At 66.5% G+C, this 110,965-nt stretch carries 114 protein-coding genes (1 of these 114 only partly in view); 34 read left to right on the forward strand and 80 right to left on the reverse strand.

Features of this window, described 5'->3' with window-relative positions; translation table 11 throughout:
- Positions 1-1,442, forward strand: the 3' portion of a protein-coding gene (gene topA, locus ACR9FL_RS09430) for a type I DNA topoisomerase (protein ID WP_436355431.1). It extends 1,219 nt beyond the left edge of the window; only the last 1,442 of its 2,661 coding nucleotides appear in the window; its start codon lies off the left edge, out of view; it ends in the stop codon at positions 1,440-1,442.
- A gap of 58 nt (positions 1,443-1,500) precedes the next feature.
- Here the strand turns inward: topA and ACR9FL_RS09435 are convergent, their stop codons facing one another.
- Positions 1,501-1,788, reverse strand: coding sequence for a hypothetical protein (locus tag ACR9FL_RS09435; protein ID WP_296174151.1), 288 nt, complete (start codon positions 1,786-1,788; stop codon positions 1,501-1,503).
- Positions 1,789-2,073: 285 nt separating this feature from the next.
- On the opposite strand from ACR9FL_RS09435, the gene ACR9FL_RS09440 reads away from it, so the two are divergent.
- From ACR9FL_RS09440 to ACR9FL_RS09450, 3 genes are all read left to right on the forward strand, one after another.
- The gene (locus ACR9FL_RS09440; protein WP_436355432.1) at positions 2,074-3,636 is read left to right on the forward strand and encodes a DEAD/DEAH box helicase; all 1,563 of its coding nucleotides are present in this window, start codon (positions 2,074-2,076) and stop codon (positions 3,634-3,636) included.
- A gap of 91 nt (positions 3,637-3,727) precedes the next feature.
- Entirely contained in the window at positions 3,728-4,786 is a 1,059-nt protein-coding gene (locus ACR9FL_RS09445; protein WP_296174147.1) for a GGDEF domain-containing protein, read from the forward strand.
- A gap of 58 nt (positions 4,787-4,844) precedes the next feature.
- Positions 4,845-5,624: a lysophospholipid acyltransferase family protein gene (locus tag ACR9FL_RS09450; RefSeq protein ID WP_436355433.1), complete on the forward strand. Its 780-nt coding sequence runs from the start codon at positions 4,845-4,847 to the stop codon at positions 5,622-5,624.
- Here ACR9FL_RS09450 and ACR9FL_RS09455 read toward each other — a convergent pair.
- From ACR9FL_RS09455 to ACR9FL_RS09510, 12 genes are read right to left on the reverse strand one after another with little or no spacing between them, the layout of a single operon-like run.
- The gene (locus ACR9FL_RS09455) at positions 5,621-6,430 is read right to left on the reverse strand and encodes a MetQ/NlpA family ABC transporter substrate-binding protein (RefSeq protein ID WP_436355434.1); all 810 of its coding nucleotides are present in this window, start codon (positions 6,428-6,430) and stop codon (positions 5,621-5,623) included. The genes ACR9FL_RS09450 and ACR9FL_RS09455 overlap by 4 nt on opposite strands.
- Positions 6,431-6,448: 18 nt before the next feature.
- Complete coding sequence (locus ACR9FL_RS09460) at positions 6,449-7,105, reverse strand: methionine ABC transporter permease (protein WP_296174138.1); 657 nt, start codon at positions 7,103-7,105, stop codon at positions 6,449-6,451.
- A complete protein-coding gene (locus tag ACR9FL_RS09465) occupies positions 7,105-8,094 on the reverse strand; it encodes a methionine ABC transporter ATP-binding protein (RefSeq protein WP_296174133.1) in 990 nt (329 codons plus the stop codon). Before ACR9FL_RS09465 ends, ACR9FL_RS09460 begins: the two co-directional genes overlap by 1 nt.
- A 1-nt stretch (position 8,095) precedes the next feature.
- Entirely contained in the window at positions 8,096-8,494 is a 399-nt protein-coding gene (locus tag ACR9FL_RS09470; RefSeq protein WP_296174131.1) for a HesB/IscA family protein, read from the reverse strand.
- 10 nt (positions 8,495-8,504) lie between these two features.
- On the reverse strand, positions 8,505-8,903 hold the full coding sequence (locus tag ACR9FL_RS09475; RefSeq protein WP_400547073.1) for an SUF system Fe-S cluster assembly protein: 399 nt from the start codon (positions 8,901-8,903) through the stop codon (positions 8,505-8,507).
- 5 nt (positions 8,904-8,908) lie between these two features.
- Entirely contained in the window at positions 8,909-10,162 is a 1,254-nt protein-coding gene (locus ACR9FL_RS09480) for an aminotransferase class V-fold PLP-dependent enzyme (protein ID WP_436355435.1), read from the reverse strand.
- Complete coding sequence (gene sufD / locus ACR9FL_RS09485; protein ID WP_296174125.1) at positions 10,141-11,163, reverse strand: Fe-S cluster assembly protein SufD; 1,023 nt, start codon at positions 11,161-11,163, stop codon at positions 10,141-10,143. The genes ACR9FL_RS09480 and sufD overlap by 22 nt, the downstream gene beginning before the upstream one ends.
- Complete coding sequence (gene sufC / locus ACR9FL_RS09490; protein WP_436355436.1) at positions 11,160-11,909, reverse strand: Fe-S cluster assembly ATPase SufC; 750 nt, start codon at positions 11,907-11,909, stop codon at positions 11,160-11,162. Before sufC ends, sufD begins: the two co-directional genes overlap by 4 nt.
- On the reverse strand, positions 11,910-12,341 hold the full coding sequence (locus ACR9FL_RS09495) for a hypothetical protein (RefSeq protein ID WP_436355437.1): 432 nt from the start codon (positions 12,339-12,341) through the stop codon (positions 11,910-11,912). It abuts the gene before it with no gap.
- Positions 12,341-13,807, reverse strand: coding sequence for a Fe-S cluster assembly protein SufB (sufB, locus tag ACR9FL_RS09500; RefSeq protein ID WP_436355438.1), 1,467 nt, complete (start codon positions 13,805-13,807; stop codon positions 12,341-12,343). Before sufB ends, ACR9FL_RS09495 begins: the two co-directional genes overlap by 1 nt.
- A 3-nt stretch (positions 13,808-13,810) precedes the next feature.
- A complete protein-coding gene (locus tag ACR9FL_RS09505) occupies positions 13,811-14,947 on the reverse strand; it encodes a cysteine desulfurase family protein (RefSeq protein ID WP_436355439.1) in 1,137 nt (378 codons plus the stop codon).
- Positions 14,944-15,414 (reverse strand): Rrf2 family transcriptional regulator, encoded by a 471-nt coding sequence (locus tag ACR9FL_RS09510; protein WP_436355440.1) that lies wholly within the window; start codon positions 15,412-15,414, stop codon positions 14,944-14,946. The genes ACR9FL_RS09505 and ACR9FL_RS09510 overlap by 4 nt, the downstream gene beginning before the upstream one ends.
- Before the next feature lie 161 nt (positions 15,415-15,575).
- On the opposite strand from ACR9FL_RS09510, the gene ACR9FL_RS09515 reads away from it, so the two are divergent.
- The gene (locus ACR9FL_RS09515) at positions 15,576-16,226 is read left to right on the forward strand and encodes an alpha/beta hydrolase (protein ID WP_105564945.1); all 651 of its coding nucleotides are present in this window, start codon (positions 15,576-15,578) and stop codon (positions 16,224-16,226) included.
- Positions 16,227-16,233: 7 nt separating this feature from the next.
- On the opposite strand, the gene ACR9FL_RS09520 is transcribed toward ACR9FL_RS09515, so the two are convergent.
- The 4 genes from ACR9FL_RS09520 to ACR9FL_RS09535 all read right to left on the reverse strand — a co-directional run bounded on the left by ACR9FL_RS09520 (position 16,234) and on the right by ACR9FL_RS09535 (position 20,204).
- Entirely contained in the window at positions 16,234-17,208 is a 975-nt protein-coding gene (locus tag ACR9FL_RS09520) for a TerC family protein (RefSeq protein ID WP_436358138.1), read from the reverse strand.
- A gap of 139 nt (positions 17,209-17,347) precedes the next feature.
- Complete coding sequence (locus ACR9FL_RS09525) at positions 17,348-17,947, reverse strand: DUF6624 domain-containing protein (RefSeq protein ID WP_436355441.1); 600 nt, start codon at positions 17,945-17,947, stop codon at positions 17,348-17,350.
- Between the two features lie 161 nt (positions 17,948-18,108).
- A complete protein-coding gene (locus tag ACR9FL_RS09530) occupies positions 18,109-19,059 on the reverse strand; it encodes a DMT family transporter (RefSeq protein ID WP_436355442.1) in 951 nt (316 codons plus the stop codon).
- Between the two features lie 5 nt (positions 19,060-19,064).
- Positions 19,065-20,204 (reverse strand): anhydro-N-acetylmuramic acid kinase, encoded by a 1,140-nt coding sequence (locus tag ACR9FL_RS09535; protein WP_436355443.1) that lies wholly within the window; start codon positions 20,202-20,204, stop codon positions 19,065-19,067.
- Positions 20,205-20,387: 183 nt separating this feature from the next.
- On the opposite strand from ACR9FL_RS09535, the gene tyrS reads away from it, so the two are divergent.
- From tyrS to ACR9FL_RS09550, 3 genes are all read left to right on the forward strand, one after another.
- Positions 20,388-21,644, forward strand: coding sequence for a tyrosine--tRNA ligase (gene tyrS, locus ACR9FL_RS09540; protein ID WP_436355444.1), 1,257 nt, complete (start codon positions 20,388-20,390; stop codon positions 21,642-21,644).
- Positions 21,645-21,656: 12 nt separating this feature from the next.
- Positions 21,657-22,124 carry a thioredoxin-dependent thiol peroxidase gene (gene bcp / locus ACR9FL_RS09545; protein WP_296174100.1) on the forward strand — a complete coding sequence of 156 codons (468 nt, stop codon included), beginning with the start codon at positions 21,657-21,659 and terminating at the stop codon, positions 22,122-22,124.
- A 114-nt stretch (positions 22,125-22,238) separates the two neighbouring features.
- Positions 22,239-22,805, forward strand: coding sequence for a bactofilin family protein (locus ACR9FL_RS09550; protein ID WP_296174097.1), 567 nt, complete (start codon positions 22,239-22,241; stop codon positions 22,803-22,805).
- Between the two features lie 50 nt (positions 22,806-22,855).
- On the opposite strand, the gene prfB is transcribed toward ACR9FL_RS09550, so the two are convergent.
- From prfB to dapA, 4 genes are all read right to left on the reverse strand, one after another.
- Positions 22,856-23,972, reverse strand: a protein-coding gene (gene prfB / locus ACR9FL_RS09555; protein WP_296174094.1) for a peptide chain release factor 2 whose coding sequence is annotated in 2 segments (ribosomal slippage) — positions 22,856-23,902 and positions 23,904-23,972 — 1,116 coding nt in all. Because the reading frame shifts where the segments join, the coding sequence is not laid out codon by codon here.
- A gap of 123 nt (positions 23,973-24,095) precedes the next feature.
- Positions 24,096-26,486, reverse strand: a complete 2,391-nt coding sequence (locus tag ACR9FL_RS09560) for a penicillin-binding protein 1A (RefSeq protein WP_296174158.1) — start codon at positions 26,484-26,486, stop codon at positions 24,096-24,098.
- Between the two features lie 103 nt (positions 26,487-26,589).
- Positions 26,590-27,057, reverse strand: a complete 468-nt coding sequence (gene smpB, locus ACR9FL_RS09565) for an SsrA-binding protein SmpB (protein ID WP_436355445.1) — start codon at positions 27,055-27,057, stop codon at positions 26,590-26,592.
- Entirely contained in the window at positions 27,057-27,941 is an 885-nt protein-coding gene (gene dapA, locus ACR9FL_RS09570) for a 4-hydroxy-tetrahydrodipicolinate synthase (RefSeq protein WP_436355446.1), read from the reverse strand. Before dapA ends, smpB begins: the two co-directional genes overlap by 1 nt.
- A gap of 118 nt (positions 27,942-28,059) precedes the next feature.
- Here dapA and ACR9FL_RS09575 point away from each other — a divergent pair, with 118 nt between their 5' ends.
- The 8 genes from ACR9FL_RS09575 to ACR9FL_RS09610 all read left to right on the forward strand — a co-directional run bounded on the left by ACR9FL_RS09575 (position 28,060) and on the right by ACR9FL_RS09610 (position 36,185).
- Complete coding sequence (locus tag ACR9FL_RS09575) at positions 28,060-30,090, forward strand: transglycosylase SLT domain-containing protein (protein WP_436355447.1); 2,031 nt, start codon at positions 28,060-28,062, stop codon at positions 30,088-30,090.
- A gap of 110 nt (positions 30,091-30,200) precedes the next feature.
- Positions 30,201-30,533 carry a hypothetical protein gene (locus ACR9FL_RS09580; protein WP_436355448.1) on the forward strand — a complete coding sequence of 111 codons (333 nt, stop codon included), beginning with the start codon at positions 30,201-30,203 and terminating at the stop codon, positions 30,531-30,533.
- A 52-nt stretch (positions 30,534-30,585) separates the two neighbouring features.
- Complete coding sequence (locus ACR9FL_RS09585; protein WP_436355449.1) at positions 30,586-30,825, forward strand: DUF4129 domain-containing protein; 240 nt, start codon at positions 30,586-30,588, stop codon at positions 30,823-30,825.
- On the forward strand, positions 30,822-32,048 hold the full coding sequence (locus ACR9FL_RS09590) for a DUF4350 domain-containing protein (RefSeq protein ID WP_436355450.1): 1,227 nt from the start codon (positions 30,822-30,824) through the stop codon (positions 32,046-32,048). Before ACR9FL_RS09585 ends, ACR9FL_RS09590 begins: the two co-directional genes overlap by 4 nt.
- Complete coding sequence (locus ACR9FL_RS09595; RefSeq protein WP_436355451.1) at positions 32,035-32,991, forward strand: AAA family ATPase; 957 nt, start codon at positions 32,035-32,037, stop codon at positions 32,989-32,991. Before ACR9FL_RS09590 ends, ACR9FL_RS09595 begins: the two co-directional genes overlap by 14 nt.
- Positions 32,988-34,304, forward strand: a complete 1,317-nt coding sequence (locus ACR9FL_RS09600; RefSeq protein WP_436355452.1) for a DUF58 domain-containing protein — start codon at positions 32,988-32,990, stop codon at positions 34,302-34,304. The genes ACR9FL_RS09595 and ACR9FL_RS09600 overlap by 4 nt, the downstream gene beginning before the upstream one ends.
- Positions 34,301-35,314, forward strand: a complete 1,014-nt coding sequence (locus tag ACR9FL_RS09605; RefSeq protein ID WP_436355453.1) for a stage II sporulation protein M — start codon at positions 34,301-34,303, stop codon at positions 35,312-35,314. Before ACR9FL_RS09600 ends, ACR9FL_RS09605 begins: the two co-directional genes overlap by 4 nt.
- Positions 35,304-36,185: an RDD family protein gene (locus tag ACR9FL_RS09610; RefSeq protein WP_296174070.1), complete on the forward strand. Its 882-nt coding sequence runs from the start codon at positions 35,304-35,306 to the stop codon at positions 36,183-36,185. The genes ACR9FL_RS09605 and ACR9FL_RS09610 overlap by 11 nt, the downstream gene beginning before the upstream one ends.
- An 11-nt stretch (positions 36,186-36,196) precedes the next feature.
- Here ACR9FL_RS09610 and ACR9FL_RS09615 read toward each other — a convergent pair whose 3' ends face one another.
- The 6 genes from ACR9FL_RS09615 to ACR9FL_RS09640 all read right to left on the reverse strand — a co-directional run bounded on the left by ACR9FL_RS09615 (position 36,197) and on the right by ACR9FL_RS09640 (position 42,004).
- The gene (locus ACR9FL_RS09615) at positions 36,197-37,168 is read right to left on the reverse strand and encodes a hypothetical protein (RefSeq protein WP_296174068.1); all 972 of its coding nucleotides are present in this window, start codon (positions 37,166-37,168) and stop codon (positions 36,197-36,199) included.
- A 127-nt stretch (positions 37,169-37,295) separates the two neighbouring features.
- The gene (locus ACR9FL_RS09620; protein ID WP_436355454.1) at positions 37,296-38,789 is read right to left on the reverse strand and encodes a copper resistance protein B; all 1,494 of its coding nucleotides are present in this window, start codon (positions 38,787-38,789) and stop codon (positions 37,296-37,298) included.
- Entirely contained in the window at positions 38,786-40,564 is a 1,779-nt protein-coding gene (locus ACR9FL_RS09625; protein WP_436355455.1) for a copper resistance system multicopper oxidase, read from the reverse strand. Before ACR9FL_RS09625 ends, ACR9FL_RS09620 begins: the two co-directional genes overlap by 4 nt.
- 153 nt (positions 40,565-40,717) lie before the next feature.
- A complete protein-coding gene (locus tag ACR9FL_RS09630; protein WP_436355456.1) occupies positions 40,718-41,212 on the reverse strand; it encodes an RNA polymerase sigma factor in 495 nt (164 codons plus the stop codon).
- Between the two features lie 73 nt (positions 41,213-41,285).
- The gene (locus ACR9FL_RS09635) at positions 41,286-41,726 is read right to left on the reverse strand and encodes a Spy/CpxP family protein refolding chaperone (RefSeq protein ID WP_296177938.1); all 441 of its coding nucleotides are present in this window, start codon (positions 41,724-41,726) and stop codon (positions 41,286-41,288) included.
- Positions 41,723-42,004 (reverse strand): hypothetical protein, encoded by a 282-nt coding sequence (locus tag ACR9FL_RS09640; RefSeq protein ID WP_296177937.1) that lies wholly within the window; start codon positions 42,002-42,004, stop codon positions 41,723-41,725. The genes ACR9FL_RS09635 and ACR9FL_RS09640 overlap by 4 nt, the downstream gene beginning before the upstream one ends.
- A gap of 139 nt (positions 42,005-42,143) precedes the next feature.
- Here ACR9FL_RS09640 and ACR9FL_RS09645 point away from each other — a divergent pair, with 139 nt between their 5' ends.
- Positions 42,144-42,875, forward strand: coding sequence for a PepSY domain-containing protein (locus ACR9FL_RS09645; RefSeq protein WP_436355457.1), 732 nt, complete (start codon positions 42,144-42,146; stop codon positions 42,873-42,875).
- Between the two features lie 21 nt (positions 42,876-42,896).
- Here the strand turns inward: ACR9FL_RS09645 and copD are convergent, their stop codons facing one another.
- Positions 42,897-43,781, reverse strand: a complete 885-nt coding sequence (gene copD / locus ACR9FL_RS09650) for a copper homeostasis membrane protein CopD (protein ID WP_436355458.1) — start codon at positions 43,779-43,781, stop codon at positions 42,897-42,899.
- Positions 43,782-43,798: 17 nt separating this feature from the next.
- Entirely contained in the window at positions 43,799-44,158 is a 360-nt protein-coding gene (gene copC / locus ACR9FL_RS09655; RefSeq protein ID WP_296177933.1) for a copper homeostasis periplasmic binding protein CopC, read from the reverse strand.
- A gap of 136 nt (positions 44,159-44,294) precedes the next feature.
- Here copC and ACR9FL_RS09660 point away from each other — a divergent pair, with 136 nt between their 5' ends.
- From ACR9FL_RS09660 to ACR9FL_RS09675, 4 genes are read left to right on the forward strand one after another with little or no spacing between them, the layout of a single operon-like run.
- Positions 44,295-46,778 carry a heavy metal translocating P-type ATPase gene (locus ACR9FL_RS09660; RefSeq protein WP_436355459.1) on the forward strand — a complete coding sequence of 828 codons (2,484 nt, stop codon included), beginning with the start codon at positions 44,295-44,297 and terminating at the stop codon, positions 46,776-46,778.
- The gene (gene cueR, locus ACR9FL_RS09665) at positions 46,775-47,203 is read left to right on the forward strand and encodes a Cu(I)-responsive transcriptional regulator (protein ID WP_436355460.1); all 429 of its coding nucleotides are present in this window, start codon (positions 46,775-46,777) and stop codon (positions 47,201-47,203) included. Before ACR9FL_RS09660 ends, cueR begins: the two co-directional genes overlap by 4 nt.
- Positions 47,200-47,397, forward strand: coding sequence for a heavy-metal-associated domain-containing protein (locus ACR9FL_RS09670; RefSeq protein ID WP_296177930.1), 198 nt, complete (start codon positions 47,200-47,202; stop codon positions 47,395-47,397). The genes cueR and ACR9FL_RS09670 overlap by 4 nt, the downstream gene beginning before the upstream one ends.
- Before the next feature lie 2 nt (positions 47,398-47,399).
- Positions 47,400-47,888: a DUF411 domain-containing protein gene (locus tag ACR9FL_RS09675; RefSeq protein ID WP_436355461.1), complete on the forward strand. Its 489-nt coding sequence runs from the start codon at positions 47,400-47,402 to the stop codon at positions 47,886-47,888.
- A 50-nt stretch (positions 47,889-47,938) separates the two neighbouring features.
- Here ACR9FL_RS09675 and ACR9FL_RS09680 read toward each other — a convergent pair whose 3' ends face one another.
- The 4 genes from ACR9FL_RS09680 to tpiA form a co-directional block, all read right to left on the reverse strand.
- Positions 47,939-48,067, reverse strand: a complete 129-nt coding sequence (locus tag ACR9FL_RS09680; RefSeq protein ID WP_436355462.1) for a hypothetical protein — start codon at positions 48,065-48,067, stop codon at positions 47,939-47,941.
- Positions 48,068-48,146: 79 nt separating this feature from the next.
- On the reverse strand, positions 48,147-49,799 hold the full coding sequence (locus tag ACR9FL_RS09685; RefSeq protein ID WP_436355463.1) for a CTP synthase: 1,653 nt from the start codon (positions 49,797-49,799) through the stop codon (positions 48,147-48,149).
- Positions 49,800-49,920: 121 nt separating this feature from the next.
- On the reverse strand, positions 49,921-50,328 hold the full coding sequence (secG, locus tag ACR9FL_RS09690; RefSeq protein ID WP_436355464.1) for a preprotein translocase subunit SecG: 408 nt from the start codon (positions 50,326-50,328) through the stop codon (positions 49,921-49,923).
- Between the two features lie 106 nt (positions 50,329-50,434).
- On the reverse strand, positions 50,435-51,184 hold the full coding sequence (gene tpiA, locus ACR9FL_RS09695; protein ID WP_296173752.1) for a triose-phosphate isomerase: 750 nt from the start codon (positions 51,182-51,184) through the stop codon (positions 50,435-50,437).
- 132 nt (positions 51,185-51,316) lie between these two features.
- Between tpiA and ACR9FL_RS09700 the strand changes: the two genes are divergently transcribed.
- Complete coding sequence (locus tag ACR9FL_RS09700; RefSeq protein WP_436355465.1) at positions 51,317-53,251, forward strand: peptidyl-prolyl cis-trans isomerase; 1,935 nt, start codon at positions 51,317-51,319, stop codon at positions 53,249-53,251.
- On the forward strand, positions 53,248-54,804 hold the full coding sequence (gene trpE / locus ACR9FL_RS09705; RefSeq protein ID WP_436355466.1) for an anthranilate synthase component I: 1,557 nt from the start codon (positions 53,248-53,250) through the stop codon (positions 54,802-54,804). Before ACR9FL_RS09700 ends, trpE begins: the two co-directional genes overlap by 4 nt.
- On the opposite strand, the gene ACR9FL_RS09710 is transcribed toward trpE, so the two are convergent.
- Positions 54,801-54,989: a hypothetical protein gene (locus tag ACR9FL_RS09710; RefSeq protein WP_207821525.1), complete on the reverse strand. Its 189-nt coding sequence runs from the start codon at positions 54,987-54,989 to the stop codon at positions 54,801-54,803. The two genes, trpE and ACR9FL_RS09710, sit on opposite strands and share 4 nt — an antisense overlap.
- A 109-nt stretch (positions 54,990-55,098) precedes the next feature.
- On the opposite strand from ACR9FL_RS09710, the gene ACR9FL_RS09715 reads away from it, so the two are divergent.
- Genes ACR9FL_RS09715 through trpC form a run of 3 tightly spaced genes read left to right on the forward strand, consistent with a single transcriptional unit; the run spans position 55,099 to position 57,525 of the window.
- Positions 55,099-55,689, forward strand: coding sequence for an anthranilate synthase component II (locus ACR9FL_RS09715; protein WP_296173742.1), 591 nt, complete (start codon positions 55,099-55,101; stop codon positions 55,687-55,689).
- A gap of 4 nt (positions 55,690-55,693) precedes the next feature.
- Complete coding sequence (gene trpD / locus ACR9FL_RS09720; RefSeq protein WP_436355467.1) at positions 55,694-56,731, forward strand: anthranilate phosphoribosyltransferase; 1,038 nt, start codon at positions 55,694-55,696, stop codon at positions 56,729-56,731.
- Complete coding sequence (trpC, locus tag ACR9FL_RS09725; protein ID WP_436355468.1) at positions 56,728-57,525, forward strand: indole-3-glycerol phosphate synthase TrpC; 798 nt, start codon at positions 56,728-56,730, stop codon at positions 57,523-57,525. The genes trpD and trpC overlap by 4 nt, the downstream gene beginning before the upstream one ends.
- Positions 57,526-57,571: 46 nt before the next feature.
- On the opposite strand, the gene ACR9FL_RS09730 is transcribed toward trpC, so the two are convergent.
- A complete protein-coding gene (locus tag ACR9FL_RS09730) occupies positions 57,572-58,021 on the reverse strand; it encodes a WapI family immunity protein (protein WP_296173736.1) in 450 nt (149 codons plus the stop codon).
- 127 nt (positions 58,022-58,148) lie between these two features.
- Between ACR9FL_RS09730 and lexA the strand changes: the two genes are divergently transcribed.
- Positions 58,149-58,841: a transcriptional repressor LexA gene (gene lexA / locus ACR9FL_RS09735; RefSeq protein ID WP_296173734.1), complete on the forward strand. Its 693-nt coding sequence runs from the start codon at positions 58,149-58,151 to the stop codon at positions 58,839-58,841.
- Here the strand turns inward: lexA and ACR9FL_RS09740 are convergent.
- Entirely contained in the window at positions 58,822-60,792 is a 1,971-nt protein-coding gene (locus tag ACR9FL_RS09740; protein WP_436355469.1) for a ComEC/Rec2 family competence protein, read from the reverse strand. The genes lexA and ACR9FL_RS09740 overlap by 20 nt on opposite strands.
- 196 nt (positions 60,793-60,988) lie before the next feature.
- Between ACR9FL_RS09740 and gltX the strand changes: the two genes are divergently transcribed.
- From gltX to ACR9FL_RS09755, 3 genes are all read left to right on the forward strand, one after another.
- A complete protein-coding gene (gltX, locus tag ACR9FL_RS09745; RefSeq protein ID WP_296173731.1) occupies positions 60,989-62,404 on the forward strand; it encodes a glutamate--tRNA ligase in 1,416 nt (471 codons plus the stop codon).
- Between the two features lie 65 nt (positions 62,405-62,469).
- Complete coding sequence (gltA, locus tag ACR9FL_RS09750) at positions 62,470-63,771, forward strand: citrate synthase (protein ID WP_296173730.1); 1,302 nt, start codon at positions 62,470-62,472, stop codon at positions 63,769-63,771.
- A gap of 149 nt (positions 63,772-63,920) precedes the next feature.
- On the forward strand, positions 63,921-64,094 hold the full coding sequence (locus ACR9FL_RS09755; RefSeq protein ID WP_296173729.1) for a hypothetical protein: 174 nt from the start codon (positions 63,921-63,923) through the stop codon (positions 64,092-64,094).
- Between the two features lie 21 nt (positions 64,095-64,115).
- Here the strand turns inward: ACR9FL_RS09755 and ACR9FL_RS09760 are convergent, their stop codons facing one another.
- The 19 genes from ACR9FL_RS09760 to dnaE form a co-directional block, all read right to left on the reverse strand.
- Positions 64,116-64,721, reverse strand: a complete 606-nt coding sequence (locus ACR9FL_RS09760) for an HAD-IA family hydrolase (RefSeq protein WP_436355470.1) — start codon at positions 64,719-64,721, stop codon at positions 64,116-64,118.
- A gap of 109 nt (positions 64,722-64,830) precedes the next feature.
- Positions 64,831-65,997: a lipid-A-disaccharide synthase gene (gene lpxB, locus ACR9FL_RS09765; RefSeq protein ID WP_436355471.1), complete on the reverse strand. Its 1,167-nt coding sequence runs from the start codon at positions 65,995-65,997 to the stop codon at positions 64,831-64,833.
- A complete protein-coding gene (gene lpxI, locus ACR9FL_RS09770) occupies positions 65,994-66,839 on the reverse strand; it encodes a UDP-2,3-diacylglucosamine diphosphatase (RefSeq protein ID WP_436355472.1) in 846 nt (281 codons plus the stop codon). Before lpxI ends, lpxB begins: the two co-directional genes overlap by 4 nt.
- On the reverse strand, positions 66,836-67,636 hold the full coding sequence (gene lpxA / locus ACR9FL_RS09775) for an acyl-ACP--UDP-N-acetylglucosamine O-acyltransferase (protein ID WP_436355473.1): 801 nt from the start codon (positions 67,634-67,636) through the stop codon (positions 66,836-66,838). Before lpxA ends, lpxI begins: the two co-directional genes overlap by 4 nt.
- Positions 67,633-68,097, reverse strand: a complete 465-nt coding sequence (gene fabZ / locus ACR9FL_RS09780; RefSeq protein WP_025977361.1) for a 3-hydroxyacyl-ACP dehydratase FabZ — start codon at positions 68,095-68,097, stop codon at positions 67,633-67,635. The genes lpxA and fabZ overlap by 4 nt, the downstream gene beginning before the upstream one ends.
- Positions 68,094-69,113: a UDP-3-O-(3-hydroxymyristoyl)glucosamine N-acyltransferase gene (lpxD, locus tag ACR9FL_RS09785; RefSeq protein ID WP_436355474.1), complete on the reverse strand. Its 1,020-nt coding sequence runs from the start codon at positions 69,111-69,113 to the stop codon at positions 68,094-68,096. The genes fabZ and lpxD overlap by 4 nt, the downstream gene beginning before the upstream one ends.
- 8 nt (positions 69,114-69,121) lie before the next feature.
- Positions 69,122-69,706: an OmpH family outer membrane protein gene (locus tag ACR9FL_RS09790; protein ID WP_296173716.1), complete on the reverse strand. Its 585-nt coding sequence runs from the start codon at positions 69,704-69,706 to the stop codon at positions 69,122-69,124.
- 32 nt (positions 69,707-69,738) lie between these two features.
- Positions 69,739-72,135, reverse strand: coding sequence for an outer membrane protein assembly factor BamA (bamA, locus tag ACR9FL_RS09795; RefSeq protein ID WP_296173714.1), 2,397 nt, complete (start codon positions 72,133-72,135; stop codon positions 69,739-69,741).
- A 53-nt stretch (positions 72,136-72,188) separates the two neighbouring features.
- Entirely contained in the window at positions 72,189-73,406 is a 1,218-nt protein-coding gene (locus tag ACR9FL_RS09800) for a M50 family metallopeptidase (protein ID WP_436355475.1), read from the reverse strand.
- A gap of 23 nt (positions 73,407-73,429) precedes the next feature.
- The gene (dxr, locus tag ACR9FL_RS09805) at positions 73,430-74,626 is read right to left on the reverse strand and encodes a 1-deoxy-D-xylulose-5-phosphate reductoisomerase (RefSeq protein WP_296173710.1); all 1,197 of its coding nucleotides are present in this window, start codon (positions 74,624-74,626) and stop codon (positions 73,430-73,432) included.
- Entirely contained in the window at positions 74,623-75,441 is an 819-nt protein-coding gene (locus ACR9FL_RS09810; protein WP_296173708.1) for a phosphatidate cytidylyltransferase, read from the reverse strand. The genes dxr and ACR9FL_RS09810 overlap by 4 nt, the downstream gene beginning before the upstream one ends.
- A complete protein-coding gene (gene uppS / locus ACR9FL_RS09815; RefSeq protein WP_296173707.1) occupies positions 75,441-76,208 on the reverse strand; it encodes a polyprenyl diphosphate synthase in 768 nt (255 codons plus the stop codon). Before uppS ends, ACR9FL_RS09810 begins: the two co-directional genes overlap by 1 nt.
- A gap of 30 nt (positions 76,209-76,238) precedes the next feature.
- Positions 76,239-76,796, reverse strand: coding sequence for a ribosome recycling factor (frr, locus tag ACR9FL_RS09820; RefSeq protein WP_105563412.1), 558 nt, complete (start codon positions 76,794-76,796; stop codon positions 76,239-76,241).
- Between the two features lie 38 nt (positions 76,797-76,834).
- Positions 76,835-77,575 (reverse strand): UMP kinase, encoded by a 741-nt coding sequence (gene pyrH, locus ACR9FL_RS09825; RefSeq protein WP_296173704.1) that lies wholly within the window; start codon positions 77,573-77,575, stop codon positions 76,835-76,837.
- A 140-nt stretch (positions 77,576-77,715) separates the two neighbouring features.
- Positions 77,716-78,657 carry a translation elongation factor Ts gene (gene tsf / locus ACR9FL_RS09830; protein ID WP_296173702.1) on the reverse strand — a complete coding sequence of 314 codons (942 nt, stop codon included), beginning with the start codon at positions 78,655-78,657 and terminating at the stop codon, positions 77,716-77,718.
- Positions 78,658-78,756: 99 nt separating this feature from the next.
- Positions 78,757-79,605: a 30S ribosomal protein S2 gene (rpsB, locus tag ACR9FL_RS09835; RefSeq protein WP_296173700.1), complete on the reverse strand. Its 849-nt coding sequence runs from the start codon at positions 79,603-79,605 to the stop codon at positions 78,757-78,759.
- 164 nt (positions 79,606-79,769) lie between these two features.
- Complete coding sequence (locus ACR9FL_RS09840; RefSeq protein ID WP_296173698.1) at positions 79,770-80,120, reverse strand: GFA family protein; 351 nt, start codon at positions 80,118-80,120, stop codon at positions 79,770-79,772.
- 14 nt (positions 80,121-80,134) lie between these two features.
- Complete coding sequence (locus tag ACR9FL_RS09845; RefSeq protein WP_436355476.1) at positions 80,135-80,533, reverse strand: DUF3224 domain-containing protein; 399 nt, start codon at positions 80,531-80,533, stop codon at positions 80,135-80,137.
- Positions 80,533-83,988 carry a DNA polymerase III subunit alpha gene (gene dnaE / locus ACR9FL_RS09850; protein ID WP_436355477.1) on the reverse strand — a complete coding sequence of 1,152 codons (3,456 nt, stop codon included), beginning with the start codon at positions 83,986-83,988 and terminating at the stop codon, positions 80,533-80,535. The genes ACR9FL_RS09845 and dnaE overlap by 1 nt, the downstream gene beginning before the upstream one ends.
- 328 nt (positions 83,989-84,316) lie before the next feature.
- On the opposite strand from dnaE, the gene msrA reads away from it, so the two are divergent.
- Entirely contained in the window at positions 84,317-84,946 is a 630-nt protein-coding gene (msrA, locus tag ACR9FL_RS09855; RefSeq protein ID WP_436355478.1) for a peptide-methionine (S)-S-oxide reductase MsrA, read from the forward strand.
- Positions 84,947-85,015: 69 nt separating this feature from the next.
- On the forward strand, positions 85,016-86,017 hold the full coding sequence (locus ACR9FL_RS09860) for an SRPBCC family protein (protein WP_436355479.1): 1,002 nt from the start codon (positions 85,016-85,018) through the stop codon (positions 86,015-86,017).
- Between the two features lie 2 nt (positions 86,018-86,019).
- Here the strand turns inward: ACR9FL_RS09860 and ACR9FL_RS09865 are convergent, their stop codons facing one another.
- From ACR9FL_RS09865 to ACR9FL_RS09880, 4 genes are read right to left on the reverse strand one after another with little or no spacing between them, the layout of a single operon-like run.
- Positions 86,020-86,736 carry an ABC transporter ATP-binding protein gene (locus tag ACR9FL_RS09865; RefSeq protein WP_296173693.1) on the reverse strand — a complete coding sequence of 239 codons (717 nt, stop codon included), beginning with the start codon at positions 86,734-86,736 and terminating at the stop codon, positions 86,020-86,022.
- Positions 86,729-88,039, reverse strand: coding sequence for a lipoprotein-releasing ABC transporter permease subunit (locus tag ACR9FL_RS09870; RefSeq protein WP_436355480.1), 1,311 nt, complete (start codon positions 88,037-88,039; stop codon positions 86,729-86,731). The genes ACR9FL_RS09865 and ACR9FL_RS09870 overlap by 8 nt, the downstream gene beginning before the upstream one ends.
- Complete coding sequence (gene proS, locus ACR9FL_RS09875) at positions 88,036-89,352, reverse strand: proline--tRNA ligase (protein ID WP_436355481.1); 1,317 nt, start codon at positions 89,350-89,352, stop codon at positions 88,036-88,038. Before proS ends, ACR9FL_RS09870 begins: the two co-directional genes overlap by 4 nt.
- 60 nt (positions 89,353-89,412) lie before the next feature.
- Positions 89,413-89,679: a DUF1467 family protein gene (locus ACR9FL_RS09880; RefSeq protein WP_292082661.1), complete on the reverse strand. Its 267-nt coding sequence runs from the start codon at positions 89,677-89,679 to the stop codon at positions 89,413-89,415.
- An 88-nt stretch (positions 89,680-89,767) separates the two neighbouring features.
- Between ACR9FL_RS09880 and ACR9FL_RS09885 the strand changes: the two genes are divergently transcribed.
- Positions 89,768-90,121: a 5-carboxymethyl-2-hydroxymuconate Delta-isomerase gene (locus ACR9FL_RS09885; protein WP_436355482.1), complete on the forward strand. Its 354-nt coding sequence runs from the start codon at positions 89,768-89,770 to the stop codon at positions 90,119-90,121.
- Between the two features lie 155 nt (positions 90,122-90,276).
- Here ACR9FL_RS09885 and ACR9FL_RS09890 read toward each other — a convergent pair whose 3' ends face one another.
- The 21 genes from ACR9FL_RS09890 to ACR9FL_RS09990 all read right to left on the reverse strand — a co-directional run bounded on the left by ACR9FL_RS09890 (position 90,277) and on the right by ACR9FL_RS09990 (position 109,051).
- Positions 90,277-90,615: a DUF3088 family protein gene (locus ACR9FL_RS09890; RefSeq protein ID WP_431564843.1), complete on the reverse strand. Its 339-nt coding sequence runs from the start codon at positions 90,613-90,615 to the stop codon at positions 90,277-90,279.
- Complete coding sequence (locus tag ACR9FL_RS09895) at positions 90,615-92,291, reverse strand: ribonuclease J (RefSeq protein WP_436355483.1); 1,677 nt, start codon at positions 92,289-92,291, stop codon at positions 90,615-90,617. The genes ACR9FL_RS09890 and ACR9FL_RS09895 overlap by 1 nt, the downstream gene beginning before the upstream one ends.
- Positions 92,292-92,297: 6 nt before the next feature.
- Positions 92,298-93,104, reverse strand: coding sequence for a type III pantothenate kinase (locus ACR9FL_RS09900; protein WP_436358139.1), 807 nt, complete (start codon positions 93,102-93,104; stop codon positions 92,298-92,300).
- On the reverse strand, positions 93,101-93,847 hold the full coding sequence (locus tag ACR9FL_RS09905; protein ID WP_436355484.1) for a biotin--[acetyl-CoA-carboxylase] ligase: 747 nt from the start codon (positions 93,845-93,847) through the stop codon (positions 93,101-93,103). The genes ACR9FL_RS09900 and ACR9FL_RS09905 overlap by 4 nt, the downstream gene beginning before the upstream one ends.
- Positions 93,848-93,853: 6 nt before the next feature.
- Positions 93,854-95,296: an NADH-quinone oxidoreductase subunit NuoN gene (nuoN, locus tag ACR9FL_RS09910; RefSeq protein WP_436355485.1), complete on the reverse strand. Its 1,443-nt coding sequence runs from the start codon at positions 95,294-95,296 to the stop codon at positions 93,854-93,856.
- Positions 95,297-95,303: 7 nt separating this feature from the next.
- Positions 95,304-96,791, reverse strand: a complete 1,488-nt coding sequence (locus tag ACR9FL_RS09915) for an NADH-quinone oxidoreductase subunit M (RefSeq protein ID WP_436355486.1) — start codon at positions 96,789-96,791, stop codon at positions 95,304-95,306.
- A gap of 5 nt (positions 96,792-96,796) precedes the next feature.
- Entirely contained in the window at positions 96,797-98,860 is a 2,064-nt protein-coding gene (gene nuoL / locus ACR9FL_RS09920; RefSeq protein ID WP_436358140.1) for an NADH-quinone oxidoreductase subunit L, read from the reverse strand.
- Between the two features lie 13 nt (positions 98,861-98,873).
- Complete coding sequence (gene nuoK / locus ACR9FL_RS09925) at positions 98,874-99,182, reverse strand: NADH-quinone oxidoreductase subunit NuoK (protein WP_105563431.1); 309 nt, start codon at positions 99,180-99,182, stop codon at positions 98,874-98,876.
- Positions 99,182-99,808: an NADH-quinone oxidoreductase subunit J gene (locus ACR9FL_RS09930; protein ID WP_436355487.1), complete on the reverse strand. Its 627-nt coding sequence runs from the start codon at positions 99,806-99,808 to the stop codon at positions 99,182-99,184. The genes nuoK and ACR9FL_RS09930 overlap by 1 nt, the downstream gene beginning before the upstream one ends.
- Positions 99,809-99,871: 63 nt before the next feature.
- A complete protein-coding gene (nuoI, locus tag ACR9FL_RS09935) occupies positions 99,872-100,363 on the reverse strand; it encodes an NADH-quinone oxidoreductase subunit NuoI (protein WP_003170180.1) in 492 nt (163 codons plus the stop codon).
- Positions 100,363-100,575: a hypothetical protein gene (locus ACR9FL_RS09940; RefSeq protein WP_296178031.1), complete on the reverse strand. Its 213-nt coding sequence runs from the start codon at positions 100,573-100,575 to the stop codon at positions 100,363-100,365. Before ACR9FL_RS09940 ends, nuoI begins: the two co-directional genes overlap by 1 nt.
- Positions 100,572-100,799, reverse strand: a complete 228-nt coding sequence (locus ACR9FL_RS09945; RefSeq protein ID WP_436355488.1) for a hypothetical protein — start codon at positions 100,797-100,799, stop codon at positions 100,572-100,574. Before ACR9FL_RS09945 ends, ACR9FL_RS09940 begins: the two co-directional genes overlap by 4 nt.
- A complete protein-coding gene (nuoH, locus tag ACR9FL_RS09950) occupies positions 100,799-101,875 on the reverse strand; it encodes an NADH-quinone oxidoreductase subunit NuoH (RefSeq protein ID WP_296178029.1) in 1,077 nt (358 codons plus the stop codon). The genes ACR9FL_RS09945 and nuoH overlap by 1 nt, the downstream gene beginning before the upstream one ends.
- Positions 101,876-101,878: 3 nt before the next feature.
- Positions 101,879-103,924 carry an NADH-quinone oxidoreductase subunit NuoG gene (nuoG, locus tag ACR9FL_RS09955; RefSeq protein ID WP_436355489.1) on the reverse strand — a complete coding sequence of 682 codons (2,046 nt, stop codon included), beginning with the start codon at positions 103,922-103,924 and terminating at the stop codon, positions 101,879-101,881.
- Positions 103,925-103,929: 5 nt separating this feature from the next.
- Positions 103,930-105,243: an NADH-quinone oxidoreductase subunit NuoF gene (nuoF, locus tag ACR9FL_RS09960; protein WP_296178159.1), complete on the reverse strand. Its 1,314-nt coding sequence runs from the start codon at positions 105,241-105,243 to the stop codon at positions 103,930-103,932.
- A 6-nt stretch (positions 105,244-105,249) separates the two neighbouring features.
- On the reverse strand, positions 105,250-105,516 hold the full coding sequence (locus tag ACR9FL_RS09965) for a hypothetical protein (protein WP_296178161.1): 267 nt from the start codon (positions 105,514-105,516) through the stop codon (positions 105,250-105,252).
- The gene (gene nuoE / locus ACR9FL_RS09970; protein ID WP_296178164.1) at positions 105,516-106,190 is read right to left on the reverse strand and encodes an NADH-quinone oxidoreductase subunit NuoE; all 675 of its coding nucleotides are present in this window, start codon (positions 106,188-106,190) and stop codon (positions 105,516-105,518) included. The genes ACR9FL_RS09965 and nuoE overlap by 1 nt, the downstream gene beginning before the upstream one ends.
- A complete protein-coding gene (locus tag ACR9FL_RS09975; protein WP_296178174.1) occupies positions 106,187-107,365 on the reverse strand; it encodes an NADH-quinone oxidoreductase subunit D in 1,179 nt (392 codons plus the stop codon). The genes nuoE and ACR9FL_RS09975 overlap by 4 nt, the downstream gene beginning before the upstream one ends.
- A gap of 95 nt (positions 107,366-107,460) precedes the next feature.
- Entirely contained in the window at positions 107,461-108,084 is a 624-nt protein-coding gene (locus tag ACR9FL_RS09980; protein WP_105563441.1) for an NADH-quinone oxidoreductase subunit C, read from the reverse strand.
- Positions 108,081-108,704 carry a NuoB/complex I 20 kDa subunit family protein gene (locus tag ACR9FL_RS09985; protein WP_436355490.1) on the reverse strand — a complete coding sequence of 208 codons (624 nt, stop codon included), beginning with the start codon at positions 108,702-108,704 and terminating at the stop codon, positions 108,081-108,083. The genes ACR9FL_RS09980 and ACR9FL_RS09985 overlap by 4 nt, the downstream gene beginning before the upstream one ends.
- Positions 108,674-109,051 (reverse strand): NADH-quinone oxidoreductase subunit A, encoded by a 378-nt coding sequence (locus tag ACR9FL_RS09990; protein ID WP_105563443.1) that lies wholly within the window; start codon positions 109,049-109,051, stop codon positions 108,674-108,676. The genes ACR9FL_RS09985 and ACR9FL_RS09990 overlap by 31 nt, the downstream gene beginning before the upstream one ends.
- Before the next feature lie 210 nt (positions 109,052-109,261).
- On the opposite strand from ACR9FL_RS09990, the gene ACR9FL_RS09995 reads away from it, so the two are divergent.
- Positions 109,262-110,872: an AbgT family transporter gene (locus ACR9FL_RS09995; RefSeq protein WP_436355491.1), complete on the forward strand. Its 1,611-nt coding sequence runs from the start codon at positions 109,262-109,264 to the stop codon at positions 110,870-110,872.
- Positions 110,873-110,965 lie beyond the last annotated feature (93 nt).

Here is a 110,965-nt window from a genome sequence, read left to right on the forward strand (position 1 = left end):
CCGGCCAGGTCGTCGCCTTCGACGGCTTCATCGCAGCCTATGAAGAAGGCCGCGACGAGAAGCAGAAGGGGTCCGAGGACGACGAGGACGACGGCGGCCGCCTGCCCGCGCTGAAGGAAGGCGCCAAGGCCAAGGTCGAGGCCGTCCGCACCGACCAGCACTTCACCGAGCCGCCGCCGCGCTTCTCGGAAGCCACCCTGGTCAAGAAGCTGGAAGAGCTCGGCATCGGCCGCCCCTCGACCTACGCCTCCATCCTGACGACCCTGCGCGACCGCGAATACGTCCGCATGGACAAGAACCGCTTCTATCCCGAGGACAAGGGACGGCTGGTCACGGCCTTCCTGGAGCAGTTCTTCACCCGCTGGGTCGAGTATGACTTCACCGCCGCGCTGGAGACCCAGCTGGACGAGGTCTCGGCCGGCGATCTTGACTGGAAGGCGCTGCTGCGCAGCTTCTGGACCGACTTCCACGCCGCGACCCAGGCTGCTGGCGAACTACGCACCACGGCCATCCTGGATCACCTGAACGACGCCCTGGGCGCCCACATCTTCCCGGACAAGGGCGACGGCTCGGACCCGCGCGAATGTCCCCTGTGCCATCAGGGCCAGCTCAGCCTGAAGACCAGCCGCTTCGGCGCCTTCATCGGCTGCTCGCGCTATCCCGACTGCAAATACACCCGCCCCGTGGCCTCGCCTGACGGCGCCGAAGGCGGCGCGGACGGTGGCGACCGCGAACTGGGCGTCGATCCGGCGACCGGCCAGCCGGTGCAGTTGAAGATCGGTCGTTTCGGCCCCTATGTCGAAACCACGCCGCCGGGCGAAGAGAAGCCCAAGCGCTCGTCCCTGCCCAAGGGCTGGAGCCCGGCGTCCCTCACTCTGGACCAGGCCCTGCGCCTGTTGGCCCTGCCGCGCGAGGTCGGGGTTCACCCCGAGGACGGCAAGATGATCACGGCGGGCCTTGGCCGCTACGGTCCCTTCGTCCTGCACGCCGGCACCTACGCCAATGTCTCGGACATCGACGAGGTGTTCGAGGTCGGCATCAACCGCGCCGTCGCTCTGCTGGCTGAAAAGCGCGCCGGTCGCCCCGGTCGCGGTTCGGCTACGGCCCCGCTCAAGGAACTGGGCGCTCACCCGGACGACGAGGCGCCCGTTCAGGTTATGGCTGGTCGTTTCGGTCCCTACGTCAAATGGGGCAAGGTCAACGCCACCCTGCCCAAGGGCGTGACGCCCGAGGACCTGACGCTGGAAGCCGCCCTGCCCCTGCTGGCCGCCAAGGCCGGCGCGGCGCCGAAGAAGAAGGCGGCCTCCGCCAAGAAGCCTGCGGCGAAAAAGGCGACGGCCAAGACTGCTGCCGAGAAAAAACCCGCGGCCGCGAAAAAGCCCGCCGCCAAGAAACCGGCGGCCAAGAAGGCTGCGCCCAAGAAGACGGCTGACGCCGAATAGAGCCTAGACGGCTCCCGGTTCGTCCTTCGGATCGGGAGCCGACCTTGCCATCCAGGCGCTAGCGTCCGGCCACCAATTCATTGCGAACCCGACGCCCCAGGGGGTCTCGCCCCGGCCAGGTCTGACCGATATTCGCCTCGACCAGGGTCGTGCAGAACCGCGACAGCAGCATACGGGGCCTGATGCCGTTCAGGCAGACCCGTTCGCCTTCGATGGCCCAGCGCGCGGTCAACCGGCGTCCGTCCGAAAATGCGGCGCGATAGCTGCCGTCCCGGTCAAACCAGTGCTTGACCCACGCTCCGTCCGGATAGTGGGAGATCACCGTATTGCCGAAGGCGTTTTCCATTTCCGCCCGAGCCGGCTGCGCGGTCGCGCAACAGGCCGCCAAGGCGAACGCAAGCGTTTTCATACGCATACGACAACCCTTCCCTTCCCCAAGGCGACATTACAGACCTGTAAGGCTTTGCCAACCGCCTGGTTCCCGAACGGAAATACTTGACTGAGGCGTAGGGGTTTCCATATACCGCCGCAGGCTCGGGATAGGACTGGCGATGCGCGCCGCCCACTCGCCCACGAGGGGCGGTTCCGTAAGCTGAAGACGTTACGACGTTTCCTCCGTCCTCAAGGTTACATGACAGAATTCACCAAGCTGGGCCTCTCGGCCACGACCCTGCAAGCGGTCGCCGATACGGGCTACACCGAAGCCACCCCCATTCAGGCCTCCGCCATCCCGGTGGCCCTGGCCGGCCGCGACGTCCTGGGCATCGCCCAGACCGGCACCGGCAAGACCGCCGCCTTCACCCTGCCCATGATCGACCGCCTGGGTTCGGGCCGCGCCCGCGCCCGCATGCCGCGCGCCCTGGTCCTGGCCCCGACCCGTGAACTGGCCGATCAGGTGGCCGAGAACTTCGCCAAATACGCCAAGGGCACTAAGCTGAGCTGGGCCCTGCTGATCGGCGGCGTGTCCATGGGCGACCAGGTGGCCCTGCTGAACAAGGGCGTCGACGTCCTGATCGCCACGCCCGGCCGTCTGCTGGACCTGTTCGAACGCGGCAAGATCCTGCTGACCGGCGTCGAGATGATGGTCATCGACGAAGCCGACCGCATGCTCGACATGGGCTTCATCCCCGACATCGAGCGTATCTTCAAGCTGACGCCGCCCAAGCGCCAGACCCTGTTCTTCTCGGCGACCATGCCGCCCGAGATCACGCGCCTGACCACGCAGTTCCTCAAGGATCCGACCCGGATCGAGGCCTCGCGTCCGGCCATGACCGCTGACACCATCACCCAGTATCTGGTCCGCATTCCGACCAGCGATCCCAAGGCCAAGCGCACAGCCCTGCGCGCCCTGATCGAACGTTCTGAAGTCAAGAACGGCATCGTCTTCTGCAACCGCAAGTCTGAAGTCGATATCGTCGCCAAGTCGCTCAAGACGCACGGCTTCGACGCCGCGCCGATCCACGGCGATCTGGATCAGTCGCTGCGGATGAAGACCCTGGCCGACTTCCGCGCCGGCGACCTGAAGATTCTGGTCGCCTCGGATGTGGCCGCACGCGGTCTGGACATCCCCGACGTCAGCCACGTCTTCAACTATGACGTCTCGCACCACGCCGACGACTATGTGCACCGCATCGGCCGCACCGGCCGCGCGGGCCGCAAGGGCGAGGCCTACATGATCGTCACCCCGTCCGACGACAAGTCGCTGGATAAGGTGCTGAAGCTGATCAAGATGGCGCCCGAGGAACTGACGCTGGAGGGCATCGACTTCGCCTCCATCAAGGACCGCCCCCGCTCCGACGATTCGAAGGGCCGTGGCCGTAGCCGCAGCGATCGCCCCCGTCCGATCCCCAAGAGCGACAACGTCGCCTCTATGGAGCCGATCACGGCTCCGCTTCCCCGAGTTGAAAAGGTCGAGGAAGCCCGCGAAGAGGCCCCGCGCCGTTCGCGCAGCCGTCGCTCCACCAAGTCGGAATCCGCCGTCGAAAGCAACGCCGTCATCGCTGCTGCGCCTGAAGCCGCCGTCGAAACCGTCGCCGCTCAGACCAAGGCCGCCCCCGCGCGTCGCGACCGCAATCCGCCGCGCGAAGCCAAGACGACCGACCAGCAGAAGGATCTGCCGCTGCGCGCCGCCAACGGCGGTTTCGGCGACGATATTCCGGCCTTCCTGCGCCGTCCGGTCGTCTTCCACGACTAGGATCAGTCCGCTTCGACCTGCGGCTTAACCGGTCATTACGGATCAATGTTCTAGGGTCCGCCCACTAAGAAATAGGGGCGCGAGAATCAGAATGACGGCGCAGGTCGAAACCGCCCTTCGGGGGCCGGAGGCTTATGCATTGGCGCACCGCATCGTGGACGCCATGCAACAGGCCTCTGTCTGGCCGACGCCGCTGAATTTCGAGCTGTGGCTGCACTATGTCAGCGATCCCGAAGGTCCGCTGGGCCGTGAGCTCCAACGACTTCTGGCCGGCGACGCCCCCTTCACCGACGCGACGGCGGAAATGCTGGCGGCTGAATTCCTGCCGCGCGGCCGCCTGTCCGAGGAAATCCGCGACGTCGGCGCTGTTCTGAACCGCGAACTCGCCGCCGTGGCCGAGGCTATCGACAACGCGCGCAAGACGCAGACCGCCTATGGCGAGACGCTGAGCCACGCTTCGGCGAAGATGCAGGACACCGAGCGCCCTACGGACCTGACGGAAATCGTCAGCACCCTGTCCACCGCCACCCGCAAGGTCCAGCGCCACACCTCGGCCCTGGAAAAACGCCTGGAGTCTTCGAACCGGGAAGTCGTCCGCCTGCGCGAACATCTGGAACAGGTGCGCCGCGACGCCATGACGGACGCCCTGACCAACCTGGCCAACCGCAAGACCTTTGACGAGCAGATCGCTCGCCTTTGCGAAGAGGCCGAGGTCGAGGGCAAGCCCCTGACCCTGGCCATCGTCGATATCGATCATTTCAAGCGCTTCAACGACACTTGGGGCCACCAGACCGGCGATCAGGTGCTGCGTTACGTCGCCAGCGTCCTGGGTCGAATCTCACGTGCGCCGCGCGTCGCCGCCCGTTACGGCGGCGAAGAGTTTGCTGTCATCTTCCCTGGCGAGACGCCGGGCACGGTCGAGGCCGCCCTGAACGCCATCCGAGAAGAAATCGGTTCGCGCTCGCTGCGTCGGCGCTCCACCAATGACGATCTGGGCGCCGTGACCATCTCGGTCGGCTTCGCTGAGCGTCGCCCTGGTGAAACCGCTCTCGGGGTGCTGGAACGCGCCGACGAGGCCCTCTACGCTTCCAAACGCGGAGGCCGCAACTGCGTCACCAACGCTGAGTTGATGACCCAAGCCGCCGCCTGAAAGGCTCCGACGCTAAAGCCCTTGCTGAATCGCCCCCACGCCGTGTCATAACGGCGAGATGAGAAGCTTCGCTTTCAACGTCGCCTACTGGGTTCTGTCCATCGCCTATTGCCTGGTGGCGGCCTTCGCCGCACTGACGCCTGGCCGGCGCGCCACCACATGGGTCATCCGTCGATATGTGCGCCGCATGGTGCAGGCCATGGCCTTGTTCGCCGGCATCCGGCTGCGGGTGCGCGGCAAGGAGCGCCTGCCGCAAGGCGGTTTCATCGTCGCCTCCAAGCACCAGAGCTGGGGCGACGGCTTCGCCACCTATGACCAGTTCGACGATCTGGCCTTCGTCACCGGCGACCACCTGGAGAAGTTTCCCCTGCTCGGCACTGTGCTGAGGAAGCTCGGCGCCATCGTCGTCAACAGCTGCGGCGGTCACACCGCCCGCGCCGCGCTCAAGGAGCGCGCCGCCGACGCCCATCGCGAGGGCCGCAAGATCCTGATCTACCCCGAAGGCCATCTGGCCAAGGTGGGCGAGAAGTTCCGCTACCGCTCGGGCGTCTGGCACATGTACCGCGACTTCGACATGCCGGTCGTGCCGTTGGCCACCAATCTGGGCCTGTTCTGGCCGCAGGAAGCCTCGCGCAAGACGCCGGGGACGGCCACGCTGGAATTCCTCGAACCCATCCCGACCGGTCTGCCCAAGGACGAGTTCCTGGCCCGGCTGGAAGCCGCCATCGAAGGCAAGACGGCTGAACTGATCGCCGAGGCCACCGGTCAGCCGATCTCGCACGCCGTGCAGGTGCCGACGCCGAGCGAGGTCGCGCTCGCGGCGACAGCGGCGGCTTAGGCCGCCGGGATCACCGCGCCGTCGTACTTCTTGGCGATGAAATCCTTGACCGCCTGGCTTCGCAGGGCCGTGGCCAGGGCCTGAACACGCGGGTCGTTCTGGTTGTCCGGACGCGCCACCAGATAGTTGACATAGGGGCTGTCGGCGCCCTCCAGCGACAGGGCGTCGGTCTTGGGCTTCAGCCCGGCGTCCAGGGCATAGTTGGTGTTGATCACCGCCGCATCGACCTGGGGCAGGATACGCGGAATCGTGGCGGCCTCGACCTCCTGGAACTTCAGCCCCTTGGGATTGGTCGCGATGTCACGCACCGTCTGCAGCGGATTGGTCGGATCGCGCAGGGTGATCAGGCCCGCACCTTGCAGCAGCAGCAGTGAGCGCCCGGTATTGGACGCATCATTCGGCAGCACCACCTGGGCCCCGTTCGGGATCGCCGCCAGGGCTGTGTGCTTCTTGGAATAGATACCCAACGGCTCGACGTGGACGCCGACGACCGTCACCAGATCGGCGCCGCGCGCGATGTTGAACTCGTCCAGATAGGGTTTGGTCTGGAAATAGTTCACGTCCAGCCGCTTTTCAGACAGTTGCACGTTCGGCTGAACGTAGTCGTTGAAGACCTTGATCTCGATCGGCACGCCCTCGGCGGCCAGGATAGGTTTCACCACCTCCAGAATCTCGGCGTGAGGCACGGCGGTGGCGCCGACCAGCAGGGGCGCGCCCTCGCCTCCCGCCTTCTTGTCCGCGCCCTGGCCGCAGGCGGCGAGCGTCAGGACAGCGACAGCGGACAGCAGCAGCGAACGGCGGATCATGGGCGGGCTCTCAGGAAATCAGCGGTGCGAGACCTTAGCGACCAGACGGTCGCCGATCATCTGCAGAATTTGTACAAGGATCAGCAGCAGAACTACGGTCACGGCCATGACGTCGGTCTGGAACCGCTGATAACCGAAGCGGATGGCCAGGTCACCCAGACCGCCCGCCCCAACCACGCCCGCCATGGCGGTGTAGCTGACCAGGGCGATGGCCGTGACCGTGGCCCCGGCGATGATGCCGGGCATGGCCTCGGGCAGCAGGGCCCGCGTCACGATCTGCAAGGTCGAACCGCCCATGGCCTGGGTCGCCTCGACCACGCCCTTGTCCACTTCGCGCAGCGCTGTCTCGACCAGACGCGCATAGAAGGGCGCAGCTCCCACGACCAACGGCGGAATGGCCCCGGCCACACCCAGCGAGGTGCCGACCAGCAGCACCGTCACCGGCAGCATGACGATCAACAGGATGATGAAGGGCACAGAGCGCAGCACGTTGACGATCAGCGACAGCACGGCGTTCAGCACCGGATTGGCCGCCAATCGCCCCTTGCCCGACAGGTAGAGCAGCACGCCCAGCGGCACGCCCAGAATAACGGTCAGCACCAACGACCCGCCCAGCATCAGCATCGTGTCGATGGTGGCCCGGCCGATCTCGGCCCAATCAACGTTCTCGAACATCAGGCTGCCTCTACCGTCACGCCGCGCGCCGTCAGTTGCGACATGGCCGCCTCGGCGTCGCCGCCGGTGAAGGCCACGACCAGCTGGCCATAGGGCTCGCCCCGGATGCGGCTGATCCGCCCCGAAAGGATGGAATAGTCCACGCCGACCGAGCGCGCGACGCGGCTCAGTTCGGGTTCATAGGTCGAAGAACCGCGGAAGGTCAGCTTGGCCAGCCGCGCGCCGGCCGGCACGACCGAGGCGTCGAACGCCTCCTCGCCCTCGGCCAGCATGGCGCGCGTCACGGCGTGTTGCGGGTGCAGGAAGACGTCGGCCGTCGCGCCCTGCTCCACGATCCGACCGTCCTTCAGCACCGCCACCCGATCGCAGACGCGGCGCACCACCTCCATCTGGTGGGTGATCAGGACGATGGTCAGGCCCAGATCGCGGTTCAGCCCGTCCAGCAAGGTCAGGATGTCCTCGGTCGTCTCCGGGTCCAGCGCGCTGGTGGCCTCGTCGCACAGAAGGACGCTGGGACCGCAGGCCAGGGCGCGGGCGATGCCGACGCGCTGCTTTTGGCCGCCCGATAGCTGGGCCGGATGCTTTTTCGCGTGTTCCGCCAGCCCCAGCTGGGCCAGCAGTTCCGCCGTCCGCGCCTTGACCTCGGCCTCGGGACGGCCTTCCAACCGCAGAGGAAAGGCGACGTTGTCCTCGATGGTCTTGGCGTTCAGCAGGTTGAAGTGCTGGAAGATCATGCCGATCCGACGCCGCGCGGCGCGCAGTTCGGCGGGCTTCAGCGCCGTGATCTCTTGATCATCGACAAAGATACGACCCGCGTCGGGCGTCTCCAGCCGGTTGATGGCGCGGATCAGGGTCGACTTGCCGGCGCCCGAACGCCCGACCACGCCGAACACCTCGCCGCGCCCGATGGTCAGGTCAACGGCGTCCAGCGCGGTGCGCTCGCCCGCCGCGCTGCGATAGCGCCGGGTCACCCCCTCCAGTCGGATCATGTCAGTCGGCGTCCAGGGCGGCGGCGGGGATGATGGTCACGCTCTCGCCGCAGCCGCAGGCGTCGGTCTCGTTCGGATTGCGGAAGACGAACTTGGACGCCAGCTTGGTCGTCTCATAGTCGATCTCGGAGCCGATCAGGAACAGCACGGCCTTGGGCTCAATCAAGATGGTGACGCCCTTGTCCTCGACTACCTCGTCCAGCGGCTCGATCTGCTCGGCATAGGCGAAGGTGTATTCCTGCCCGGCGCAACCGCCGTTCTTCACGCCCACCCGCAGGCCGACGTAGTCCTTTTCCGCATTGGCCATGATCTCGCGCACGCGCTCGGCGGCGGCGTCGGTCAGGGTCACGGCCTTGGGCCGGGGGCGGCGGGGTCGGGCGGCGGTCTGAAGCTCGGTCATCGCTACGTCCTCAGAACATGTTCAGGGCCAGCTTGGCCTCGTCGCTCATCTTGGAGGAGTCCCACGGCGGGTCGAACACCAGGTTGGCCCGCGCGGACTTCACGCCCTCGACCTTCATCACCGCAGCCTCGACCCAGCCCGGCATCTCGCCGGCCACGGGGCAGCCCGGCGCCGTCAGCGTCATCTCGACCAGGACGTCGCGGTCGTCGGACACGTCCACCTTGTAGATCAGGCCCAGCTCATAGATGTCGACCGGGATTTCCGGGTCGTACACCGTCTTCAGCGCCTCGATCAGGTCGTCGGTCAGCTTGTCCAGCTCGGCCTGCGACAGGGCGCTTTTCTGCGGCTCGTCCCAGCTGGCGGCGAAGGCGTCGCTGTCGCTGATGGCGGTTTCGGTCTTGGCGTCCATACTCATCACACGAAGAATTTCCGCGCCTTGATCAGCGCATCCACGAAGGCGTCTGTATCCTCCACGGTGTTATATAGGGCGAAGGAGGCGCGCGTGCTCGAGGTCACGCCCAGTCTTTTCGCCAGCGGTTCAGCGCAGTGCAGGCCAGCCCGAACGGCCACGCCGTAACGGTCCATGATCTGGGCCACGTCATGGGCGTGGGCGCCCTCGACCGAAAAGGTCAGCAGCGCACCCTTGCCCTCAGCCTCGCCCAGAACCCGCAGCCAGTCGGCGTCGGCCAGCCGTGCGCGAGCGTGGTCGTAGAGAGCCATCTCGTGCGCGGCCACGGCCTGACGGTCGAAACCCGCCAGCCATTCCAGCGCCGCGCCCAGACCAATGGCCTCCAGGATCGGCGGCGTCCCGGCCTCGAACCGATGCGGCGGCGCCGCATAGGTAATCCGGTCTTTCTCGACCGTCTGGATCATCTCGCCCCCGCCCTGATAGGGCGGCAGACTCTCCAGAGCCTCGGTCGTGCCGTAGAGGGCGCCGACGCCGGTCGGGCCATAGAGCTTGTGGCCGGTGATCACATACCAGTCGCAGCCGACCGCCTGAACGTCCGGCGTGGCGTGAACCGCGCCCTGACAACCGTCGACCAGCACCCGCGCCCCTGCGGCATGGGCCATACGCGTGATCTCGGCGATCGGGTTGATGGTGCCCAGGACGTTGGACATGTGGGTGACGGCGACGACCCTGGTCCTCGGCCCCAGCAGCGCGGCGAAGGCTTCCATGTCCAGCGATCCATCGTCCCTGATCGGCGCCCACTTCAGCACCGCGCCCTTGCGCTCACGCAGCAGGTGCCAGGGCACGATGTTGGAATGGTGCTCCATCTCGGTGACGATGATCTCGTCGCCCGGTTCGATCGACAGGCCAATCCCGTTGGCGACCAGGTTGATCGCCTCGGTCCCGCCCTTGGTCCAGACGATGTTCTCAGCCGAGGGCGCGTTCAGGAAGCGGGCGACGATCTCGCGCGCCGCCTCGAACGCCTCGGTCGCTTCGTTCGACAGGGTGTGCAGACCGCGGTGGACGTTGGCGTAGCTGCCCTCCATGCAGGCCACCAGGGCGTCAATCACCGCGCGCGGCTTCTGCGCCGAGGCGGCGTTGTCCAGATAGACCAGAGGCTTGCCGTTCACCTGTCGCGACAGGATCGGGAACTGCGCCCGCGCGGCGTAGGGATCAAAGGTTCTCACAGACACGCCCTTCAGAGTCTGGCCGTCAGCCATGCGCGCACAACCTCCTTGGCGGCCTCGTCCTCGATGCGGTCGACGACCTCGAACAGGAAGGCCTGGACCAGCAGGGCGCGGGCCTCGTCGGCCGGAATGCCGCGCTGCTGCATATAGAAGAGCGCGCTTTCGTCCAGCGTCCCAACCGTATTGCCGTGGGCGCACTGCACGTCGTCGGCATAGATGATCAGTTCCGGCTTGGCGTCGACCTCGCCGCGCTCGGACGCGATCAGGGCGTTGTGGGCCATGCGGGCGTCGGTGCCGTCGGCCCCGCGCTCGACGATGATCTTGCCCTGAAACACGCCGCGCGCGGTGTCGTGGACGACGCCCTTGGTCAGTTGGCTGGTCGTGCCGTCGGCGGCCAGGTGATCCACCACAGTCGTCAGGTCGGCGTGGCGCGAACCCTTCAGCAGATAGAGGCCGTCCAGACGCGCGTCGGCGCCCTCGGCCCCGTGGCTCAACTGCGTCTCGATGCGCTGCAGCTTGGCGCCGGTCGTGACGATGGTCTGGCGATAGCGACCGCCGGCCTCCAGCCGCACCTCGGCGTTCGTCACCGAAATGGCGTCCTCGGGCTCCTCGATCAGGACGATGCGCGTGACCTCGGCGTCGCGGGCGACGTCGATCTCGACCTTGTTGTGAGCCACATAGGCCGAGCCCTTGCCCTGGTGCGTCTCCAGCAGCAGCAACTTCGCGCCCGGTCGAGCGACGATGCGCGCCGCCGCCGTATGGCCGGTGCCGACCGCATCCGACAGGAAGCGCAGACGCAGGGTCTGCACGCCCGAGGCGATGAAGTCGGTGACCCCGACCGGGCGGCCGTTGGCGAAGACGATGGCCTCTCCGCCCAGGTCGTAGAACGGCCCCGGTGCCCCGACCAGCGCGGTGCCGGACGGTTCAGGCGCTTCGCGAAGCCAGCGCTTCAGGTCGCTGTATTTCCACGCTTCCGTGCGCCGCGAGGGAAAGGTCTCGGCGTTGGTCAGGTCGATTTGCGGCGCTGCGCTCATGCCGCGGTCGGCAGGAACTTGTCGTACCCTTCCGCCTCCAGCTCCAGCGCCAGTTCAGGCCCGCCCGAGGCGACGATGCGGCCGGCGGCCAGCACGTGCACCTTGTCCGGTTTGATGTAGTCCAGCAGGCGCTGATAGTGGGTGATGACCAGCATGGAGCGGTCCGCGCGGCGCAGGGCGTTCACGCCTTCCGACACGATACGCAGGGCGTCGATGTCGAGGCCGGAGTCCGTCTCGTCCAGGATCAGCAGCGACGGCTCCAGCAGGGCCATCTGCAGGATTTCCATCCGCTTCTTCTCACCGCCCGAGAAGCCGACGTTCAGCGGCCGCTTCAGCATGTCGAAGTCCATCTTCAGCGCCTGCGACGCCGCCTTGACCTGCTTCAGGAAGGCGGGGGCCGAGACCTCCTCCTCGCCGCGCGCGCGCTTCTGGGCGTTCAGCGCCGTGCGGATGAAGGTCATGGCCGGCACGCCGGGGATCTCCATCGGATACTGGAAGGACAGAAAGACGCCCGCCGCCGCGCGCTCGGCGGGGTCCAGACCCAGCAGGTCCTGACCGTTCCACGAGGCGGAGCCGTCCGTGACCTCATAGCCGGGACGCCCCGACAGGCTGTAGCCCATCGTCGACTTGCCGGCCCCGTTCGGCCCCATGACGGCATGGACTTCGCCCGCCGGCACTTCGAGCGTCAGGCCCTTGAGGATCGGCTTGTCAGCGACCGAGACGTGGAGGTTGTTGATCGAGAGCACTTACGCACGCCTTTGTGGAATGTTCTGCCAATGGTCGGGCAAAAGCCCGAAATGGCCGAGGTAGCGGAAATTAGGCTGTGAAGCCGTCTTGATGTTCAGGCCGTAAGGAAGCGGATCAGGGAAATAAGCCCAGATTCCCTCGGTGAGAATCCAAAGCTCTTCGTCCACCCTCGCCCACCACCAGAAATCAGCCTCGCTGTTCAGCTTCTCACAACTAGGTTCGTTCGGACCGGCGACGTACGCGGACGGTTCCTTCCAAGCGACAGGCTGATCGGCTCGGCGCTTGAACTCCCGATACTCATCCTCGTCCTCCGGGAGGAGGCCGTAGGTCACCTCGACGGTCCGGCTTGGCTGCCATTCATACGGCGGCTGACCGAACTGCGGCAGTCGGCTGTCCCGAATCTTTGGAGAAGAAGGGAGCCAACCGGACATCACCCCACGCTCCCCTCAAGGCTGATCGCCACCAACTTCTGCGCCTCGACGGCGAACTCCATCGGCAGCTTCTGCATGACGTCGCGGACGAAGCCGTTGACCAGCAAGGCCACAGCCTCTTCCTCCGACAGGCCGCGCTGCTGGGCGTAGAAGAGCTGGTCTTCCGACAGGCGGGTCGTCGTCGCCTCGTGCTCCAATTGGGCCGAGCCGTTGCGGGCCTCGATATAGGGGATGGTGTGCGAGCCGCACTCCTTGCCGATCAGCAGGCTGTCGCACTGGGTGAAGTTGCGTACGCCCGTCGCCTTGGGGTGCACCGAGACCAGGCCGCGATAGGTCGAGTCCGACTTGCCCGCCGACACCGCCTTGGCGATGATCCGCGACTTCGAGTTCTTGCCCAGGTGGATCATCTTGGTGCCGGTGTCGGCTTGCTGATGCCCGTTGGTGATGGCGATCGAATAGAACTCGCCCGAGCTTTCCTCGCCCTTCAGGATGCAGGACGGGTATTTCCAGGTGACGGCCGAGCCGGTCTCGACCTGGGTCCAGCTGACCTTCGAGCGGTCGCCGCGGCAGTCAGCGCGCTTGGTGACGAAGTTGTAGATGCCGCCCTTGCCTTCAGCGTCGCCAGGATACCAGTTCTGCACCGTCGAGTATTTCACCTCGGCGTCGTCCAGGGCCACGATCTCTACGACCGCCGCGTGCAGCTGGTTCTCGTCGCGCATCGGCGCGGTGCAGCCTTCCAGATAGGAAACGTAAGAGCCCTTGTCGGCGATGATCAGGGTGCGCTCGAACTGGCCGGTCTGGCTGGCGTTGATGCGGAAATAGGTCGACAGCTCCATCGGGCATTTCACGCCCGGCGGGATGTAGACGAAGGACCCGTCGGAAAAGACCGCGCTGTTCAGGGCCGCGAAATAGTTGTCCGACACCGGCACGACCGAGCCGAGATATTGCCGCACCAGATCAGGATATTCGCGCAAGGCCTCGGAAATCGGCATGAAAATCACGCCGACCTTGGCCAGTTCCTCCTTGAAGGTGGTCACGACCGAGACGCTGTCGAACACGGCGTCCACGGCCACCTTGGGCGCGCCCTGCACGCCGGCCAGAACCTCCTGCTCCTTCAGCGGGATGCCCAGCTTCTTGTAGACCTCCAGAATCTCGGGATCGACCTCGTCCAGCGACTTCGGTCCCTCCTTCTGCTTCGGCGCGGCGTAGTAGTAGAGGTCCTGATAGTCGACGGGCTCGTAACGGACCGCCGCCCAGGTCGGCTCTTCCATCGCCAGCCAGCGCTCATAAGCAGCCAGGCGCCACTCCAGCATCCACTCCGGCTCGCCCTTCTTCTCGGAAATGAAGCGGACGATGTCGGCGCTCAAGCCCTTGGGCGCGAACTCCTGCTCGATGTCCGAGGTGAAGCCGTGCGCATACTTTTCCAGGGCGGCGACAGCTTCGACGGTTTCCTTAACAGCAGCCATGACTTACGCGACTTCCTTCACGCGCTCGGACAGGCGCGCCTTATGCTTGTTCCAGGCCGTGACCCAGGCCTCGGCGAACCGATCCCAGTCGCCCTGCGTGGTGCCCCAGCCGCCCGAGACGCGCACGCCTCCGGTCGCCAGATGATCCAGGCCCATGGCGCTGATCGTCTTGGACGGCTTGACCTTGCCCGACGAACAGGCCGAGCCGGCCGAGACCATCACCCCGGCCAGATCCAGTGTGATCAGTTGCTGCGGGCTGTCCCAGCCTTCGACGCCCATGAAAAGGGTATTAGGCAAACGTTCGACGTCGCCGCCGATGATGGTCGCGCCTGCCGCCCGGACCTTGGCCTCGGCGGCGTCGCGCCAGGCGACGTGCGCCATGGCGGCGTCCATATCGCGCGCGGCGCAATCCGCCGCGGCTCCAAACCCGGTGATGCCTGGCACGTTCTCGGTACCGGCGCGCAGACCGCGTTCCTGTCCCGCGCCATGCAGGATACGTACGGCGGCGACGCCCTCCTTGAGCACCAGGGCGCCCACGCCCTGCGGTCCGCCCAGCTTGTGCGCCGACAGGGTCAGGCTGTCTGCGTCCAGCGTCCGCATGTCGACGGGGATCTTGCCCGCCGACTGGATGGCGTCGACGTGCAGCCAGCCGCCCGCCGCGCGCACAAGAGCCGCCGCCTCGTTGATGGGCTGGATCACGCCGCTTTCATTGTTCGCATGATGGATGGCAACCACGGCCCGGCCCGGCCGCGTCAGCGCCTCGGCGAGCCAGACCAGATCGACCACGCCGTTCACGTCGACCGGCAGGACCTCGACCGGCGCCCCCGAGGCCGTCGCCGCCTCGGCCACGCAAGGATGTTCGGTCGCGCCGACGATCAGCCGCTCACACCCCGCAGCCAACGCGCTGACGATAGCCTGGGCGTTGGATTCCGTGCCGCCCGACGAAAAGACCACGGCGGTCGGGTCCGCCCCGACCAGTTCGGCCACCTGGGCCCGCGCCGTCTCGACGCGCGCCCGCGCCCGGCGGCCGGCGGCGTGGACCGCCGACGGATTGCCGTTGTCGGCCAGGGCCTTGGCCATGATCTCCTGAACCTCAGGACGCACCAGGCCTGAGGCGTTGTAATCCAGATAGACGCTCATGCCGCCGCCTCCATGCCTACGGCGGCCGGAGCCGCGCCCATGCGGGCCTGACCGGTGCGGTTCTGGATCACGTCTTCCAGGCTGACGCTGGCGAGATAGCGATGGATTTCCTGACCCAGGTCTTCCCACAGATGATGGGTGATGCAGCGTTCGCCCTTGATCATGCAGCCCTTGGGCGATCCGGCGCCGACGCAGCGGGTGGCGCGAATGGGCTCATCCACCGCCAGGACGATCTCAGCCACGGCGGTTTCACAGGCTTCACGCGCCAGACGATAGCCGCCGCCGGGGCCGCGCACGCTCTTGACCAGACCGCTCTTGCGCAGACGCGCGAACAACTGCTCCAGATAGCTGAGGGAGATCTCCTGACGCGTCGCGATCTCGGCCAGAGACACTGCCCGGTCAGCGCCATTGCGCGCCAGATCGGCCATCGCCATCACGGCGTATCGTCCCTTTGTCGACAGGCGCATAGAAAGCCCTCAAAAATTTCACGCTTTTCGGGGCTCATGTGTTAGAACCCGCGCCCTCGCAGACAAGTGCGCCACGCCGAGCGGACTTAGAAAGTCCTACTGCGTTGGTCAAGTATTGTCCGCCCGCGAAACGACAGTTGAAGACAGGATTCCGCTGATCCATGCCTGAAGTCATTCTTCCCGGCGCCTCGGGCCGCATCGAAGGCCGCTATTCGCCCGGCAAGCGCCCCAATGCGCCGATCGCCCTGATCCTGCACCCGCACCCCAAGGCGGGCGGGCATATGAACAACCCGGTGGCGGTGACCCTGCACCAGTTGTTCGTCCAGCGCGGCTTCGCCACCCTGCGCTACAACTCGCGCGGCGTCGGCAAGTCGCAGGGCGAGTTCGACAGCGGCATAGGCGAACTGGCCGACGCGGCTACCGCCCTGGACTGGCTGCAGGCCAACAACCCCGCCGCCACCCAGACCTGGGTCGCCGGCTATCAGTTCGGCGCCTATATCGGCATGCAGCTTCTGATGCGCCGCCCCGAGACGGACGGCTTCATCTCGGTGTCGCCGCCCTCGAACATGTACGACTTCAGCTTCCTGGCCCCCTGCCCGGCCTCGGGCCTGTTCCTGCACGGCACGGCCGACACAGTGGTGCCGCCGGTCGAGGTCGAGCGCGTGGTCAACAAGCTGCGCACGCAAAAAGGCATCGTCATCGACTACGAACTGGAAGAAGGTGCGAGTCACTTCTGGCAGGACCACATCGGCGCGGTCGAGCGTCGCGTCGGCGCCTATCTGGACAAGCGTCTGGAAGAAAAGCCGGCCTGATCGGGCCTCATGTGTCGACCCGGGTTTCGGCCCGGGTCTTCCACATCGACCACAGAACGCCCGCGGCCAGGATGGCGGCCGTCACGCCGAGCGAGATCGCCGGCGGAAACTTCTCCAGCCCCATCAGCGGCGCGGCGATGACCTTCACCCCGATAAAGACCAGCAGGATGGCCAAGGCCTGCTTCAGATAGGCGAAGCGGTGGATCACCGCCGCCAGGGCGAAATAGAGCGCCCTCAAGCCCAGAATGGCGAAGATGTTGGACGTATAGACGATGTAGGGATCCGTCGTGATGGCGAAGATCGCCGGCACCGAATCCACCGCGAAGATCACGTCCGCGAACTCGATCGTCACCAAGGCCAGGAACAGCGGCGTGGCGCGCCACACCCATCGCCCCGCCTCATCCTCGCGCACGAAGAATCGCGCCCCGTGCAACTGGTCCGTGACCGGCACCCGCCGGATCAGCCAGTTCATCACGCCGCGCCCCGCCGCCGCATCCTCCTTGGGACTGGTCGCCATCATCCGCCCCCCGGTGAAGATCAGAAAGGCGGCGAAGAGATAGAGCGCCCACTCATAGCGGCTGACCAGGGCCGCCCCCGCCGCGATCATCACCGCCCTCAGCACGATGACCCCCAGCACGCCCCAGAACAGCACGCGGTGCTGATGCAGGCGCGGAATGCCGAAGGCGCTGAAAATCATGGCGATGACGAAGACATTGTCCATCGCCAGGCTCTTCTCGATGGCGAAGCCGGTCAGGTAGTCGAGGCCGCTGTCCGTTCCCAGCCGTACCCAGACCCAGACCCCGAACAGCAAGGCTACGGCGATATAGAAGCCCGACAGCAGCAGACTTTCCCGCACCCCGATCTCGTGCGCCTTACGGTGCAGAACCCCCAGGTCGAAGGCCAGCAAGGCGACCACAACCACCAGAAAGCCCGCCCACATCCAGGCGGGCTTGCCCATCCATTCGACCGTCAGGAACTCCATCACCGCCTCTGGACCGTTCACGCCGCCGACGCCCGAACGGACGACCGGCGCGGACCGACATCACGACCAAGATCGCCAGAGGGGCCCGGTCCGCTGATGGATCAACGCGACACGTGCGAGGATGTTCACCCGGCTCGCGTCAGGGCGTGCAAGGCGGATAATGGGCGAAGTTGGCTTCATACTCCGACAATGTCTGACGAAACCCCATTTCGGCCCGTCGCTTGTCCGCATTGGCCGGGTCTTCCAGGTTGTCATGATCGATGGCCCAGCGGCCTTCCTTGCACGTCATCTGGGTGCCGTAGCGCTGAGGCCGGTTCTCGTTGATCGCCAGACGGTCGTACATCAGGCCGTACCTCTGCCCATCGACCTCGCCAGCCGCGACCAGGGGCTCCAGCACAGGCACGAAGCGCCGCCATTGTTCGAGGTCGGAATGCTGGACGATCAAGAAGGCCGCGCTGGCCGCCCGCTCGCCATAGACGCTTTCCAGGAACCAGCCTTCGGGCGGCAGCATGGCGAGCAACTCGGCCAGATGCGCCCGGTCGAGAGTCTCAATGGGCGCCCAGGCCGCCGCTTCAGCCGCCTTGCGTTCTTCCTCCGGCAGAGCGCTGACATCGACCGAGATCGAAGCGCGCCGCCCCACCTGATCCAGCAGCCCCATCCGCTCTAATTTCTCGCGATCAGTGACCGCGGGCGCCAAGGCCGCCTGGCGCGCCTTTTCGGCATCAATAGCTCCGCTCACCGCCTCAATCAGGGCGGTTGCGGGGTCCTCAGGTCTGTTCGCGTCCGTTTTCGCCTGCTGGTCCTGTGAACCAGACAAGGCCAACGCCAATATCAATGCGATCATCTACCCCTCCCTAGTCTGGAGATAGCGCCCGCTTCTGATGGCCGAATTTTGGCCTATCAGTGATCGCCCTCTGCTGCGGCAAGCGCCGACGGGCGGTGGGCGCGCACGCACCAGACGACGCTGACCACCATCAGGATCATGGCTGTGATCTCGATGACCGTCGGCCCGCGCCCCTCCCACAGGAAGCCGTAGAGGAAGGCGAACAGGGTTTCTGACACGATCATCTGACCCAGCATGGTCAGGGGCAGCAGGCGGCTGGCCTGGTTCCAGAAGGCGTTGCCGATGATGGAGGCGAAGACGGCGACGCCCAGGCTGACGCCTAGGAACCGCACCCAGGCCTCACCGGACCATACGCCCATGGTCAGAACGGCTGGGACGGCCAGCAGCAGGGCGAACCCGCCCGTGACCACGCCGGTCAGCAGCGACCAGTCATGCGGCGAGACATCTGGCAAACGCCCCATCCAGCGGCTGTTGCCGACCGCGAAGGCCGACCAGGACAGCAGGGCCGCCAGCGCACAGGCCAGGCCGATCAGGGTCTGCACCCCGTCATGGCCCGCCCCACTGCCCTTGCTAAGCGATTCCCAACCGATCAGGCCGACCGCCAGGGCCGCGACCGCGATGGGCGGCGCCACGCGCGCCAGCGGCGGCGACGCCTTGTCCTTCAAGCCCCACAGGGCGACCACGACCGGCACCATGCCGACGATCAGGGCCGAGGCCCCGACGCCCGCGAAATGGACGCTGACCACCAGGAAGACGAAATAGACGATGTTGCCGGCCAGGCTCAGCCAGGCCAACGCCCGCCACGCCTTGAAATCCAGCGCCGCCGTCACTCGTCGCCAACGCGGCGCGATCAGCAGGGCCGCGATCAGGCCGTAGGCGAGATAGCGCCCCGCCGTCAGCATCATCGGCGAGGCCTCGGGCGCGACCTTGGGCGCCAGGAAGACCAGCCCCCACAGGGCGCCCGCCGCCATGCCGCTGGCGACGCCCCAGAAGCGCTGGGACTGCATCAGGCTCACGCTTCGCCAGGTTCCACGATACGGCCGCCGTTCATGGGTTCGAGCACGCCGGTCGTGCCGGGAAAGCTGATCGGCAGCCCCAGCAGGCACCGCGCGGCCAGGAAGGCGAAGGCCTCGGCCTCGATCGAGTCGCCACGCCAGCCTTCATCCTCGGCAGTCGTCACCGGCGCGCCAACGCGCTCGCGGATCGCCGCCAGCAGGACCGGATTATGTCGCCCGCCGCCGCAGGCCACCACCTTCGTCGGCCTCTCGGAGCAGCGCGCCACGCCCAGGGCCACAGCCTCGGCCGCAAAGGCCGTCAGCGTCGCCGCCGCGTCCTCCAGCGACAGGCCTGCGACCGGGTCCAGAGAAAAGTCAAAGCGGTCCAGCGACTTCGGCCCCGTCGCCGCGAAATAGGGGTGGGCCAGATAGGCCGCCAGCACAGCCTGATCGACCGTCCCCGCCGCCGCCAGTTTGCCGCCCTCGTCCATGCGCTTCTTGCCGCGCGACTGGACCAGCAGATCGACCATGCCGTTGGCGGGGCCGGTGTCGAAGGCCTCCAGCCCGCCGTCGGCGCGGATCAGGGTGATGTTCCCCACCCCGCCCAGGTTCAGCACCGCGACCGGCCCGCTGAGGCCCGCCTTCTTCACCAGGGCCGCGTGATAGACTGGGGCCAGCGGCGCCCCCTGCCCGCCCGCCGCCACATCGGCGCTGCGGAAATCATAGACGGTGCGCACGCCCAGGCCCTCGGCCACGCTGAGGGCGTCGATCAGTTGCACCGTCCGGCCCGGCAGGTCCGGCGTCGGCGCCTCGTGCAGCACGGTCTGACCATGCACGCCGACCAGATCCAGCCCGCTGGCCTTGACCCCGTTCACCGCCATGAAGCTGAGCGCCGCCGCCAGATGGGCGTCGGCCACCGCCATGCGGGCGTCCTCGAAGCTGTCGGGTTCCTCCTCGTCACGCTCCCAGTCCAGGGCGTCCTCGATGGCGTCCTCGACGATGGCGCGCGTCTCGGCGTCCAGCTTCATCTCGCCGGCCGGGCCGAAGCTGATGATGTTCTCGCCGTCGGTTTCGATCACCGCCATATCCACGGCGTCGAGCGAGGTGCCGGTCATGAAACCGAGCACGCGGAGGGTCTTTGTCGAGGAGATCGTCATGGCGGGTTGACTGCCACGTCGCGCACGCCGTAGCTAGCGCCCATGATCGCCGCCCGCGCCATTTCCGGCCTGTATTACCGTTCGCTGAGCTAGCGAGCGGCCGCGATCTCGTGCCGCCTTCGCTGGCGGCGCGACTTCCCGACAAGGAAGACGGCCGCCGGCATCCCTGCTACGGAGCCGTCCATGACCGACCAAGCCTTCAAGTCCGACTTTCTCAAGACCCTGCAATCGCGCGGCTATATCCACCAGGTGACCCACCCGGTGGAGCTGGACGACGCCGCCTCGAACGGGATCGTGACGGCCTACATCGGCTTCGACGCCACGGCGCCCAGCCTGCACGTCGGCAGCCTGATCCAGATCATGATGCTGCGCCGCCTGCAGCAGGCCGGGCACAAGCCTGTCGTCCTGATGGGCGGCGGCACCACCAAGGTCGGCGACCCGACCGGCAAGGACGCCTCGCGCCCGCAACTGACCGACGAGACGATCCAGGCCAACATCGCCTCGATCAAGACCGTGTTCGAGAAGTTTCTGACCTTCGGCGACGGCCCGTCCGACGCCGTCATGGTCGACAATGACGAATGGCTGTCCAAGTTCGGCTACGTCGAGTTCCTGCGCGACTACGGCACCCATTTCACCGTCAACCGGATGCTGAGCTTCGACTCGGTCAAGCTGCGCCTTGAGCGCGAGCAGCCGATGACCTTCCTCGAGTTCAACTACATGCTGATGCAGTCGGTGGACTTCCTGGAGCTGAACCGCTCGCTGAACGTGACGCTGCAGATGGGCGGCTCGGACCAGTGGGGCAACATCACCTCGGGCGTCGATCTGGTGCGTCGTGTGGACCAGAAGGCCTCCTTCGGACTGACCACCCCGCTGCTGACCACGGCCTCGGGCGGCAAGATGGGCAAGACGGCCCAAGGCGCCGTCTGGCTAAACGCCGAGCAGCTTAGCCCCTATGACTACTGGCAGTTCTGGCGCAACGCCGAGGACGCCGACGTCGGCCGTTTCATGCGTCTGTTCACCGACCTGCCGCTGGACCAGATCGCGCTGTTTGAGGCCATGGAAGGCGCTGGCATCAACGAAGCCAAGAAGGCCCTGGCCGACGCCGCGACCTCCATGCTGCACGGTTCGGACGCCGCCCTGGCGGCCCGCGCCGCCGCCGAGGCCGCCTTCGAAAAGGGTCAGCTGTCTGCTGACCTGCCGACCGTCGAACTGCCGCGCGACGAGGTGATCGGCGCCATGATCGCCGCCGTCCTGACCAAGGCCGGTCTCAGCGCTTCCAACGGCGAGGCCCGTCGCCTGGCTCAAGGCGGCGGCCTACGTCTGAACGACGAAGCCATCGCTGACGGCGCGCGCCTGATCGAAGCTTCGGACGTCAATGCCGACGGCGTGCTGAAACTCGCCGCCGGCAAGAAGAAAATCGTCCTGGTTCGGCCGGTCTAAGGAGCAAAGAGGATGACCGACATCACCGAAGGCCAGGCCGCCCCCGCGTTCGATCTCGCCACCGATGGCGACGGCCGCGTCACGCTGGACGGGCTGAAGGGCCAGTCGGTCGTCCTCTACTTCTACCCCAAGGCCGACACCCCGGGCTGCACGACCGAGGGGCTGGACTTCTCGGCCCTGGCCGATCAGTTCGCCGCCGCTGACGCCGTCGTCATTGGCGTCTCTCGCGATGCGGTGAAGAAGCTGGATCGCTTCAAGGCCAAGCATGATCTCAAGATCGTTCTGGGCTCGGACGAGGACGGCGTGGTCTGCGAGGCCTACGGCGTCTGGGTGATGAAGAAGCTCTATGGCCGGGAATACATGGGCGTCGAACGCGCCACCTTCCTGATCGACGGCGCGGGCCTGGTTCGCCGCGTCTGGCGCAGCGTCAAGGTCAAGGGACACGCCGAACAGGTGCTGGAAGCGGCCCAATCACTTTGATCCGCCGAATGCTCTGAGGCCAAGCTTGCCTCTGTCGCCGACCTGCCCCTAACTGCCGTCCAAGGGGCAACAGTAGGATTAGGCCGGCCTTGCTGGCGAGATGCGGAGAGCACCATGTTCAACAAGAGCAAACCCTTCGACAACGGCCCATCCAGCGGCATGGGGATTCCCCCTGCACCGGAACCGACGCCCGCCGCCACGCCGTCGGCAGCACCCAGCGCCGCGCCGCGCGCGCCTGAGCCGTCGCGACCCGCCGCTGCCTCGCGTTCGTCCAGCCTGTCGACCCTGTCGGCCGGCGTGAAATACGAAGGCAATATCTCGGGGGCCGGCGAGCTTCAGGTCGATGGTTCGCTGAAGGGCGACATCCGCGTGGTGCGTGTCACCATCGGTGAAGGCGGCTCGGTCGAGGGCACGGTCCACGCTGACGTTCTGGACGTGCGCGGTCGCGTCTCGGGCGCCATCGTCGCCAAGCAGGTCAAGCTGTTCGCCACCGCCCGCATCGAGGGCGACATCACCCAGGAACAGCTGTCGATCGAACAAGGCGCCTGGTTCCAGGGCCGCTGCACCCAGGCCAAGCGCGATACGCCCGGTGCCAACATGCTGGACACGCCCGCGCCGGCCGAAAAGCCCGCAGCCGCCAATGCCAAGACCGACAAGGTCGAGGCCAAGCCCGCCGCCTGATCCGGCGTAACGGACAAATGAAAAGGGGCGGCCCGCAGGCCGCCCCTTTTTTAGTTCCCGTCTCGGGTCTCGCCGACCCGGGCCGCCAGGGCCGCGCCCATGAACTTGTCCAGATCACCGTCCAGAACCCCTTGCGTGTCCGAGGTCTCGACCTCGGTGCGCAGGTCCTTGACCATCTGATAGGGCTGCAGGACGTAGGATCGGATCTGGTGACCCCAGCCGATGTCGGTCTTTGCGTCAGCCAGGGCTTGCGCCGCCGCTTCGCGCTTCTGCAGTTCCAGTTCGTACAGACGCGCCCGCAGCATCTTCCACGCCATATCGCGGTTCTGGTGCTGAGATCGCCCTGCCTGACAGGCCACGACCGTATTGGTCGGAACGTGGGTCAGACGCACGGCCGAGTCCGTCTTGTTGATGTGCTGACCACCTGCACCGGACGCGCGATAGGTGTCGGTGCGCACGTCGGACGGGTTGATGTCGATCTCGATCGTATCGTCGACGACCGGCGACACCCCGATGGAGGCGAAGCTGGTGTGGCGCTTGGCCGCCGCGTCATAGGGACTGATACGAACCAGACGGTGCACGCCCGATTCCGACTTCAGCCAGCCATAGGCGTTAGGGCCTTCGATCAGAATGGTGGCCGACTTGACCCCCGCCTGTTCGCCCTCTTCGTGGGCCTCGACCGTCACCTCATAGCCGTGGGCCTTGGCCCAGCGCGAATACATGCGCAGCAGCATGCCGGCCCAGTCGTTGGACTCGGTGCCGCCGGCGCCGGAGTTCACTTCCAGATAGGCGTCGTTGCCGTCGGCTTCGCCGGACAGCAAGGCTTCCAGTTCGGCCCGGGCGGCGCGATCCTTGACGCCGCGAAGTTGTTCGCGGGCTTCCTCAAGGGTGGCTTCGTCGCCCTCCTCGTCGGCCATCTCGGCCAGCATGACGCCGTCGTCCAGATCGGTTTCCAGCGCTCGAACGCTGTTGATCTGACCTTCCAGGCGCGAACGATCACGGCTGACGGCCTGGGCCTGTTCAGGATTGTCCCAAAGGGTCGGATCTTCGACCCGAGCGTTCAACTCATCCAGTTTTCTAAGCGAGACATCCCAGTCAAAGACGCCTCCTGAGCAGAGCGACGCTCTGCTCGATGTCGGCCTTCATGGCCTCGACATCCGGTCTCATCGCAAACTCCTGCGAAACAACGCCTTCCCTCAAGCAGGGCCGCGTGCGGACCAATAGGGAAAGCAAGATGAAAAACGGCGCGCCTGCGAACAGGCGCGCCGGTTGGTTGGTCTAACTAGAGCCTCAGTAGAGCCCGCTCAAGTCCTCGGCGGGTTCCTTCTTGGGCGGAGGCGGTGCGACAGGCGCCGGCGCGGCGCTGGACGGCGCCGGTCCCTTGGCGGCCTCCTGCTCGCGACGGACCACGTCGTAGTAGTTCTGCGGCCCTTCCGGCTGGACAGGACGCGGCGCTTCTTCGCGGATCTGGCGCTCGGTGCCGGGGCGGAAGGCCTCCTCGATCCCGTTGACCGTGCGGAAGACGGCGTTCTTGGGCCGGACGAAGGGTCGTGCCGGACGTTCCTTCAGCGCAACCTGCATGAAGTCGGTGAAGATCGGCACGGCAGTCGCCGCCCCGGCCTCGCCGCCGCCCAGCGAGCGGTTGTCATCGAAGCCGACGAAGACGCCGACCACAATGTCGCTGGAGAAGCCGACGAACCAGGCCGAGCGGTATTCATTGGTCGTGCCGGTCTTGCCGCCGACCCACCGGCCCAGACTACGCGCGCCTGCGCCGGTGCCGCGCTGAATCACACCTTCCAGCATGGAGCTGATCTGATAGGCGGTGATCGGGTCGATGACCTGGGTCCCGCGATCCTGGAGACGCGGCGATTCCTGACCGCTGAAGCCCCGGCCGCAATCACGGCACTGGCGACGGTCGGCGCGGTGGATCGTCTGGCCGTTTCGATCCTGAACCATCTCGATCAAGTAAGGATCGACGCGACGGCCGCCGTTGACGAAGGCGGCGTAGGCTGCGGTCAAACGATAAGGCGTGGTCTCCCCTGCCCCCAAGGACACGGACAGATTGGGCTGCATGTCATCAGCCACGCCCATCTTCTTGGACAGTTCGACGATGTTCTTCATGCCCACGGCCTGGGCCAGACGGACGGTCATGACGTTGCGCGACAACTCCAACCCACGACGCAGGCTCTGTGGCCCGTAGTACTGACGGCTGTAGTTCTCAGGCGTCCAACGCCCGCCATTGGCCCCACCGGCGAAGCTGATCGGCGCATCCAGCACGATGCTGGTAGGGTTGAAGTCGCCCTCGAGCGCCGCCGCATAAACGAAAGGCTTGTAAGCAGAGCCGGGTTGGCGTTCGGCCTGGGTGGCGCGGTTGAAGCTGGACAGGGCATAGGAATAGCCGCCGACCATCGCCAGGACGCGGCCCGATTGCGGCTCGATAGCCACCAGAGCGCCGTTCACGGCCGGCACCTGTTTCAGCGCGAACTGCCCGCCTTGGGGCTCGACGAAGATCAGATCTCCCCGCTTCAACTGACGATTGGCGTTGGCCCAGGCAGCGTCTGAAACGATCAGCGAACCCGTGCGATTGTCGCGCGCCGTGCGAATGCGGACATTGTTGCCGACAACACTTTCGACGGCGGCGGCCTGCCAGGTGCGGCGCTCGGGCGGAGTATTCTTCTTGAGCGCATCGGCCTGCCAGCCTTCAGCGAAGTCGGTCGTGCCCCAGGCCCCGCGCCAGCCGTGGCGGCGGTCATAGCGCTCCAAGCCATTCATCAGGGCGTCGCGCGCGGCTGACTGCAGCTTGGGGTCCAGCGTCGTGCGCATGTAGTAGCCGCCGCGATTGACCTCTTCCTGCCCGAACAGGCCGATGGCGCGGCGACGAGCCTCCTCGACGAAGAAGTCGGCGTCGGCGTATTCGGCGCGACGCGGCGCGGCGCGGGTGTTCAGCGGACGAGCCAGGGCCGTCGCCAGATCTTCCTTCGACAGCCATTTGTTGTCGGCCATCTCGCCCAGAACCCAGTCACGGCGGCCCTTGGCGGCCTCGGGGTGGCGCTTGGGATTATAGTTGTTCGGGCCCTTGGGCAGGGCCGCCAGGAAGGCCGCCTCATCCGGCGTCAGCTGGTTCAGCGACTTGCCGAAATAGTTGTAGGCCGCCGAAGCCACGCCATAGGAGCGATAGCCCAGGTAGATCTCGTTCAGGTACAGTTCGAGGATCTGTTCCTTCGTCAGCGTCGCTTCCAGACGGCTAGAGAGGATGGCTTCCTTCAGCTTGCGGTTCAGGCTGGATTCGTTGGTCAGCAGGACATTCTTGGCCACCTGCTGGGTGATGGTCGAACCACCCTCAAGCCGCCGTCCTGACACGACGTTGAAGACGTTCTTAAACATGGCCCGGCCGATGCCGGACACGTCGATGCCGCCATGCTGGAAGAAGTGGCTGTCCTCGGCGGCCAGGAAGGCGTGGATCACCTGCTCCGGCACCTGATCATAGGTGACGTAGATGCGCCGCTCGTCCGAGAACTCGCCGATCAGGGTGCCGTCGCCGGCGAAGACGCGCGTGGCCGTCGCCGGACGGTAGTCCGCCAGTTCCGACGCATCCGGCATGTCGTGCAGGACCCAGGCCGCATAGATGGCCACGACCAGCCCGGCCACGGCGATGCCGCCCAGCAAGGCGACGCCCGCCATCACGAACCAGCGTTCGGCTATCTTCACCGTGAACTCCGCATGACGCGCCCCAGGAATTGTCGTTTATCGCGCGTCGGCCGCGCCGCAAAGCGGAACCGCAAACTCAGCCCTTGTCGCGCAGCAGCCGGGCCTTGTCGCGCTGCCAATCGCGTTCGGCCGAGGCCTCGCGCTTGTCGTGCAGCTTCTTGCCCTTGGCCAGGGCGATCTCGAGCTTGGCCTTGCCCTTTTCGTTCAGGTACAGGCGCACCGGAATGATGGTCCGCCCGTCGCGCTGGACGGCGCCGATCAGCTTGTCGATCTGCTTGCGGTGCAGCAGAAGCTTCCGGTGACGGCGCGGTTCGTGGTTGAAGCGGTTGGCCTGCTTGTAGGGCGGGATGTCTGCGTTGATCAGGACGATTTCCCGCCCTTCCACCGCCGCATAGCTTTCGGCGATATTGGCCCGACCGTCGCGCAGGGCCTTGATCTCGGTGCCAAGCAACTGAATCCCGGCCTCTATATAGTCCTCGAGGAAGTAGTCGAAGCGCGCGCGCCGATTCTCGGCGATCACCTTCTTGGGCGCGTCGGCGGCCATCAGACGACCCCGGCTTCCGCCATGGCTTGATCGATGGCGGGCTTCGCGGCCTCACGGGTCAGGGACAACGGCAGGCGAACCTCCTCGCTGCACAGGCCCAGCCTGGCGAGGGCGTACTTGGCCGGCGACGGCGAGTTGTCGAGGAACAGGGCCTTGTGCAGACCGATCAGACGGTCCTGCCAGGCCCGCGCCGTGGCGTAGTCGCCAGCCGCGACCGCATCATACATGGCGACCATGGCCTCCGGCGCGACGTTGGAGGTGACCGAGATCACGCCCACGCCGCCGGTCGCGGCATAGCCCAGCCAGGTAGCGTCATCGCCGCTGATCAGGTCGAACGGGCCATTGATATGGCTGCGCATCCAACTGACCCGCGAGATGTCGCTGGTGGCGTCCTTGATGCCGACGATGTTTGGATTGTTCGCCAGGTGCGCGACAGCCTCGTTCGACAGATCGACGCCGCAGCGGCTCGGCACGTTGTAGAGCAGCATGGGGATCTGAACGGCGTCGGAGATCGCCTCGAAGTGGGCGATCATGCCCTCCTGCGAGGGCTTGTTGTAATAGGGCGTCACCACCAAGGTCGCATCGGCGCCGACCTCCTTGGCGTAGGCCGACAGCTCAATGGCCTCATGCGTGGCGTTAGAGCCGGCGCCGGCGATCACGCGCACGCGGCCCGCAGCGATCTGAACGCACTGTTCAATGACGCGCTTGTGCTCGTCCATTCTCAGGGTGGCGCTTTCCCCCGTCGTGCCGACCGGCACCACGCCATGGACGCCTGCGGCGATCTGGCGTTCCAGGAGTTTTTCGAATGCCCCTTCGTCCACGTTTCCGTCACGAAGAGGTGTGATCAAGGCGGTGATCACGCCCTTGAACAAGGGGGCGGTCATTGAAACAAGTTACCTGCGCGGTGTTTCGGACGGCATAGGCCGCCCTTTTGAAGAGGCAGGGAGCGTAGGTTGCTCGCCGCTCGGCCGCAACCAGTGATGAATGAGGATCGGACATCTGATGATCGCGACGACCGTGGCCGCCGCCCTGGCGATTCTGACTCCGCCGACCCAGGACGTGCTGAACAGCACGCCCGTGGCCTATTCCTCCAGTCAGAATGGCGTCATCAGCGGTCAGGACATGGCCCTGTTCCAGCAAGGCCTGGCGTCAGCTCGCGCCCGCGACGTGATCGGCACGCAGTCGATCATGAGCCGCATTTCCGACCCCACGGCGAAGAAGCTGGTCGAGTGGGCCCTGGTCGATACCTCCGACAAGCAGCTTTCCTACACCGATCTGGCGCGCGCCCAGACCGATCTCGCCAACTGGCCGCGTGGTGATTCGCGCCGGGCGGCGGGCGAGCGCGCGCTGAACCTGGCCAACGCCTCGCCCGACACGGTCATCGCCTTCTTCAACGGCTCAGCTCCCACGACCGCCGACGGCGCCATCGCCCTGGCCGGCGCGCTCGAACAAAAGGGCCAACGCGGCGAGGCTCAGGCCCTGATCCGCGACTGGTGGCGCACCCGTTCGTTCGAAGAAGCCCAGCAGTCCGTCATCGCCAACCGCTGGGGCGGATGGCTGAACGCCGACGACCACGTCACGCGTCTGAACATGCTGCTGCTCGGCCCGCACGGCCCGGCCACCCGCGCCATGGTCTACATGGTCCCCGCCGACCGTCAGGCCATCGCCAACGCCGCCATGGCCCTGCGCACCGCCTACTCGCCCGACGCCCTCGTCGCGGGCCTGAGCCCAGCCGTCGCCAACGACCCGGCCGTAGTGCTGGAACGGGTGCGCCTGCTGCGCTCGGCCGGTCGCCAGTCCGAGGCCTTCCCCCTGCTGTCCGCCCTGCCCGCCGCGCCCTCGCACAAGGAGGGCCAGGACACCCTGTGGAGCGAGCGCCGCAACTACTTCCTCGACGCCCTGCAACAGGGCAATCCGCGAGCCGCCTACGCCGCCATGAACGGCCACGGCTTCCCCTCGGGCGAGCGCAAGGTCGACGCGGAATTCTTCGCCGGCTGGGTCGCCCTGACCAAGCTGAACGACCCGGCCGCCGCCGCCCAGCACTTCGAGGTCCTGCGCAACTCTTCCTCGACCCCGATCACCCAGGGCCGCGCCCTCTACTGGCTGGGCCGCGCCGCCGAGGCGCGCGGCGACCGCCAGGGGGCCCAGCGCTGGTATCAGGCGGGCGCCGAACACTGGCAGACCTTCTACGGTCAACTCGCCGCCGAAAAGGCCGGGATCACTACCCTGACCCTGCCGGGCGAACCCGCCCCCACGCCCGAGGACGTCAACCGCTTCGAGGGCAATGAAGTTGTGCGCGCCACCCGCATCCTCGGCGCGGCGGGCGAAAAGACGCTGCTGCGGGTCTTCGCCTATCACCTCGACGACACCCTGCCATCGCCCTACGACCTGACCCAGCTGTTCGACCTGATGCAGGGCTACGGCGACCAGTTCGGCTCCATGATGGTCGGCCGCGCCGCCAGCCAGCGCGGCTTCGTCATGCCCGAGCGCATGTATCCGGTTCGCATGCCGCCCCAGACCTCGGGCGCCGCGCCGCTGGAGTTCACCCTGGCCATCACCCGTCAGGAATCCAGCTTCGATCCCCTGGCCCGTTCACACGCCGACGCACGCGGCATGATGCAGCTTCTGCCTGCCACGGGTCAGGGCGTGGCCCGGCGCATGGGCATTGGTTACTCGGCCGAACAACTTTGGGACCCGGACGCCAACATGCGCCTAGGCAGCTATCACCTGGGCGAACTGATCAACAACTTCGGCGGTTCGCCCCTGCTGGCGACCGTCGGCTACAACGCCGGACCGGCCCGCCCGCCCCAATGGGTGGCCCGCTGCGGCGATCCGCGCAGCCAGCAGGTCGACCCCATCGACTTCATCGAATGCGCGCCCTTCACCGAGACGCGCAACTACATGATGCGGGTGATGGAAAACATGCAGGTCTATCGCGCCCGCCTCAACGGCGGCTCGGCCCCGCTGACGCCCTCGGCCGACCTTGCGCGCGGCACCCCGCCCAACAGCGGCCCGCGCGCCTATCAACCATAGACGCCCCTGCATCATCCCCCAACCGTGACCGGGGAAGTTTGAAAAACCGCCGTTGACTCAAGGCCTGTGGCCAGTATGCCTTGGCTGTTCGAGGAGGGGCGGCTTTTTAGATGCAGGGTAGAGATCCGGCGGCCGACCAGGCTCTGGCGCAAGCGCATGATCGACTGCTGAAAGACGATTCGTTTCAGTTCGATCGCATTGGTTTTGACCCGCCGCCGCCCCCAGAATGGTTTCGCTGGCTCGGGGATCTGCTGCAGGCGATAGGGCCTGCCCTCAAATGGGTGTTCTGGATCGGACTGGCGCTGCTGGCGGGTCTGATCCTGTACGCCATCGTGCGCGAGATTCTGCGTCTGCGCGCGCCACGCGCCAAGCCGACCGTCCCGCCGCCCCCCCCCCGACGAATGGCGGCCAAACGCCCAGGCGGCTCGAGATCTTCTGGCTGAAGCGGACGCCCTGGCGGGTCGCGGCCTCTACGCCGAGGCGGCCCACCTGCTGTTGCTGCGCAGCGTCCAGGACATCGAGAAGCGACAACCCCGCGCCGTCCGCGTCTCACTGACCACGCGCGAAATCGCTTCGCTGAAAGCCGTGCCCGACGCGGCGCGCCCCGCCTTCACCCTGATCGGCGCCGTCGTCGAGCGCAGCCTGTTCGGCGGCGACGCCGTCGGCGCGCCCGACTTCGCTGATTGCCGCCAGGCCTACGAAGCCTTCGCCCTGCCCGAAGGCTGGCGCGCATGAGCCGCTCTGCGAAAGCCACCGGCGGGGCCTTTTCGCCCGCCGCCATGATCGTCGCCATACTGGTCGGGGTGGTCTGCTTTGCGGGCCTGGGGCTGCTGTCGGCCTATGCGCCGGAACTGAAGTCAGGAAACAACGGCGGCGAACACGCACTGTCGCGCGCCGCCACGGGCTACGGAGCTCTACCTAATCTTCTGCGCAATCTTGGCGTGCCGGTGATGATGAACCGTGGCGTTCTGACCGAGGAAGCGATCGACAGTCTTCTGGTGCTCACGCCCAAGGCAGACACCCAATCGGACGAGATCGAGGATATCCGACACGACGGCGCCATCCTGATCGTCCTGCCCAAATGGCAGGCTATCCCTGACGCCAAGCATCCGGGCTGGGTCCGAACAATCGGCGCCCTGCCTCCTAACGCAACGCTCGCCCTCCTTCCCGATGCGCTGCGCAAGAACTCTGAGCTGATCGTACGCAAGGGACCGGCCACGGTCGACCTGCGCCGCCCCTCCGGCACGCCCTTTGGCGCTCCGGTCCAGGTTGAAGGCCTGCGCACCCTGTCCGGCCCGCAATGGATTCCGGTCGTGGTTGATGATCAAAATCATCCGGTGCTGGTCATGCACAAGGAACTGCGCACCTATGTTCTGGCCGATCCCGACCTGATCAACACTCAGGGGTTAAAGTCCCTGGCGGGCGCTAAAACGGGCGTGGCGCTGATCGACATCGCACGGGCGCAGACCTCGCCTGTGATCTTCGACCTCACCCTTCATGGCTTGAAGCGAAGCCGCAACCTGTTGCGCCTGATGCTGGAGCCGCCGCTCCTGGGCATGACCCTGGTCCTCGCCGCTTTGGCGGTGTTTGTCGGCTTCCAGGCGATCATCCGTTTTGGCCCGGCGCGCGAGACTGGCCGCATCATAGCCCTGGGTAAGCGCGGCCTGGCCGACAACACCGCTGGACTGGTGCGGCTGGCGCGGCGCGAGCATCATATGGCCGCGCCCTACGCGCTTCTGGTCCGCGCCGCCGTAGCGCGCGCGATCGGCGCGCCTCGACACCTGAGCGACGCATCACTGGACGCCTTCCTCGATCGCGTCGGGCGAACGAACGGCGCCGCCGATACCTACTCAAGCCTGGCCGAACAGGCTCGGGCGGCCAAGACTGCCGGCGACCTGATGCGGGTCGCCGGCGCCCTATACCGATGGAACCAGGAGCTGACCCGTGGACGTCAATGAGGTGAAAACGATCGCCGAGCGCATCCGCGCCGAGATCGCCAAGGCCGTCGTGGGCCAGGACGGCGCCGTGGACCTGTTGCTGACCGCTCTGTTCGCGGGCGGCCACGTCCTGCTGGAAGGGCCGCCGGGAACCGCCAAGACCCTGTTGGCCCAGAGCTTCGCCCAGGCCGTCGGCCTGGACTACGGCCGCATCCAGTTCACGCCTGACCTGATGCCCGGCGACATCATCGGCTCCAACCTGTTCAACTTCCAGACGTCCAGCTTCACCCTGACGCATGGACCGATCTTCTGCGAGCTGCTGCTGGCGGACGAGATCAACCGGACCCCGCCGAAGACCCAGGCGGCTCTGCTGGAAGCCATGCAGGAACGCCAGATCACCATCGACGGTCAGGCCCATGCGCTGAGTCCCCGCTTCACCGTCGTCGCGACCCAGAACCCGATCGAGCAACAGGGCACCTATCCCCTACCCGAGGCCCAGTTGGATCGTTTCCTGTTCAAACACGTGTTGGACTATCCGACGCTAGAACAGGAACAGGCCATCATCGCCGCCCACGGCTCGCGCACCGGGCAGATGGACCCCGTCGCCCTGGGCGTCGCGGTCGTGGCCGAGAGCGCGACGATCAATGCCGCCGTGGATACGGTCGCGAAGGTGCGGTTGACTGACGAAGTGGTCGCCTATGTCGCCGGCCTGGTGCGGGCCACGCGGGATTCGGCGGATGTCGAAACCGGGGCCTCGCCCCGCGCGGGGGCCATGCTGGCCGTCGCCGCCCGCGCCCGCGCGGCGCTGGACGGCCGCGACTACGTCATTCCGGACGATGTGAAGGCGCTGGCGATTCCGGCCCTGCGCCACCGTCTGGTTCTGTCTCCAGCCGCCGAGATCGAGGGCAGACGCGTCGAACAGGTCCTGGCCGGCCTGGTGGATCAGGTGGCGGCCCCCCGGTGATCTATCCCAGCCGACGCGCGGTGATCGTCATGGCGGCAGGCGCGCCAGTCGCCCTGCTGGCGGGCGTTCTGACACCCGCCGGATGGCTGGCGGGTCCGGTCTGGATCGCCGGACTGATGCTGATGGTCGCCCTGGACGCCCTCATGGCGGGATCGCGCGCCGGGCTGCAACTGAACGAACCTGAGCCCGTGCGCGCAGCCGTCGGACGCCCAGGCCTGGCGGGGCTGACGATCCGCTTCACGTCGACCGGACGCGCCCCGCGTCAGGTGGAGGCGGCCCTGTCAGGAGAGGACCGACTGGGTCTCGATCACGTCCCGCGTCGCGCCGAGGTCGTGGAGAACAGCGTCGCCGTCGCCTTCCCTTTCACCCCCACGCGCAGAGGCGCCGCCAGCCTGGACGAGCTATGGGTCCGTTGGCGCGGGCCGATGGGGCTGGCCTGGAAGCAGAAGGTGTTCAGCCTGAACCTGCCCGCGCCGGTGCTGACCGACCTGCAATGGGTGCGCGATGAGGCCGTGCGCCTGTTCGCGCGAGACGCCGAGTTCGGGACCAAGACCCAGCTCGAAATCGGCGAGGGCTCCGAGTTTCAGGCCCTACGCGACTATCAGCCGGGCATGGATCGTCGCGCCATAGACTGGAAACAGTCGGCCCGGCACTCAGCCCTGATGGCCAAGGAGTTCCGCACCGAGCGCAACCACAACGTCATCATGGCCCTGGACTGCGGTCGCGCAGCCTGCGAGCCCGTCGGCGGGATGCCGCGCATAGACCGCTTCATCCATGCCGGCCTGCTGCTGTCCTATGCCTGTCTGCGAGGCGGCGACCGTGCCGGCCTCTTCGCCTTTGATTCCCGCCCCCGCGTCTCGACCGGCGCCCTGGGCGGCGTGGACGCCTTCCGCACCCTGCAAGCCGTGGCGGGCCGTATCGACTACTCGGCGCACGAGACCAACTACACCCTCGCTCTGGCCACCCTGTCGGGCCAGTTGAAACGTCGCTCCCTGATCGTCGTCTTCACCGACTTCACCGATCCGACTGCCGCCGAGTTGATGCTGGAAGCCCTGTCTCCCATGCTGAAACGCCACCTGGCCCTCTTCGTCGTCCTGCGCGACGATGAGTTGGAAAGCCTGGCCGCCGCCGCGCCTGAGACCGCCGAAGACGTCGCCAGAGCCGTTGTGGCCGGGACCCTGCTGCGCGAGCGCGAGACCGTCCTGGGGCGACTGCGCCGCATGGGCGCCCACATCGTCGACGCCCCAGCGGACCGCGTCGGGCCTGAAGTCGTCAACGCTTACCTGGACCTGAAGCGGAGGGATCTGCTGTGACCGAAGCCCCACCGTCCGGCCTGTTGAAAAGCCAGCGCTTCCGTCAGGCGCGCGAAGACGACTGGCGTCGTCTGGAACGGCTGATGGACAAGGCTGAAAAGGGCTCCGCCGCCAAGCTGACCGACGCCGAAATCCTGGCGGTTCCGGTGCTGTACCGCTCGACCCTGTCGGCTCTTTCGGTGGCGCGCGAGACCTCGCTGGACCAGGGCCTGATCGACTATCTGGAGACCCTCGCCGCCCGCGCCTACTTCTTTGTCTATGGTTCACGGGCCACCCTGCAGGACCGACTGACATCCTTCTTCCGCCACGATTGGCCCAAGGCGGTTCAGGGGATCTGGCGCGAGACCCTGATTGCGGCGGCTTTGATGGCTCTGGGGGCGGTTGTCGCCTGCTGGCTGGTGATCCATGAGCCCGAGTGGTTCTACGCCTTTGTGCCCAGCGATCTGGGCGGCGGTCGCGATCCAACCGCTTCGACGGCGTCGCTGCGCGCCACGCTGGACGGCACGGATGACGCGGACGGCCTGTCGGTCTTCGCCGCCTTCCTGTTCACCCATAACGCCCAGGTCGCATTGCTGGCCTTCGCACTAGGCTTCGCCCTGTGCCTGCCGACTGCTCTCCTGGTTCTCTACAACGGGGCCACCCTGGGAGCCTTCTTCGCCCTGTTCGCTAGTCGAGGCCTGGGCGTCGAGCTGGGCGGCTGGCTTTTGATCCACGGCGTGACTGAACTGTTCGCGGTCATCCTGGCCGGCGCCGCTGGTCTGCGCATCGGCTGGTCTGTAGCCTTCCCTGGCCAGAAACGGCGCCTGGACGCCGCCGTCGAGGCCGGACGAACGGCAGGGACCGTTATGGGCGGGGTCGTGGTCATGCTGCTGCTGGCCGGCCTTCTGGAAGGCTTCGGTCGACAATTGATCGTCGACACAGGCGCGCGCTACGCCGTGGCGGCCGCAACCGCCGTGGTGTGGGGCCTCTACTTCTATGCCCGCCGTCGCGAGGCCCCTCATGTCCGTTGAGCCCATCCGCTCCAGCTCGACCGAGCGCGCCTTCATCACCCCGGAAGGCGTCGATCTGCGCCTGAACATCGGCGATGCGGGACAGAGGGCCGCCGCCTTCATGCTGGACGCGGCCATCATCATCGCCGTCCTGGTCGTCTTCACCCTGGTCATCATCTTCACCGGCATCGGCGCGATCGGTGCGGCGGGCCGGGCCGGCGCCGAGATGATCGCCGTGCTCTGGCTGGTCGTCTTCTTCCTGCTGCGAAACTTCTACTTCACGGCGTTCGAGCTGTCGGCAGCCGCCGCAACGCCGGGCAAGCGGATCATGGGGCTGCGCGTCGCCTCACGCGACGGCGGGCGGCTGAGGGCCGAATCCGTCTTCGCCCGCAACGCCATGCGCGAATTGGAGGTCTTCCTGCCCATGTCGGTTCTGTTCGCCCGCGCCGGCGAGGGCGGTGTGGACAGCTGGATGTATCTTCTGGGCTTCGTCTGGGCGGGAATTTTCGTCTTCTTCCCTCTGTTCAACAAGGACCGGTTGCGCCTGGGCGATCTGGTCGGCGGCACCTGGGTCGTGCGGACGCCACGCCGCAAACTGACCCGCGACATGGCGGACGACGGCGCGCCCCGTCGGACCGCCTACGACTTCACGCCGGCCCAGATCGACGCCTATGGCGCCAAGGAACTGCATGTTCTGGAATCGGTCCTGCGCCAAGGCGACCGCAAGACGAAACGCGCTGTGGCAGACCGCATCGCGACCAAGATCGGCTGGACCCGCGATCCGCTTCAAAGCGACAGCGATTTCCTCAGCGCCTACTACGCGGCCTTGCGCGGCCGGCTGGAGGAAAAGCTATTGATGGGCGTCAGACGCCGCGACAAGCACGACGTCTGATCGCCACCGGATCAGTCAAAGATCGAGGCCAGATCCTCAGGGCCGGCGCCTTCCTTGGCGGTCCGCAACTCGTAGTAGAGGGACGCGACCCCCGCCGAGGCCACAACGCCCGACAGGACGTTCACGATCGGCGTTGTGATCAGGTTGAGGCTGAGATTGGGGCTGGCGTCAAAGCTACCGCCCAACGCGAGATTCAAGCCGCCAATCGCTCCGCCGACAATCCAGCTCAGCACCAGGTAGATCACCAGAAGACCGAAGACCGGCCAGCGATAGCCACGTGTCAGATCGCGACTGCGTTGCAGGCCCTCCATGATGCCTCGCTTCTCGACCACGACGGCCGGAGCCGCCACGGACCACAGGACCGTCAACATCACGCCGGGCACGATCAGAAGGAAGTAGCCCAGTATCATTCCCAAGCCCGCCACGATTCCCAGGCCCAGCAAGGGCAGGAACATCTGAATGCCGACGCCGAGCGCGCTGTCGAACGAAGTGGTCTTGCCGTGGAAGCCGTTGACGGCCGCCTTCACCACCACGCCTTGCAGAATATAGAGGCCGACGAGGTAGAGGACGGTTCCAAAGGCGACAAACAGGAAAGATGAGCCGGACGCCGTCGTCAGCATGTCGCCCTGTCCAAAAGCCGCCAGAACGCTGGGCACGCCGACCAAGAGCGCCGCTGCGCCAAAGAAGACCACTGCATTCTGACTGATGCTGGTGAAAGTTCGCTGGATCACCCGCCCCAGATCGAACTGCCCGCGCCGAGCGCCCGTGGCGTTCTGGTCCCGATCCGGCATCACCGGGCGCATGACGAAGATTTCCGTCGCCTGGCGATCCTCGCCCGCAACGAAGTCGACCCTCTGCCCCGGCTCCAGCGGCGATGATGAAGATTGAACGTCCGCGCCAGCGAAGCGATAGCGAGCGCCGTCGTCGCCGGCGATCGCCCCTTCGTCCGTTCCGCTGTCAAACGTCAGCACCTGTCCGCGCATGGGCCCCTCCTTGCTCGCGTCACACCCACAGAGCCTAGAGCCGTCAACCGCGGTTCGCCAGCACCTTCGCGGCGCCCATCACGCAATCAGAGAACATGAGCGGGCGGCGGCCGCTCATGTCATCGCGTCAGAACCAGGCCTTGATGCCGACGACCAGACGCGTCGCGTCAACATCGTCGCCGCGCGCCCTGGCGTAGTCGGCGGTGTCGCCGAACGAACGGCTCCACTCGACCCCGACATAGGGGGCGAACTCCTTGCGGATTTCATAGCGCAGCCGCAGCCCCGCCGTAATCGAGGTCAGACCCGAACCGATCTCCAGCTCGGGAATGTCGCTGGCCGACAGGGCCACTTCGATCGCCGGTTGCAGGATCCATTTCTGGGTGATGCGCTGGTCGTATTCCGCCTCGGCGCGGGCGGTCAGGTCGCCCTCGGTCGACAGGAAGGCGGCGGCGCTCATCTCGAACCAGTAGGGCGCGACGCCCTGCACCCCGACCGTCAGATGAGTCGTGTCGTCGCCGTCGGGACGGAAGTCCTGGCGCACGCCCGCCTGCACATCCCAGAAGGGCGCGACGGCGCGGCTGTAGAGGGCCTGGACCTCGGCGTCGTGCAGCTTGCCGTCGAACGCGCCCTCGCCCTCGGTCTTCCACCAGAAGCGGTTGATGTCGCCGCCGGTCCAGCCCTGGGCGTTCCAGCTATAGCTCTTCTCGCCGTCGTCGAACCCGGCCTCGATCGAGTCGATCAGGACGGCGGTGGTGCGCACGTCGCCGTTCTCGACCAGCAGCTGCTTGCGCGACGCCGCCATGACGGCCGGATCGAACAAAAGGTCCGCCGCATGGGCGGGCGCGGCGCGGGCGGCAGCGGGCGGAGGCGTCTCGACCATGCGCCCGCCGACGGCGTCCACGCTGGTCGGGATATTGGGCGCGCCGACCGTCATGGCCGACATATCGTGCCCGGCGTGGGGATCAGTCTGGGGCGTCGCCATGTTGTGACCCGCGTGGGGGTCGGCGGCTGGCGTCTGAGCCGGAGCCATCTGCATCCCGCTCATGTCATGACCGGCGTGCGGGTCTGCTGCCGTCGCAGGAGCCGCGCTCATGGCGTGACCGGCATGAGGATCGACCGGCACCGCCTGGGCGCCATGTCCGGCATGGCCGCTCATGTCGTGGCCCGCATGGGGATCGACAGCGGGCACTTCGGCCGGAGCCTTCTTTATGCAGTCCATGTCGTGACCGGCGTGAGCGCCGTCCGACGTCTGACCTGCGCACTTAGGACAGGTGTAGGTCTTGGTCGTCGGCTGCTCCGTCGGCGGCGCCGTCGTGGTCCCCATGTCGTGACCCGCGTGCGGATCAGCGGCGGGCGTCTGAGCCGGAGCCGCCTGCATCCCGCTCATGTCGTGGCCGGCGTGGGGGTCCGCCGCAGCCGCCGGGGCGGCCGGCGCGACAGGCCGGGGGCGAGGCGCGGCGACGCGGGGCCTGGGCGCGGGCCTCGGCCGGGCCTGCGCGGGACGGGCGGGCGCGGCGTGGGCGCCATGACCGGCATGCCCCCCATGGCTCTGGGCGACGGCGGAACCGGCGGCCAGCATCAGAGGCAGAACCGCGACAGCGGCGAACAGGGCGCGGCTCATCGGGCGGCTCCTTCCAGCGGACGAACCGTGACGACGTTGAACATCCCCGCGTGCATGTGCATCAGCAGGTGGCAGTGGAAGGCCCAGTCGCCGGGCGCATTGGCGGTCAGGTCGAAAGTGACTTTCGATCCCGGCGCCACATTGACCGTGTGCTTCAGCGGCTGATGGCCGTCGTGGCCGTTGACCAGCTCGAAGAAGTGGCCGTGCAGGTGGATCGGGTGAGCCATCATGGTGTCGTTGACCAGGGTCACGCGCACCCGCTCGTTCAGCTCGAACCGGATCGGCTCGACCAGCTCCGAGAACTTGCGGCCGTCGAAGCCCCACATGAAGCGTTCCATATTGCCGGTCAGATGGATTTCCATCGAACGCGACGGGGCGCGGGTGTCCGTATTCGGCGTCAGCGAGCGCAGGTCGGTATAGACCAGCACCCGGTGATCGACGTCCTGAAGCCCCTGCGGGCGGTCGCCCAGACGGTTGGCGGGCGCGGGCGCGATGGCGTCCACGCCGACGCCGACGGCCATGTCGGCGGGGGCGTTGTTCGGATCGCGCATGCTCATGCCGCCATGGTTCATCGGCGCTGCGGCTGCGGCTGCAGTTCCAGCGACAGCTCCATGCGCCGAGTGGTCCATCCCGGCCATCGAGCCATGGTCCATCCCCCCCATGCCCATGTCGGTCATGGTCAGGTTGGGCACCTTGCGCAGCGGCGGCACCTCCGCCGTCATGCCCAGACGCGGGGCCAGGGTGGCGCGGCCCATGCCCGAGCGGTCGATGGCTTCGGAGACGATGGTGTAGGCGCGGTCCTCGACCGGGCGGACGATGACGTCATAGGTCTCGGCGACCGAAATCTGGAACTCGTCCACCTCCACCGGGCGGACGTGCTCGCCGTCAGCCTGAACCACCGTCATGACCAGACCCGGAATGCGGACGTTGAAGATCGACATGGCAGAGGCGTTGATGACGCGCAGACGCACCCGCTCGCCGGGACGGAACAGGCCGGTCCAGTTCTCCTGCGGACCGTGGCCGTTGATCAGATAGGTATAGGTCGTGCCGTTGACGTCCAGGATATCGCGCGGGTCCATGCGCATCCCGCCCCACATCCGGCGCTCGGCCAGATCCATGCCGTCCGACCCGTCCAGCAGCCCGGCCAGCGTGGTCTTCTGCATGTTGAAGTAGCCGGGGCTCTTCTTCAGCTTGGCCAGGATTTCGTGCGGATGCATGAAGCTCCAGTCCGACAGGACCAGAACGTGCTCACGATCATAGCCAACCGGATCGACGCCCGCCGGGTCGATGACGATGGGGCCATAGTGGCCCATGGCCTCCTGCAGGCCCGAATGGCTGTGATACCAGTAGGTGCCCGACTGCTTCAGCGGGAACTCATAGACAAAGGTCTCGCGCGGCTTGATGCCGGGGAAGCTGACGCCCGGCACGCCGTCCATCTGGAAGGGCAGCAGCAGGCCATGCCAGTGGATCGAAGTGTCCTCGTCCAGGGTGTTGGTCACCGACAGACGCACGTTCTGGCCTTCGCGCATCCGCAGCAGGGGCGCGGGCAACAGGCCGTTGACGGTGAAGGCGTGGCCCGTGCGCCCGCCGACGGTGAAGTTCGAATGACCCACCGTCAAGTCGATGTTCGGCCCCGTCAGCGTCGGCATATCCGCCCGCAGGCCGGGCGATCCGGTTTGCGCCCAGGAGGGCAGCAGGCCTTGAAGGCCGAGCATGCCGCCCCCCAGGGCGGCGCCGCGCAGCAAGGTTCGACGGTCCAGAGATGTCAGCGCCATGAAGTCAGGTCTCAAAAAGTTCGCGCCCGTCAAAAGCCAGGCGTGCAAGGGGTCTGACAGGGCTTACGCGGGAAACGGCGTCGCCCCTCGCGCCTGTCTTGCGTCAGGGCGTCGCAGCATGGGCCCAAGCCCGGCGCTCGACCAGCCTGCACTTCAAACGAGGCCGCGCGTGACGGCCAGACTCAGCTTCTGTCGAGCACGGGCGACGCGCGTCTCGACCGCCTTGGGCGTGATCCCGAGGACCTCGGCGATTTCAGCATGCGAGCGTCCCTCCAGCGTGGCCAGCAGCAGCGGCGCCTTCAGATTGTCCGGCAGGTCGGCCAGTGCGCGATCCAGTTCCGCCATGCGGCGCCTGTCGTCGATGCCGGCTTCAGGCTCGGGCGCATCAACGCCCACGGCCATGGCCTCCGGCGCGTCCAGCCTCATGACACCACGGATGAAGCGCCGAACAGTGCGCTTGCGGCCCCAGTCCCGACACTTGTTGACGGCGATGAAACGTAGCCAGGCCGTAAACGACCGCGCCGGGTCATAGCGCCGGATGGCCAGCCAGGCTGAGGCATAGGTTTCCTGCAACAGATCGTGCGCCTCGTCCGCATCCCCGACATAGCGACGAATGAAGCGGTAGAGGTCGCCCCTCGTGGCGGACATGAGAGCGGAAAAGGCAGCGCGATCGCCCCGCGCAGCCCGCGCCTCGTCTGTATCCTCTGCCGTCACCTCGATCTTACCGAGACTCTTGCGTCAGAGCACCGGCGATTTCCTTGTCAAAGACTTGCGCCTGGTCCGGCGTCAGCACCGAGCGCATTTCAAAGACGTGGGCGATGGTCGCCTTCTGCAAGGCGCCCATGGCGTCGTGGAAATGATCCACGGCCGCGCGGACTTCGGCGCTGTCGCCCTTGCTGGCGGCGATGGCCTCGGCGAGTTCGCGATTAGCGGCGCGGACCTCGGCCTCCAGCGCCGGGCGACGGGCGGCGAAACGGGCCTCGATCTGGTCCAACTGCGCGTCCTGCCCCGCGCTCAGGTCCAGTTTGCGGTGCACGATCTCGTGTAGCCCCGGCGTTTCATGCTGCTTCATCATCCAACCAGCGCCCAGCCAGGCGCCGGCGACGCTGGCCAGAGCAGCCAGAACCACGGTGATAAGGATCGACTTCCAGTTCGCGCTCATCCCCCGACCTCGAAACTGGTCATCGGCGACAGGCCCGCCGAGACGCTGAAAATCTGGATGTCCGACGGACGCGGCTTGAACACCTGACCCAGCACGCCGCCGTTGGCCACGCCGACCAACAGGGCCATGGCCATGACAGCCAGACGAACCTGGCCCATACGACGCTGCGACTGGCGCTGTTCAATGCGCCGCCACACGCTAGCCTCGAGGTCGGCCAGCCGCGCCATTTCCTCGGCGGAGAGCGGCGCCGCCAGCCTGTGCTCGATATCGTCCGTCATTCTGCCATCCTCGCAGCCCCGCCCTTAATACGCAGGTGAACGCCCCTCCCCTTGAAAGCGCATGAGGGGCCGCGCGTCGATAGGCGTATTAGGTCTTGATCGGTCGATTGGCCGCGACGCCTTGAGCTTGGGGGAAGCGATGAAGGTCCTGCGATATTCAACCCAGATCCACAAATGGGTCGGCCTTGTGGTGGGCGTTCAGGTGCTGTTCTGGGTTGGCGGAGGTCTGGTGATGACCGCCATTCCGATCGAAACGGTGCGCAGCGAGCATCGCCTCAAGACATCGACGCCCGCCCCCCTGCCGCTGGATCAGATCCTGTCCCTGTCCGAGATCGCGCAGCTGTCCGGCGTGCCTCCGACCCGGGCCGAACTGAAGACGACCCAGCGCGGCCCCGCCTGGGTGCTGTTCCCATTGGAGGGAAAGCCGGTCGTCGTCTCGGCAGCCACCGGACGACCGTTCAGCGCCATGACGGCTCATGAGGCCACCCGCCTGGCCGTCGCCGCCTATCAGGGTGAAGCCGCGCCCTCGCCAGCGGTGCTGCTGGAGCAGGCCCCCAAAGAGACGGGGCGCGACGGCCCCTTGTGGCGCATCGACTTCCACGACGCCGAGCGGACGACCTTCTATCTGTCGCCCGAGACCGGCGAGGTCGTGACCCGGCGATCAGGCGTCTGGCGCTTCTATTACTTCTTCTGGCGGCTGCACATTCTGGACTTCAAGACCGGCGAGAACTTCAACCATCCGACCCTCATCGCCATCACCGCCCTGACCCTTGGTGTGGCGATCACCGGCATCATCCTGCTGTGGATCAAGCTGTCGCGCGACTGGAAGGTTCATCGCGCCACGCGCCGCAGGCTGGCCCAGAAGGCCTGACGCCTCGGCGCTGTGAAAAACCTAGAGGGATGCCGGCGGCGCCAGCATCCCCATCGCCCCGACCAGGGCCAGGATCAGAAGACCCAGGGCCAGCTCGGCGCCGAGGCTGAGCCTCAGCCCGCCCAGACCGCCCTGCCCCCGCTCCAAAGTCGGGGTCGAGCGGAAGCGGTGCAGCGCCGCCAGCCCCAGCATGGCCGCAAAGGCCGCCAGCTTGACCGCGAGCAGACGGCCATAGGGCGTTTCATTCAGGCTAAAGCCCCCCTCCATCCCGACCAGATAAAAGCTGTTGATCAGGCCCGTCACCAGCAGCACGGCGACGCAGAGCGTCCCCACCCGCGCAAAGCCGCCCAGCGCCCTCGCCAGCTCAGTCTTCGCCGCCGCATCCGTCTCGATCCGCCGCGTCGCCATGGCCACGAAGGAGAAGACGGCGCCCAGCCAGATCAGGGCGGTGACGGCGTGGGCGATGTCCGAGGCCAGATGCAGGCCATGCCCCAGCCCCTCGGTCGCCGCGCCGTGGCCAGTCCAGGCGAAGCTGGCCGCAACGACCAGACCCAAGGACAGACTGACCAGCCACAGGCCGCGTCCCGGTCGCAACGTCAGAACGGCCAGCAGCAACAAGAGCCCCGCCGCGATCCGCACCGCATAGGCCGCGCCCAGCGCCGTGCCGCCGACGACAAAGCCCAGGGCCTCCGGGTTCAGCGCCTGATCCAGCGCCCCGGCCATCACCCCGGTCTGCAAGGCCAGGGCCGCCGTCGCCAGCAGGGCCAGAGCCGCCGCGCTTGCCCCCAGGGCCGGACGCGCCCAGCGGGGCGGCTGCCCCCCGAAGACGCGGCCGCCATAGAGCATGAAGGCGGGCAGCCCCAGGGCCACGGCCGCCGCCGCGTACTGGGCCGCGCGCAGCCCCATCAGCCAGACCTCCACGTTCAGCGCACGGTGAAGGGCACGGAACCCGTCATGCGGTGGCCGTCGCTGGAGGCCAGCCGCCAGTTGATCACATAGGCGCCCGCCGCCAGGGGCCGGGCCACGGGCGCGCTCAGGGTCTTGCCGTCCTCGCTGACGGTGGTGCGCACCGGGGTCTTCACGCCCGCGGCGTTGACGACCTCGAAGGTCGAGAAGGCGGGGGCCATCTTCTCGCTGAAGGTCAGGCTGAGGACACGCGGCGAGGCGACGGTCGAACCGGCCGCCGGGGTCGAGCTGACCAGACGCGCATGGGCGGCGGCGACGCCGGGCAGCATCAGGGCCGTGGCGACGGCCACGGCGGGCAGAAGGCGAAACAGGGTCATGGGGTTCTCCTTGAAAATTCAGGTCTCCAAACCCCTACGCGCCGCCCCGTTGCCCCCCTCGCAAAAGGGCTGTTGACCTTACCATGATGGGAAGGATTAGAAGGATCAGGCTGAATAACGACGAAAGGCTCCGCCGATGTCCGACGCCTCCCTGAAAGTCCTTGATCTGCCGGTCCTCGGCATGACCTGCGCCAGCTGTGTCGGCCGGGTCGAGAAGGCCGTCCGCGCCGTGCCCGGCGTCACCGAGGCCAGCGTCAACCTGGCCACCGAACGCGCCCATGTGGTGCTGGACGGCGGCGGAAGTCCCGCTGCGGTCGCCGCCGCCATCCGCACCGCCGGCTATGAGCCGATGGAAGAAGAAGTCGTCTATCCGGTCCGCGAAATGACCTGCGCCAGCTGCGTCGGTCGCGTGGAGAAAGCCCTGGCCGCCGTGCCCGGTGTCCTGAGCGCCAGCGTCAATCTGGCGACCGAACGCGCCACCGTCCGCTTCCTGCCGGGCGCCGTCGCCTTCCGCGACCTGGCCGCCGCCGTGCAGCAGGCGGGCTATGTGCTGGAGCAGCCGGAACAGACCGGCCTCGACGCCGCCGACCGTGAACAGGCCGCCCGCGCCGCCGAGATCCGCAACCTGGGCCGCGCCGTCCTGATCGCCGGGGTCGCCACCCTGCCCCTCTTCGTCCTCGAGATGGGCTCGCACTTCGTGCCGGGCATGCACCACTGGCTGGAGCAGACCATCGGCACGCAGAACTGGCGGCTGATCAGCTTCGTCCTGGCCAGCTTCGTCCTGTTCGTTCCGGGCCTGATCTTCTTCCGCAAGGGCGTGCCCGCCCTGCTGCGCCGCGCGCCGGACATGAACTCCCTGGTGGTTCTAGGCGCCAGCGCGGCCTGGGTTTTCTCGACCGTGGCCACCTTCGCCCCCGCCCTGCTGCCGCAAGGCACGGCCAACGTCTATTTCGAGGCCGCCGCCGTCATCGTCACCCTGATCCTGGTCGGACGCTGGATCGAGGCCCGCGCCAAGGGCCAGACCAGCCAGGCCATCCGCCGCCTGATGTCGATGCAGGCCAAGACCGCCCGCGTCGTGCGCGACGGCGTCGAGCAGGACGTGTCGATCAACACTGTTCAAGCCGGCGACATCATCGTCGTCCGTCCCGGCGAGCGCGTCCCTGTCGACGGCGTGGTGACCGAGGGCTCGTCCTACCTCGACGAATCCATGCTGACCGGCGAACCCATCCCGGTCGAGAAGAGCGCGGGCGCCAAGGTCGTCGGCGGCACCCTGAACACCACCGGCGCCTTCCGCTTCGAGGCGCAACAGGTCGGCGCCGAGACCGTGCTGGCCCAGATCGTCCGGATGGTCGAAGCCGCCCAGGGCGCCAAGCTGCCCATTCAGGCCCTGGTGGATCGCATCACCGGCTGGTTCGTGCCGGTGGTCATGGGCGTGGCCGTCCTGACCTTTGCCGTCTGGTATCTGTTCGCGCCCGATCCGGCTCTGGGCATGGCCCTGGTCGCCGCCGTCTCGGTGCTGATCATCGCCTGCCCCTGCGCCATGGGTCTGGCCACGCCGACCTCCATCATGGTCGGCGTGGGCCGCGCCGCCGAGCTGGGCGTCCTGTTCCGCAAGGGCGAGGCCCTGCAAGCCCTGCAAGGGGTCGAGGTCATCGCCTTCGACAAGACCGGCACCCTGACCGCCGGCCGTCCCGAGCTGACCGACCTGAGCGTGGCCGAAGGCTTCGCCGAGGATGACGTCCTGGCCCTGGTTGCCGCCGTCGAGGGCCAGTCGGAACACCCCGTGGCCCGCGCCCTGGTCGAGGCCGCCGCCGCGCGCGGCCTCAGCGTCGCCCGCCCCGAAGACTTCGCCTCCGTGCCCGGCAAGGGCGTCGCGGGCGTCGTCGCGGGCCGCCGCATCGAGGTCGGCGCCGACCGCTACATGGCCGAGCTGGGCCACGACGTCGCCGCCTTCGCCGAGGACGCCGCCCGCCTGGGGGACGAGGGCAAGACGCCCCTCTATGCCGCCATCGACGGCCAACTGGCCGCCATCATCGCCGTGGCCGACCCGATCAAGCCGACCACGGCCGCCGCCATCCAGGCCATGCACGGCCTGGGGCTGAAGGTGGCCATGATCACCGGCGACAACCGCCGCACCGCCGAGGCCGTCGCCCGCCTGCTGGGCATCGACGAGGTCCACGCCGAGGTCATGCCCGACGGCAAGGTCGCCGCCATCAACGCCCTGAAGGCCGGCGGCCGCCGCATCGCCTTCGTCGGCGACGGGGTCAACGACGCCCCGGCCCTGGCCTCCGCCGATGTCGGCCTGGCGGTCGGCGGCGGCGCCGACGTGGCCATCGAAAGCGCCGACGTGGTCCTGACCGGCGGCGACCTGCGCGGCGCCGTCAGCGCCATCGGCCTGTCGCGCGCCACCATGACCAACATCCGCCAGAACCTGGCCTGGGCCTTCGGCTACAACGTCCTGCTGATCCCGGTCGCGGCGGGCGTCCTCTACCCGGCCTTCGGCTACATGCTGTCGCCCATGCTGGCGGCGGGGGCCATGGCCCTGTCCAGCGTCAGCGTGGTGCTGAACGCCCTGCGCCTGCGCGCTTTCAAACCTCACATCGAAGGAGCCGCCCGATGAACATCGGCAAGGCCTCTCTCGCCACCGGCGTCTCGGCCAAGATGATCCGCTACTACGAATCCGTCGGCCTGATCCGGCCCTCGGAGCGGACCGAGAGCAATTACCGTGACTTCAACGAGCGCGATCTGAACGACCTGCGCTTCATCCGCCGCGCCCGCAGCCTGGGCTTTTCGGTCGAGGAGATCGCCCGCCTGCTGTCGCTGTGGCGCGATCACAACCGGCCCAGCCGCGAGGTGAAGGCCATGGCCGAAAAGCACGTCGCCGACCTCGACGCCCGCATCAAGGAGATGCAGGCCATGGCCGACGCCCTGCGCGACCTGTCTCGCTGCTGCGCCGGCGACGACCGGCCTGACTGCCCGATCCTGTCCGACCTGGCGGGTTCGCCCGACGCCGTTTCCCCTGTTTCCCAAGGAGTAGCCCAATGATCGCCCTGACCATTCCCAAGATCCGCTGCGGCGGTTGCGTCGCCTCCGTCGAGAAAGCCATCCACTCGGTCGACGCCTCGGCCCAGGTCGTCGCCGACATCGAGGCCCGCCGCGTCGAGGTCACGACCCAGGCCGACCGTCAGGCCCTGGTGACGGCGCTGGACGCCGCCGGCTATCCCGCCGAGGCCGCCTGATCATGAACAGGATGAAGATCGCCACTCTCGCCTTCGGCGCCGTCCTCCTCGGCGGCGCGGGCTTCCTGCTCAACGGCCTGCCGACCGTGGCCCAGGCCGCCGACATGACCGTCTACAAGAGCGATTCCTGCGGCTGCTGCGGCGGCTGGGTCGAGCATATGCGCAAGGCCGGCTACGCCATCCGCGTCGTCCCGACCGATGATCTGGCCCCGGTAAAGGTGCGTCTCGGCGTGCCGGAATCCCTGTGGGGCTGCCACACGGCTGTCGTCAACGGCAAGGTGATCGAGGGCCACGTCCCCGCCGCCGCCGTCGACGCCTTCCTGAAGGCGCCGGCCGCCGCACGCGGTCTCGGCGTGCCCGGAATGCCGACCGGCTCGCCCGGCATGGAGGCCCCCGGCTACGCCCCCGAACGCTACGACGTCATGCGTTTCGGCAACGGTGCCCCCGCACGCTTCATGACCTTCGAGGGCGCCAATCCGGTTCGACGGTAGAACAAAAACTAGAAAACCCCTGGCGGAGCGCATCCGCCAGGGGTTTTGATTCAAGCAGCGTGAAACAGGCGCGCCACGACCTTGGCTGCGGCCCACACGCCGCCCAGACTCGCAATCATTCCAAGAACCAGTACGGCCTTGAAATGCCGATGCAGGAAATAGAGAATTTCACCCGCCATCTTCGTTCATCCAGTGTTTGCGACCCATAATGGCACAATACCGGATGAACGCTGCAACAACCGTGCGTGAACAGCTGCCCTAGACGAGGCGGCTTTGCACCACGGCGGCGCCGATGAAGCTGGCGAACAGCGGGTGCGGCTTGAACGGACGGCTCTTCAGCTCTGGGTGATATTGAACGCCGATAAACCAGGGGTGGTCAGGGCGCTCGACCGTCTCGGGCAGGACGCCGTCAGGCGACAGACCAGCGAAGACCAGGCCGGCCTTCTCCTCGATCGCGTCGCGATAGTTGATGTTCACCTCGTAGCGGTGACGGTGACGCTCGCTGATCTCGGTGGAGCCGTAGATGTCGGCGATCTTCGATCCCGCCTTCAGCGTGGAGTCATAGGCGCCAAGACGCATGGTGCCGCCCAGATCGCCGCCCTGCTGACGCAGAACGCGCTGGTTGCCCTGGGTCCATTCGGTCATCAGGCCGACGACGGGTTCGTCCGCAGGGCCGAACTCGGTCGAGGTCGCCTTGGGGAATCCAGCCAGATTCCGCGCCGCCTCGATCACCGCCATCTGCATGCCGAAGCAGATGCCGAAGTAAGGGATCTTGCGTTCGCGGGCGAAGCGCGCCGCCTCGATCTTGCCCTCGGCTCCACGCTCGCCGAAGCCGCCGGGGACCAGAACCGCATGGGCGCCCGCCAGACGAGTCTCACAAGCCTCAGGATCGCCCTCAAAGGTGTCGGCCTCGACCCAGTCGATGTTGACCTTGACGTTGTTGGCCACGCCGCCGTGATGCAGGGCCTCGATCAGGGACTTATAGGCGTCCTTCAGGACCGTATACTTGCCGACCACGGCGATGGTGACTTCGCCATCGGGATGCAGGCGACGGCGCACGATCTCTTCCCAGCCGGTCAGGTCAGGCTGCGGCGCGTCGGTGATGCCGAAGTGGGCCAGGACTTCGCTGTCCAGGCCTTCGCGATGATAGTCCAGCGGGACGGCGTAGATGTCTGCCGAGTCCATCGCCTGGATCACGCCGCTTTCGCGCACGTTGCAGAACTGGCCGATCTTGCGCTTTTCCTCAGCCGGGATCGGCTGTTCACAGCGGCACAGCAGGATGTCGGGCTGGATGCCAATGGAGCGCAGCTCCTTGACCGAGTGCTGCGTCGGCTTGGTCTTCATCTCTCCGGCCGTCTTGATGAAGGGCAGCAGGGTCAGGTGGACGAAGCAGGACTGGCCGCGCGGAAGGTCCTGGCCCAACTGGCGGATAGCCTCGAAGAAGGGCAGACCCTCGATGTCGCCGACGGTGCCGCCGATCTCGACCAGAACGAAGTCCACGTCCTCGCCGTCATCGGTCTTGGCCGGGCTGAGGCAGAACTGCTTGATCTGGTCGGTGACGTGCGGAATCACCTGAACGGTCGCGCCCAGATAGTCGCCGCGACGTTCCTTCTCCAGGATGGTCGAATAGATGCGCCCGGTCGTGACGTTGTCCGACTTGGCCGCCGAGACGCCGGTGAAGCGCTCATAGTGGCCCAGATCGAGGTCGGTCTCGGCGCCGTCGTCGGTCACGAAGACCTCGCCGTGCTGATAGGGGCTCATCGTCCCCGGATCGACGTTCAGATAAGGGTCCAGCTTGCGCAGACGGACCTTGTAACCTCGGGCCTGCAAGAGAGCGCCGAGAGCGGCGGAGGCGAGGCCTTTTCCTAGCGAGGAAACCACGCCGCCGGTGATGAACACATAGCGAGCCATGGGCGGACACCTTACTCCATGATTCGCGGCGGGAGCATGGCCCGACGCAAAACAACTGTTGAACAAAAGAAGAAAGCGCGCCCTGCGGCGCGCTTTCGGGGATTTCGTATCTGTCGGCGGCCTATTGCGCCGGTGCGGACGCCGGGGCCGAAGCGGCCGGGAGGCTGGCTTCCAGGTCGTCCAGCGAGGGCGCCGCCGGGGCGGCCGGCGTCGGGGCCGGTTGCTCGGCCGGAGCCGCCTGTTGTTCATTGCCCACCGCGATCGCGCCCACGGCGTCGGCGTCGATCACCGAACGCGAACCGCGAGCGAAGTTGCCGGCGATGGTCAGGCTGATGGCGCAGATGAAGAAGGCGATCGCCAGGATCGACGTGGCCCGCGTCAGCAGGTTGCCCGCGCCGCGCGCGGTCATGAAGCCCGACGGGCCTCCGCCCATGCCCAAGGCGCCGCCCTCGGAGCGTTGCAGCAGGATCACGGCCGTCAGGGCGACCGAGATCAGGATCATGGCGACGAGCAAGATGGTCTGGAGCATGGTGTCAATCATGTGGGCGCGCAGATGCGCCGATCAAGCGGCGGCGTCTAACACCGATGCGGGACCGGGGCAAACGCCGAACGAATAGAGGTGCTAAATCCTGGGCCTAGACCGCGCGGATAATGCCCAGGAAATCCTCGGCCTTCAGCGAAGCGCCGCCGACGAGAGCGCCGCCGACCTCGGCCACGGCCAGGATCTCCGCCGCGTTCGACGGCTTGACCGAGCCGCCGTAGAGGATCGGCGCGGCGCGACCGCCCTCGCCCAGTTTGGCGATCATGGCCGCGCGCACAGCCGCATGGACTTCCTCGATCTGTTCCAGCGTCGGCGTCAGGCCGGTGCCGATGGCCCAGACCGGCTCATAGGCGACGGCGAAGGCCTTGCCAGATAGCGACGACGGCAGCGAACCGGCCACCTGACGGCTGACGACCTCGACCGCCTGGCCGGCCTCACGTTCGGCCAAGGTCTCGCCGATGCAGATTATCGGCTCCAGACCAGCAGCTAGCGCGGCCTCGACCTTGGCGGCGACGTCGGCGTCGGTCTCACCAAAACCGGCGCGGCGCTCCGAGTGACCGAGAATCACCAGGGTCGCGCCAGCGTCGGCGACCATGGCGGCGGACACCGATCCGGTGAAAGCGCCCGAAGCTTCGGCGTGGCAGTCCTGTCCGCCCAGCTCGACGGAGGTGCCGGTCACAATACGCGCCATCCGGTCGAGCAGAGTCGCGGGCGGGCACAGGGCCACACGACAAGCCGCAGCCTGTTCCTGCAGGGCTTTCGCCAAGACTTCAGCCTCGCCCAGGCTCGCGCCCAGACCGTTCATTTTCCAATTGCCGGCGACCAGCTTCACAGATTGTTTCATGCGGCCTGTTTAGGCGCCGTTGTCGCGGAAGCCAAGATGTTGAGGCGCGTCCGCTTGCGGCGCCCTAGGGACTGCCCCTATACGCGACCGTGGCGCCCCTTTGACGCCGGCCCTCGTCAGGTTCTTGTCTCGATGATCACGCTGTTCCGCAACTTCTCCAAGTCGAAATGGGCTGCGGGCCTGTTCGCCTTGATCATCCTCAGCTTCCTGATCGTAGGCGGCTCGCAAACCGATGTCTTCTCCAGCTTCGGCCCGAAGCATGTGATCGACGCCGGTGAGCGCAGCGTCGACGGCCCCCGCTTCCGTGCTGACTTCGAGCGCGTTCGCGCCAACCTACAAGAGCAGGCCAGCCGCCCCGTGTCGTTCGACGACATGGTCAAGGAGAACATCCACACCCAGTATCTGGACAGCCAGACGCAGCGTCTGGGCTTCCTGGCCTGGGCCTGGAACGCCGGCATCCGTCCTGGCAAGGAACTGGTGCTGAAGCAGATCCGCCAGATCCCCGCCTTCTTCAACCAGGTGTCGGGCCAGTTCGATCAGGACCGCTATGAACAGGCCCTGGCCGAGCAAGGCATGACGTCGGAAATGCTGGAGCAGGACCTGCGCGATCAATACGTCGCCAGCCAGTTCGGCGCCGCCGTCTTCGCCGGCGCGCGCGTCCCCCGCATCTACGGCGCCCTGCTCGCCGGACAGGCCTTGGAAACGCGCGATGGCCGCTGGTTCACCGTGACCCAGGCGATGGCCGGTTCCGCGCCCGCCCCCACTGATGCTCAGCTGACCGCCTTCTTGAACGAAAACGCCGCTCAGCTGCGCCGCCCTGAATTCCGCATGATCTCGATCGCGCTGTTCAACCCGGCCCCGAACAGCCAGGCAGCACCGATCACCGAGGAGCGCATTCGCGAACGTTTCGAGTTCCGCAAAGCCGCCCTGACCAATCCCGAGAAGCGCACTTTCGTGACGCTGACGGTTCCGACCAAGGACGCCGCGGACCGCATCGCCGCCGAGCTGCGCGCCGGCAAAACCCCTGCCGAAGTCGCCGCCGCCAACAAGATCGAGGCCGCAACCTATAACGACACGCCGCAAAGCGCCCTGGGCGACCCGGCCGTCGGCGCCGCCGTCTTCGGCCTGTCCGCCAACCAGGTCTCCAACCCGATCCAGAGCCGCGTCGGCTTTACGGTCGCCAAGGTGGCCAGCGTCACCGCCGGCGCCCCCGCCACCCTGGAAAGCGTCCGCAGCGCCCTGATCGACGAACTGCGCGCCGAAGACGTGAAGGGCGCGACCTACGCCAAGGTCGAGCAGTACGAAAAGGCGCGTCAGGAAGGCAAGAACATGGCCGACGCCGCTCAGGCTGTCGGCGCCCGTCTGGTGCAACTGCCGCCCTTCACCGCCGATGGTCGTCTGCCCGATGGTCAGCCGCTGAACGCTCCGCGTCAGATCTTCGAGTCGGCCTACGCCCTCTCCAAGGGCGGCGAGAGCGACATCATCGACGCCGGTGAAGGCCAGTATTTCGCGGTCCGCGTCGATGACATTCGTCCGGCCTCCCTGCCCACCCTGGCTGAAGTCCGAGCGCCCTTGGCTCAGCAATGGACCCTGCGTGAAAACGCCCGCCGTCTGTCGGCCAAGGCGGAAGAGTTGGCCGGTCGCATTCGCGCCGGCGAGGACATCGCCAAGGTGGCCGCCTCGGCCGGCGCTCAACTGTCGACCCGCGCCGGCGTTCAGCAGAGCCAGGCCAGCCAGACCGAACTAGGCGAAGGCGTCCTTCGCGGTCTGTTCGGCCAGGGCAAGGGTCAGGTCTTTACCGGCGCCCAGTCGGCCAACAGCTTCGTGGTGGGCCATGTCGACGCCATCCACGGCGCCGTCCCCGCTCTGGCCGCCCCGCTGGTTGAACAGGTTCGTCCACGCCTGACCCAGGCGATGGCCAACGCCATGGTCGAGCAAAGCTTCAACGCCGCCGCCGCCCGCGTGAAAGCCAAGAACGACCCTGCCGCCGCCATCACCGCCCTGGGCATCGAAGCCCCGGCCGCCGCTCCCGCGGCTCCGGCCGCCCCTGCGCCCGCCAAGAAATGAGCGCAGGCGTTGGACAGGAAGCTGAACGCACGGCGTTTGTCTCTGGCCTGACCTCAGGCCGCCCCCAGGTCGTCGTTCGCCGCTTGATCGACGACCTGGAGACGCCCGTCTCGGCCTTCCTCAAGGTCGGGCACGGTCGGCCCTACGCCAGCCTGCTGGAGTCGGTCGAAGGCGGCGCGGTCAACGGCCGCTACTCGATCGTCACCCTGGCCCCCGACGTCGTCTGGCGCTGCCGTGACGGCAAAGCCGAGATGGCGCGCGGCGAGGCGGTTCTGGCCGACCGCTTCACGGCCGAAGACCGGCCCGCGCTGGAGTCCCTGCGCGCCCTGATCGCTGCCACCCGTTTCGATCTGCCCGACGACCTGCCGCCCATGGCCGCCGGCCTGTTCGGCGTCTTCGGCTACGACATGGTGCGCCTTCTGGAGCCGCTGGGGCCGGCCAATCCCGATCCGCTGAACCTGCCCGACGCCGTCATGGCCCGCCCGTCGCTGGTGGCCATCTTCGACTCGGTGAAGCACGAGATCGTCCTGATCGCCGCCGCCTATCCCGACAGCGGCGCCGACGCGGACACGGCCTTCAGCGCCGCCATCGCCCGCCTCGATGACTTCGAGGACCGCCTGCGCAGCCCCCTGCCGATCCAGCGTGAAGCCGAGCCGGTTCCCTCCCCCGACTTCCGCTCGCCCGTCGACGCCGCCGGTTTCGACGCCATGGTCGCCAAGGCCAAGGACTACATCACCGCCGGCGACATCTTCCAGGTCGTGCTGGCGCACCGCTTCTCGGCGCCGTGGAGCCAGGACCCCTTCGCCTTCTATCGGTCGCTCCGTCGCGGCAATCCGTCGCCCTATCTCTTCTTCCTCGACTACGTTGATTTCCAGCTGGCCGGCTCCAGCCCGGAAATCCTGGTCCGGCTGAAGGACGGCCGCGTCACCATCCGCCCCCTGGCCGGCACCCGTCCGCGCGGCGCCACGCCCGAACAGGACAAGGCGCTGGAAGCCGAACTCCTGGCCGATCCCAAGGAACGCGCCGAACACCTGATGCTGCTCGATCTGGGGCGCAACGACGTGGGCCGCGTTTCATCGCCCGGTACGGTCGAGGTGACGGAAAGCTTCGTCGTCGAACGCTACAGCCAGGTCATGCACATCGTCTCGAACGTGCACGGCGCCGCTGATCCCAAACTGGACGCTGTGGACACGCTTCTGGCCGCCCTGCCCGCCGGCACCCTGTCGGGCGCGCCCAAGTTCCGCGCCATGGAGATCATCGACGAACTGGAGACCGAGAAGCGCGGCGTCGGCTACGGCGGCGGCGTGGGCTATATCTCGGCCAATGGCGAGGCGGACATCTGCATCGTCCTGCGCACAGCCATGTTCGCTAAAGACAAGATCTTCGTTCAGGCCGGCGCCGGCGTCGTCGCCGACAGCGACCCTGCCGCCGAATATGCCGAAACCCTGGCCAAGGCCCGCGCTCCGATGAAGGCGGCCGAGGACGCGTGGCGATTCACCGCGACCACTCGCGGCCAAGGCGCCGCGAACCTGGGCGCCGACGGCAAGATCTAAGGATTGGAAACCGTGGAACCCTGGTCGAACGACACGCCGGGGCCCACGACCATGGTCCCCGCCAGCATCACCGCCGCTGTGGCGGCGAAGGCGGCCGCCGCCAGCAGGCGCAGCGGCTTGGGTTGCTCTGTGGCCGGCTCATTGAGCAGGGCCTGGGCGTCGCGGATGGCTTCTAAGCGGGTCAAGACGGATTTCTTCCGATGGCGATGCTCCTTTATCGCGCGGACAGCTTAACGTCCGCTTTCAGTCCGCCTTCGCTTGGCGCGCCCTCCCTCCCGTCCTAAGAAACCTGCCATGATCCTCGTCGTCGATAACTACGACAGCTTTACCTACAACCTCGTCCACTACCTCGCGGAGTTGGGCGCCCAGACGCATGTCGTCCGCAACGACGACCTGACGGTCGAAGAAGCCTGGGCGCTGAAGCCCGAGGCCGTGCTGCTGTCGCCCGGTCCGTGCGATCCCGATCAGGCCGGCATCTGCCTGCCCCTGATCACGACCGCGCCGTTGGACATGCCGATCTTCGGCGTCTGCCTGGGCCATCAGGCCATTGGTCAGGCCTTCGGCGGCGACGTCATCCGCGCCAAGACCCTGATGCATGGCAAGACCTCGCCGATCGAGCATGAGGGCCGCAGCCTGTTCAAGGGCCTGCCCTCGCCCTTCACCGCCACCCGCTACCACTCCCTGGCCGTGCGTCGCGAAACCCTGCCGGATGAGCTGGAAGTCACCGCCTGGACGGCCGATGGCGAGATCATGGGTCTGGCCCACCGCACCCGGCCGATCCATGGCGTGCAGTTCCACCCGGAATCCATCGCCACCGAGCACGGCCACGACATGATCGCCAACTTCCTCGATTTGGCGGGCGTCAAACGACTGGCGATGGTCTGACGCCATGGACGGTTTCAAGCCTCTGCTGGGCAAGCTGGTGGACGGGCGCGTCCTGACGCAGGACGAAGCCCACGCCTTCTTCTCCGCCTGCCTGCGCGGCGAGCCGACCCCGTCCCAGGTCGCCGCCGCCGTCACCGCCCTGCGTATCCGCGGCGAGACGGTGGACGAGATTGTCGCCTTCGCCTCGGCCATGCGCGACGCCGCCCTGTCGCTGGATCATCCGTTCGACGAGGTGATCGACACCTGCGGCACCGGCGGCGACGGCCAGCACACCTATAACGTCTCGACCGCCGCCGCCTTCGTTCTGGCGGGCGCCGGGCTCAAGGTCGCCAAGCACGGCAACCGCGCCATCAGCTCCAAGTCCGGCTCCTCCGACGTTCTGGCAGCGCTGGGCGTCAACCTCGACGCCACCATCCCGCAACAGGCCCGCGCCCTGGATCAGGCCGGCATCGCCTTCCTGTTCGCCCCCACCTATCACGGGGCCATGCGCCACGTCGGTCCGGTGCGCGCCGAGATCGGTTTCCGCACGGTTTTCAACCTTCTGGGGCCGCTTTGTAATCCGGCCCATGCGAACCGTCAGGTCATGGGCGTCTATGATCCCGCCCTGCTGGAGCCCCTGGCCGAGGTTCTAGGCCGTCTCGGCGCCCGCCGCGCCTGGACCGTCCACGGTCAGGGTCTGGACGAACTGACCACCACGGGCTCGACCGAGGTGGCCGAGTGGAAGGACGGCGCCGTCCGCCGCTTCACCGTCACCCCCGCCGACGCCGGCCTGCCTATGGCGACGCTGGACGACCTGCGCGGCGGCGACGCCGAGTATAACGCGGCAGCTCTGATGGCCCTGCTGGCCGGCGAGCCCGGTCCCTATCGCGACATCGTCGTTCTGAACGCCGCCGCCGCCCTGATCGTGGCCGACCGCGCCGCTGACCTGCGTGAAGGCGCAGACCTGGCCGCCGCCGTCATCGACGACGGTCGGGCCGCCCGAGCGCTGGAAACCCTGGTACGCGTCACCAACACCCCTATCGAACCTGACGAGGCCGCATGACCGACGTTCTGGCGAAGATCGCCGCCTACAAGCGCGACGACGTGGCCGCCCGCAAGCTTGCGACCTCTCAAGACGCCATCGAGGCCCTCGCCCGTGAAGCCTCAGCCCCGCGCGGCTTCCGCGCCGCTCTGGAACGCAGGGCCGAGGACACCGGCCGCCCGGCCCTGATCGCCGAGATCAAGAAGGCCAGCCCGTCCAAGGGCCTGATCCGCGCCGACTTCGACCCGCCCGCCCTGGCCAAAGCCTATGAGCGCGGCGGCGCCTCCTGCCTGTCGATCCTGACCGACGGCCCCAGCTTCCAGGGCGACGACGCCTTCCTGGCCGCCGCGCGCGACGCGGTCGCCCTGCCCTGCCTGCGCAAGGACTTCCTGGTCGATCCCTGGCAGGTGGCCGAGAGCCGCGCCCTGGGCGCCGACTGCATCCTCATCATCCTGGCCATGATCGACGACGCCCTGGCCGCCGACCTGCTGGCCGAGGCCGAGCGTTTCGGCATGGACGCCCTGATCGAGACCCACGACGAGGCCGAAATGGCCCGCGCCTGCAAGCTGGGCGGCGATCTGGTCGGCATCAACAACCGCAGCCTTCGCACCTTCGAGGTCGACCTCGACGCCACCGAGCGCCTGTCCATGCTCAGCCCGGTCAAAGCCCTGCTGGTGGCCGAAAGCGGCATCTTCACCCCCGACGACGTCCAGCGCGTCGCCCACGCCCACGCCCAGGCCATCCTCGTCGGTGAAAGCCTGATGCGTCAGGACAATGTGGAAGCCGCGACCAAGGCCCTGCTGTCGTTGAGCTAGTCCCGATCGGGGATCGGCTCAGCAGGAAATGTCCGCAATCGCGCCCTTAGCGTGAGCCTTTGATGGGAAATCTCAGGAGAATTTTGCGGCAACTGCGAATGATCTCAGGAAGGTAGGATTGGTCGAACCCGAAGTGGAATGAGTGCCGCTGCTCAATATGATCGGGTGTGGCTTCGACATAGACCGCGATTTGCCCCAACGAGCCCATCTCAAGCGTTGCTTTGATAGCCGGTTCGATGGGGGCCAGTGCCGCCTTCCCCCGCAAATCCTTCGACATGGCTTCAACTTCGGCGAGGAAAGAAGCAATTTCGTCGGTGCGCAGCCAAGGCCCTCTGAACTCCACTGACGAGCCGGGAGCTTCGACCCTCGCGCGAATAATGAGCCAGTTGCCGTCCCAATAGTCATCATCATTGGGTCGCTCGCGGGATTCAGCCCAAAGGGAAAGCCCGCCCAGCTTCAGGTCCGGTTCGTCATCATCAGCGAAAGCTTCGGTCATGTTGAGAGCCTAGCGCGCGGGGCCGTATCGGCAAACGTCCGCCTTCGACCGGCCGAGTTGACATTCAGCAAGAACACTTACAGAACATCGACAACGGTTCACGCCTTGTTCTGGAAGCCTTGCGCCCATGCTCACCAAGAAGCAGCACGAACTCCTGATGTTCATTCACGAACGGATTCAGGAAACGGGCGTCTCGCCCTCCTTCGACGAGATGAAGGAGGCGCTGGATCTGGCGTCCAAGTCGGGCATCCACCGTCTGATCACGGCGCTGGAGGAGCGCGGCTTCATCCGCCGCCTGGCCCACCGCGCCCGCGCGCTAGAAGTGACCAAGCTGCCGGAACAGGCCACGGCCGGCGCGCCGCGCGGCCATGCGGGCTTCAAGCCCGGCGTGATCGAGGGCGGCGGTCGTCCCAAGACGGTTGAACCGGCCAACGACAGCCGCGAACTGGCCCTGATGGGCAAGATCGCAGCCGGCACCCCCATCGACGCCATCGAGCACGAAACCGCCCGCTACCCGGTGCCGGAGGCCATGCTCGGCGCGGGCGAACACTATCTGCTCGAAATCGAGGGCGACTCGATGATCGAGGCCGGCATCCTAAATGGCGACATGGTCATCATCAAATCGACCGCCGACGCCTCGTCCGGCGAGATCGTGGTGGCCCTGGTCGAGGGCGAACAGGCGACGCTGAAGCGCCTGCGTAAAAAGGGCGCCTCCATCGCGCTGGAACCCGCCAACCGCAACTACGAAACCAAGATCTACGGCTCGGATCAGGTCGCGGTTCAGGGCAAGCTGGTCGGTCTCATCCGCCGCTATCACTGAAATCGGGATCAGCCTGACGCGTCCAGGGCCTCTGCCCCCTCACGTCGGCCGCCCACACCGCCTTCCAGCTCGCACCCACCCGCCACAGTTCGACCGAGCCGCCGCGCCCATAGTCCACGCCGTCCAGCACGAGCCGGTTCGCGCATGATGACGGCAAGGACGCCAGCTCGGCCCGGCTGCTGACGACCGACGCCGACCGGCACATCACATCCAACTGCTCTACCGACGGGGCCTTCTTGCCCCACCACAGGGCGACCGGCCCAGCCGCTTCCGGCGCGCAGAAGGACCGCTTGCAGGTCCAGCCCTCCTCCGGCCTCGGCGTCAGCTCCAGCCCGCGCCGCCGCGACCACAGGTCCGCTGCGAACTGACGCACGCCGGGCCGCACCACGACCGCCGCCTCATCCTGTCGCCAGGCCGCATTGGTCCCGCCGTCGCCGATCCACAGGTCGGGCGCCGCCGGACGTGGCCAGATCAGCACCGCCGCCGCCAGCGGCAGGCCCAGCCAGCGCAACCGCCCGCGCCACAGGCAGATGAACAGGATGCCCAGGAAGGCGACCGGCAGGGCCGCCGCCGGCGCGCTGGCGATGGTCCGCACCGCCCCCGGCAACCCCGCCGTCCAGTGGCCGATGGCCAGCATCAGGTCGACGCCCTTGCCCGCCAGCCACAGAAAGGGCGCGCCCAACCCCAGCGGCTCCAGCGCCGCGCCCAGGGCCAGCGCCGGCATCAACATGAAGTCTGCGATCGGCGAAGTGGCCAGATTGGCTATCAGGCCATAGACGGCGGTCCGGTTGAAATGCTGCATGGCGAAGGGTCCCGTCGCCATGCCCGCGACCAGACTGGCGGTGCAGGCCACCAGCAGCCAACTGCCCAGCCTCTGCGCCGCCACGATGGGCCAGGGCGCGGAAATCTCCTTGATCCGACGGGGCCAGACCTCGGCCAGAGCCACCAGAGCCGCTGTCGCCGCGAACGACATCTGGAACCCTGGCGTGACGATGGCCTCGGGTTGCAGCAACAGAACCGCGAAAGCCGCCACCGCCAGGGCGTGCATGGTCACCGCCTGACGATCCAGCAGGATGGCGACAAAGGCGATGGAGGCCGTAATCGCCGCACGCTCAGCCGGCGGCGGCGCCCCCGACACCACCAGATAGGTCCCCACGGCGATGAGCCCCGCGACCGCCGCCACCTTCTTGCCCGACACCCGCAGCGCCAGCCACGGCCAGGCCGCCACGCCCAGCCGAACCCCGAAGAAGACAAAGCCCCCGACGATGGCCATATGCAGGCCCGAGATCGACAGGATGTGCGCCAGCCCGGAATCGCGCATGGCGTCCAGATCCTCGCGCCCGATCCAGGTCTCATGTCCCGTGGTCATGGCGGCGGCGATTCCGCCCGTCCGCTCGCCCAGCCGCGCCACGATCCTCTGCGCCAGAGCATAGCGGGCCGCATTGATCTTCATCGCCAGCCGCACCCGCCACGGCGGCTCGGGCAGGACCGTGGGTCGCGTCTGGCCCAGAGCAAACAACGTCCCGCCCATCCCCTGAAAATAGGCGTTGCGGCCAAAGTCATAGGCCCCCGGACTGGCCGGCGCCGGCGGCGGATTCAGAATGCCGTAGAGCCGCACCGCCGTCCCCGGCGCCGGCGGTTCGCCCCGCACCGTGGCCCGCAGCCGCACCGGCGTCGCCTCAGGCGCCAGCCCCCTGATCCGTACCGGCGCCACGACGATTCGCGCGCCGCGCTCGCCAGAACTGTCGACATCCATGACCCAGGCCTCGACCACGGTCGGCTCGGCCAGAGCCGGCGCGATCGGCCCGCCGACCGCCTCGGTCCGCAGCTTGGCCACCGCCGCCCCGCCGCACAGACAGGCCAGCATGAGCAGCAACAAGGTCCAGCGCCGCGCCAAACCGAACCGTCGTCCCGCCAGCCAGGCCCCGCCTGTCAGCACCGCTGCCAGCATCAGCGGCCAACCAACTGGCTCGGCCCTCAAGGCGAAATAGATCGCGCATCCGCCGCCAAAGAAGACCGGCGCCCAAAGGCGCCAACGATCCGTCTGATCCGCAACTTCATCGCGCACTCCATCAAGAAGCCTTAAGGCAAGGCTTCGCTTTGGCGCGCGCGGGCGTATAAGGGCCTCCGCAACGGACCCCTCCTGAATGACCTCCCCCTCCTCGACTGTCGTCACCCGCTTCGCCCCCTCGCCCACAGGCTACCTGCATATCGGCGGGGCGAGAACCGCGTTATTCAACTGGCTCTACGCCAAGAGCCGGGGCGGGAAGTTCCTGATCCGCGTCGAGGACACGGACCGCGAGCGTTCGACCGATGATGCCGTAAAAGCCATCTTCGACGGCCTGTCCTGGCTGGAGCTGTTCGGCGACGAGGAGCCGGTCTTCCAGTTCGCCCGCGCCGACCGCCATCGCGAGGTCGCCGAACAGCTGCTGGCCTCCGGGCATGCCTATCGCGACTTCCTGAGCGCCGACGAAACCAACGCCCTGCGTGATCAGGCCAAGGCCGAGGGCCGCGACTTCGTCTCGCCCTGGCGCGACCGCGAGCCGACCGTCGATGACCTGGCCAAGCCCTCCACCATCCGTTTTCGTCGCCCGCTGGATCAGGCGGTGACGGTCGATGACGCGGTGCAGGGCAGCGTGCGCTGGGAATCCTCGTCGCTGGACGACCTGGTCATCGTCCGCTCGGACGGCGCCCCGACCTACAACCTGGCTGTGGTGGTGGACGATCACGACATGGGCGTGACCCACGTCATTCGTGGCGACGATCACCTGAACAACGCCGCCCGCCAGAGCCTGATCTATGACGCCCTGGGCTGGGCCCGGCCGACCTTCGCCCATATCCCGCTGATCCACGGCCCCGACGGCGCCAAGCTCAGCAAGCGTCACGGCGCCCAGGCCGTGCATGAATACGCCGAGATGGGCTATCTGCCCGAGGCCATGCGCAACTATCTGGCGCGTCTGGGCTGGGCCCACGGCGACCACGAACTGTTCAGCGACGAGCAGGCCATCGAATGGTTCGACCTGCCCGGCATCGGCAAGGCGCCGGCCCGCCTCGACTTCGACAAGCTGGCCCACGTCAACGCCCACTGGATTCGCCTGGCCGAGGATGACCGTCTGGCCAAACTGACGCTGGACGCCCACCTGGCCAAGGGCCGCGCCCTGCAGCCCGACGACGAGGCTCGCCTGCTGCGCGCCATGCCTTTCGTCAAGGATCGCGCCAAGACCATCGTGGAACTGGCCGCCCAGACGGAGTTCGTGCTGAAGGCCCGCCCGCTCGCTCTGGACGAGAAAACCCGTGGTTTGCTGACCGGCGAAGGCGGCGAAAGAATTTCACGACTCCGTGAACGACTTCGTCTTTTCCAGAGCTGGGACGTTTTCGCCCTTGAGGCCGAGCTTAAGGCGTTCGCTGAGGAAGAAGGCGTAGGCTTCGGAAAAATTGGACCTTCCATGCGCGGCGCTCTGACCGGTGGGTCGGTATCCCCGGACATTGCGAGAATTCTTGCCGCCCTGGGACGCGACGAAGGTCTGGGGCGCTTGGATGATGCGCTGCAACAGACTAAGTGAACACCCATAACCATGCAGGCTGGACGCCTCCCCGCGCCCGGCCCGAAGAAAAATAAGGGGCCTAGATGACTGAACAAGCGAAACCCGCCGGCACGGCGACCTTCACCTACGGCGACAAAAACGTCGAACTTCCTGTCCTCGCGGGCTCCACCGGACCGGACGTCATCGACATCCGCAAGCTGTATGGCGCGACCGGCGCCTTCACCTTCGACCCCGGCTTCACCTCGACGGCGGCCTGCGAAAGCGCCCTGACCTTCATCGATGGTGACGAAGGCGTCCTGCTGCACCGCGGCTATCCCATCGACCAGCTGGCCGAGAAGTCCAACTTCATCGAAGTTTGCCACCTGCTGCTGCACGGCGAGCTGCCGACCGCCGCTCAATACGAGAAGTTCGAAAACAGCATCACCATGCACACCATGTTGCATGCGCAGTTTGATCGCTTCTTTGAGGGTTTCCGCCGCGACGCCCACCCCATGTCGATCATGGTCGGCACCGTCGGCGCCCTGTCGGCCTTCTACCACGACAGCCTGGACATCCATGATCCGGTGCAACGCGACATCTCGGCCATCCGCTTGATCGCCAAGATGCCGACCATCGCGGCGCGCGCCTACAAGTACCACATCGGCCAGCCCTTCATCTCGCCGCGCAACGACCTGTCGTACGCCGAGAACTTCCTGCGCATGTGCTTCGCCGTTCCGGCCGAGGACTACGTGGTCGATCCGGCCCTGGTCCGCGCCATGGACCGCATCTTCACCCTGCACGCCGACCACGAGCAGAACGCCTCGACCTCGACCGTCCGCCTGGCCGGTTCGTCGGGCGCCAACCCGTTCGCCTGTATCGCCGCCGGCATCGCCTGCCTGTGGGGCCCGTCGCACGGCGGCGCCAACGAAGAGGCGCTGAACATGCTCAAGGAAATCGGTACGCCGGACCGCATTCCTGAGTTCATTCAGGGCGTTAAAGACAAGAAGTACAAGCTGATGGGCTTCGGCCACCGCGTGTACAAGAACTATGACCCGCGCGCCAAGGTCATGCAGCAGTCGGCCTATGAAGTGCTGGCCGCCACGGGCCGCGAGAACGACCCGCTGTTCCAGGTCGCTAAGGAATTGGAAAAGGTCGCCCTCTCGGACGAGTACTTCACCTCGCGCAAGCTGTTCCCGAACGTCGACTTCTACTCGGGCATCACCCTGTCGGCGATGGGCTTCCCGACCACCATGTTCACCGTCCTGTTCGCCCTGGCCCGCACCGTGGGCTGGATCTCGCAGTGGCAGGAAATGATGGCCGACCCCTCGCAGAAGATCGGTCGCCCGCGTCAGCTCTACACCGGTCCGACGCAACGCGACTACGTGCCGATCGAACAGCGCGGCTAAGGCCGTGTCTCGGGCTGCGTCGGGTCGAAAAGGCGAAGCCTTTTGACCGCAGCCCACCAAGAATGAAAAACGCCGGGGCGAAAGCTCCGGCGTTTTTTGTTCTCGGAAAACACGCCGCCGAGGCGGCTCCGCTGTGCTAGGAAACGACCATGAGCGACCACAACGACGACGCCCCCGCCGCCGAAACCCCGGCCCAACGCGCGCTGCGCCTGAAACAGGCCGCGCTGAAAGCCCGGTCCGGCCCGCCCCAGAAGGGCGGCCTGCAGCGCGACAAGTCGATCACCGTCAAGTCCGGCTCAAACAAGCCCTGGATGACGCGCTAGGCGGCAGGGCGGACGTTACGGCTAGCCAGTCAGTTCGGAAATGAGACTGCTGAGTGTAGCGCCGGGTGTCCAGAGCGCCGCACGCCAGCCGCGCGCGCGCGCGGCTTCGACGTTTCTCTCGGTGTCGTCGATGAAGGCGATAGCGGACGCGGGCAGAGCCACGCGCTGCTCCACCGCCGCGTAGAAATCTTGAGACGGCTTCGAAACGCCAAGCTGTGCGGCATAATGCATGTCATCGAATAGGTCGCGAAGCCTGAGCCTATTCCACAGGTAGGACGCGCGCTCGTGCTCCTGAACGGTCGCCAGGTGCAACGAAACTCCTGCCCCCCGAACCTCAGCAAGTTGGGTCAACAGGGCCGCATCCAGGTGAGCGTCGCCTTCAAACCAATAGCTGATCAACTGATCGCAGCTGACATGCGGTGCGATTTCCGCAAGCACGGGCGCCAATCGGTCCCGAAGTGCTGCGCGGCCATGAACGACGTCGTCCCAGCACGTTTTGAAGAAGCGAGCTTGCAGCGCCAGGCGCGGAACACCCAATTCCTCCTCAATGCGAGCGGACCATCCCGATGGGTCGGGGTGACGGATCACCACGCCATCGACATCCACCATCAACACGGCCGGTTTCATCAGAGTCGTAGCCCCTCCCACCAGAGAAGGCGCCATTCTGCTGATTTGAAACCTGGCCACAACGGGTCCAACCAGACGTGATTCAGTCGCGGCGCGAAGACTGCGCCTATCAGCCCCTTCGAGCGGCGATCACGCGCAGCACAGCGTCCGCCGCCAACTCGGACGGATCAGGCCCGCCGCGCCCCATCAGGTCCAACGCCGCCGTCTGGCGCGCGGCCTGATCAGCCGCCGCCTGCGGGTCGGCCAACAGCCGCCCGACCGCCTCGGTCAGCATCTCGGGCGTGGCGTCGTTCTGGATGAACTCGGGGGCGATGCGGTCGTCGGCGGCGATGTTGAACAGGGTGATGTGCTTGGCCGTCACCAGGTTCTTCATCAGCAGATAGGACAGGCCGTCGATCTTGTAGGCGATGACCATGGGGGTGCCCGCCAGGGCCAGTTCGGTCGAGACCGTGCCGCTGGTGGCCAGGGCGACGTTGGCGGCCTTCATGGCGTCGTACTTGTCGGCTTCCTGCACCAGATGGGCGCGGAAGGGCCAGGCGGCGACGCGGCCGGCCACATCGGCGGCGACCGTGCCGGCGGCGACCACGGCGATTTCGAGTGACGGGTTCGCCGCCTTCAACCGCTTCACCGTGGCCTCGAAGACGGGCGTCATGCGGGTGATCTCGCTAGGCCGACTTCCCGGCAGGACCAGCAGCAGGGGCGCGTCTGCGGCGATCCCGCGAGCGGCGCGGAACCGGGCGCCGTCTGCGCTACCCATGTCCACATGCAGGGCCTGTGAGCCCACTACCGTCGTCGGCAGGCCCTCGCGCTCGAACCACGGCGCGTCAAAGCTGTAGAGCGACAGCAGGTGATCGACGCTGGCGGCCAGGGTCTTGGCCCGACCGGGGCGCGAGGCCCAGACCTGCGGCCCGACATACTTGATCAGCGGCACGCCTGGCAGAACCTCGCGCAGCGCCTTGGCCACGCGGATCGTGAAGCCCCAGCTGTCGATCAGGACGACGGCGTCAGGGCGTTCAGCCCTGGCCAGTTCGACCGTGTCGGCCACCCGTCGCTTGACCAGACCATAGGCCTTCAGCCCTTCGATCCAGCCCAGGATGGACAGTTCGGCGATGTCGAACGGGCTGACGACGCCCTCGGCCGCCATCTTGGGTCCGCCGACGCCGACGAAGGCGACATCCGTCCCCAGACGCGTCTTCAACGCCCGCGCCAGCCCGGCGCCCAGGGCGTCGCCCGAGGCCTCGGCGGCGACCAGCATGATCTTCAACGGACGGCTCATCTTTCCACGCCCCAGACGAACAGGCCCAGCCGGTCCGCCGCTTCGACCAAGGCTTCGTGGTCGATGATGATCAGCCGCCCGGCGAAACCGCCGATGCCCGCCAGCCCGGCGGCGGCGGCCAGTTCGACCGTGCGTGGCCCAATGACAGGCATGTCCACACGCAGATCCTGGATCGGCTTGGGCGCCTTGCCCAGCGCGCCCTTCAGCGCGCCGGGCGCACCACGCAGGTCGGCTGGCAGGCCCGCCACACGGCGCAGCATCTCGTCCGTGCCTTCCTGCGCCTCGACCGCCAGTACCAGACCATCGCAGACGACCGCGCCCTGGCCAATATCCAGTTCGCCGGATTTTTCAGCGACGTGCAGCGCCTTCTTCAGGTCCGACAGTTGCTCCGCCGTTGGCGACACGGCGCCGAGCGCGCCCGCCACAAGGGCCTCGCCGCCCAGAATGTCGTCAGCGCCCTCGACCGCATAGCCCTCGGCCTCGAACACCGACAGGATCTTGCGCAACAGGGCGTCGTCGCCCTTGGTCGCCGCCGCCACGATGCCGGGCAGCAGGGTCGCGCCCTTGAAGTCGGGCTTCAGCGTCTTGAAGTCGGGCCGGTTCACATAGCCGGCCAGGCAGACAGCCTCGCAGCCCTCGGCCTTCATCGTCTTCAGGATGCGGCCGATCTCGGCCATGCCGAACTCGGCGCCCGGCCAGCGCACGAGATGGTCGTCGGCGAAGCCGGCCAGACGGATGATGAAGACCGCGCGGCCCTCGGCCTCGCACCGCGCCGCGATACGGGCCGGCAGGTCGCCGCCCCCGGCGATCAGACCCAGCTTGGGCCCCACCTTCAGCCTCATTCCTTGCCCGGCAGGCAGAGCGGCCGTTTGGCGCCGTCGCGGATGAAGGCGACGATCTCCATGATCTCGGGCAGGTCGGCATAGGTCGCCTCGACCCGATTCAGACGTTCGGCGAAGACGCCTTCGCCCTCGAACAGGTCGCGATAGGCGGCCAGCAGGCGGCGCACCGCGTCCTTGCCATAGCCCTTGCGCTTCAGCCCGATCAGGTTGAGGCCGTGCAGGCTGGCGTGATTGCCCCAGGCCGAGCCGTAGGGGATGACGTCGCGCGTCACGGCGGCCAGACCGCCGACGATGGCGCCCTGCCCCACCCGGCCGTTCTGGTGCACGGCGCACAGGCCGCCCAGGAAGACCTTGTCCCCGACCTGGGCGTGACCGCCCAGAGTGGCGTTGTTGGCCATGACGACATTGTCGCCGACCACGCAGTCGTGGCCGACGTGGGCGCCGGTCATGAACAGGCTGTTCGAGCCGACGCGCGTCACGCCCGTCCCCACTCCAGCATGGGGCGGCGTGCCCCGATTGAAGGTGGCGTGCTCGCGGATGACGTTGTCCGAGCCGATCTCCAGCCGGACCGTCTCGCCCTTGTAGCCGTTGTGCTGCGGATCGCCGCCGATGACGGCGAAGGGGTGGATCACCGTCCGCGCGCCGACGCTGGTGTCCTGCTGGACCACGACATGGCTGACCAGCCTGACGCCCTCGGCCAGGGTCACGCCCGGGCCGACGATGCACCAGGGGCCGATCACGACGCCGTCGGCGATCTGGGCCGTGGCGTCGACGACGGCGGTCGGGTGGATGGTCACTGAGCCGGCTCCGCCACGGTCACGACCATGGCCATGAACTCGGCCTCGGCGGCCAGTTTGCCGTCGATGAAGGTCTCGCCGCGGAACTTGTAGGCGTCGCCGCGCGCGCGGATCACCTTGACCTCCATGCGCAGCTGGTCGCCCGGACGGGCCGGCTTGCGGAAGCGCACACCGTCGATCGACATGAACATGATGACCTTGTCGGCCACCGCGACGTCCAGCGACTTGGACATCAGCAGGGCGCCCGTCTGAGCCATGGCCTCGACGATCAGGACGCCCGGCATGACCGGATCGATCGGGAAGTGGCCGGGGAAGAAGGGCTCGTTATGGGTGACGTTCTTGATGCCGACGATGGAGGTCGCCGCCACGAAGTCCTCGGCCTTGTCGACCAGCAGGAAGGGATAGCGGTGCGGCAGGCGACGCATCACCTCGGCGTAGTCGATCTTGTTGTCTTCGCTCATTCTTTCGATTCCTTCGCGCCCTTCTTCTGGGACGCCTGTTTGGACAGCCACACCGTCTCGCGCAAGAATTGGCGAAGCGGCTTGGCGGGATAGCCGGACCAGATCTCGCCTGGCGGAATATCGGCAAGGACGCCGCCGCCGGCCGCGACGCGCGCGCCCTCGCCGATGGTGATGTGGTCGCCCACACCCGCCCGACCGCCGAAGATGCAGTTGTCGCCGCTGGTGACCGAGCCCGAGATGCCGGTGTGCGCCGCCATCAGGTTGTTGCGCCCGATGACGCAGTTGTGGCCGATCATGACCAGGTTATCGATCTTGGTGTTCTCGCCGATGACCGTGTCGTCATAGGCGCCCCGGTCGATGCAGGAGTTGGCCCCGATCGTGACCCCGTCCTGCAGGATGACGCGACCCAGTTGCGGAATGTCCACCGGCCCGGTCCTGGACCCGGCGGCGCCGAAGCCCGCCTCGCCGATGCGCGCCCCGGCCAGCAGCTTCACCCGATCACCCAACAGGGCGAAACCGATGGTGACATTGGAGCTGATCAGGCAGTCGCGACCGATCTGGACGCCCGGCCCGACGACGGTGTTGGCGCCGATGCGGCTGCCGCGACCGATGCGAACGCCCTCGCCCAGGATGGCGCCCGGCTCGACCACCACGGTGTCGTCCTCGGCGGCCTCGGCGGCCGTGATGGCGCGCTCCAGACGGACGGGCCGATGCAGCAGGGCCGAAGCCCGCGCCCACGAAGCCTGGGCCTCGCCCGAGACGATGACGGCGACGCCGGCCGGCGCCAGATCGACGGCCGAGGCCGGCACGATCACGCAACCGGCCTGGGTTTCCGCCAGGGCGGCGGCGAACTTGCGATCGCCCATAAACGCAATCGCGCCCCGGTCCGCACTGGACAGGGGCGCAACGGCCGAGATGACGACTTCGCCGCCCCGGACCACCTCCCCGCCGATGTGCTCGGCGAGGGCGGCGACCGTCAGGGGCGACAGGGTCTCAAAGAACCTCGGATCGGGCATGGCCCGCCTTACGACTGCGGCTGAGCCGGAACCGGCATGCGGTTGAAGCTGAGCGTCGGCAGGGCCGTGTTCAGGCGCTGGATGACCAGCGGCGTCACGTCCATGGCCGGGTTCATGATGAAGACGCTCTCACGATCGACCAGGATGCCGCAGCCCTTTTCCTGATAGACGGCGACCAGGATCGGCTCGATGGCTTCCGAAATCTTCCGACGTTGCTCCGCCAAGGTGTAGCGCAGCTCGCCGTCGCGGGTCTGTTCCAGCTGCTGAGCTTCCTGAGCACGCTGTTGCAGGGCTTGGCGGCGCTGGTTCATCTGGTCAGCCGGGATGGTCGAGGCGCCAGCCTGCAGGGCCTGATACTCGGTCTGCAGTTGCGTGGCGTAAGGGGCGATCTCGCCCTGAACTTCCTGCGCCAGTTGCTCCATGCGCGTCTGCACAGCCTGGCCGACGGTCGACTGGGCCAGCGCCTGCTGGTTGAAATAGACGCAGACGCCCGGGATCACCGGACCAGGGTTAGCCGGGCCCTGGGCTTGAGCCAGAGCCGACGAAGCGGCGAGCGAAGCGATGGCGAAAGCGCCGATGGCAAACAGTTTCATCTTGAACCTTTGAGCAGACAGGAAGGCTGCAGTTAGAACTGGGTCGAGGTGGAGAAGCGGAAGGTCTCGGTCTTGTCGTAGTCTTCCTTGGACAGAACCTTGGACAGATCGAAGCGGATCGGCCCCATTGGCGAGCGCCAGTGGATGCTGAGACCCGCGGCGGCGCGAAGCGCCAGATTATCGACGATGTTCGGATTGGGCACGCCCGTGGTGGAGTTGACCAGATAACGGTCGTCCAGCATGCCCAGGGTGCCGACATCGGCGAACAGCGAGGTCTTGATGCCGTACTCGTCAGGCAGATAGTTCGGCACCGTCAGTTCAACCGTGCCGATGGCGTAGAAGTTGCCGCCGAGGGCGTCGGTCGTGGTCAGATCTCGCGCGCCCATACCAGCGGTTTCGAAGCCGCGGAAGGAGTTGCCGCCCTTGAAGAAGCGGTCGTTGATGCGGATCGGATCGCCGTTCCAGCCCGACACATAGCCCGTCGAACCCTGCAGGCTGACCACCCATTTCGGCGTGATGCCATAGTACCAGGAGGCGTCGGCCTCGGTCTTCAGGTAGTTCACGTCACCGCCGATGCCGGCGAAGTCCTGACGCAAGGAGGCAGACCAGCCACGCGTCGGGCGAACCGGGTCATTCGTCCGATTGACCATCAGCGTATAGCCCGCCGACGAGTTCAGGAACGAACCGGCCTGATCGCAGAGCGCCGACGAGCCGGTGCCGTTGCAATAGCCCGAAGGGATGATGACTTCGTCGGACTTCAGGAAGTAGCGCACGCTGAAGGACGAATAGCCGTTCAGCGGATAGCTGAGGCGCAGGCCGCCGCCGGTCGAACGATAGTCGTAGGACGAATATTCGCTCAGATCGTAGCGCGTGTGGAACAGATCGAAGCCGGCGCGCAGGTCACGCCCCAGGAATTTCGGCTCGGTGAAGCGGAAGTCGATCTGTTGACGCAGCGAGCCCCATTCGGCGCGCGCCACCACGTTCTGGCCCCGTCCGCGGAAGTTCCGCTCGGTGATGCCCAGGTTCAGCACGAAGGAGTCGACCGAGCTGAAGCCTGCGCCAACGGACAGTTCGCCGGTGGGTTGCTCCTCGACCATGACGTTGACGACCGAACGGTCGGGGGCGCTGCCGCGCGTCTCCTCGATCTTGACGTCCTTGAAGAAGCCCAGGCCCCGCAGATTGTTGCGCGAGCGCTCGACCAGGGAGCGGTTGAAGGCGTCGCCTTCGCCCACCATCAGCTCACGGCGGATCACCGTGTCCAGAGTCCGCGTGTTCCCGACCACATTGATCCGGTCGATATAGACGCGCTGGCCTTCCTTCACATTGAAGGTGACGTCGATCGTGTCCGTGTCGGGATTAGCCTTGTAGGTCGGGTTGATCTCGACGAAGGCGTAGCCGGCCGAGCCTGCCGCGAACGTCAGGGTGTCGACCGCATTCTCGATCCGGTCGCTCTCATAGAGATCGCCCGAACGGATGGGCAGCAGGCGCGTCAGGAAGTCCGCGTTCAGGCGGTCGCTCTCGGTGACGACCTTGACCTCGCCGAAGTTGTAACGGTCGCCTTCATCCAGGGTCAGCGTCATGCCGAACGCGCTGTTGTCCGGCTTCAGTTCGGCCACCGACGACAGGATGCGGAAATCATAATAGCCGCGGTTCGTGTAGAACTTCCGCAGTTGCTCGCGGTCGTAGTCCAGACGGTTCGGGTCGTAGTTGTCGTTGGAGCTGAACAGGCGCCACCAGCTGGATTCCTTGGTGACCATCACATCGCGCAGATCGCTGTCCGAGAAGGCCGTATTGCCCAGGAAGGTGATGGCGGCGACGCCCGTCTCCGGCCCTTCGTCGATCTCGAAGACGACGTCCACGCGGTTCTGGTCGAGTTGCACCAGCTTGGGCGTCACGGTGGCCGAGATGCGGCCCGACAGGCGGTACAATTCAACGATCTTGCCGACGTCTTCCTGAACGCGGGCGCGGGTATAGATGCCGCGCGGCTTGATCGTGACTTCGTCCTGAAGCTTCTTCTGGGCGAGCGCCTTGTTACCCTCGAACGTGACCTGATTGATAATCGGGTTTTCCGCGATCTCGACGATCAGGTCCCCGTTCGGCTGGATGCCCAGTTGCACGTTCGCGAACAGGCCCGTGCGCGACAGCGTGCGAACCGCGACGTCGATCGTCGCCGCGTCGATGGTGTCGCCCGGCTGGATCGGCAGATAGGACAGGACCGTGGTCTGATCGATGCGCTGATTGCCGCGCACCATGATCCGATTCACGACAGCACGATCCTCGGCCGGAGCCGTCACGACCACCTGAGGGTCCTGCGGAGCGGCCGCCGGTGCGGCAGGCGCCGTCTGCGCCAGGGCCGGGCCGGCCAGGCCGGCGGCGACGGCCAGCGCCAATGCGCTGGGACCAAGAATACGGCCACGGGTTCGGATCATGAGGCGACTGTCGTTCTGAATCATTCGGGGAACCATCGGGGGCTGGCGTCGGCTCACGAGACGAGCCCGCCGAGGAATTTGAAGAGATTGAGTTTCTGCAGGTCGTTCCAGGTCGCGAACAACATTAAACTGGCCAGCAAAGCAAGGCCGACGCGATAGCCGGCCTCTTGAACCCGCGCCGCCACCGGCCGACGCGCCACTGCTTCATAGGCGTAAAACATCAGATGCCCCCCATCCAGAACCGGAACGGGCAGCAGATTAAGAAAACCGATTCCGACCGAAAGTATGGCGGCGAAGCTGGTCAGCGTCAGCAGAAGATTGCCCGCCATGGCCAGAGGATCGGGATTGGCGGCCACGGCGGCGTTGGTCAGAGCGCCCGAGGCCTTGGCGATGCCCAGGGGGCCGCTGAACTGATCGCCCGATTCTCGGCCGGTGAAGATGCGGCCGATATAGGTGAAGGTCGTGTTCAGGATAGCGCCGGTTTCCTTGAAACCCTGCCCCACGGCGGCGACCGGCCCATAGCGGACATGGCGCACTTCGTCGCGACTGGAGCCCAGCCCCAGACCGATCCGTCCGATCGAAACGCGCCCGGCGATGGGATCATTCTCGACACGGCGTTCTGGAGTTGCGGTCAGTTGAACTTCGGCGTTGGCCCGTTCGACGGTAAATTGCACAGGGTCGCCGCTGCTCAGAGCGACGACGCGCGTCACCTCGCCGCCGTCGGAAATCAGCTTTCCGTTGACGCGAGTGATCAGGTCGCCGGGCAGAAACCCAGCGGCCGCCGCCGGCGATTCAGGCTGCACCTGCAAGACCCGGGCCGGGCGCAGCTCGACGCCTACCAGGCTGAACAGCAGGGTGAAGATGAAGATGGCCAGGACGAAGTTGGCGAACGGACCGCCCGCCACGACCAGGGCGCGCTGCCACAAGGGTTTGAAATACAGATAATCGCGCTCGGCGCCGGGGCCGTGGGCGGCGACCACTTCTTTCTTCAGAGCATCCAGCCCGACCTTGTCCGGCACGCCGGTCGCATCCAGATCACCAGCGAACTTGACGTAGCCGCCCAGCGGCAACCACCCCAGACGCCATTCGACGCCCTGCCTGTCGGTGCGCTGGAAGATGGCGCGGCCAAAGCCGATGGAGAAACGCTCCATCTTCACGCCGAATGCGCGCGCGGTCAGGAAGTGGCCCAGTTCATGGACGGTGACGACCAAGGTCAGCACCAGCAGGAACGGCACGACATAGATCAGGGCCTGCCCAAGAACTCCTAGCATCCCAGTCATGTCTCCTGTCGCCCTCAGGCAGCAATTGCGAGCGAGGCGATGATGTCGTTCGCGATCCGTCGGGCCGCCGCATCCACGGCCAGGGCCGCGTCACAGGCGTCGTCGGAACCGGAATCCATCCCCGCATTCGTCGCACGGTCCAAGGTGTCGGCGACGACTGCGGCAATATTGAGAAAGCCCAGCCGACGGTCAAGGAAGGCCAAGGCCGCGACCTCGTTGGCGGCATTGAAGACGATCGGCGCCACGCCCCCCGCCGCCAGAGCCTCGCGCGCCAGCCGCAGGGCCGGAAAACGCGCCATATCCGGGGCCTCAAACGTCAGACGACCTAGCGCCGCAAGGTCCAGCTTGGGCGCGGGCCAGGCCATGCGGTCCGGCCAGGCCAGGGCGCAGGCGATCGGCGTCTTCATGTCCGGAGGCCCCATCTGGGCCAGGGTCGAACCATCCACATATTCCACAAGGCTGTGGATGATTGATTCGGGATGGACGACCACGTCGATCCGCTCGCCCCCCATGCCGAACAGATAGGCCGCCTCGATCAGTTCCAGACCCTTGTTGGCCATGGTGGCGCTGTCGACCGAGATCTTGGCGCCCATGCTCCAATTGGGGTGGGCCACCGCCTGTTCCGGCGTGATCCGGCCCATGGCCTCGCGAGGCAAGGTGCGGAAAGGCCCGCCCGAGGCCGTCAGCACCAGCTTGGACACCTGCTCGGGCGCTTCGGCGGGAAAGACCTGGAAGATGGCGGAATGTTCGGAATCGACCGGGATCAGCTTGCCGCCGCTGCGTTTCACCCGCTCGATCAGCGCCGGTCCACAGCAAACCAGGCTTTCCTTGTTGGCGAGGGCCAGGGTCGCGCCCGTGCCAGCGGCGGCCCATGCCGAACGCAGCCCGGCCGAACCGACGATGGAGGCCATGACCCAATCGACGGGCCGGGCCGCAGCCTCGACGATGGCTTCTGGCCCGGCGGCGACCTCAACCTCGGTTCCAGCGAGCGCGTCGCGCAATTCCGCCAACCGGGCGGGATCGGCCGTCACCGCCAGCCTGGGACGCCAGCGCCGAGCCTGCTCGGCTAGGCGCGCGACATTGTTTCCGCCGGTCAGAACCTCGACCTGAAACGCGCCAGAACCCGCCTTCTCGGCCTGATCCATCAGATCCAGCGTCGATGTCCCGACCGAGCCGGTCGAGCCCAGCACGCTGACCTTGCGCGCGATCATGCCCCCTGCCCCAGCATCAGGACGATCACGCGCCCGGCCGCCACGACCACGACCGCGAACATCAAGCCATCAACCCGGTCGAGCAGACCGCCGTGGCCTGGAATGATGTTACCGGCGTCCTTGACCCCGAAGCGGCGCTTCAAAGCAGATTCCCACAGGTCGCCCGCCATGGTGGCCAGAGCCGCGGCCAGACCCAGGACACCGCCCCAGAAGACGTTCAGACGGCCCATTTCAAGCCAGCCCGCCATGGCGGCGCCGGCAATCATCCCGGCGATCAATCCGCCGATAAAGCCGGACCAGGTCTTGTTGGGGGAAAAACGCGGCCACAGCTTGGGACCGCCCACGGCGCTGCCGACCAGGTAGGCCAGAATGTCGGACGCCCAGGCCACGGCGAAGACCAGCACGGTCCAATACAGGCCCTGGGCGTCGTTCAGGTCGCGCAACCAGATCAGCAGGACGCACGGCCAGCCCAGGTAGAGGACGCCATAGGCGGCGTCCAGCGCCTCGCCGCCTCGAGAGCGTGCGAACAAACCCGCCGCCAGTGCGCCGAAGACCAGCAGGATCAACGCCAGCGACATCTGCCCGATGTGGGCGGCGACCACGGCGATGATCAGCGCAAGGGCGACAGCCGCCCCAACCGAACGCCAGATACGCGGCGCGCTCATTCGCGCCCATTCAAAGGCCAGGAGGACGCACGCCGCCACCACCAGGGCGCAGAACCAGCCGCCCCCGGCCCAGGTCGCCAGGACGGCGGCTGGGGCCAGGACCACGGCGGAGGCCGCTCTCAAGCCGATGTCGCCGATTTTCAAAGCCATCAGTTAGCCGCCGCTTTCACCGCGGCGGTGTCGGACAGCGCCTCGCGCCCGCCATACCGCCGTTCGCGGTCGCCATAGAGAGCGATCGCTTCACCCAGCGCCTCAGCGCCGTAGTCGGGCCACAGGATGTCCTGAAACACCAGTTCGGCGTAGGCGGCCTCCCACAGCAGGAAGTTGGACAGCCGCTGCTCGCCCGAAGTCCGCACGATCAGATCCACCGGCGGGGCGCCCGCCGTCGAAAGACCGGCGCCGAGGTCGTCCTCGCTCACCTCGCCCGTCAACTGCCCTGCACGCGCCCGGTCGACCAATCGCTGAGCCGCATCCACGAGATCCGCGCGTCCGCCGTAGTTGAAGGCCACCTGCAGCAGGAAGCCGTCATTATGCGCCGTCTGCGCCTCGGCGCGGTCGACGATGGCGGCGATGTCGGCCGGCAGGCCCTTGCGACGCCCCAGAACCCGAACCCTGACCCCCGCCGCGTCCAGCCGCTTCAGATCGCTGCCGACGAAGGCCCGCACCAGGCCCATGAGGTCTGACACCTCATCCGCCGGACGGCTCCAGTTCTCGGTCGAAAAACCGAACACGGTCAGGCAACGCACGCCCAGCTCCGGCGCCGCCTTGATCGTGCGGCGCAGGGCCTGGACCCCCTCGCGGTGGCCGACGGCGCGCGGAAGGCCTCGGCGCTGCGCCCAGCGACCGTTGCCGTCCATGATCAGGGCGACGTGGCGAGGCCCCTTCTCAGGCGCCGTGGCGACGGTCTCGGCCGACATTTACGCATTCCCTCCCGACGCGAAACTGCGTCAGACCTGCATGATCTCGACTTCCTTGGCCTTCAAGGCCTCGTCGATCTTCTTGATGGCGGCGTCGGTGTCCTTCTGGACCTCGGTTTCCATCTTCTTCTGTTCGTCCTGGCTGATCTCGGTCGCCTTTTCGGCCTTTTTCAGGTCGTCGTTGGCGTCGCGGCGCACGTTGCGCACGGCGATCTTCTGCTGTTCGGCATATTTGCCGGCCAGCTTGACCAGGTCCTTGCGGCGCTCCTCGGTCAGCGGCGGCACGGGAATACGCAGGGTCTGACCGTCAACGATCGGGTTCAGGCCCAGGCCAGCGGCGCGAATGGCCTTCTCGACCGGCCCCACCATGCCCTTGTCCCAGACGCTGACCGAGATCATGCGCGGCTCGGGCACGCTGATGGCGGCCACGGCGTTCAGCGGCGAGTTCGAGCCATAGGCCTCGACCTGGACCGGGTCCAGCAGACCCGAGTTGGCCCGACCGGTGCGCAGACCCGCGAAGTCTTCCTTCAGCGAATCGACGGACTTCTCCATGCGGTCGCGGTAGGTCTTGAGGTCAGGCTTGGCCATGGCGGTTTCCTTGGTCTGTCGTTCGGGTCGAGGGCCGTTTAAGCGGCGTTCTTGTTGGTGATGACGGTGAAGGTGCCTTCGCCCGCCAACGTCTTGCGCAGCGAGCCCTCCTCACGGATCGAGAAGACCACAATCGGAATCTCGCTGTCGCGCATCAGGGCGATGGCCGAGGCGTCCATGACGCGCAGGTCCTTGGCCAGGACATCCTGATAGCTCAGCGTCTCATAGCGGGTGGCGGAAGGGTCCTTCTTGGGGTCGGCGGTATAGACGCCGTCCACGCTGGTGCCCTTCAACAGGGCGTCGCAGCCCATTTCGGCAGCGCGCAGCGCGGCGCCCGAATCCGTCGTGAAGAAGGGCGCGCCCACGCCGGCGGCGAAGATCACGACCCGACCCTTTTCCAGGTGCCGCATGGCGCGGCGACGGATGTAGGGTTCGGCGATGGCCGCCATCGGGATGGCGCTCTGGACCCGCGTATCGACGCCGATCTTCTCGAGCGCGCCCTGCATGGCCAAGGCGTTCATGATGGTGGCCAACATGCCCATGTAGTCGGCGTTGGCGCGGTCCATGCCCTCGGCCGCCTTGGACAGGCCTCGGAAGATGTTGCCGCCGCCGATGACCAGGCAGATCTCGACGCCTTCACGCGCGACCTGGGCCACGGCGGCCGCCACGACGTCGACGGTCTTCATGTCGATGCCATAGGCCTGATCGCCCATCAGCACCTCGCCCGAGACCTTGAGCAGGACGCGCTTGTATCGGAATTCGGAAGGGGCGTCGGGCATGGGTCTCGGGTCCGTGGATACAGGGGTTACGCATCCGCGCGAAGTGAATCGGCGGCTCATCATAGACGAAGGGCGCGCCGGCCATCAAAGCCGAACGCGCCCTTTTGAAAATTCTTCCCTTTCAGGAAGAAACTTCGATCTTAGTTGCCGCCCATCATCGAGGCGACTTCGGCCGCGAAGTCGGGGCCTTCAACCTTCTCGACGCCTTCACCCAGCGCCAGGCGGACGAAGCCGGCCAGGTGCAGGTTGGAGGAGCCCAGTTCCTTGGCCGAGTTGGCGACCAGTTGCTCGATGGTCACGTCGGGGTCCATGACGAACGGCTGCTTGGACAGCACGACGTCTTTCTGGAACTTGTTGATCTGACCTTCCACGATCTTTTCGATCATGGCTTCCGGGCGACCTTCTTCCTTGGCCTTTTCGATCAGAACGGCGCGTTCCTTCTCGATGGCGGCCGGGTCCAGATCGTCGGTGTTCAGCGACAGCGGCGCCGTGGCGGCGACGTGCATGGCGATCTTGCGGCCCAGCTCGCGCAGGGCGGTCTTGTCGCCTTCGCCTTCCAGGGCGACCAGGACGCCGATGCGGCCGACGCCCGGCGAAACGGCGTTGTGGACGTAGGTCGAAACGACGCCTTCCGACACCGACAGGCGGGCGGCGCGGCGCAGTTGCATGTTCTCGCCGATGGTGGCGATCATGTTGGTCACTTCGTCCTGGACCGTCTTGCCGGCTTCCAGTTCAGCGCCGTGCAGGGCTTCGACCGAGTGATGGTCCAGACCCAGTTGGGCGAACGACTTGGCGGCGTTCTGGAACAGGTCGTTGCGGGCGACGAAGTCGGTTTCGGCGTTGAATTCGATGGCGGCGGCGACTTCGCCCTTGCCGTCTTCCTTCGACGCGACGGCGACCAGACCCTCAGCGGCGACGCGGTCAGCCTTCTTGGCGGCCTTGGACAGACCCTTGGCGCGCAGCCAGTCGATTGCTGCTTCGATGTTGCCGTCGTTTTCGACCAGCGCCTTCTTGCAGTCCATCATGCCGACGCCCGAACGCTCGCGAAGTTCCTTCACGAGGGCGGCAGTGATCTCGGCCATGTTCTTCTCCTGAAAATTCAAATGAGCGGCCGGGCATGGATAGCCCGGCCGCATGTCAGTTTGGCGTAGGTCCGATCATTGAGCGGACCCGAAGGCGTCTTAGCCCTCGACCTTTTCTTCAGTCGTCGCGAGCAGCTCTTCAGCAGCGCCTTCCGTACCGGCCGGAGCAGCTTCGGCTTCAACCGGAGCAGCAACAGCTTCACGCAGCATCGGCTCGACCGGAGCTTCCGAAGCGCCCAGATCGATGCCCGAGGCCGAAGCGCCGGCGGCCAGGCCGTCCAGGACGGCGTCGGCGATCAGGTCGCAGTAGGTCTGGATGGCGCGGGCGGCGTCGTCGTTGCCCGGGACCGGATAGGTGATGCCGTCCGGGTCCGAGTTGGTGTCCAGGATGGCGATGATCGGGATGTTCAGCTTGCGGGCTTCCTGGATCGCGATCGCTTCCTTGTTGGTGTCGATCACGAACATGATGTCGGGGATCGAGCCCATGTCCTTGATGCCGCCCAGCGACAGTTCCAGCTTGTCCTTCTCGCGCTGCAGGGTCAGCAGCTCTTTCTTGACGCGGCCTTCGCCGCCGTTGGCCAGAACGGTTTCCAGCTCGCGCAGGCGGGCGATCGAACCCGAAACGGTGCGCCAGTTGGTCAGCGTGCCGCCGAGCCAGCGGTTGTTCATGTAGTATTGGGCGCAGCGCGTGGCGGCTTCAGCCACCGGGCCGGCGGCCTGGCGCTTGGTGCCGACGAACAGAACGCGGCCGCCCTTTGCGGCGACGTCGCGCACAGCCACCAGAGCCTGGTGGAACAGCGGCATCGTCTGCGACAGGTCGATGATGTGGATGTTCGAGCGCGAGCCGAAGATGTAGCGGTCCATCTTCGGGTTCCAGCGGTGCGTCTGGTGGCCGAAGTGGGCGCCGGCTTCCAGCAGCGTGCGCATCGAGAATTCGGGCAGAGCCATGATCGTCTTTTCCTTTTTCCGATCTAACCTAGCGCGGGCGGTTAAAGGACCGGACGGTCCCTCGGAACGGTGCAGGCCAGGATGTCTCCCCGGACCGCGCCACGCCCACGTGCGAAGTGCGCGGGCTCTCTAGGCGTATTGATCGGAAAAGGCAAGCCAATCAGTCAGAAGCTGCGACCGTCCACCCGCTTGGCGGTCCAGTCCCAGGGCTCGACGTCCGTCAGGGTCCGCACATTGATCGCCGCCACCTCTGAACCATCGGGCGCTACGCCATAGCCGAAGGGTTGAACCCCGCAGGTCTTGCAGAAGCGATGGTCGATCTTGTGATGGTTGAAGAAGTAGGAGGTCGTCGCCTCCTCTCCCGCCGTCAATCGGAACGCCGCGCGTGGGGCGAAGGCCAGGACGAAGCCCTTACGGTAGCAATGCGAACAGTTGCACTCGATCAAGCCTTCAAGTCCGACCTCGACCTCATAGGCCACCGCGCCGCAGTGACAGGAACCCTTGTGCACGCTCATGGTCCATTACTCCCTCAGGGCGTCGGCAAACTGTATTCCAGATCATAGTGGTGAACGCCGTCGGCGATGGTCAGGTGAAATACGCCTGCGATCCCAGCCAGACCGTCGGCCCCCGATCCCGGCACGATGGTGATCAGCAGTTCCTGCGCTCCGCGATCCATCAGCCCGCGATGGACCAGGGTGAAGGCTCCTTCGCGTCCGTCGATGACGCCATGCACCCGATCCAGCGCGACATAGGCGCCTGAGCGATCTGGTCCCAAGGCCCCCAGCATCTCACCGGCGGCGGTTCCCGTCAGGTCGCCATGAAAGGTCTTGGCCAACAGCATCCGTCCCGGCGCATCCGGGGCGGCGTCGGCGGCCGGATGAACCGGCGTGATGACGACGTCAAAGGTTCCGCGCGCGTTCCGCATCATCAGGCGTCCTCCAGAATGACCACGCCAGGCGCCGACTTCAGCGCCCCGCGCAAGGCGGCGTCCAGGCGATAGCGTCCCGGCAGCTTGATCTCGATCTCGGTGCGACCGCCAAGCGTGGTCTGCAGCCAGACCTCCCCGCCCTTCCCTTGCGCCCGCGCCCGGTCCAACCGCGCCTTCAGCGCCTCGGCGTCGGCGGATTGCGCCGACAGAACGACCCGGAGCCCGATCTGGGTGTCGTCCAGCAGGGCCTCCATGCGGCTGGCGTCGTCGCCGAAGAAGCGCACCTCGCCGTCCGCCGACTTGGCCCGCACCTTGACCAGAACGGAGGTCCCGACCTCGAGGATGTCCCGACAGCGCCGCAACTGCTCGGGCGGGAACAGGCATTCAAACTCGCCCGTCGGGTCCGAGAAGGTGACAAAGGCGAACTTCTCGCCGCTCTTGGCGCTGGCCCGCTCCTGACGGCGACGCACCACGCCGGCCATCAGGAAGGCTTCATGCCCGGCTTCGGCCAGGCCCTGCGCCTCCGCCACGAAGGTCACGCGCTTGCGTTTCAGGGCCGGCGTCAGGTCCTCCAACGGATGCCCCGACAGATAGAAGCCGACCGCCGAAAGCTCCTGGTCCAGCTTGTCCGGACCGGCCCACGGCTCGACGCTGCGCAGGCGCGGCCGTGCGGCCCCGGCCTGGTCCGCGCCGAACAGGCTGACCTGGGACGAGGCGCGCTCAGCCGCCACGCTCTGGCAATAGGCGATCAGGGTGTCGGCCTGCTCGAACAACTGACGACGGTTGGGGTTCAGACTGTCGAAAGCGCCGGCCTTGGCCAGGCCTTCCAGCGCCCGCTTGTTGACCGCCTTGGGATCAACCCGCTCCAGGAAGTCGAAGATGTCGGCGAAGGGGCCGCCCGCCTCGCGCACCTCGACGACGTGCTTCATGGCCTCCAGGCCCACGTTGCGGATGGCGCCCAGTGCATAAAGGACGCTGCCCTGCCCGTCCTTCCACGCCACGTCGAAGTCGGCCGAGGACCGGTTGATGTCAGGGGCCAGGACCGGCACCTCGAAGCGACGGCAGTCCTGATAGAAGACCGCCAGCTTGTCGGTGTTCGACAGGTCGAGGCTCATCGAGGCCGCGAAGAACTCGACCGGATGGTTGGCCTTCAACCAGCCCGTCTGGAACGAGATCAGGGCATAGGCCGCGGCGTGCGACTTGTTGAAGCCATAGCCCGCGAACTTGGCCACCAGGTCAAAGATGGAGCCCGACTGGGCTTCCGGCACCGACTTCTCGGAGGCGCCCTTGACGAAGCGGAGGCGCTGGAAATCCATCTCCTCCTTCTTCTTCTTACCCATGGCCCGGCGCAGAAGGTCGGCTTCGCCCAGACTGTATCCCGCCAGGATCTGAGCGATCTTCATCACCTGCTCCTGGTAGATGATGACGCCGTAGGTCTCGGTCAGCACCTCCTTCAGGCTGGGATGCAGATAGTCCACCTCGGCCCGGCCGAATTTTCGGTCGATATAGGTGTCGATCATCTCCATCGGTCCCGGCCGGTAGAGAGAGATCAGGGCGGTGATTTCCTCGATGGACCCGCAGCGCATCTTGCGCAGGGTGTCGCGCATGCCCTGGGATTCCAGCTGGAACACCCCGACCGTCTGGCCCGAGGCCATCAGTTCATAGGTCTTGGGATCGTCCAGCGGCAGCAGGTTCCATTCCGGCGCCGCGCCGCGCCGTTCCAGATATTCCCGCGCCCGGTCCAGCACCGTCAGGGTCTTCAGGCCCAGGAAGTCGAACTTCACCAGCCCCGCCGGTTCGACCCACTTCATGTTGAACTGGCTGGCCGGAATGGTCGAACGCGGGTCCTGATACAGCGGCACCAGTTCGGTCAGCGGTCGGTCGCCGATGACGATGCCGGCGGCGTGGGTGGAGGCGTTGCGGTACAGCCCCTCCAGCTCCAGCGCCGTTTCCAGCAGGGTCTTGACCGCCGGCTCGGCGTCGCGCGCCTCCTTCAGGCGCGGCTCCAGGTCGATGGCCTGGGCCAGGGTCACCGGATTGGCCGGGTTGTTCGGCACCATCTTGCAGAGCCGGTCCACCTGACCCAGCGGCATCTGCAGCACCCGGCCGACGTCGCGCAGCACAGCCCGCGCCTGCAGGGTGCCGAAGGTGATGATCTGGGCCACCCGGTCCTTGCCGTAGTGGTCCTGCACATAGTCGATCACCTCTTCCCGCCGCTCCTGGCAGAAATCGATATCGAAGTCGGGCATGGAGACGCGTTCGGGGTTCAAGAAGCGCTCGAACAGCAGCCCGAACCGCAAGGGGTCCAGATCGGTGATGGTCAGCGACCAGGCGACCAGAGAACCCGCCCCGGAGCCCCGCCCTGGCCCAACCGGAATCCCATGCAGCTTGGCCCACTTGATGAAGTCGGCCACGATCAGGAAGTAGCCGGGGAATCCCATCTGCTGAATGATCCCCACCTCCCATTCGAGGCGGTTCCAGTAGTCCTCCTCTGGCGCGGCGGGGGTGACCTGTTGCAGGCGGGCCCTCAGCCCCTCGCGCGCCTGGTGCGCCAGTTCGTCGGGCTCCGAACGGCCCGCGCCGGTGTCGAAGCGCGGCAGGATCGGCGCACGGGTCGGCACCAAGAAGGCGCAGCGGCGGGCGATGTCGATGGTGCTGTCGCAGGCCTCGGGCAGGTCCGCGAACAGGGCTCGCATAGCCTCTGCCGTCTTGAACCAGTGCTCGCCGGTGATGCGCCGTCGATCTTCCTGGCCGGTGAAGGCGCCGTCCGAGATGCACAGCAGAGCGTCGTGCGACTTCGCCTGGGCCGCCTTGGCGTAATAGACGTCGTTGGTGGCCACCAGGGGCACGTCGTTGGCGTAGGCCCATTCGACCAGCCCGGCCTCCGCCGCCGGTTCCTGAGGCAGGCCGTGGCGCTGCAACTCTACATAGAATCTGTCGCCAAAGACGCGCTTCATCTCCGCCAGAGATGTATGCGCATCATCGCGCTTGTTCTGGACGAACAGGGGGTCGATCGGGCCGTCGGGGCCGCCCGAAAGCAGGATCAGGCCCTCGGACTTATCCACAAGCTGCGCCCAGGGCACGCCGGGCTCGGACATCTCTCCGGCGTCGAGGTAGGCGGCGGAGGACAGGGCGCAGAGATTGAGCCAGCCCTGCTCGTTCTGAACCAGCAGCACCACGGTCGGGGTCTTGGCCCAGCGTTCGGCCATCTGACCGCCGATCCCGAGGACAGGCAGGGCGCAGGCCACGATAGGCTGAACCCCCGCATCCTTGGTGTTCTGGCTGAACTCCAGCGCGCCGAACAGGTTGGCGCGGTCGGCCACGGCGACGGCCGGCATGCCCGCATCCGCCGCCATCTTGCCGATCTTGCCGGCCTTGATCGCCCCTTCCAGCAAGGAATAGGCGCTGCGGACCCGCAGATGGACAAAACCCTGACTGTTCGCCGTTTCCGCCAACACAAACTCCGCTGATCCCGAGCGCCGGGACCTCTCATATCCGACCGCCCGCGGCCGGATCTCGATCATGCAGGGAGTCGATGCGGCGATCACGTCACCAGGAAAGACGCCTGCCAGATCATCCAGACGAAGCCGCCGCACGACGCAAGCGACAGCATATCCCTCACCCAACGCGACATCGGTTTATCCCCAGCTCCGTTGTTCCTGAAACGTTCTATATTCTTGCTTTGTTCTCATTGCAAGCGCCGCGAATGCGAATGTTCCAGTGGCGCATCGACATCCGCCATCCCACGTTGAGTCCGTGATGCAGACATAGAGGGAGCCTCCCGTGTCGCCGCGCCTTGCGTCTCTGATCACGGCCGCCCTGGCCGCCGCCTGTTCACCCGGCCCCGCGCCCGCCGCTCAGCCCGAGCCGCCTCCGCCCGGCTATCAGACCGCCATCTTCGCCGGCGGCTGTTTCTGGACCGAAGAAAAGGCCTTCGACGGCCTGCCCGGCGTGCGTTCGGCCGTGTCGGGCTTCGTCGGCGGCGCCCGCCCCAGACCGACCTATGAACAGGTGGTGCGCGGCGGAACCGGCTATCGCGAGGCGGTCCTGCTGACGTTTGACCCGACCGTGATCAGCTATCGTAGCCTGGTCGATCGCTATTGGCGCACCATCGACCCGACCGATCCGACCGGACAGGTCTGCGATCAAGGCCCGTCCTATGTCACGGCGGTCTACGCCACCGAGGCCCAGACAGCCGCGGCCGAGGCGTCGCGCAAGGCGGCGCAGGCGGCCTTGGGCGCCAAGGGCGCAGGCTTTGTGACTCCGGTCTATCCCGCCATGCGCTTCTGGCCCGCCGGACCGGAGCATCAGGACTTCGCCCGCCGACACCCAGGCCGATACGAGGCCTATCGCGTCGGATGCGGCCGCAGCGCGAGACTGCGCGCCCTGTGGGGCGCCGCCGCCGTGGGCTGATCGAGGTCGGCCCAGTCAGCACAGCCAAGCTGGCTGGCGCCCGATGGCGAAGCTGGGCATGGTCGAGCCATGACCGCAGATCGTCCCGGCCTGAGCCCCCTGCCCGTTCCCCCAAAAGAACCGCCCGCCTATCGCGGCTTCGCAGCCGCCGTCGCCTGCGGTCTGATCTATGCCTTGGGCATCTACGGCTGGACCCGGCTGAATGCGCCTGACTCCGGGATGCTGCTGATCGGCTTCCTGCTGGGGGCGCCGATCGCGGCCTGTGTTCTCGCCGTCGCCGTATCGGACCCAAAGGGGATCAAGGGCGCGGGCGCCCACGCCGGCCTTTCAGCCCTGACCGTCACGGTAATGCTAGTCTGCGCCGGCGTTGTGCTGCGCGAAGGCTCGGTCTGCCTGGTGATGGCCGCCCCGATCTTCTACGGCTCCGGCATTCTGGGCGGGGTGATCGCAGGCGGCGTCATGAAAAGCCGCCCCGGTCGCGTGGTCTGCCTCGGCCTGCTGGCCCTGCCGCTGATCGGCGTTCCAGTCGAAGCCGATCGCCCGCCTGAGGCCCAGACCCGCGAGGTCGTCAGCCGCATCCACATCGACGCGGCGCCCGCCGTCGTCTGGAAAAACCTGACCGACATCCGCGCCATCAGGGATGGCGAGCATAGCTGGAACTTCAGCCATGACCTGGTCGGCATTCCTCGGCCGCAAGACGCCCGGATGGACGGCAGCGGCGTCGGCGCGGTGCGGCATCTTCAGTGGGCGCGGGGCGTGCGCTTCGAGGAACACATCACCGAATGGACGCCCGAACGCGCCCTGACCTGGACCTTCCATGTCGGACCGGATGCGTCGCGACTGATCCTCGATGAGCATCTGACGGTCGACAGCGACTATCTGAGCTTGGAAGAGGGCCGCTATCGCATCGAGGCCACGACGGATGGCGGTTCAGACCTGATCCTGACCACCCGCTACTGGATCCGCACGCCGATGAACGGCTATGCGGCCTGGTGGGGCGGCGTCTTCCTCGGCGACTTCCATCGCAACGTCCTCGGCGTGATCAAGAACCGCGCCGAGGCTGCCGCCTGATCTCAGTAGGTCTGGGCCTCGGCCGCGCGCTCTTCCAGATGGCCGTCCTTCAGGGCGAAGACGCGGTCCATGTGACCGGCCAGTTCCATGTTGTGGGTGGCGATCAGGGCGGCGACGCCCGTGGTCTTGGCCAGTTCGCGCAAGGACTCGAACACCGCGTGGCTGTTGGCGGGGTCGAGGTTGCCGGTCGGCTCGTCGGCCAGCAGCAGGCGCGGGCTGTTGGCCAGCGAGCGGGCGATGGCGACGCGCTGCTGCTCGCCGCCCGACAGCTGGGCCGGCTGGTGGGTGAAGCGCTCGCCCAGACCCAGGCTGGTCAGCAGGGCCTCGGCCCGGCGACGCGCCTCGGCCTCGGAATGACCGGCGATGCGCATCGGCAGGGCGACATTATCCCGCGCATCAAATTCCGGCAGCAGGTGGTGGAATTGATAGACGAAACCGATCCGTGACAGACGCAGGCGCGTACGCGCCCGCTCGTCCAGACCGCCGACGTCCTCGCCGTCGATCATGACCTGACCGCTGGTCGGACGCTCCAGCAGACCGGCGGCGTGCAGCAAGCTCGACTTGCCCGAGCCCGACGGCCCGATCAGGCCGACGACCTCGCCCGGCATGATGTCCAGATCGACGCCCTTCAGCACCGTCAGCCCGCCGGAAGCGGTCGGATAGGTGCGGGTGATGCCGCGCAGGCGCAGCGTCGGCGTCTTGTTCAGCGGACTATTCAAAGCGCAGGGCCTCCACCGGGTCGATCCGCGACGCGTTCCACGACGGCGGCAGGCTGGCGAGGCAGCTCATGAGGAAGGAGAAGAGCGCCACCCAGGTCACGTCCCACGGGTCCACCAGGGCCGGAATGGCGTCCAGCATATAGACGTCGGCGTTAAACAGCTGGACCCCCAGCAGGCCTTCGAGGAAATGCTGGATGGCGCCGATGTTCAGGCAGAACAGCAGACCCAGCACCAGACCGGCGATGGTGCCGCCGATGCCGATGGCCGCGCCCGAGATGAAGAAGATACGCAGGATCGACGACGGGCTGGCCCCCACGGTGCGCAGGATGGCGATGTCGCGGGTCTTGTTCTTCACCAGCATGACGATGCCGCTGATGATGTTCATGGCGGCGATGGCGACGACCATGCCCAGGATGATGCTCATGGCCACGCGCTCGACCTTCAGCGCGCCCCAGAAGGCGGCCAGGCGCACACGCCAGTCGGCGACGATGCTGCCGGGGCCGGCAGCCTGCTGGACCGGGGTCAGCAGGGTTTCGACCTGATCGGGCTCGGCCACCTTCATCTCGATCGCGTCCCAGACGCCCTCCTTGCCAAAGAAGAGCTGGGCCTGTTCCAGCGGCATGAAGATGAAGGCGCGGTCGTAGTCGGCGGTGCCGGAGCTGAAGATGCCGCCGACGCGGTAGGTCTTTTCCAGACCGCCGAGGTTGCCGAAGGCGCTGTCGGCGCCGGTCGGTGAATAGATGGACAAGGCGCTGCCGACGCTGAGGCCCATCTGATCGGCAAGCGCCTTGCCGATCAGGATGTTGTCGCCGCCGTATTCGCCGCGCCCGAAGGATTCCCGCATTTCCGGCGTCAGGCTGTCATAGACATACTTGGTCGAGGCCAGGTCCTGGGGCCGCACGCCGCGGACCATGCCGCCGGTGATCTGGCCGCCCGCACGGAACATGGCGGCCGACTCGGTCAGCGGCGACACCGAGACCACGCCAGGCACGTCGCTGATCCGCTTCAGCGCCGCCTCGCGATCAGGCGAGGTCAGCAGCGGCCCCTGAACATACATGTGCCCGCTGAACGACAGCATCCGTCCCAGCAATTCGCTGCGGAAGCCGGCCATGATGCTCATCACGCTGATCAGGACAGCCACCGCCAGCATGATGCCGACGAAGCTGATGATCGCGATCAGGGCGACCCCGCCCTCCTTGCGCTTGGCGCGAAGATAGCGAAGGGCCAGTCCGATCTCCCAGGCGGAGAAGGGACCAGCCGGTTTCACGGCGGGCGGCGCGGAGGCCGTCGCGGCGTCGGTCATTTCGTCAGCAGCTCCAGGGCGGCGTCCAGCGACAGGGTTTGCTTCTCGCCGGTGGCGCGACGCTTCAGTTCGACCACGCCGTCGGCCAGGCCCTTGGGCCCGATGGTCAGTTGCCACGGCACGCCGATCAGGTCGGCGGTGGCGAACTTGCCGCCCGGACGCTCGTCGGTGTCGTCGTAGAGGACGTCCTTGCCCAGGGCTTCCAGCCTGGCCACAGCCTCTTCACAGGCGGCCGAGACGGCGTCGTCGCTGGCGCGCAGGTTGATCACCACCACGTCGAACGGGGCGACCGAGTCCGGCCAGATGATGCCGCCGGCGTCATGGCTGGCCTCGATGATGGCCCCCATCAGACGCGACACGCCGACGCCGTAGCTGCCCATGTGGACCTCGGTGTCCTGACCATCCGGCCCGGCGACCTTGGCCTTCATCGGCGTCGAGTATTTCGTGCCGAAGTAGAAGATGTGGCCAACCTCGATGCCGCGCGCCGACAGGCGGTCGCCCTCGGCGGTCTGGCTCTCGAACTGGGCCGCGTCGTGCATTTCCTCGGTCGCGGCGTAGAGGGCCGTGCGTTCGTTGAACACGCCTTCCAGCTGCTCGACGCTGAGGTTGTGGCCCGGCGCGTCCATCTCGACCAGCTTGCGGTCGCAGAAGACCTCGCTCTCGCCGGTTTCGGCCAGAACGATGAACTCGTGGCTCAGGTCGCCGCCGATCGGGCCGGTGTCGGCGCGCATCGGCACGGCCTTCAGGCCCAGACGCGAGAAGGTGTTCAGGTAGGCGGCGAACATGCGCTTGTAGGCGATGCGGGCCGAGGCCTCGTCCAGATCGAAGGAATAGGCGTCCTTCATCAGGAACTCGCGACCGCGCATGACGCCGAAGCGCGGACGGCGCTCGTCGCGGAACTTCCACTGAATGTGGAAGAGGTTCAGCGGCAGGGCCTTGTACGACTTAACGTAGGCCCGGAAGATATCCGTGACCATTTCCTCGTTGGTCGGTCCGTACAGCAGCTCGCGCTCATGACGGTCGGTGATGCGCAGCATCTCCGGGCCGTAGGCGTCGTAACGACCAGACTCACGCCACAGGTCGGCCAGTTGCAGCGTCGGCATCAGCAACTCGACGGCGCCGGCCTTGACCTGCTCCTCGCGGACAATGCCTTCGATCTTGCGCAGGACCCGCAGGCCCAGCGGCAGCCAGGCGTAGATGCCGGCGGCCTCCTGCTTGATCATACCCGCGCGCAGCATCAGTTGATGCGACACGATCTGGGCGTCGGAGGGGGCTTCTTTCAGGGTCGGCAGGAAGTAGCGCGACAGGCGCATGGCGGGAATCTCTGCAAAATCAGTCTGGCCCGAGTTTTAACCGGGCGAATGGGGCGAAAGCTAGAGCGCGGGACCGCGGCTGAAGTCCGGCAGCGGCATCCACCCCGTCCAGACGATGAAGACGATGAAGGCCCAGACGATGGCCGAGACCCAGGTCGTGGTGATGAACTTCTTCTTCAACTGCGGATTGGCGGGCGCGCCCCACTGGCTGCCGTCGGTCGGCGGCGTCTCGGCCTGCTTGGACGACCCCAGCGGCAGGATCGTGAACAGCACGATCCACCACGAGGTCAGATACAGCGCCACCAGGGTAAAGGGGCCGAGAGGCATGGGCGGTCATCCATCGGTTCGGGCGCCTTCCGCATTCCGTCCGCCTCGATGGCGGGCTAAGGGAATGGCGCGAAACAAGGACGCCGTCATGCCACAGATCACCCTGGAACACTCCCCCCATTTCGACGGGACAGATTGGCGCGCCCTGGCGCTGGAAATCCATAGGCTGTGCGTGGACGTGGTGGGCGCGACGACCCAGGCCTGCAAGACCCGCATCGTGCGCTGCGACGACCTGATCATCGCCGACGGCGACCCGACCCAGGCCATGGTCCACTGCGACCTGCGCATCCTGACCGGACGAACGCAGGAACAGAAGACGGCCCTGGGCGAGGCGGTGCAGGCGGCGATGCTGGCGGGCGTGAAACCCTATGACGGCCCGGCCCAGATCTCGGTCGAGATCGGGGCCTTGGACAAGGACAATTATCGCAAGGTGACGTTGTAGCGCTGAGTTCGCCTTCTCCTCCCCATTTCATGGGGAGGTGGATCGGCGGCGCAGCCGACGAGACGGAGGGGGCGACACGACGGCTAAGGTTTGCGCCGCCCCCTCCACCACTTCGTGGTCCCCCTCCCCACACGTGGGGAGGAAAAGAACCCTCTCTACGGGTGCGGCCGTCCAATCCCATAGCGCGCCGCCCAATAGGGCAGGATGTCGTCGTCCTGCAGGAAGCGGGCGCCGGTCTCGGCGCTGACCTGGGCGTCCGGCCAGTCGAACTCGCCGTCCAGCACCAGCAGAGGGCAGCTCTGGTTGGCCTCCCCCACCTCGGCCACCACGGCGGCGCGGGGACGGGGGTGGTCCAGATGCGTGACCTGAACCTGCTCGCGCAGGCGCGGATAGAGGCCGAGCACGCCTTCGATCCGGGCGCCGGGCGGGCAATACCAAGGCCCGCCCTGGTCGTCGAACCAGTCGGCGTTCAGCAGATAGAGCCGGTCAGCCATTACAGTCTCAGGATCACGGTTTCGACGATGGGACGACGATCCCAGACCTGCTGACTGGCCTTCTTCAGGGCGCGGCTGACGGCCTGTTCGACCACCAGTTCGTCCTCTAGCGCCTCGCCCTTCAGCTTACGAACCGCCTGTTCCGCGCGCTCGGCCAGATCGTCGAGGATGTCGCCCAGAGGACGGTCCGCATCGCCGGGCAGGCCGATGCCGCGCACGTCGATGCCGCTGACGATCTTGCCGCGCTTGTCCATGGCGAAGCTGACGACCAGGACGCCGTTCGACGCCGCGTGCTTGCGCTCGCGCAGGGCCTCGCCCGCCTCCTCGACCAGCATGCCGCCGTCGACGAACAGACGGCCCGAGGGCACTTCATCGATGATGGCGGCCGGTCCGGGGGCCAGACGCACCATGTCGCCGTTGCGCGGCGTCACGGTTTCCGGGACCTGCATGTCCTTGGCCAGAAGGGCGTGCTCCATCAGATGACGGCGCATGCCGTGGGTCGGCACCGCGATCTGCGGGCGCGCCCAGTTGTACATCTGGCGCAGTTCGTCACGGCACGGGTGGCCCGAGACGTGGATGCCGGGATGGTCCTTCTCGGTGTAGAGGCGCACGCCCCGGTCGGCCATCTTGTCCTGCAGGCGGCCGATCGACAGCTCGTTGCCCGGAATGACCCGCGACGAGAAGATGCAGTGGTCGCCCTTGCCCAGCTTGATGAAGGGGTGGGTGCCTTCGGCCACGCGCGACAGGGCCGCGCGGACCTCGCCCTGGCTGCCGGTGCAGAGATACAGGATCTCGTCCTCGGGCCAGACGCGGGCCTCCTGCTCGCTCAGGAAGGGTTTGACGTCGCTCAGCATGCCGACCGACTTGGCGGCGGCGGTGATGCGGTGCATGGAGCGCCCGGCCAGGGCCACGCGGCGGCCGGCGGCCTCGGCGGCGCGGATCACGCTGTCCATGCGCGCGACGTTGGAGGCGAAGCAGCCCACGGCGACGCGGCCCTTCAGGTCCTTGATGAGGGCGGCCAGCGCCACCTTCACGTCGCCTTCGGAACCGGCGACGCCGTCGACGAAGACGTTGGTGCTGTCGCAGACCATGGCCAGCACGCCCTCGTCGCCGAGACGCTGGATGGTCTCGACGTCGGTGCGCTCGCCCACGACCGGATCATTGTCGATCTTCCAGTCGCCGGTGTGCAGGACCGTGCCCAGCGGGGTCTTGATGGCCAGGCCGTTCGGCTCGGCGATCGAGTGGGTGATGGTGACGAAGGTCACGTCGAACGGACCCAGGTTCAGGTCGCCGCCCAGCGGAATCTCGTTCAGCTCGACATCGTCCAGGATGTTGGCGTCGCGCAGCTTCTCACGGATCAGATAGGCGGTGAAGGGCGTCGCATAGAGCGGCGCCTTGATGCGCGGCCACAGCCAGCCCAGGGCGCCGATATGGTCCTCGTGGGCGTGCGTCAGCACGATGCCCAGGATGTTCTCGCCTTCTAGGAAGGTCGGATCGGGCACGATCACGTCCACGCCGGGCGTGGACGGGTCGCCGAAGGTCACGCCGACGTCGACGATGATCCATTTGCGGTCATGCGCCGGGCCGAAACCATAGGCGTTCAGGTTCATGCCGACCTCGTTCGAGCCGCCCAGCGGCAAGAAGACGAGTTCGTCGTTTTGAGTTTTCTTTGTCATACGTCCCTAGAGGTGGGTATTCCGCCGCCAGATTTCGAGTAGGCCGCGGATGGTCAGGTCCGGATCGAACCGGTCGATTGATTGGGTTGAGCCTTCAAACAAAGAGGCGACGCCGCCGGTGCCGACGACCGTCATGGGCTTGCCCCACTCGGTCTTGATGCGGTCCACCAGCCCTTCGATCAGGGCGATATAGCCCCAGAAGACGCCCGATTGCATGGAGGTGACGGTGTCGCGCCCGATGACGACCTCGGGGCGTTGAATGGCGATGCGCGGCAGCTTGGCCGCCGCTTCGTGCAGGGCCTGCAGCGACAGGTTGATCCCCGGCGCGATCAGTCCGCCCTCGAATGCGCCCTGCCCCCGCTCGGCGCCGCCCGACACCACGTCAAAGGTCGTGGCCGTGCCGCTGTCGATCAGCAGCAGATCGCCCTCATAGACCTGCAGCGCCCCGATGGCGTTGACCAGACGGTCGGCCCCGGCCTCGCTGGGCTTGGGGATGCGAACCTCGATGCCGAGATTGACGTTCTCGCCGATCACCAGAGGTTCGACCGCGATATAGCGCCGCGCCAGGTTACGCAGATTGAAGATCGACTGCGGCACCACGCTGGAGATGATGCAGCCGTCGAGGTCCTTCATGGACAGACCGCTTCCCAGTTTCTGGCCGCGCATCTCGAACAGCTGGTGCAGCCAGACGGCGTATTCGTCGGCCGTGCGCATGGCGTCGGTGGCCGTGTGCCACTGGGCGATCCACTCATTGCCGTCGTGGACGGCGAACAGGGTGTTGGTGTTGCCTTGCTCGATCGCCAGCAGCATCAGGCGGTCTCTCCGAAAAAGACGTCGCCGGCGGAGATCACGCGCAGCGATCCGTCCGGCAGTTTCAGACGCAGCGAGCCGTCCGCCTCAACCCCGTCAGCCGTGCCAGTCAGGGTCTCATTGGTCAGCCGCGCCGTGCAGGGACCGTGCAGACCCGGCGTCCGCGCGGTCCAGGCGTCGAGAATGGGTTGGAAGCCGAGGGTCGTCCAGCGGTCCAGCCAGACGCCGAAGGTCTCGGCCAGGGCCTGGGCCGCCTCATCGACGCTGGGGGCCGAGGCTACGCCCTGGTTCAGGTGTTCGGCGATGCAGGTGGCGGGCCGTTCGGTCTCGCCCGGCGTCTGGCTAAGGTTCACCCCGATTCCGACCGCCAGCCACAGGCCGCCAGCCGGCGCAGGCCCGGACTCGATCAGGATACCCGACGTCTTGCGACCGTCCAGCAGCACGTCATTGGGCCATTTGATCGTGACAAGCGCCGGCGGGACATAGCGGTCCAGCAGGTCGGCCACGGCCAGAGACGCGGCGAAGGTCAGTTGCGCCGCCTCGGCGGGCGATTTGCGCGTCAGCAGCAGCAAGGTGGAGGCGAGATTGCCGCTCTCGCTCTCCCATTTGCGGCCGCGACGGCCGCGACCGGCCGTCTGCCGCCGCGCCGTGATCCACAGCGGCCCGCCCTCGCCCGCCTCGGCGCGGCGGCGCGCCTCGGCGTTGGTGGAGTCGGTTTCGTCGAGGATCAGGACCGGGGCGGTCAAAGACCCTTACCCGACCCCGACGCCCGAGGCGGCGGCGCGAGTCAGCGGCTCCAGCCAGGTCAGGGCCACGATCACCAGCGGGAAGCAGAAGGCGGCGGCCGCGAGGGCGATCCACTTGGCTTCCAGCGGCGACTTGTCGGTGGCGACATCGGTTTCAGGCGCGTCGAACCACATCACCTTGATGATGCGCAGGTAGTAGAAGCCGGCCACGACCGAGGCGACCAGACCGGCGGCGCCGGCCATCCAGTAGCCCGCGTCGGCGGCGGCGCCGAAGACGAAGAACTTGCCCCAGAAGCCCGACATCGGCGGGATGCCGACGGCCGACAACGACAGGATGGTCAGGGCCACCGCCGTCAGCGGACGATCCTTCTTCAGACCCGCCAGGTCGGCGATCTTGCGGATCGGACGACCATTGCGGCTCAGCGACAGCAGGACGGCGAAGAAGCCGAACTGGTCGATGACATAGAGGGTCATGAACATCAGCGTGGCCTGGACGCCGGCTTCGGTGCCCGCCGCCACGCCCAGCAGGGCGTAGCCGATGTTGATGATCGACGAATAGGCCAGCAGACGCTGGATGTCCTTCTGCATCAGACCGCCGAACGAACCGACGGCGAAGCTGATCAGCGAGATCAGGATGATGACCTGGGCCCACTGACCGTGGGCGACGCCGAAGCCTTCGACCAGGACGCGGATGATCAGCACCATGGCGGCGATCTTGGGCGCCGTGGCGAACAGGGCCACGACCGGGGTCGGGGCGCCTTCATAGACGTCGGGCGTCCACATGTGGAACGGCGCGGCCGAAACCTTGAACGCCAGACCGCAGATCAGGAAGACCAGGCCGAAGATCAGGCCCGGACCCGGGTTGGCCGTGGCGAAGGCGGCGATGTCGACGAAGCGCATCGAACCGGCGAAGCCGTAGATCAGACTGGCGCCGTAGAGCAGCAGGCCCGACGACAGGGCGCCCAGGACGAAATACTTCAGGCCCGCTTCCGAGGCCTTCAGGTTGTCGCGGTGATAGGCGGCCAGCACGTACAGGGCCAGCGAGTGCATCTCGATGCCGATGTAGAGCGAGATCAGGTCGCCCGACGAGGCCATCATCGACATGCCGACCGAGGCCAGCACGATCAGGACGGGATACTCGAACTTGGCGATGCCATTGCGGTGGATCCAGCCGTCGCCCAGGACGATGGCGACCGCCGCCGACAGGAAGATGGCCACCTTGCCATAGACGGCCAGCGGATCAGCCACATAGGCGCCGTTGAAGGCCGTGCCCAGCGGGCCGACCGCAGCCAGCACCGAGGCGGCGGCCAGCAGCAGGATCGACAAGCTCGAGATCAGGCGCGTCGACTTTTCGCCGGTGAAGGCGCCGAGCATGAGCAGCACCAGCCCGCCGACCGCAAGGGTCAGCTCCGGGGCGGCGAGTTGAAGGGCGGAAGACAGATCAGTCATTATGCTCTCACCCGCCGATGGCTGCGCGATAGGCGGTCGTCAGGGCCTCAACGGTCGGCCCGGTGTAGTCGAGGACGGCGTTGGGATAGAGGCCCAGCCAGATGGTGCCGACGATCAGCGGCACGAAGATCAGCAGCTCGCGCTTGTCGATGTCCGTGATGGTCTGCAGCGCCGGGTTCTTGATCTCGCCGTACATGACGTTGCGGAACAGCGTCAGGGCGTAGACCGCCGAGAAGATGACGCCCGAAGCCGCGATCAGGGCCGTCCAGGTCGAGACCTGATAGGCGCCCGTCATCGTCAGCACTTCGCCGATGAAGCCCGAGGTGCCCGGCAGGCCGACGTTGGCCATGGTGAACATCAGGAAGATGGCGGCATACCAGGGCATGCGCGCGGTCAGGCCGCCGTAGAAGGCGATCTCGCGGGTGTGCATCCGGTCATAGACCACGCCGACGCAGAGGAAGAGCGCGCCCGAGATCAGGCCGTGGCTCAGCATCTGGAAGACCGCGCCCTGCACGCCCGTGTCGTTGCCGGCGAAGATGCCCATGGTCACGAAGCCCATGTGGGCGACCGACGAATAGGCGATCAGCTTCTTGATGTCGGTCTGACGGAAGGCGACCAGCGACGTATAGACCACGGCGATCACCGACAGGGTGAAGACCAGAGGCGTGAACATCTGCGAGGCCTGCGGGAACATCGGCAGGTTGAACAGGATGAAGCCGTAACCGCCCAGCTTCAGCAGGATGCCGGCCAGGATGACCGAACCGGCCGTCGGGGCCTGAACGTGGGCGTCGGGCAGCCAGGTGTGGACCGGCCACATCGGCATCTTGACCGCGAACGAGGCGAAGAAGGCCAGCCACAGGATCGGCTGAACGGCGGGGTCGAAGGCGTACTTCTTCAGCTCGGGGATGCTGGTGGTGCCCGTTTCATGGGCCATCCACAGCATGGCCAGCAGCATCAGCACCGACCCCAGCAGGGTGTAGAGGAAGAACTTGTACGAGGCGTAGATCCGGTTCGCCCCGCCCCAGATGCCGATGATCAGGAACATCGGCACCAGAGTGCCTTCGAAGAAGATGTAGAAGAGGAAGAGGTCCAGCGACGTGAAGACGCCGATAACCAGGGTCTCCAGCACCAGGAAGGCGATCATATATTCGACGACGCGCGTCTCGATCGATTTCCAGCTGGCGATGATGCAGATCGGCATCAGGAAGGCGGTCAGCAGGACGAACAGGATCGAAATCCCGTCCACGCCCAGGTGATAACCGGCGCCGGCGAACCAGGCGTAGTTTTCAACGAACTGATAGGCCGGGTTCGACGGATCGAACTGGGCCACCAGCAGGACGGACACGGCCAGCACCACCAGGGTGGTGCCGAGCGCTATCCAGCGCGCGGCCGGAGCCGCGGCGTCCTGGCCGCCCTTGTTCATCATGCCGGCCAGAAGCAGCAGGCCGGCGCCGACCAGCGGCAGGAAGGTGACGATGCTCAGAATGTGAGGCACGAGGCTCAGGCTCCCCACGTGAAGATGGCGAAGGCAAGGAACACAGCCACGCCGATCAGCATCACGAATGCATAGAAATAGACGAAACCGGACTGGAAGCGCGACAGCCAGCCGCCCGATTTCAGCGAAGCCCAGGCCGCGCCATTGGGGCCGAGACCGTCGATGATCTTCACGTCGCCGATCTTCCAGAAGAAGTCGCCGAGCGCCTTGGCGCCCTTCACGAAGACGGCGTCATACAGCTCATCGAAGAACCACTTGTTGTAGAGGAAGGTCCACAGCGGACCCTTGCGCTCGGCCCACTGCTTGGCGACGCCTTCCTTGAGGATGTAGATCCAGAAGGCGGCGAAGGTGCCCGTCAGGGTGACGACCAGCGGCGCCCACTTCACCCAGGTCGGGACGTTGTGGCTCTCGTGCAGGACGTGGTTGGCGCTGCCGACGAAGATGGCGCCGCGCCAGAACTCGGCCTCGTGGTGGCCGATGAAGTGCGGGGCGAAGATCATGCCCGCGAACATGGCGCCGATCGACAGCACCAGCAGCGGCAGGACCATGGGCAGCGGGCTCTCATGCGGATGCAGCGGACCATGGTGGTGGTCGTCGTGCGCATGATCATCATGGGCGTGGTCGTCGTGACCGTGCGCGTCATGAGCATGGGCGTCCGCATGGTGAGCGCCCTCCTCTTCCTTCCACTTGGCCGTGCCGTGGAAGGTCATGAAGACCAGGCGCCACGAGTAGTAGGCCGTCAGCAGTGCCGCCGAGATGCCGATGACGAAGGCGAACATGCCCGCGGCCGAATGGCCGGTCGTCGCCGCCGCATAGGCGCTCTCGAGGATGGAGTCCTTGGAGTAGAAGCCGGCGAAGCCGCCGACGCCGGGCAGGCCCAGGCCGGTGATGGCGATGGTGCCGATCATCATGACCGCATAGGTGATGGGCAGCAGCTTCCACAGGCCGCCCATGTTCCGCATGTCCTGCTCATGGTGCATGCCGTGGATCACCGAACCGGCGCCCAGGAACAGCAGAGCCTTGAAGAAGGCGTGCGTGAACAGGTGGAACATGGCGGGCTGATAGGCGCCGACGCCCGCCGCGAAGAACATGTAGCCCAGCTGCGAGCAGGTCGAATAGGCGATCACGCGCTTGATGTCGTTCTGCATCATGCCGACGGTCGCGGCGAAGATGGCCGTGATCCCGCCGATAATGGCGATGAACAGCGACGCGACCGGCGCGTGCTCATACAGCGGCGACAGCAGGCAGACCATATAGACGCCGGCGGTGACCATGGTGGCCGCGTGGATCAGGGCCGACACAGGCGTCGGGCCTTCCATGGCGTCCGGCAGCCAGGTGTGCAGGAAGAACTGAGCCGACTTGCCCATGGCGCCGATGAAGAGCAGCAGACCGGCCAGATCCAGAGCCGACCAGGTGTAGCCCAGGAATTCCCAGCCCGTGCCGACCTTGCCGGCGATCTGCGGGAACAGCTTGGCGAACTCGATCGTGCCGAACATCCAGAAGACGGTCATCATGCCGAGCAGGAAGCCGAAGTCGCCGACGCGGTTGACCACGAAGGCCTTGATGGCGGCGGCCGAGGCGGTGTCCTTCTTGTACCAGAAGCCGATCAGCAGATACGACGCCAGACCCACGCCTTCCCAGCCGAAGAACATCTGCAGGAAGTCGGCGGCCGTCACCAGCGCCAGCATCATGAAGGTGAACAGCGACAGGTAGGCGAAGAAGCGAGGACGGCTGTCGTCCTCAGCCATGTAGCCCCAGGAATAGAGGTGAACCAGCGACGACACCGTCGTCACCACGATCAGCATGGTGGCCGACATGGCGTCCACGCGGATCGACCAGTTCGACTGGAAGTCGCCGACGTGGATGAAGGGCGCGATGTGGACGGTGAAGGCTTCGAGCCCGCCCCAGGTCCACTGGCTGAACACGATCCACGAGACCGCGCACGAGAAGAAGAGCAGGCCGGTCGTGACCGACTGCGAGGCGATGTTCCCGATCCTGCGACCGAAGAAGCCAGCGATCATCGCCCCCAGAAGGGGGGCGAAGACGCCGAGAGTGACGAGAGTCTGGATAGTCACGTTCCGATCAGCCCTTCATCACGGAGGCGTCGTCAACCGCGATATCGCCGCGGTTACGGAAGAAGGTCACGAGGATCGCCAGGCCGACGGCGGCTTCAGCCGCAGCGACGGTCAGGACGAACATGGCCATCAGCTGACCCGACACGTCGTTGAGATAGGTCGAGAAGGCGACGAAGTTGATGTTCACCGCGAGCAGGATCAGCTCGACCGACATCAGGATGATGATGACGTTCTTGCGGTTCACGAAGATGCCGAACACGCCGATGGTGAACAGCATGGCGGCGACCGCCAGATAGTGCTGGAGCGAGATGTCCATCACAGAAGCTCCTCGGGGGTGACGCCCTGGCCGGTGGCGACAGACTTGACCTCGACGGCCTTGGCGCGTTCGCGGTTGGCCTGGGCGGCCAGGTCCTGACGGCGGACGCCGGGACGATGACGCAGGGTCAGGACGATGGCGCCGATCATGGCGATCAGCAGCACGATGCCCGCAGCCTGGAAGAAGTAGACGTAGTCCGTGTAGAGGACGCGACCGATGGTCTCGATGTTGCTGGCGTCAACGCCGGCGACGACGGGAGCGATGGCCGACCGGGCCGCCCCGCCCTGCACCACGGTGATCGACACCATGATCATCTCGGCCAGGAGCACGCCGGCGACGATCCCCGCCAGCGGCAGGTAGCGGGCGTAGCCTTCGCGGAGGCGGACGAAGTCGACGTCCAGCATCATGACCACGAACAGGAACAGCACCGCCACGGCGCCGACGTAGACGACCACCAGCAGCATGGCCAGGAACTCTGCGCCCAGCAGGACGAACAGGCCCGCGGCCGAGAAGAAGCTGAGGATCAGCCACAGGACGGAGTGCACGGGATTGCGCGCGGTCACGACCAGAAGGCCCGAGACCACGGCGACCGTCGCCAGAAGATAAAACGCTATGCCTTGCAGCATGGGTGGGACAAAGCCCCCTTCAAAATCTTGCGCTGCGATCCCATGACGGAATCGCGGCTCGGTTTAGCGATACGGAGCGTCGAGTTCCAGATTCTTCGCGATCAGCCGTTCCCAGCGGTCGCCGTTGTCCAGCAGTCGGGCCTTGTCATAGAGCAGTTCTTCACGCGTCTCGGTGGCGAACTCGCTGTTCGGTCCCTCGACGATGGCGTCCACCGGGCAGGCCTCCTGGCACAGGCCGCAGTAGATGCATTTGACCATGTCGATGTCGTAGCGAGTCGTGCGGCGGCTGCCGTCGGCGCGCGGTTCGGCCTCGATGGTGATGGCCTGTGCGGGGCAGATGGCCTCGCACAGCTTGCAGGCGATGCAGCGTTCTTCACCGTTCGGATAGCGGCGCAGCGCGTGTTCGCCACGGAAGCGCGGCGACTGCGGGTTGCGCTCGAACGGATAGTTCACGGTGGCCTTGGGCTTGGCCATGTATTTCAGCGACAGGCCGACGGCGCCGAACACGTCGGTCAGCATCGCGCCCTTGGCCGCCTGAACGATACGGGTCAGCATTACGATTTCACTCCGGCGCACTCGCGTTGATAGCGCGCGCTTTCCTTGTCGAGGGTTCCACAGACGCGCTGGCGTTCGGCTTCCTGCCGCTGCACCTGCTCGACCTTGCGTTCCCACTGATAGACCGAGACCGGATCGGCCTCATACGGCGCACAGGCCGACGCCAGCAGGGGCGCGGCCAGGGCGATCATCATGACGACGGCCTGTCTCATCCGCCCACCTGCCGCTTGCAGTCGTCGCGATCGAAACGCGGATCGTCGCGCGACAGACGCTGGCAATAGGCGCGCTTGTCGCCTTCCTCGCGCCGTTCGCGTTCGACCCGTTCCAGGCGCGCGCCCGCGCTTTCGGGCGCAGCCGGCTCCATCGGCTTGAAGGTGCAGGCCGACAGGCCGGCGGCGAAGGCCAGCGCAAGCAGTGATGTGGCGCGAACGCCCATCACGCGCCCACCGCGAAGACGCGCCAGGCCGCCACGACCACCACGGCCACCAGCGAGGCCGGCAGGAAGATCTTCCAGCCCAGACGCATCAGCTGGTCGTAGCGGTAGCGAGGCACGAAGGCCTTCACCAAGGCGATCATGAAGAACCAGAAGACGATCTTGGTCGCCAGGACCAGGAAGTAGAACAGGTTGGCTAGGAAGGTCGGCCAGCTGTCGAGGAAGTCCGTCGGGAAGCCCGGGTTCCAGCCGCCGCAGAACAGCAGGCTGATCATGGCGCACATGAAGACGATGTTGGCGTATTCGCCGATCATGAACAGCAGGTAGGGCGTCGAGGAATATTCGACCTGATAACCGGCCACCAGTTCCGACTCCGCTTCGGGAAGGTCGAAGGGCGGGCGGTTGGTCTCGGCCAGGGCCGAGATGAAGAAGACGATGGTCATGGGCAGCATGACCACGATGGTCGGCAGGGTGTCGAGGCCGCCGCCGAACATGTTCCAGTTCCAGATCCAGCCGTTCTGAGCGGTCACGATCTGCGTCAGGTTCATCGTCCCGGCCAGCAGGATGACGTTGATGATGACCAGGCCCATCGAGACCTCATAGGACACCATCTGCGCCGCCGAACGCAGCGACCCCAGGAAGGGATACTTCGAGTTCGAAGCCCAGCCGCCCATGATGATGCCGTAGACGCCCAGCGAACTGATCGCGAGGATGTAGAGCACGCCGACGTTCAGGTCCGAGATCACCCAGCCCGGCGCGAACGGGATCACCGCCCAGGCGATGAAGGCCAGGATGAAGGTGATCAGCGGCGCGGCCAGGAAGACGACCTTGTCGGAGCCCGACGGGACGACGATTTCCTTGAGCACGAACTTGAAGAAGTCGGCGAAGGACTGCAGCAGGCCGAAGGGGCCGACCACGTTGGGGCCTTTACGCAGCTGAACACCGGCCCAGATCTTGCGGTCCGCCAGCAGCAGGAAGGCCAGCGAAATCAGGATCCCGACCGTGACGATCAGGATGCCGCCGAGGGTGGCGAGGGTCCAGCCGAGGGGGGTGGCCCAGAAGGAGGTCGCAGCGTCCATGATTTACTCCGCCGCCAGAACGACCGGGGCAGTCCGCTCGGCGGACAGCTCGGCCATGGTTTCGCTGGCGCGCGCGATCGGGTTGGTCAGGTAGGGATCGACGATGGTCGAGACGAAGGCGACGTCGCCCAGATCGCCCTTGGCGCCCAGAGCCGCCACGTCAAACGACTCGGCCGGCGCCAGGTAGTCGATGCGGCCGAAGGTCGGATGGTCGGCCATCAGCTTGTCGCGCAGTTGATCCAGGGTGTCGAAGGGCAGCTTGCAGCCGACCCGTTCCGACAGGGCGCGGATGACGGCCCAGTCTTCCTTGGCCTCGCCCTTCGGGAAGACGACGCGTTCCGCCATCTGCACCCGGCCCTCGGTGTTCACATAGAGGCCCGACTTCTCGGTGTAGGCGGCGCCCGGCAGGATGACGTCGGCGCCGTGCGCGCCGCGGTCGCCGTGCGAACCCAGATAGACGCGGAAGGCGTCCGAGCCCGAGGCGTTCACTTCATCAGCGCCCAGCAGGAAGAGCACGTCCAACGCGCCCGGCTTCAGCATGCCGGCCACGTCCAGACCGCCCTCGGCCGGGACGAAGCCCATGTCCAGACCGCCGACGCGCGCGGCGGCGGTGTGCAGGACGTTGAAGCCGTTCCAGCCGTCCTTGACCACGCCGACCTTCTTGGCCAGCGCGCCCAGGGCGTTCAGCACGGCCGCGCCGGTGTCGCCGATCAGGGCGCCCGCGCCGACGATGATCGCCGGGCGTTCAGCCTTGGTCAGGAAGTCGACGGCGGCCTTGGGCAGCTTACCCAGGGTCTTCGAGCCGGCGCCGAGATAGTTGTAGTCATAGGTCAGGTCGACCTGCTCGCCGATGACGCCGATCTCGGCGGCGCCCTTCAGCCAGGTCTTGCGGATGCGGGCGTTGAGCAGCGGAGCTTCGGTGCGCGGATTGGCCCCGACGATCAGGATGGCGTCAGCGTTTTCAATGCCTTGCAGGCCGGAGTTGAACAGCCAGCCCTCGCGAGCCCCCTGCCCGATCGCGGCGCCGTCCTGACGGCAGTCGGTGTTGGCCGAGCCAAGCGCGCGGAACAGGTCCAGCGCCGCCTTCATCGACTCGGCGTCCTGCAGGTCGCCGGCGATGACGCCGACGCGGTCAGCCGAAGCCGCCTTGAGCTTGGCGGCGACGGCGTTCAGGGCCTCGTCCCACGAGGCGGCGCGCAGCTTGCCGTTCTCACGAACGAAGGGGCGATCCAGACGCTGGCGCGCCAGACCGTCGACGGCGTAGCGGCTCTTGTCCGACAGCCACTCTTCGTTGATGCCCTCGTTCACGCGCGGCAGAACGCGCATGACCTCGGCGCCGCGCGCGTCGGCGCGGATGTTCGAGCCCAGGGCGTCCATGACGTCGATGGTCTCGGTCTTCTTCAGCTCCCACGGACGATAGTGGTACTGCCACGGACGGTGCGTCAGCGCGCCCACCGGGCACAGGTCGTTGACGTTGCCCGACAGCTCGCTGTCGATGTTCTTTTCCAGATAGGTCGTGATCTCGGCGCTTTCGCCGCGCGAGATCATGCCGATGTCCGGCACGCCGGCCACTTCGGTGATGAAGCGAACGCAACGCGTGCACTGGATGCAGCGCGTCATGAACGTCTTGACCGTCGGGCCCATGTTCTTCTCTTCGACCGCACGCTTGTTCTCGCCGTAGCGCGAACCGTCGCGGCCATAGCCGACCGCCTGATCCTGCAGGTCGCACTCGCCGCCCTGGTCGCAGATCGGGCAATCCAGCGGGTGGTTGATGAGCAGGAACTCCATCACCCCTTCGCGGGCCTTCTTGACCATCGGCGTGTCGGTGAAGATCTCCTGGCCTTCAGCGGCCGGCAGGGCGCACGACGCCTGCGGCTTCGGCGGTCCGGGCTTCACTTCGACCAGGCACATCCGGCAGTTGCCGGCGATGGACAGGCGCTCGTGGTAGCAGAAACGCGGGATCTCCTGACCGGCGCGCTCTGCGACCTGCAGAACCGTCATGCCGGGTTCGAACTCGGTTTCGACGCCGTTGACCTTGGCGATAGGCATTACGATTACTCCGCCGCGATCGCGTGGCCGGCGAAGTTCGCGCGGCGGCTGCGGTAGGTGTGGATTCGGTCTTCGATCTCGTGACGGAAGTGGCGGATCAGGCCCTGAACGGGCCAGGCCGCGGCGTCGCCGAGGGCGCAGATGGTGTGACCTTCGACCTGACCGGCCACGTCGAGCAGCAGGTCGATTTCCGACGGATCGGCGTCGCCAATGGCCATGCGTTCCAGCACGCGCCACATCCAGCCGGTGCCTTCGCGGCACGGCGTGCACTGGCCGCAGCTCTCATGCTTGAAGAAGTAGCTGATGCGGGCGATCGCCTTCACGATGTCGGTGGACTCGTCCATCACGGTCACGCCGGCGGTGCCCAGCGACGAACGCATTTCGCGCATGGAGTCGAAGTCCATGAGCACGGTTTCGGCCTGTTCGCGCGTGATCACCGGGCAGGACGCGCCGCCCGGAATGATGGCTTTCAGGTTGCCCCAGCCGCCGCGCACGCCGCCGCCGTGATCCTCGATCAGCTGGCGTAGCGGGATCGACATGGCTTCTTCGACCACGCAGGGCGTGTTCACATGCCCCGACAGCGACATCAGCTTGGTGCCGGTGTTGTTCGGACGGCCGAAGCTGGCGAACCAGTCCGCACCGCGGCGCAGGATGGTGCCGACGACGGCGATCGATTCCACGTTGTTCACGGTCGTCGGGCAGCCGTAGAGGCCGGCGCCGGCCGGGAACGGCGGCTTCAGGCGCGGCTGGCCCTTCTTGCCTTCCAGGCTTTCCAGCAGGGCCGTCTCTTCGCCGCAGATATAGGCGCCGGCGCCGTGGTGGATATAGACGTGGAAATCCCAGCCGTGGACGTTGTCATCACCGATCAACTTGGCCTCATAGGCCTGCTTGACGGCGGCCTCCATGCGCTCGCGCTCCAGCACGTACTCGCCGCGCAGGTAGATGTAGCAAGCGTGGGCCTGCATGGCGAAGGAGGCGATCAGCGCGCCTTCGATCAGCAGTTGCGGATCATGACGCATGATCTCGCGGTCCTTGCAGGTCGCGGGCTCGGATTCATCGGCGTTGATGACCAGGTAGTGAGGGCGATCCTTCACTTCCTTCGGCATGAAGGACCACTTCAAGCCGGTCGAGAAACCGGCGCCGCCGCGTCCGCGCAGGCCCGAGTTCTTGACGTTGTTGATGATCCAGTCGCGGCCAAGGTCCAGCATGTCCTTGGTGGCGTTCCACGCGCCGCGCTGCTTCGCACCCTCCAGGCCCCAGTCATGGAAGCCGTAGAGGTTGGTGAAGATGCGATCCTTGTCTTCGAGGATTCCGACCATGAGCCCTTAAAGTCCTTCCGCCAGACGGCGCTTGTGGTGGCGGGTGCGCATGAAGATGGCCGTAACGACCAGCGCCCAGCCGGCGGCCAGCAGGCCGTAGGCGACGATCAACAGGTCTTCCGACAGCCACTTGCCGTCCTTGACCGCCAGCACCATGCCCGCCGCAATGACGATCAACGCCAGCCCGCCCCAACGCAGGGGCCAGCCGACGCGACGCAGCTCGGCCCGGTAGGCCGCCCTGCCCTCATCGCTGTCGAGGTTCGGTCTCGTCATCAGGCCGGAGCCTTCTCAACCGCCGGCTTGGAATTCGGCAGCGACTTGATCTTCTTGGCGCGCGAGCCGTCGTACAGCGTCGGGTCCGTCAGGACCTTGGCGCCGCCCTCGGGCTCGGAGGTGTGACGACCGACGCGCGAACCCGGCTTCGGCGACTTGCCGGCGGCGAAGTCGTCGATGATCTGGGCCATCGTCTCGGGCGTCAGGTCTTCGTAGTAGTAGTCGTTGATCTGGGCCATCGGCGCATTGGCGCAGGCGCCCAGGCACTCGACTTCCTGCCAGGTGAAGCGGCCGTCGGCGGACAGTTCGTCCTTGGGCCCGATCTTCTCCTTGCAGACGCGCATCAGCTCATTGGCGCCGCGCAGCATGCAGGGCGTCGTGCCGCAGACCTGGATCAGGGCGGCCTTACCGACCGGCTCCAGCTGGAACATGGTGTAGAAGGTCGCGACCTCCAGCACCCGAATGTAGGCCATACCCAGCAGTTCGCCGATGGCGCGCAGCGAGGGTTCCGAAACCCAGCCTTCCTGCTTCTGGACCAGCCACAGGATCGGGATCACCGCCGACTGGCGACGGTTCTCGGGATACTTCTTGATCCACCACTCGGCCTTGGCCTTCGTATCCTTTGAAAAGGCGAAGGATTCAGGCTGTTCCTTGGCGAGGCGACGAACGCTCATCGGTCCACTTCTCCGAACACCATGTCGAGCGAACCGAGGATGGCCGACACGTCCGCCAGCATGTGGCCCGTGTTCATCCAGTCCATCGCCTGCAGGTGACGGAAGCCGGGGGCCGACAGCTTGACGCGGTAGGGTTTGTTGGTGCCGTCCGACACCAGATAGACGCCGAACTCGCCCTTGGGCGCTTCGACGGCCGCATAGACCTCGCCTTCCGGCGTCTTGAAGCCCTCGGTGTAGAGCTTGAAGTGGTGGATCAGCGCTTCCATCGAACGCTTCATCTCACCGCGGCGCGGCGGGGTGACTTTGTGGTCTTCGGCCAGGACCGGCTCGCCGGGGCAGTTCCGCAGCTTGTGGATGCACTGCTCCATGATGCGGATCGACTGCTTCATCTCTTCGACGCGGCAGAGGTAGCGGTCCCAGCAGTCGCCGTTCTTGCCGACGGCGATGTCGAACTCCAGGTCCGCATAGCAGTCGTAAGGCGTCGCCTTGCGCAGGTCCCAGGCGATGTCCGAGCCGCGCAGCATGACGCCCGAGAAGCCCCAGGCCAGGGCCTCTTCCTTGGACACCACGCCGATGTCGACGTTGCGCTGCTTGAAGATGCGGTTCTCGGTGACCAGGCTTTCGATGTCCGCCAGCTTGGCCGGGAACTCGGCGCACCAGCGGCCGATGTCGTCGACCAGCTCCGGCGTCAGGTCCTGGTGGACGCCGCCGGGACGGAAATAGTTGGCGTGCAGACGGGCGCCGCAGGCGCGCTCGTAGAAGACCATCAGCTTCTCGCGCTCTTCGTGGCCCCACAGCGGCGGGGTCAGGGCGCCCACGTCCATGGCTTGCATGGTCGTGTTCAGCAGGTGGTTCAGGATGCGGCCCATTTCCGAGTAGAGGACCCGGATCAGCTGGCCGCGATACGGCACGTCCAGTTCCAGCAGGCGCTCGATGGCCAGGCAGAAGGCGTGCTCCTGGTTCATCGGCGAGACGTAGTCCAGCCGGTCCAGGTAGGGGATGTTCTGCAGATAGGTGCGCGACTCCATCAGCTTCTCGGTGCCGCGGTGCAGCAGGCCGATGTGCGGGTCGACGCGGGTCACCAGCTCGCCGTCCAGCTCCAGCACCAGACGCAGCACGCCGTGCGCGGCCGGGTGTTGCGGGCCGAAGTTGATGGTGAACTTGCGGTCGTCCATCGCCCGCGCGTGCGGGGTCAGGCCGTCTTCATAGTCCTCGAACGGGTCGATCGCCTTGGGGGCGGCCGTCGCGGGGGTGTTGTTGCCGTCAGCCATTACTTGGCTCCCGCCTTCTCGTCGCCCGGCAGGACGGTCGGATATTCAGCGCCTTCCCACGGAGAGAGGAAGTCGAAGTTGCGATATTCCTGGGCCAGCTTGACCGGCTCATAGACCACGCGCTTCTGCTCTTCGTCGTAGCGGACCTCGACATAGCCCGTCATCGGGAAGTCCTTGCGCAGCGGGTGCCCCTGGAAACCGTAGTCGGTCAGGATGCGGCGCATGTCGGGGTGATCCGAGAAGATCATGCCGTACATGTCGAAGGCTTCGCGCTCGAACCAGCCGGCCGAGGGATAGACCGAAACGACGCTGGGAACCGGCTTCACCTCATCGGTCGAGACCTTGACGCGCACGCGTGCGGCGCGGGTCAGCGACAGCAGGTGATAGACCACCTCGAAACGCTCGGCGCGGTCCGGGTAGTCGGCGCCGCAGGCGTCCATCAGCAGTTGGAAGCCGAATTGATCGCGCAGCGCGGTCATGACGGCGACGATGTTCTCGCGCGGGGCGATCAGGGTCAGCTCGCCATAGGCGACGACGGCCTCGACACCGAGAGCCGCCACCATTTCGGTCCCCAGCGGGGTCAGGGCGGATTCGCGCTCCGCGACGCGCACCAGTTCGCTCATCGCTCGATCGTCCCCGTGCGGCGGATCTTCTTCTGCAGTTGCAGGATGCCGTACAGCAGGGCCTCGGCCGTCGGGGGGCAACCTGGGACATAGACGTCCACCGGCACCACGCGGTCGCAGCCGCGCACGACGCTGTAGCTGTAGTGGTAGTAGCCGCCGCCGTTGGCGCAGCTGCCCATCGAGATGACGTAGCGCGGGTCCGGCATCTGGTCATAGACCTTGCGCAGGGCCGGAGCCATCTTGTTGGTCAGGGTGCCGGCGACGATCATCAGGTCCGACTGGCGCGGAGAACCGCGCGGCGCGGTGCCGAAGCGTTCTAGGTCGAAGCGCGGCATCGACAGGTGGATCATCTCCACGGCGCAGCAGGCCAGACCGAACGACATCCACATCAGCGAACCCGTGCGGGCCCAGTTGATGACGTCGTCCAGCGAGGTCGTCAGGAAGCCCTGCTCGCCGAGCTCGGTGTTCACCGCCTCGAAGAACTTGTCGTGAATTTTAGGATCGTAGCCCTCAACGGTCGAGCGCGCGCCAGAGCCGTAGCTTTGGCCGGCGGGGACCAGGGGCGACGCCAAGGGCGACGAAGGCGCGATTATTGCCATTCCAGCGCTCCCTTCTTCCATTCGTAGATAAAGCCGACGGTCAGGACGCCGAGGAAGATCATCATCGACCAGAAGGCGAAGACCATGCCGCCCGTCGACAGGTCGAACATCGACACCGCCCAGGGGAAGAGGAAGGCCACTTCCAGGTCGAAGATGATGAAGAGGATCGACACCAGGTAGAAGCGGACGTCGAACTTCATGCGTGCGTCGTCAAAGGCGTTGAAGCCGCACTCATAGGCCGACAGCTTTTCGGTGTCGGGGTTTTTCGGCGCCAGAGCCCAGGCGGCCAGCATGAAGCCGAGGCCTAGGACGGCTGCGATCGCCAGGAAAACGACGATCGGGAGGTATTCCAGAAGAAATGCGTTCATTCGAGCTGCCTCGCCCGCCGAGGGAGGGGGCGGATTCGGGGCTTCTTAGACCCAACCTTCGACAGGTTCAAACCCATGTCGGCAAAGGTTTTTTGTTGAGAACGGTTCGCAAGCTTGTGCGCGTTTTGCCGCAGCCCCCGACGTTGCCAGCCGCACCGTCGATACGCGTAAATGGCGGCTTTCCCATACCCCTGTAATCAAGGTCGCAGCATGAGCCTGGCAGCCCGCTTGCTGAACACCATCGAACGCGTCGGCAATCGCCTGCCCGATCCCGTATTTCTCTTTCTCTGGCTGATCCTGGGCCTGATCGTCCTCAGCCTGGTCGGGTCCGGTCTGGGCTGGTCGGCGGTCAATCCGGTGACGGGCGACGTGCTGCAGGCCGAGAGCCTGTTGTCGCCCGCCAATCTGGAGCGGCTCTTCATCGGCATGCCGCGCACCCTGGCCGATTTCCCGCCCCTGGGGATCGTGATCACAATTATTTACGGGGCCTCGGTCGCCGAGCGAACCGGCATGTTCTCGACCGCCATTCGCGGCGCCCTGCTGAACGCGCCGCGATTCATCCTGACGCCGATCGTGGTGGTGACGGGCATGGTGTCCCACCACGCCTCTGACGCCTCCTACGTCGTGGTGATTCCGCTGGCCGCCGTCATCTTCGCGGCGGCGGGCCGCCACCCGCTAGCGGGTCTGGCCGCCGGATTCGCCGCCGTCTCGGGCGGATATGCGGGCAACCTCTTCCCCGGCGCCAGCGACGCGCTGATTCTGGGCATCACCGAGCCGGCCGCCCACCTGATCGACCCCTCCTACGCCGTCAGCATCGCCGGCAACTGGTTCTTCATCGTCGGCGTCGTCTTCGTCTTCACCCCCATCGTCTGGTTCCTGACCGACCGGGTGATCGAACCGCGCCTGGGGCCCTGGGTTCCCACCTCCGCCGCGCCCGCCACGGCTGAGGAAAAGCAGCCTCTCTCAGGCATGGAGAAGCGCGGCCTGCTGTTCGCGAGCCTGACCATCCTGTCCATGATCGCGCTGTGGACCATCGTCACCCTGCTGCCCGGCTCGCCCTTCGTGGACGCGGACGCCGAGCCCGCCCAGCGCTTCAATCCTCTGTATCGTTCGCTGGTCGCCTTCTTCGCCCTGACCTTCTTTGGCGCCGGCGCGGCCTTTGGCGTCGGCTCCGGCTCGATCAAGAGCCACCACGACTTGGTCCGCATGATGCGCGAGGGGATCAGCCAGCTGGCCCCCTATATCGTCCTGGCCTTCTTCGCCGCCCACTTCGTCGCCATGTTCAACTGGTCGGGCCTTGGCCCCATCCTGGCGGTCAACGCCGCCGCCTCCCTGCGCGAACTGGCCCTGCCGACGCCCCTGCTGCTGATCGTCGTGGTCCTGGTGTCCTGCGTCTTCGACCTCTTCATCGGCTCGGCCTCGGCCAAGTGGTCGGCCCTGGCCCCCATCGTCGTACCCATGTTCATGCTGCTGGGCATCAGCCCGGAGATGACGACCGCCGCCTATCGCATGGGCGACAGCGTCACCAACATCGCCACGCCCTTGATGAGCTACTTCCCCCTGATCCTGACCTTCGCCCAGCGCTGGGACCCGCGCTTCGGTCTGGGCTCCCTGATGGCGACCATGCTGCCCTACGCCGGGGCCTTGCTGGTCGCGGGCCTGATCATGGTGGCGACCTGGGTGGCGCTGGATCTGCCGCTGGGGCCGGGCGTGGGTGTCCACTACGAACCGCCCCCGCCCGCCGTCGCCTCGCACCTGCCCACGGACGGCGGAATCGCCGGTCCCGTCGCCCCGCCACAGGCCGCCGCTGCCGCCAAGTAACGGAGGTCTCGCGATATTTTCACTTATCCACAGGCGGGCCGCTTGACGGGCGCGGCGGCCCCGCCTAAACGACGCCCCTCGCCGCGGCGCACA

Origin of the sequence: Brevundimonas sp. CEF1, assembly GCF_051353055.1 — a bacterium.
GTDB lineage: Bacteria > Pseudomonadota > Alphaproteobacteria > Caulobacterales > Caulobacteraceae > Brevundimonas.

Bases quoted from the DNA above. Each gene is read 5' to 3' on its own strand.
- ACR9FL_RS09890 (WP_431564843.1), bottom strand. From the start codon at position 90,615: ATGGCTGACCGGCTCTATCTGCTGAACGCCGACTGGTTCGACGACCAG.
- lpxD (WP_436355474.1), bottom strand. From the start codon at position 69,113: ATGCCCGATCCGAGGTTCTTTGAGACCCTGTCGCCCCTGACGGTCGCC.
- frr (WP_105563412.1), bottom strand. From the start codon at position 76,796: ATGGCCAAGCCTGACCTCAAGACCTACCGCGACCGCATGGAGAAGTCC.
- ACR9FL_RS09870 (WP_436355480.1), bottom strand. From the start codon at position 88,039: ATGACCGACGCCGCGACGGCCTCCGCGCCGCCCGCCGTGAAACCGGCT.
- ACR9FL_RS09715 (WP_296173742.1), top strand. From the start codon at position 55,099: ATGATCCTCGTCGTCGATAACTACGACAGCTTTACCTACAACCTCGTC.
- nuoK (WP_105563431.1), bottom strand. From the start codon at position 99,182: ATGGACATCTCGCTCCAGCACTATCTGGCGGTCGCCGCCATGCTGTTC.
- trpC (WP_436355468.1), top strand. From the start codon at position 56,728: ATGACCGACGTTCTGGCGAAGATCGCCGCCTACAAGCGCGACGACGTG.
- ACR9FL_RS09945 (WP_436355488.1), bottom strand. From the start codon at position 100,799: ATGGGCGTTCGCGCCACATCACTGCTTGCGCTGGCCTTCGCCGCCGGC.
- nuoF (WP_296178159.1), bottom strand. From the start codon at position 105,243: ATGGTCGGAATCCTCGAAGACAAGGATCGCATCTTCACCAACCTCTAC.
- copC (WP_296177933.1), bottom strand. From the start codon at position 44,158: ATGACCCTGTTTCGCCTTCTGCCCGCCGTGGCCGTCGCCACGGCCCTG.
- tpiA (WP_296173752.1), bottom strand. From the start codon at position 51,184: ATGAAACAATCTGTGAAGCTGGTCGCCGGCAATTGGAAAATGAACGGT.
- tyrS (WP_436355444.1), top strand. From the start codon at position 20,388: ATGACCGACCAAGCCTTCAAGTCCGACTTTCTCAAGACCCTGCAATCG.
- ACR9FL_RS09975 (WP_296178174.1), bottom strand. From the start codon at position 107,365: ATGGACGACCGCAAGTTCACCATCAACTTCGGCCCGCAACACCCGGCC.
- ACR9FL_RS09660 (WP_436355459.1), top strand. From the start codon at position 44,295: ATGTCCGACGCCTCCCTGAAAGTCCTTGATCTGCCGGTCCTCGGCATG.
- ACR9FL_RS09530 (WP_436355442.1), bottom strand. From the start codon at position 19,059: ATGCAGTCCCAGCGCTTCTGGGGCGTCGCCAGCGGCATGGCGGCGGGC.
- tsf (WP_296173702.1), bottom strand. From the start codon at position 78,657: ATGGCCGAGATCACTGCCGCCCTCGTGAAGGAACTTCGCGAGCGTTCG.
- ACR9FL_RS09535 (WP_436355443.1), bottom strand. From the start codon at position 20,204: ATGACGATCTCCTCGACAAAGACCCTCCGCGTGCTCGGTTTCATGACC.
- ACR9FL_RS09700 (WP_436355465.1), top strand. From the start codon at position 51,317: ATGATCACGCTGTTCCGCAACTTCTCCAAGTCGAAATGGGCTGCGGGC.
- ACR9FL_RS09810 (WP_296173708.1), bottom strand. From the start codon at position 75,441: ATGGCTTTGAAAATCGGCGACATCGGCTTGAGAGCGGCCTCCGCCGTG.
- ACR9FL_RS09940 (WP_296178031.1), bottom strand. From the start codon at position 100,575: ATGAGACAGGCCGTCGTCATGATGATCGCCCTGGCCGCGCCCCTGCTG.
- ACR9FL_RS09610 (WP_296174070.1), top strand. From the start codon at position 35,304: ATGTCCGTTGAGCCCATCCGCTCCAGCTCGACCGAGCGCGCCTTCATC.
- ACR9FL_RS09515 (WP_105564945.1), top strand. From the start codon at position 15,576: ATGCCTGAAGTCATTCTTCCCGGCGCCTCGGGCCGCATCGAAGGCCGC.
- ACR9FL_RS09615 (WP_296174068.1), bottom strand. From the start codon at position 37,168: ATGCGCGGACAGGTGCTGACGTTTGACAGCGGAACGGACGAAGGGGCG.
- ACR9FL_RS09740 (WP_436355469.1), bottom strand. From the start codon at position 60,792: ATGCTGGCAGCGGTGCTGACAGGCGGGGCCTGGCTGGCGGGACGACGG.
- ACR9FL_RS09625 (WP_436355455.1), bottom strand. From the start codon at position 40,564: ATGGCGCTGACATCTCTGGACCGTCGAACCTTGCTGCGCGGCGCCGCC.
- ACR9FL_RS09755 (WP_296173729.1), top strand. From the start codon at position 63,921: ATGAGCGACCACAACGACGACGCCCCCGCCGCCGAAACCCCGGCCCAA.
- ACR9FL_RS09965 (WP_296178161.1), bottom strand. From the start codon at position 105,516: ATGACGAGACCGAACCTCGACAGCGATGAGGGCAGGGCGGCCTACCGG.
- trpE (WP_436355466.1), top strand. From the start codon at position 53,248: ATGAGCGCAGGCGTTGGACAGGAAGCTGAACGCACGGCGTTTGTCTCT.
- ACR9FL_RS09645 (WP_436355457.1), top strand. From the start codon at position 42,144: ATGAAGGTCCTGCGATATTCAACCCAGATCCACAAATGGGTCGGCCTT.
- ACR9FL_RS09505 (WP_436355439.1), bottom strand. From the start codon at position 14,947: ATGAGCGTCTATCTGGATTACAACGCCTCAGGCCTGGTGCGTCCTGAG.
- ACR9FL_RS09885 (WP_436355482.1), top strand. From the start codon at position 89,768: ATGCCACAGATCACCCTGGAACACTCCCCCCATTTCGACGGGACAGAT.
- lpxB (WP_436355471.1), bottom strand. From the start codon at position 65,997: ATGAGCCGTCCGTTGAAGATCATGCTGGTCGCCGCCGAGGCCTCGGGC.
- ACR9FL_RS09990 (WP_105563443.1), bottom strand. From the start codon at position 109,051: ATGAACGCATTTCTTCTGGAATACCTCCCGATCGTCGTTTTCCTGGCG.
- ACR9FL_RS09480 (WP_436355435.1), bottom strand. From the start codon at position 10,162: ATGGCTGACGGCCAGACTCTGAAGGGCGTGTCTGTGAGAACCTTTGAT.
- ACR9FL_RS09800 (WP_436355475.1), bottom strand. From the start codon at position 73,406: ATGCTAGGAGTTCTTGGGCAGGCCCTGATCTATGTCGTGCCGTTCCTG.
- ACR9FL_RS09445 (WP_296174147.1), top strand. From the start codon at position 3,728: ATGACGGCGCAGGTCGAAACCGCCCTTCGGGGGCCGGAGGCTTATGCA.
- ACR9FL_RS09560 (WP_296174158.1), bottom strand. From the start codon at position 26,486: ATGGCGGGCGTCGCCTTGCTGGGCGGCATCGCCGTGGCCGGGCTGGTC.
- smpB (WP_436355445.1), bottom strand. From the start codon at position 27,057: ATGGCCGCCGACGCGCCCAAGAAGGTGATCGCCGAGAATCGGCGCGCG.
- bcp (WP_296174100.1), top strand. From the start codon at position 21,657: ATGACCGACATCACCGAAGGCCAGGCCGCCCCCGCGTTCGATCTCGCC.
- ACR9FL_RS09790 (WP_296173716.1), bottom strand. From the start codon at position 69,706: ATGAAACTGTTTGCCATCGGCGCTTTCGCCATCGCTTCGCTCGCCGCT.
- uppS (WP_296173707.1), bottom strand. From the start codon at position 76,208: ATGTCGGCCGAGACCGTCGCCACGGCGCCTGAGAAGGGGCCTCGCCAC.
- rpsB (WP_296173700.1), bottom strand. From the start codon at position 79,605: ATGGCTCTGCCCGAATTCTCGATGCGCACGCTGCTGGAAGCCGGCGCC.
- ACR9FL_RS09980 (WP_105563441.1), bottom strand. From the start codon at position 108,084: ATGAGCGAACTGGTGCGCGTCGCGGAGCGCGAATCCGCCCTGACCCCG.
- ACR9FL_RS09760 (WP_436355470.1), bottom strand. From the start codon at position 64,721: ATGAAACCGGCCGTGTTGATGGTGGATGTCGATGGCGTGGTGATCCGT.
- ACR9FL_RS09470 (WP_296174131.1), bottom strand. From the start codon at position 8,494: ATGACCGAGCTTCAGACCGCCGCCCGACCCCGCCGCCCCCGGCCCAAG.
- bamA (WP_296173714.1), bottom strand. From the start codon at position 72,135: ATGATCCGAACCCGTGGCCGTATTCTTGGTCCCAGCGCATTGGCGCTG.
- ACR9FL_RS09460 (WP_296174138.1), bottom strand. From the start codon at position 7,105: ATGTTCGAGAACGTTGATTGGGCCGAGATCGGCCGGGCCACCATCGAC.
- gltA (WP_296173730.1), top strand. From the start codon at position 62,470: ATGACTGAACAAGCGAAACCCGCCGGCACGGCGACCTTCACCTACGGC.
- nuoH (WP_296178029.1), bottom strand. From the start codon at position 101,875: ATGGACGCTGCGACCTCCTTCTGGGCCACCCCCCTCGGCTGGACCCTC.
- ACR9FL_RS09985 (WP_436355490.1), bottom strand. From the start codon at position 108,704: ATGGAAGAAGGGAGCGCTGGAATGGCAATAATCGCGCCTTCGTCGCCC.
- ACR9FL_RS09860 (WP_436355479.1), top strand. From the start codon at position 85,016: ATGACCGCAGATCGTCCCGGCCTGAGCCCCCTGCCCGTTCCCCCAAAA.
- ACR9FL_RS09730 (WP_296173736.1), bottom strand. From the start codon at position 58,021: ATGACCGAAGCTTTCGCTGATGATGACGAACCGGACCTGAAGCTGGGC.
- trpD (WP_436355467.1), top strand. From the start codon at position 55,694: ATGGACGGTTTCAAGCCTCTGCTGGGCAAGCTGGTGGACGGGCGCGTC.
- ACR9FL_RS09495 (WP_436355437.1), bottom strand. From the start codon at position 12,341: ATGTCCGGTTGGCTCCCTTCTTCTCCAAAGATTCGGGACAGCCGACTG.
- ACR9FL_RS09930 (WP_436355487.1), bottom strand. From the start codon at position 99,808: ATGCTGCAAGGCATAGCGTTTTATCTTCTGGCGACGGTCGCCGTGGTC.
- ACR9FL_RS09620 (WP_436355454.1), bottom strand. From the start codon at position 38,789: ATGAGCCGCGCCCTGTTCGCCGCTGTCGCGGTTCTGCCTCTGATGCTG.
- ACR9FL_RS09895 (WP_436355483.1), bottom strand. From the start codon at position 92,291: ATGACAAAGAAAACTCAAAACGACGAACTCGTCTTCTTGCCGCTGGGC.
- ACR9FL_RS09675 (WP_436355461.1), top strand. From the start codon at position 47,400: ATGAACAGGATGAAGATCGCCACTCTCGCCTTCGGCGCCGTCCTCCTC.
- ACR9FL_RS09685 (WP_436355463.1), bottom strand. From the start codon at position 49,799: ATGGCTCGCTATGTGTTCATCACCGGCGGCGTGGTTTCCTCGCTAGGA.
- ACR9FL_RS09455 (WP_436355434.1), bottom strand. From the start codon at position 6,430: ATGATCCGCCGTTCGCTGCTGCTGTCCGCTGTCGCTGTCCTGACGCTC.
- ACR9FL_RS09635 (WP_296177938.1), bottom strand. From the start codon at position 41,726: ATGAGCGCGAACTGGAAGTCGATCCTTATCACCGTGGTTCTGGCTGCT.
- dapA (WP_436355446.1), bottom strand. From the start codon at position 27,941: ATGACCGCCCCCTTGTTCAAGGGCGTGATCACCGCCTTGATCACACCT.
- ACR9FL_RS09510 (WP_436355440.1), bottom strand. From the start codon at position 15,414: ATGCGCCTGTCGACAAAGGGACGATACGCCGTGATGGCGATGGCCGAT.
- ACR9FL_RS09575 (WP_436355447.1), top strand. From the start codon at position 28,060: ATGATCGCGACGACCGTGGCCGCCGCCCTGGCGATTCTGACTCCGCCG.
- ACR9FL_RS09840 (WP_296173698.1), bottom strand. From the start codon at position 80,120: ATGAGCGTGCACAAGGGTTCCTGTCACTGCGGCGCGGTGGCCTATGAG.
- proS (WP_436355481.1), bottom strand. From the start codon at position 89,352: ATGCGCCTGTCGCGCTACTTCCTGCCGACCCTGAAAGAAGCCCCCTCC.
- gltX (WP_296173731.1), top strand. From the start codon at position 60,989: ATGACCTCCCCCTCCTCGACTGTCGTCACCCGCTTCGCCCCCTCGCCC.
- ACR9FL_RS09440 (WP_436355432.1), top strand. From the start codon at position 2,074: ATGACAGAATTCACCAAGCTGGGCCTCTCGGCCACGACCCTGCAAGCG.
- ACR9FL_RS09640 (WP_296177937.1), bottom strand. From the start codon at position 42,004: ATGACGGACGATATCGAGCACAGGCTGGCGGCGCCGCTCTCCGCCGAG.
- lexA (WP_296173734.1), top strand. From the start codon at position 58,149: ATGCTCACCAAGAAGCAGCACGAACTCCTGATGTTCATTCACGAACGG.
- ACR9FL_RS09670 (WP_296177930.1), top strand. From the start codon at position 47,200: ATGATCGCCCTGACCATTCCCAAGATCCGCTGCGGCGGTTGCGTCGCC.
- secG (WP_436355464.1), bottom strand. From the start codon at position 50,328: ATGCTCCAGACCATCTTGCTCGTCGCCATGATCCTGATCTCGGTCGCC.
- nuoN (WP_436355485.1), bottom strand. From the start codon at position 95,296: ATGACTGATCTGTCTTCCGCCCTTCAACTCGCCGCCCCGGAGCTGACC.
- ACR9FL_RS09630 (WP_436355456.1), bottom strand. From the start codon at position 41,212: ATGTCCGCCACGAGGGGCGACCTCTACCGCTTCATTCGTCGCTATGTC.
- ACR9FL_RS09450 (WP_436355433.1), top strand. From the start codon at position 4,845: ATGAGAAGCTTCGCTTTCAACGTCGCCTACTGGGTTCTGTCCATCGCC.
- sufB (WP_436355438.1), bottom strand. From the start codon at position 13,807: ATGGCTGCTGTTAAGGAAACCGTCGAAGCTGTCGCCGCCCTGGAAAAG.
- pyrH (WP_296173704.1), bottom strand. From the start codon at position 77,575: ATGCCCGACGCCCCTTCCGAATTCCGATACAAGCGCGTCCTGCTCAAG.
- nuoG (WP_436355489.1), bottom strand. From the start codon at position 103,924: ATGCCTATCGCCAAGGTCAACGGCGTCGAAACCGAGTTCGAACCCGGC.
- ACR9FL_RS09580 (WP_436355448.1), top strand. From the start codon at position 30,201: ATGCAGGGTAGAGATCCGGCGGCCGACCAGGCTCTGGCGCAAGCGCAT.
- nuoI (WP_003170180.1), bottom strand. From the start codon at position 100,363: ATGCTGACCCGTATCGTTCAGGCGGCCAAGGGCGCGATGCTGACCGAC.
- ACR9FL_RS09880 (WP_292082661.1), bottom strand. From the start codon at position 89,679: ATGCCTCTCGGCCCCTTTACCCTGGTGGCGCTGTATCTGACCTCGTGG.
- ACR9FL_RS09680 (WP_436355462.1), bottom strand. From the start codon at position 48,067: ATGGCGGGTGAAATTCTCTATTTCCTGCATCGGCATTTCAAGGCCGTA.
- ACR9FL_RS09590 (WP_436355450.1), top strand. From the start codon at position 30,822: ATGAGCCGCTCTGCGAAAGCCACCGGCGGGGCCTTTTCGCCCGCCGCC.
- nuoE (WP_296178164.1), bottom strand. From the start codon at position 106,190: ATGAGCGTTCGTCGCCTCGCCAAGGAACAGCCTGAATCCTTCGCCTTT.
- ACR9FL_RS09435 (WP_296174151.1), bottom strand. From the start codon at position 1,788: ATGGAAAACGCCTTCGGCAATACGGTGATCTCCCACTATCCGGACGGA.
- dxr (WP_296173710.1), bottom strand. From the start codon at position 74,626: ATGATCGCGCGCAAGGTCAGCGTGCTGGGCTCGACCGGCTCGGTCGGG.
- ACR9FL_RS09550 (WP_296174097.1), top strand. From the start codon at position 22,239: ATGTTCAACAAGAGCAAACCCTTCGACAACGGCCCATCCAGCGGCATG.
- ACR9FL_RS09995 (WP_436355491.1), top strand. From the start codon at position 109,262: ATGAGCCTGGCAGCCCGCTTGCTGAACACCATCGAACGCGTCGGCAAT.
- ACR9FL_RS09475 (WP_400547073.1), bottom strand. From the start codon at position 8,903: ATGGACGCCAAGACCGAAACCGCCATCAGCGACAGCGACGCCTTCGCC.
- copD (WP_436355458.1), bottom strand. From the start codon at position 43,781: ATGGGGCTGCGCGCGGCCCAGTACGCGGCGGCGGCCGTGGCCCTGGGG.
- ACR9FL_RS09520 (WP_436358138.1), bottom strand. From the start codon at position 17,208: ATGGAGTTCCTGACGGTCGAATGGATGGGCAAGCCCGCCTGGATGTGG.
- lpxI (WP_436355472.1), bottom strand. From the start codon at position 66,839: ATGAGGCTGAAGGTGGGGCCCAAGCTGGGTCTGATCGCCGGGGGCGGC.
- sufD (WP_296174125.1), bottom strand. From the start codon at position 11,163: ATGAGCGCAGCGCCGCAAATCGACCTGACCAACGCCGAGACCTTTCCC.
- cueR (WP_436355460.1), top strand. From the start codon at position 46,775: ATGAACATCGGCAAGGCCTCTCTCGCCACCGGCGTCTCGGCCAAGATG.
- fabZ (WP_025977361.1), bottom strand. From the start codon at position 68,097: ATGAGCGAAGACAACAAGATCGACTACGCCGAGGTGATGCGTCGCCTG.
- ACR9FL_RS09465 (WP_296174133.1), bottom strand. From the start codon at position 8,094: ATGATCCGACTGGAGGGGGTGACCCGGCGCTATCGCAGCGCGGCGGGC.
- ACR9FL_RS09845 (WP_436355476.1), bottom strand. From the start codon at position 80,533: ATGATGCGGAACGCGCGCGGAACCTTTGACGTCGTCATCACGCCGGTT.